This is a genomic window from Phytohabitans aurantiacus, assembly GCF_027923225.1.
Classification (GTDB): domain Bacteria; phylum Actinomycetota; class Actinomycetes; order Mycobacteriales; family Micromonosporaceae; genus Phytohabitans; species Phytohabitans aurantiacus.
Genome location: NZ_BSDI01000004.1, coordinates 1 through 115343 on the forward strand (window position 1 = coordinate 1; position 115343 = coordinate 115343).

A 115343-nucleotide genomic window follows, 5' to 3' on the forward strand; every position below is an offset into this window, starting at 1 on the left:
TTTGTGATTTTTGTCGTGTTCGGGGGTGGGGGTCCACATAGGAGCGGTCGTCTTGGCATGATCCTTTCCGCCAAAGAAGAGGATCTACAAGACGACCGCAGGGGTTCATTGTGCATCACGGTGTGGGTGGGTTGCCGGTTGACCTGGCCAGGTTGGGTCGGTTCCGGGCGGAGTTGTACCGGTGTTTCGGGCGGTGGGGGGACGCCCTGTTCGAGTTGACTGATGCGTTGGCTGGGGCGGATCGGCCGGTCCGGTCGGTGGCGGAGTTGATGTTCGAGCCGGTGGTGCGGCGGGGTTGGGGCAGCCTGTATCAGGCGTTGGAGCATGGGCAGGTCGATGTGGCGGCGGGTCGGGATCTGTTGGCCCGGTGGGTGCCGGTGCCGGTGGTTGGGCCGTTGATGTTCGCGATCGATACCTCGAAGATGCCGCGTGCGGATACTCGGGTGGTGCCGGATGTGGGGATGCAGTACGCGGCTGAGCGGGATCGGTCCGGTGGGGTGCCGGCGGTGCCGGGGTGGGCGATGCAGTGGGTGACCCAGGTCGCGGTCAGTGGTGCGTCGGTTGGGAAGGATTCCTGGTCGGCGCCGGTGGATGTGCGTCGGGTCGGGACCGCCGGTAACGCCAACGAGATCGCCGCGGTGCAGATCACCGATCTGGTCGGGCGGCTGGCCGGGCAGAGCGCGACGGCGGGGGTGCCGGTGTTGTTCCTGCTGGATATCGGCTACTGCCCGATCTATTTGACCCAGCACCTGCCGCGGGGGGCGCAGATCCTGGTGCGGCTGCGCGGTGACCGGGTGTTCTTCGGCCGGCCAGGGCCACGGCCGGCCGGTAAGGTCGGAGCGCCGAAAAAGCATGGGGACCGGTTCGCGTTGAACAAACCGGATACGTGGGGTGTCCCGGACGCGCAGCAGCGGATCACCCGCCCGGATGGCAGCACGGTGTGGACCCGGGCCTGGCATCACCGGCATCCCGAGCCCCGACCGCGCCGTAAGTGGGAAGGCGTCGAGGTGGTCGAGGGCACCTTGATCCGGCGGGAGAAGACCAGCCCGGGCGGACATACCCAGGTGTGGTGGCTGTGGTGGGCCGGACCCGCGGACGCGTTCGACCTGGACCTGTTGGCCGACGCCTACCGGCACCGGTTCACCTGCGAACACGGCTTCCGATACAGCAAACAGGACCTGTTCTGGACCGGCTACACCCCCCTACATCCCGACCACGCGCAACGCTGGACCTGGATCGTGGTGTTCGCCTACACCCAGCTACGACTAGCCCGGCCTCTGGTCGCCGACCTGCGTCTGCCCTGGGAGAAACCGATAAGCCATGACCGGCTCCCGCCGCGCCGGGTCCGGCGAGGATTTCGGCTAGCTACCGCGGCCCTGCCCACCCCGACCAAGCCACCAAAACCCTCCCGACCCGGCCCAGGCCGCCCCAAAGGATCGAAGAACAAGTATCCCCGAACCCGCCAACCCGTGATCAGGAAAGGCCGACCCGCCAACACCGGCCACCCCAAACGCCGCAACCCACCANCCGATAAGCCATGACCGGCTCCCGCCGCGCCGGGTCCGGCGAGGATTTCGGCTAGCTACCGCGGCCCTGCCCACCCCGACCAAGCCACCAAAACCCTCCCGACCCGGCCCAGGCCGCCCCAAAGGATCGAAGAACAAGCATCCCCGAACCCGCCAACCCGTGATCAAGAAAGGCCGACCCGCCAACACCGGCCACCCCAAACGCCGCAACCCACCAGCCAACACCACCCAACAGCCTTAAATCCCCAGAGATTGCATGGATCAAGGGCAAACACACGCGGAAAAGAGATCCAACCACGTGCATTCGCCCTTGATCGGCGGGGAGAGCGCGCGGGGCGCGCGGCGCGCGCCCGGAAAGCGCACGCCGCGCGGGAAGCGCACGCCGCGCGGAAAGCGCGCCGCGCGGGGAGCTATGGGTTGATGGCGGTTTTGGTGCCTTGCCAGGTGTTGCCGCGCCACACGTGACCGGGGTTGCCCTTGTGCCACGCCGCCACCGGCCCGTACCCGCCGCACTTCGGGTGGAACTTCTTCCCGAACTGGTTGTCGATGTACCGGACGTTGCTGCTGTTCGGCCCGCCGCCGTACGTGCAGTATCCGCCCGCCGTGTTGAACAGGTTGTTCTGCACGAGGACGTTCTTGATGACCGGCTCGTCGTACAGGGACAGTGCCGAAGAGCACCCCTGCTTGTCGGCGCCGACGTTCGTCCGGCTGCACTCCAGGTTGTTGTGGATCAGGGTGATGTTCTGCCCGCCGTTGGCGCCCGCGGCAGCCTGGTGGGCGCCATCCGTGTACGTGAAGTCGTGCACGTACGACTCTTTGATTGTCACGTTGTCACTCATGCTGATACCGGTGCCTGTATTGTGCACATGGCACCGGATACAGGTGAAGTTTGGACCACCGATCGCCGCCCTGTCCGGGCTCGCGTTGCCGGCGTCTTCCACCTCGACGTCGATGAGCGTGAGGTTCTGGAAGTCCCAGTCGGTCATGTACGACGCGTACACCGAGCCGGTGACGTGCGACCGCTTGATGGTGACGTCCTTCGCCACGATTTTCAGGTCTTTGAAGCGGCAGCCGTCGAGCGTGATACCCGATTTGCGAATGTCGCCGTTGCAGTCCTTGAGTTTGACCCCGGTGTGCTTCCAGCCGGTGCAGTTCTCGTCGGGGAAGGCGGGGTACGGCGCGCAGACTTCCTTGTACTTGTCGGCACCCGACGCCGATTCGGTCTTGGCGGACGGCGAGGCGCTGGGAGTGGCCGATGCCGAGGGAGTGGGCGAGGGTGACGCGGAAGGGGTCGCCGCCGGCGTGCCACCTGTCGGGGAGGCGGACGAGGTCAGCGCCTCCGAGTCGGACGCCGCCCGCTCGCCGCCACCATCGGAGCCGGTCTGGCTGAGGATGGCGACGCCACCCACCCCGATCAGCACCAGCGCGCCCACGATGAGCGCCAGCCGGCTGCGGCCGATCTTTCTCAGGATGCTCTTCACGTCTCAGACCTCCGAGAGCAGACCGTCGGACTCCATGTACTCGGCGCCGGTGCGCGGGCAGACGTATCGCCCGTCGCCCTTGGGCACGAGCGGCTCACCCGCCCGGCCCACCCAGCGCACTCGCCTGGCCGGTACCCCGGCCACCAGCGCGAAGTCCGGAACGTCCTTGGTGACGACCGCACCGGCGGCGACGAGCGCCCACCGGCCGATCCGCACGGGCGCTACGCAGACGGCGCGGGCCCCGATCGCGGCTCCCTCGCCGATGGTGACGCCGACGGCGGTCCAGTCGTCGCCGCTCTTGAGGCGGCCGTCGGGTGTGACGGCGCGCGGGTACTCATCGTTGGTGAGCACCGCCGCGGGGCCGATGAAGACACCGTCGGCGAGCTGTGCCGGCTCGTACACGAGCGCATAGTTTTGCAGCTTCACGTTGTGACCGAGGCGGACGCCGGGTCCGACGTAGGCGCCGCGCCCGATGACGCAGTCGTCACCGACGATGGCGTCTTCGCGGACCTGGGCCAGGTGCCAGACTTTCGTGCCGGCTCCGATCTGCGCTCGCGGGTCCACGTCGGCGCTCGGCGCGACCTGCGCACCGCCGTGCGGCTGAGTCATGTGGAACATCCTTCCAGCGGACAGGGCGGAACGGCCCGCGACAGCCTAGTAACGACCCCCATCCCCGGGGTGTCACCTAGCCGACGCGTTCACGCGTCCGGCCCGACAGAACAGAAGGACCGGCCTGAAGGGAGCGAGTAACCGGCCGAAGGTACCGGTCCACGCGCCCTGCACTGCCGGATTTCCGTCACTGTCCTGGCTTCTCGCGCAGGTCAGGGGATAGCTTGACCTGCCGTACGCCTGCGCGGTGATGCCCCAGGCACAAGCCGATACCCACCCGAAATGGATATCTGTGACTTCAGCGAACGCCGAGCCCCTTGCCGCGAACGCCGAGCCGATCGGTGTCGCCGTCATCGGAGCCGGATACTGGGGCCCCAACCTCGTCCGTAACTTCCAGTCCGCAAGCGATTTCCGGCTGCGCTGGCTGTGCGACCTCGACGTCGACCGGGCCAAGCGCGTGCTGGGCGGGTACTCGACGGTGGAGACCACCGGTGAGCTCGCCACGGTCCTGGCAGACGACAAGGTCGACGCGGTGGCGATCGCCACACCAGCCGGCACCCACCTCGACGTCGCGATGGCCGCGTTGGCCGCTGGCAAGCACGTACTGGTGGAGAAGCCGCTCGCGGCGAGCCGTGAAGAGGGCGCCCGCCTAGTGGCGGAGGCGGACAAGCGCGGGCTGACGCTGATGTGCGACCACACGTACTGCTACACGCCCGCCGTGCTACGCATCCGTGAGCTGCTGCACGCCGGCGAGCTGGGCGAGCTGCACTTCCTCGACTCCGTGCGGATCAACCTGGGCCTGGTGCAGCGCGACATCGACGTGCTGTGGGACCTGGCGCCGCACGACCTGTCGATCCTCGACTTCGTGCTGCCGCCCGGCGTGGCTCCGGTCGCGGTGGCCGCGCACGGCGCCGACGGCATCGGCGCCGGGCGGGCGTGTGTGGCGTACCTGACGTTGCAGCTCAACACGGGCGCCATCGCCCACATCCACGTCAACTGGCTCTCGCCGGTCAAGGTGCGCACCACGATCATCGGCGGGGCGAAGCGGACCCTGGTCTGGGACGACCTGAACCCTTCGCAGCGACTCTCGCTCTTCGACCGTGGCGTCGACGTGGCCACCTCCGACGAGATCGGCGACGAGCTGCGGCGCGACATGCTTGTCTCGTACCGCTCGGGCGACATGGTGGCGCCGGCACTCACCGAGCGTGAGGCGCTGCGCACGATGGTCGAGGAGTACGCCCGCGCGATCCGCACCGGCACCCCGGCCCTGACCGACGGGCGTTCCGGCCTGCGGGTGCTGTCGATCCTGGAAGCGGCGTCGCAGAGCCTGGCCAATGGCGGCACGATGGTTGGCTTGAACGAGGAACGGGCCGACTTGAACGAGGGATGGGAGCAGCGGTGAGCTCGGCAGTGGAGATCGAGGGCGCCAAGGCGCTGGTCACGGGCGGTGCCGGCACGATCGGCTCGCACGTGGTCGACGAGCTGGTTCGCGGGGGCGCGGCCGAGATCGTGGTACTGGACAACTTCGTCCGCGGCCGCAAGGAAAACCTTGCCTGGGCGACCGAGCACGGCAACGTGACCGTGGTCGAGGGCGACATCCGGCACGCGGCGCTGGTGCACGACCTGACGCGCGGCAAGGACCTGGTCTTCCACCTCGCCGCGATCCGCATCACACAGTGCGCCGAGGAGCCCCGGCTCGCCAACGAGGTACTGGTCGACGGCACCTTCAACGTGGTGGAGGCGGCCGCGGCGGCTGAGGTGCGCAAGGTGATCGCGTCGTCGTCGGCGTCGGTGTACGGGCTGGCCGAGGAGTTTCCGACGACCGAGCGCCACCACCCGTACAACAACGACACGTTCTACGGGGCGGCCAAGGCGTTCAACGAGGCCATGCTGCGCAGCTTCCACAGCATGTCCGGCCTCGACTACGTAGCGCTGCGCTACTTCAACGTGTACGGCCCGCGGATGGACGTGCACGGCCTGTACACCGAGGTGCTGATCCGCTGGATGGAGCGCATCGAGTCGGGCACGCCGCCGCTGATCCTCGGTGACGGCCTCCAGACGATGGACTTCGTGCACGTGGCCGATATCGCGCGCGCCAACATCCTGGCGGCGCGCGCCGACGCGACCGACGAGGTGTTCAACATCGCGAGCGGCGCCGAGACCAGCCTCAAGGAGCTGGCGCAGGCGCTGAGCGAGGTCATGAAGTCCGACCTGCCGCCCGAGCACGGGCCGGCGCGCGCGGTCAACGGCGTCACCCGCCGCCTCGCCGACACCAGCACCGCCGCCGACCGGCTCGGCTTCCGCGCCGAGATCAGCCTGCACGACGGCCTCCAGGGCCTCGTCGACTGGTGGCGGGGCCAGCGGTGACGGATAGGCGCATCCCGGTCATGATTCCGATGCTGGGCGAGGAAGAGGCCCAGGCGGCGGCCGACGCTGTCCGCTCGGGGTGGGTGGCGCAGGGCCCGCGAGTCGCGGAGTTCGAGCGGCGCTTCGCGGCCGCTGTCGGCGCGGAGCACGGTGTTGCCGTCAGTTCCTGCACGACCGCACTTCACCTTGCCTTGGTACTGCTGGAAGTGGGCCCAGGCGACGAGGTGATCGTGCCGTCGCTGTCGTTCATCGCCACCGCCAACGCGGTCCGCTACGTCGGCGCGACCCCGGTCTTCGCCGACGTCGACCTCGCCACCGGCAACGTGACCGTGGAGACCGTCGACGCGGTACGCACTCCGCGCACCCGGGCGGTGATCGCGGTACACCAGGGTGGCGTGCCCTTCGACGTGGTGGCCCTGCGCGGCGCGGCCGCGTCGTGGGGCGTGGCTCTCGTCGAAGACGCCGCCTGTGCCGCGGGCTCGACCGCGTACGGCCAGCCGGTGGGCAGCGGCGCGGCGATCGCGGCCTGGTCCTTCCACCCGCGCAAGCTGATCACCACCGGCGAGGGCGGCATGGTGACCGTCGACGGTGCCGACCAGGCCACCCGGCTGAAGCGGCTCCGCGAGCACGGCATGAACGTGTCCGCCGCTGACCGGCACGCGAGCGCCCAGCCGATCCTCGAGGCGTACCTGGAGACCGGCTACAACTACCGCATGACAGACATCCAGGCCGCCGTTGGCCTGGTACAGCTCGACCGCCTGGCCGGGATCATCGCGCAGCGGCGTGCGCTCGCCGCGCGGTACCAGGAGATGCTGGCGGGCCTCGACGGCGCGATCCCGGTCCGCGACCCGGCCTACGGCGAGACCAATTACCAGTCTTTTTGGGTGTTGCTGACGCCCGAGTTCGGCGCGAGCCGTGACGAGGTGCTGGCGGAGCTTGCCGGGCAGGGCGTGTCAGCGCGGCGCGGCATCATGGCCGCGCACCTGGAGCCCGCGTACGAAGATGTCGCCCCGCCGGCGCTGCCCGTGACCGAGCGACTGACCCGCGATTCCCTGATCCTCCCGCTGCACCACGCGCTCACCGAAGGCGACCAGGAGCACATCGTCGGCGTGCTGCGCAAGCTGGCCGGACGATGAGAGACCTGGTCATCGTCGGGGCGGGCGGGTTCGCCCGCGAGACCGCCGCGGCTGTCCAGGCGCTCAACGACGTCCGGCCCACATGGCGGCTGCTCGGCTTCCTCGACGACAACCGCGTGCTGTACGGCACCCGGGTCTCCGGCGTGCCGGTACTGGGCAGCAGCGCGCGCCTGCCGGACTACCCGGACGCGGCGGTACTCGTCTGCGTCGGCAACCCGCGTGACCCGCTGGTGCGCGCCCGGGTGGTCGACCGTCTGGGGCTGCCCGCCGACCGGTACGCGACGCTGGTGCACCCGGCCGCCCACGTCGGCGCCGGCAGCCTGGTCGGGCCGGGCACGGTGCTACTCGCGGGCGTCACGCTCACCGCGGACGTCACCGTCGACGCGCACGTGGCCGTGATGCCGCAGGTGGTGCTCACCCACGACGACCGGGTCGAATCCTTCGCGACGATCGCGTCCGGCGTGCGCCTCGGCGGTGGCGTCACGATCCGGCGCGGCGCGTACCTGGGTGCCGGCGCGCTGGTGCGCGAGGCGCTGACGGTGGGCGCGCGATCGCTTGTCGGCATGGGCTCGGTGGTACTGGCCGACGTACCGCCCGGTGAGGTCTGGGCCGGCAACCCAGCACGTTTTTTGCGGAGAGTTGAGGCAGAACAGCATGATCCCGCTCGTTGACCTGGCCGCGGCCCACGCCGAGGTGGCCGAAGAGGTGGAGGCCGGCTTCAAGCGGGTCATCGCCGGCACCGCGTTCATCGGCGGCACCGAGGTGACCGCTTTCGAGGAGGAGTACGCGGCCTTCTCGGAGATCGAGCACTGCGTCGGGGTGGCCAACGGCACCGACGCGGTCGAGCTCGCGCTGCGGGCCGTCGGGGTGGGGCCGGGCGACGAGGTGATCCTGCCGGCCAACACGTTCATCGCCACGGCGGAGGCGGTGGCCCGTGCGGGCGGGCGGGTGGTGCTCGTCGACTGCGACCCGACCACGTACCTGATCGACGTCGACGCGGCGCTCGCCGCCGTCACGCCGGCGACCCGCGCGATCGTGCCCGTGCACCTGTACGGGCAGCTCGCCGAGGTCGAACGCCTCCACGAAGGACTCGCCGGCACCGACGTGGCGATCGTCGAAGACGCCGCACAGTGCCAGGGCGCCACCCGGAACGGGCGCGGGGCGGGCGTCGCCGGGATCGCGGCTACCAGCTTCTACCCCGGCAAGAACCTCGGCGCTTACGGCGACGCGGGCGCGGTCGTCACCACCAGCGCCGACCTGGCTTTGACGGTACGCACGATCGCGAACCACGGCGGCCTCACCAAGTACGCGCACGATCTGGTCGGCGTCAACAGCCGGCTCGACGGGCTCCAGGCCGTGGTGCTGCGGGCGAAGCTCGCTCGGCTGGCCGGCTGGAACGAGCTCCGGCGCGCCGCCGCCGCCCGGTACGACGAACTGCTGGCGCCCTTGGACGTGGTGCGGCCGGTCACGCTCGACGGCAACGTGCACGTCTGGCACATCTACTGCGTGCGGATTCCCGGCGGGCGGCGTGACGAGGTGCTCGCGGCGCTCAACGCGGCGCGCATCGGTGCCGGCATCCACTACCCTGTGCCGGTGCACCTGACCGGTGCGTTCGCCGACCTCGGGTACCGGTTGGGCGATTTCCCGCACGCTGAGCGGGCGGCTGATGAATTGCTCTCGCTGCCGATCTACCCTCAGATCACCGCTGACCAGCAGGATCGCGTGGTCCGGGAGCTGGCCGCCGCACTCGGCTGAGGGATCAGTACATGTACGTGACGCTGCGGGACCGCCCTGGCGAGGACGCTTCACCGTCCGGCCAGGCGGTCGCGCGGCGTGTCTCGTCGACGGTCGTACTGCTCGGCATCGTCAGCCTGCTCACCGACGTGTCGTCCGAGATGGTCGCCTCGATCATGCCGCTGTACCTGACCGCGGTGATCGGGCTCAGCCCCGTCGCGTACGGCTTCTGGGACGGCATCTACCAGGGCATCAGCGCCGTCGTGCGGATCGCCGGCGGATACGCCGCCGACCGCCGCCAGCGCCCCAAGCTGGTGGCCATCATCGGGTACGGGGTGTCCGCGCTCAGCCGGATCGCGATGCTGCCCGTGCAGGGATTCCTGGCGATCTCGGCGATCACCACCGCCGACCGCCTCGGCAAGGGCGTGCGCACCGCACCCCGTGACGCGCTGATCGCCGCCTCCTCCGACCCGCGCACCCTCGGCCGCTCGTTCGGCGTGCACCGGGCGCTCGACACGACCGGCGCCGCGCTCGGGCCACTCGTGGCGTTCGCCCTGCTCTGGGCGGTACCGGGCTCGTACGACTCGGTGTTCGTGGTCTCGTTCGCGTTCGCGATCGCGGGTGTGGCGGTACTGGTGCTGCTGGTGCCGAACATGCGCACCGCCACCGCGGCGGCCCGCGTGGGGCTGCGCCGGGTGAGCCGTGAGCTTGCCGGGCCTGCGCTGCGCCGCCCGCTGATCGCCAGCGGCCTGCTGGGTGTACTGACGGTCGGCGACGGGTTCATCTACCTGTCCCTTCAGGACCGTGACGACTTCGCCGCTCTCTACTTCCCGCTGCTGTACGTCGGCACCAACGCGGTGTACCTGAGCCTCGCGGTGCCTTTCGGGCGCCTCGCCGACCGGGTCGGACGCGCCCGGGTCCTCGTCGCGGGACACGTCGCGCTGCTGTCGGGATACCTGCTCGCCGCCCGCCCGTCCGGCGGCCTGGCCACCACACTGGCCGTACTCGCGCTGCTGGGCATGTTCTACGCAGCGACCGACGGCGTACTGGCCGCGCTCGTGAGCCGGCTGGTCCCCGCCGAGACCCGCGGCACCGGTATCGCGGCGGCGCAGACGGTGGTCGCGCTGTCGCGCTTCGGGGCGTCACTTGGCTTCGGTCTACTGTGGGCGTTCATGGGTCGCGGTTCGGCGCTGTTGCTCGTGGCCGCCCTGCTCGCCGCCGCCATTCCGGTCGCAGCGTGGCTGCTGCGCGGCATCCCGAGGGAGGCGCCGGCATGAGCATGCGCGCACGGATTTCCGCGCTCGTCGCCATCCTGCTGACCGCCACGCTCGGCGCGACCGGATACGTGCTCTACGAGCGGCAGGCGCAGGCCGATTCGGTGGCGGCGGCGCCGAAGGTGCCCGTACGCGACGACCTCACCGCGCTGCGGGCCGCGCCACACCTCGTCTTCCGCAACACGGCGTTGGGCGACCGGTACGGGGAAGTCGCGGTCACGCCGCTCACCAACCCCGACGGTCCCCGGGCGATGACCGGCGCGTCCTGCGACCGGATCTACGCGACCAGCACCGACGCGATCTGCCTGAGCGCCGACCGCGGACTCGTGACGACGTACAAGGCGAAGCTGCTCGACCAGAGCTGGGCCGAACGCCGCGACCTGCCGCTCGCCGGCATCCCCAGCCGCGCGAGGCTCTCCGCGGACGGCTCGCTGGTGGCGACGACCGCGTTCGTCTTCGGCGACTCGTACGCGAACCCGGGCCAGTTCTCCACCCGCACCGTCGTGTCCAAGGTGGACGGCACGGTGTTGGGCGACATCGAGCAGTTCGACCTCGTGGTCGACGGGAAAGTCGTCACGGCGGCCGACAAGAACCTGTGGGGCGTCACGTTCGCGGGCGGTAACCGCTTCTACGCCACCGCCGCGTCGGGCGGCAAGACGTGGCTCGTCGAAGGCGACCTGAGCACGAAGCGGGTCACCGCGTTGCGGTCCGATGTGGAGTGTCCGTCGCTGTCGCCGGACGGCACGCGGATCGCGTTCAAGAAGCACGGCAAGCTGCAGGCCGGAAAGTGGCGGCTGGCGGTGTACGACCTGAAGACCGGCAAGGAAACCGTGCTGGCCGAGCAGCGAAGCGTCGACGACCAGGCGGTGTGGCTCGACAACTCGCGGGTGCTCTACGGGCTGGCCCGCGACGGCGGCGACCGGGCGACCAGCGACATCTGGAGCGTGCCGGCCGACGGCACCGGTTCGCCGCAAATACTCGTGCACGACGCCTGGTCGCCGGCCGTGGTCCGGTGACCACTTTGGAGGGTCTCTTGCGCATCCTCGTCTATCCACACGGCATGCATGTGGGTGGCAGCCAGCTCAACGCGATCGAGCTGGCCGCGGCCGTCCGCGACCTCGGGCACGAGGTGGCCGTCATCGGTGAGCCCGGCCCGCTGGTCGACCGCGTGACCGCGCTCGGCATGGAACACATCCCGATCAGCGCCCGGCGCCGCCGCCCCTCCCCCACCGTCACCGCGAAGCTGCGCTCGCTGATCCGATCGCGCGGCATCGACATCGTGCACGGGTACGAGTGGCCGCCCGCCCTGGAGGCGAACGCCGCCGTGTACCCGGGCGGGCGCGCCGCCGCCGTCGCGACCGTGATGTCGATGGCGGTCGCGCCGTTCCTGCCCGCGTCGATGCACCTCGTCGTCGGCACCGCCGCGCTCCAGCGGCACACCGCCGCCCGCCGCCCCGGCCCGGTGCACCTCATCGAGCCGCCGGTCGACGTCGAGCAGAACGCGCCGGGCCACCCCACCGACGACTTCCGCGCCGAGTTCGGCCTCGGCCCCGGGTACGTCGACATCGTCGCCGTCACAAGGCTTTCCCCACAGCTCAAACTGGAAGGCATCCTGACCGCCATCGACGCGATCGGCGAACTGGCCCGATCCGAGCCGGTCCGGCTGATCGTGGTCGGCGATGGGGTGGCCCGCGACACCGTGGCCGCCCGCGCGGAGGCCGCCAACCAGCGTGCCGGCCGCCGCGCCGTCGTACTGACCGGTGAGCTGCTCGACCCCCGGCCCGCGTACGCCGCCGCCGACATCATGCTCGGCATGGGCGGCTCGGCCCTGCGCGCGCTGGCGTTCGGGCGACCATTGGTGGTGCAGGGCGAGGAAGCCTTCTGGGAGCTGCTCACGCCCGACAGCTGCGGCCTGTTCCTGGAGCAGGGCTGGTACGGCGTCGGCGACGGCAAGGATGGCGCTTCACGCCTCACCGGGGCGCTGCGGCGGCTGCTCGCCGATCCGGTGGAACGGGCGGCCCTCGGGGCGTTCGGACGCGACCTGGTCGTCAACAGGTTCAGCCTGCAACGGGCGGCGCAGGTGCAGGAAGACATCTACCGGCAGGCGCTCGCGGTGCGGCAGCCGGCTGGCGCACGGGCCCGGGACGGGCTCCGCTCCATCGCCGGCCTGGCCGCTCACAAGGCCAAGCGCCGCTACGAGTCGTTGCGCCGCACCGCGGCCCGCGACGACTTCAACGCCCCCACCCTCGCGGCAGCCTCCCTGACCACCCAAACCAAACCGTGATCAGGGCGTCCCTCAAGTCGCCCTAACGACTTCGGGGACGCCCTGATCACTGGTGGCGATGGTGTCGGCGGCCGCGCCGATGGTGCGGAGTTCGCCGAGGAGGTGGCGGCTGCGGTACAGCAGTGCCGCCATCCCGGCCAGCCCCACCAGACCCGCCACCGCCAGTGCCAGCAGGTCCACGGTGATCAGGTGGCTGGTCACGGCTACCACCGCGCCCACCGCCGCCGCGCCCAGCACGGGCAGTGCCAGCCGAGAGCCCAGTGCCGCCGGTGCGATACCGGACCGGTGCAGCTCGAAGAGGTACACGGGCAGGACGACCAGCAGCGCGACCGCGAGTTGTGCGGCACCCGCGCCGGCGAGCCCGCCGATGGCCGCGCCCGCGACGAGCGCGGGGATCAGCGCGACCAGCCACGCGATCTGCGCGACGAGCACGACGCGGCTGCTGGCGAGGACGACGAAGTAGTCGTAGACGAGTTCGAAGATGATGCGCGCGGCGGCGACGAGCGCGAGCCACGGCAGGACCGCGGCCGCTGGCTCCCAGACGGTGCCGTAGACGAGCCGGATCAGCGGGTCGGCGGCGGCGCCCAGGGCGATGCACGCGGGCAGCGTGGCCGCGGCGAGTAGACCGGCCGTGGACAGGAAGGTGCGGCGCATCGCCGGGCGGTCTGCTTGCAGCCGGGCGAGTGCGGCGGGCGCGACGGCCCGCACCGGTTGGGAGAAGATGTTGACGGGCCAGCCGGCGAGGTTGGCGGCGAGGACGTAGTACCCGAGCCAGACGGGGCCGAGCGTGGCGCCGACGAGCAGGCGGTCGACGTTGTTGACGGCGAAGACGATGATGCTCGACCCGGCGAGCGGCAGGCCGAAGCGCATGAGGTCTCTGGCCTTGTCGCGGCGGAGCCCGAAGCGCATGGCGTGCGGCACGAACGCGATCAGCAGCACGGCGCCGACGAGCGCCCCGGTGAGTCGCCCGACCGCGAGGCTCATGGCGCCCATACCGCCGACGGCGCAGGCGATCGAGGTGAGCGAGCCGATCCAGTGGGTGCACTGGTCGACGATGGTCTTGCGGCCCTGCTGGAACTCGCGCTGGAGCATCGCCGCCGGCGTGGCGACGAGGCCGTCGATGATGACGCTGACGCAGAGCAGGCGGACCACGGGGGTCGCGTCGGGCTCGCCCATGGCCGCGGCGAAAGCCGGCGCGCCGAGGAAGCATCCAATGTAGACAAGGACGCTGGAGACGACCGAGATGGTGAGCACGGTGGGCGCGATCTCGCGCGGCTCGCCCGGCCAGCGGACGATCGCCAGGCTGACGCCCAGTTCGTTGAAGCTGAGCACGGCGAGCAGCGCCACGGTGGCGACCGCGAACGTGCCGAACTCTTCGGGACCGAGGAGGCGGGCGATGGCGATGCCGATGGCGAGCGTGCTGAGCCGGCCGAGGGCGGTGCTCGCGAAGCTCCAGCCGAGCGCCTTGCCGGCCCGGTTGAAAAGCGAGCTGTCCTGACTCACGTGCGCTCCCCGTTCGGCGAGGTGCGGCCGGCCCCCGGACTGGGGACCGGCCGCGTGTGCATAACCTCGATCAGCTTGCCTGGAACACGACGTCGACCCAGTAGTTGTGGCCCGCGCCGTTGTTCGGATAGACGCCGCCCGATCCGTACCGGTACACCCCGCCGTACCCTGGCACGTGCAGCGGAGGCCGGTCAAGGCCGAGCGCGCCGAACCCGTTGACCGTGGCCGCGTAGTGTCCAGCGGGTGCGTGGTACGAGACCACATAGGTGGTGTTGGCCGCGATGGTCACCGGAGTCGCCAGCGTGGCGGTCTGCCACCCGGAGGCCGACTCGTTGGTGAACGTCACGGTGCCGAGCGCCTCACCGGCGGTCGACCAGATCGTGCCGGTGTGCGTGCCGGTGTTGCCGGATCCCTTGTAGAACCGGATCGCGGTCACCGTGCCCGCCACGTCCGAGCGGAACTTGGCGCCCACCTCGATAGCGTCGTTGTCGTTCCAGCTCGTCGAGGCCGGCGTGTCGCTCGCCGTGAAGATCGTCGTACCGCTCGGCCACTGCGTCTCCGTCGGAGACGGCGTCGGGGTCGGACTCGGCGACGTGGTTGGCGTCGGCGACGCGGTAGGCGACGAACTGGGCGTCGGCGACGGACCGCCACCGCTACCCGGTATGAACATCGGCTCGACCCAGTAGTTGGAGGAGTTGTACGCCTCCTGCGGGAACGCCGGGGTCGACGAGTAGTTGTAGACCCCGTTGTTGCCCGACGGCGCCGTCATCTGCCCGAACGTGTAGGTCGAGGTGAAGAAGTTGCCGGTGGCCGAGTAGTGGCCGGTCGGCGCGTGGTACGACGCCACGTACGTGGTGCCGGCGTTGACCGTCACCGGCGTCGTGAACCGCGCTGTCTGCCAGCCGGTGCCGCCCTCGTTGGTGAAGGTGACCCGGCCCATCTGCGTGCCGCCGCTGGACCACAGCGTGCCCACGTGGGTGCCGCTGTTGCCCGCGCCCTTGTAGAACCGGATGCCGGCGACCGTGCCGTTGACCTGTGGCGTGAACTTCACGCCCAGCTCCACCGCGTTGTTGTCGTTGACGCTCGGGTCGACCGGCGAGGCGTTCGTGGCGAACAGCCGGGACACCGCCGGGTCCAGCTCAGTGGTGAACTGCCACGTGCGCGGCGAGTCCATCGCGTTGCCCGAGGTGTCGCTCGCCTGCGCCGAAACCGTGTACATGGTCTCCGGCGCCAGCGAAGCGGACGGCGTGAACGTGGCCGTCTTGCTGGTGCTGTCGTACGCCACCGAGCCGGCGACCGACGCGTTGCTGGGGTTCTTCACGGTGAAGACCAGCGACGAGGGGTTGATCGCCTTGGAGAACACCGCCGCGGGCTTGGTCGTGACGGCGATGTCGGTGGAGTCGGGCAGCGGCAGGGCGGACAGTACCGTCGGCGCCGCCGAGCTGCTCGGCGTGAACATGACGTCGACGAAGTAGTTGCTGTCCTTGTAGCTGCCCGCCGGGAAGCCGGCCCCTTCCTTGTACACACCGTTGCCGTACTCGCTGTTGGAGCGCAGCGCGGTGAGCGGGTAGGAGACGAAGTCCGAGGCGGTGAACACGCCCTGGTCGCCCGCGTAGTGGCCGTTGGGTGCGTAGTACGACGCCACGTACGTGGTGTTGGCGTGTACCAGCACCGAGTTGGCGAAGGTGACCTTCTGCCAGCCGCTCGTGGTTTCGCCGCTGAACGTGGCCGTGGCGAGCTTGCTGCCGCCGTTGGACCACAGGGAGCCGGTGTGCGTACCGGTGTTGCCCGTGCCCTTGTAGAAGCGGATACCCGTGATGTAGCCGTCGGTCTGCGGCGTGAACCGCACACCCAGCTCCATCGCCTCGGTGTCGGAGACCGCGGCGGTCACCGGCGTACGCGCACCGAAGATGGTGCTCGGACCGGTCAGGTTGACCGTGCGGCTCGCCGGCTGACCGATGTTGGCCGTGTCGTCGATGGCTCGCGCCAGGATCGACTGGGTGCCCGCGCCGGTGGTGTAGAAGGTGTACGACCAGGAGGTCGTACCCGTGGCGGGGTGCCACTTCGCGCCGCCGTCGTACGACACCTCGACGCCCGCGACCTGGCCACCGGTGTCAGCGGCGGTGCCGGTGACGGTGACCTGGTTGCCGTTGACCACGCTGGCGCCGTTAGCCGGCGACGTGATGGTCGTGGTGGGCGCGGTCGAGTCGTTCGAGGCGGTCGGCATGGTGCGGCCGGACATGATGGTGCCCGGGAACGCGCCCATGTCGCCGAGGATGTTGAGGGTCGCCTGCTGCATGGACGTGTCGACCGGCTCGACGGTGCCGTCGTGGTACTCGTCGAGGCCCCACGCCCACTGGATCGTGCCGGCGCCGAAGACCAGCGCGCCGCTGGGCGCCCGGTACAGCGTCAGGTGGTGCGTGGTCGTGCCCGGCGTGACCGTGTTGCCGTAGTCGCGCAGGTACTCGGGCGTCTCACCGGTGGTGGTGGAGAGCCGGATCAGGCCCGCTGGCCGGAAGCCGTTGTCGAGGTCCTCGTCGGACTCGTAGCCCACGGTGTGCGGCGCGAGCGTGGTCGACTGATTGGTGGCGGCGCGGCTGGCCACCGTCGAGTTACGCCACAGCCGGTACTTGCCCTGATTCGCCGGTACCTGGATGGCCAGGTCGACGTTGTTCGACATGTACGCGGTGCCGGTGAGCGCGTTTTCCGGCCGGTTGCCGTCGGACGGCGGCGTGAACCGCGGGTCGCGCCAGGTGCCGGTCCACTCGGTCGTGGGGTCGATCTTGTCGTTGGCCCAGGTCTCCTTGTAGCAGACGAGGGTCCGGTACGCGGTGTTCGTGCCGTCCTTGCTGGCCTCGTACCGCGTCTTCCAGTACACCTCGTTGCCGCTGAAGAACGCGAGGTTGACGCCCGCGTCGCGCGCCGACTCGACGTTGGCCCGCTGCTGCTCCGACCAGTACTCGTCGTGGCCGGTTGACAGGAAGACCTGGTGGTTCTTGATGAGGTTGCCCCGGCGGTCGGAGTCGACACCGGTGGTGTAGCTGATGTCGTATCCGTTGCGCTCCAGGAACCGCAGCATCGGGTACTCGTTGCTGAAGAGGAAGTCCTCAGGGTTGTTGCCGCGGGTGCCGAACGGGCGGTTATAGCTGATCTTGTAGGCCCGTCCGTTGTCCTGGCCGTGGTAGAAGTTGCTGCCGCCGTACATGTTGTAGGCGTGCCAGGTCGTGTCGGAGGTCTGGAAGAACAGGTCCGACGTGCTGGAGTCGTTGCGGACGATGAAGGTGATGTGGCTGCTGTCCCCGTTGCCGTTCGGGTCGGTGCGGGTCAGCTTCGCGACGAAGACGCCGGACACGACCGTGCTGGGCACCGTCCACTGTGCCGAGACGGCCCAGTTGCCACAGTCGAAGTTCTCGGTGGCGGTGTCGGTGAGGCAGGCGGGCTGAGTCTGGGGGAGCGAGACCGAGGGCGTCACGCTGGTGATCTTGCGAGCGCCATCGCCGTTGTACCAGCCGAGCCGGTAAATGTCGATGTTGTACGCGGTCGCGGGAGTCTTGATTTTGAACCGGATCGTGCCACCGACGTTGACACTGATGTCGGTGGCGAAGCCCTGGATCGATTCCTCACCGGCTTCGTAAATGTCCCATTCGGACGCCGGTGAGCCCTGCTTGCTGTTCTCGCAAGCGACCGGGTTGATGAGTGGAACACAGGGGTCGGCTGCCGCCATCGCCGCGGGCACGACGACAAGGCCGCCAGCCACCACGGCGACAGCCGCGGCGCCGGCCGCGATCCATCCACGCCTACCCAGCGGGACAAGGCCGATCCGCTTCGACGCGGAACCTGCCACCCGCAACACAGCCCCCGTGGCCACCTGGCGCAAGCGCCCCGGGACGCTCGGTCTCACCTTTGCGCCACCTCTCTCATCTCTCCCGCTATCCACAACCGGTCGCCCCCTTAGCGCCCGCGACACCCTCAATGACCCCGTTAGCCTTAATAAGCGTGGGGAAACGCTAGCTCCGCCCAGCAAGGGCCACAATTATCGGATGCGGCTGCTCCCACACCAAGCCGGTCGGCTGCCGCTCGACCGTTTGGACACCCCCGTTGGGAGTACATCGACCGGTCATCGATGAAACAATCCTCGGAAGCCTTTGTATACAACCGTTTGGGCAGGTCAGAGCCGCTAGAACGGCCTCCATGAATACGTCGCTGGTGGGCCCGTGCCGGGTAAACGCGAACCGTATTTGTCAGGAAGCCGACATGTAAATGTAAGAATCGCCACGCACGCTCGGTAACTGCATTGTCCGCTTTTCGCCAACGTCTCGCCCTAAACCCGTACCGGCGTGCGCGGCGCCTCTTCCCGGGAGTCTTCGGGCGAGACCGATCCGGGCCCCATCGTGCGCACCTGGCGCGACGGGTGCACCAGCCTCCACAGCGCACCCGCGCATCCGGTGAGGAGCGACAGCACGAACACGAACGTCGTGAACGACAGCGCGTCGAACGTGCCCTCGACGACGATCGCGACCACCTGCACGGCCATCAGGCAGCCACACAGGTGCCGGTCGGCGGCGTCGGCCGATCGGCGGTACGCCATCCACGCCAGCACGATCGCGGTCATGTGCAGGCCGAACAGCGCGGCCACGCCCACGATGCCGCCGCTCACCACGTGGCCAAGCCACTGGTTGTCGAGGAACGTGTAGACGGTCGGGATGAACGTGCCCTGCCCGCGCCCGAACCATGGCCGCTGGCTGAAGAAGTACCCCACGATCTCGTAGTCGTCCTTGCGGCCCTGCACGCTCGGGTCGTTGCCCCAACCGGAGAACAGACCCGTGACCGAGCCCAGCAGGCCGGGCCGGACGACCACGAGCGCGGCGAACAGGCCGAGGAACGGTACGACCAGGTTGTACCGCATCCGCCAGTTCCAGAAGGGCACCATGATGGCCAGCCCGATGAGCAGGGCGAGCGTGCCGGTGCGGGACACCGACATCGGGATCGCGGCCAGGATCAGCAGCGCCGCCACGCTGGCGCACTGCCGCACCAGGCTCTTCTCGGCGAACCGGGCGACGTGCACCGCGAACGGCAGGATCATCGCCATGACCGCACCGAACTCGATGTAGTGCGTCGCCGTGCTCGCCACACCCGACCGGGACGACCCTTCGATCGGGACGCCCGCGCCGTAGTTGCTCAGCTCCGACAGGCCGGGCAGCTGGATGTACGCGGCCAGGTCGACGCCGATCGTCGACTGCGCGATGCCGATGAACGCCATGCCGGACGCGGCGAAGACCAGCGTCTGCAGAACACTGTCGAGGCGCTGCCGGTTCGGTACCCCGTCGGCGAACGCGATGATCGGACCCAGCATCGCGAAGACGGCGAGCATCGCCCGGTCGGCGCCGCTCGCCTCGATCGACGGCATGCCGCGGTACAGCCCCGCCGCGTACGAGACCATGTAGCTGCCGAGGTAGGCGGCGACCGCCCACCGCATCGGCTGCGGCCCGCGGCTGGTGAGCCTCGGATGGGTCCGGGACAGCGCCCAGATCATGAACAGCCCCATGCTCAGCAGCGTCACCGGTCGCCCGAGGTCGCTGAGCTGAGGCACCACCTGCCCGACAGGGAGTAGCAGCGCCAGGATCACGGCCAGGCTCAGGAGGAAGCTGACGTCGAACAGGTGGCGACGGCGCCGGGACGCGTACGTGCCGGCGTCTACCAGCGAGGGGTCGAGGTCTACGGCTGCCGCGGTCAACTTTGCTTCGCCGCGGGCGGTCGCTGCCCGTCATCGCTGCCCGACGCGATCCAACGGAGCCGGCTCAACGGCAGGACGGTAGTGGCTTCTTCGGACAGCGGGGGCATCGGCTCGACGCTGGGCTCCGCCTGCGCGGCCTGCTCGCGCTGGCGGGACCAGCCGGCGATGCCACTAATCACCATGGTCTCGTCGACCTCGTCGCCATTGCGCGTCGGCGGGCGGGGCGGGGTGCCGTTGCCGTTGGACTGCTTCGCGGACGCCGACCGGTACTCCGGCACGAGCGGCTTGGACTCGGCGGCACCGTTTGTCGCAGGGCGGCCGGATCGGGTGCCGTTCATGGTGATGACCTGGGTCTCATCCGGTTTGTCCACCGGGTACGGCCGGCGCCCCGACATCGCAGACACCACGCCGGGCCGTTGGGACTGTATGTCGGAGGGCCGCTCGGGCTTGGCCCGGCCCTGGGCACGGCGGCCAAGCTGCCGGCGGCGCAGCAACGCGTCGAGCAGGAGCGTCGACGACAGCGTGATGATCAGCCCGATCGCGGTGACCACGATCAGCATCCGCTTGATGTTCGAGGTGATCGCCTGGACGTTCTGCCCGGAGTCGAGGGCCTGGAGCGTGATGGCCTGGCCGCCCGTCACCCCGTACGGCGTCTGGAGCCGCTCGAGTTGTGCGGTGAGCGAGTCGATGAGCTTGCTCAGCGTCGCCTTCGCCACTTCGGGCGAACGGGCCACGACCTCGATCTCGACGATCGGGAGCTGGGTGCCGCCGATCGACGCGATCCACTCCTCGGAGAGGTTGTTCTCCGCGAACTCGCGTTTGACGTCGGCGCGAGCCGAGTAGATGACGAGAGCGTCCGCCAGGGAGTAGACGTTCCACGGGCTGATGGTGCGGGCCGGCTGCGGCTTGGTCTCGGTCGCCGGCTGCTCGCTGGGCGGCAGCAGGGTGATGTGCCCGGTTGTCTTGTAGTCCGGTTTGACGGTGGACGACACGAAGAAGGCCATCGCCACGGTGAGGACGAGCATCGGAAGTGCAACCCACTTCCGGCGCCACAGCACCTTCGTGACATCCCAGAGATCCATGCGACCCTTTCCCAGCGACCCAGCCCAAATGAGAGTGTGACCTGCGTACGCGAGCCTGGCAACGCCCGCAAATCCCATGTGACGGCGCCGATCAGCCGTAATTCGGGCTCAGTTGGTACCCAACCACCCCGCCCCTGGCCTGCACTGTCACAAACCCGACGCACGATTGTGCTACCTGAACAGCCCGGCAGAATCTGCTGCGGACACAGCACAAACGGAAGGACCAGGATGCGCATCGGGTTCGCGTGCCTGTGGGACCGCCATCCTCCCTCGACCTGGTCTCACACTCCCTGGCACCTGCGCGCCGCCATGCGGCGGATCAGCGACGTGCGCGACGTCGGCGTGTCGCTACCCAAAACCACGCGGGCCGCGCTCGCCGCACTGCATCTGCGGGTCCGCGACGGGCGCCTGAGCACGCTGTGGGAGCAGGCGCGGCTCACCGACGCGTACTGCGCGCGGCAGATCCGCACCAGCGCCGTCCGGGAGGGCTGCGCGGCGGTACTGGAGATTCAGGACCTGGCACCGCTCGACCTCCCGTTCTTCGTGTACCAGGACATGAGCTTCGACGCGTTGATCAAATTGGTCGAGACCGGCCAGCCGATTTTCCGTGAACTGTCGCTGGACGAGCTCAAACGGCGCCGGGAAAGACAGCTTCGGGTGTACGAAAAGGCGACCGGTGTGTTCGCCATGAGTCACTGGCTCGCCCGAAGCCTCATCGAGGACACCGGGCTCCCGCCCGAGCGGGTACACGTGCTGCACCCGGGCCTCCACCTCGACGCAGGCGAGGCTCCCCTGCGCCCGCCGCCGCCCTCGGGGCGGCGCACCCGGCTGCTCTTCGTGGGCCGGACGTTCGACGGCAAGGGCGGCGATCTCGTACTGGAGGCGTTGCGCATTCTGCGCCGCGATGTCGACCCCGAAATCACCGTCACGATGGTCGGTCCGCGCGAGTGGCCACTGCCCGGCGGGCCACCGGACGGTGTGGACTTCCGCGGGGCCCTGCCCCTGCGCGAGGTCGCCACGCTCTACGACACCCACGACCTTTTCGTACTGCCGACCCGGATCGAGGGCTTCGGTCTGGTGTTCGCCGAGGCGCTCGCCCGGGGGCTGCCGTGCGTCGGGCGGGACGCGTTCGCCATGCCAGAAATGATCAAACCGGGCGTAAACGGCGCGTTGCTCTCCCGCGACGATCCGGCTGAGCTGGCCGAACTGATCGCCGGAGTGCTCGGTGACGAGGCGCTGTACGCCAAGTGCCAGGCCGGCGCCGCCGAGATCCGCACCTGGTTCTCCTGGGAGCGTGCGGCCGCCCAAGCGGTGGAAGCCATCGAGACAGCGGTCGGGCACGAACGGCCGGAGTTCATGTAAGCAACGCGACAAAGCAACCGCGGACCCCTTCTCGGCAGGGGAAACTCGCTAGAGCTTGTCGGCCCTTCCCACGAGGTGAGGCGCGTTGACCACTGAGTCGCACCGGGTCCGTAGCCGGCGCCCGAGGCACGTCACGATCCTGATCGCCAACTTGCCCGCAGAGCGGGACCGCAGGGTGATCCGGGAGTGCCTGACGTTGGAGGAGCACGGGTACGAGGTGACCGTCATCGCGCCACGCGGGAAACCGGGTCTGCGCGTACTGCCGGGCAGCCGCAACACCGTGCTCAAGCCGTACCCGGTGTACGTGTACGGCTCCGGCGTGCTGTCGTTCGCGGCCGAGTTCCTGTGGTCGTTCCTCTGCGTGGCGGTCCGCCTCCTCGGCGAGGTCGCACGCGGGCGCGCGCACGCGGTTCAGGTCTGCAACCCGCCAGACGTGTACTGGCCGCTGGCGCTGCTGATCCGGGCGATGGGCCGGCCGTGGGTGTTCGACCACCACGACCTGTGTCCAGAGGTGTACGCCACGCGCAGCGACGAGGAGCCCAACAAGTTCGTGTACCGCACGCTCGTGGGGCTCGAATGGCTGACCCTGCGCACCGCCTCGGCCGTCGTGGCGACCAACGAGTCGTTCCGGGAGAACGCGCTCGCGCGCGGCGTGCCGGCGGACAAGGTGACGGTCGTGCGCAACGGGCCCGCCGCCCGCGAGGTGGCCACCGTGCCCCCGCAGCTCGCGCCCGACGGGGTACACCGCATCGTCTACCTCGGCGTGCTCGGCAAGCAGGACAACGTCGCGGGCGTCGTGCACACCGCCTCGGCGCTCACCAAGGTGCGCGGCGAGCGCGACTGGGAGGTCGTCATCGCCGGCGACGGTGAGACCTTGGCCGAGCTGAAGGAACTCGTCGGCGCGAGCGGGCTCGAAGACGCGGTCCGGTTCACCGGCTGGCTCGACGGAGCCGAAGTCGACGCCCTGCTGCAGACCGCCACCGTGGCGATCCAGCCCGACCTGCCGACCCGGATGAACCACCTGTCCACGATGGCGAAGTCGGTGGAGTACGTCAGCCGGGGCATCCCCGTCGTGGCGGTCGACCTGGTCGAGACCCGCCGGACCGCCGCGGACGCCGCGGTGTACGTGCCGACCGGCTCGCCAGAGGAGTTCGCCGCCGCGATCGACGCGCTGCTCGACGACGAGCCGCGCCGGGCGGCGATGCGCGAGATCGCGTTGCAGCGCTTCGCCGGCGAGCTGTCGTGGGAGCACCAGGGCGCCCGGTACGCCGGCATGTGGCGCCGCCTCTTCCGCGGCTCGGCGCCGGACCAGGGTGCCAGCATCCCCGGGCCGCGCACCGAGCAGCCCGGCCGGCACCGTGCGGAGAACTCCTCGTGACGATCAGCATCGTCATCGCCGCGCACAACGAGGCACAGGTCATCGGGCGCTGCCTCGACACCCTGCTCGCGGCCGGGTACGGGCGCGAGGAGCTCGACGTGACCGTGGTGGCCAACGGCTGCGCCGACGGCACCGCGGAGGAGGCGCGCGCCCGGCCCGGCGTACGCGTGATCGAGCTGACCGAGGCGTCCAAGGCCGCCGCGCTCAACGCGGGCGACGAGGCGGCGACGAGCTTCCCGCGCGTGTACCTCGACGCCGACATGACGTTCACCGCCGACCAGATCCGCACGCTCGCCGCCGCCCTCGACGCGCACGGCGTACTGGCGTCCACGGCTTCCCGAGTACCGGACAGCAAGGGCGCCGCCCTGCCGATCAAGGGGTACTACGCCATCAACCGCCGGCTGCCCGCGTTCCGGGGCACGCTCTTCGGCCGCGGCGTGATCGTGCTCGCGAAGGAGGGGCGCTCGCGGTTCGACCGGTTCCCCGGCATCGTGGCCGACGACCTCTTCCTCGACTCACTCTTCACCCCCGGCGAGAAGCGCGAGGTCACCTCGGTCGTATCCCGGGTCGCCACGCCCCGCCGCACCGGCGACCTCGTGCGGCGGCTGGCCCGGGTGCGGGCCGGCAACCGCAGCCTCCGCGCCACGTCCACGCAGGTGCGCGAGGCGGGCAATTCGGCGTGGCTGCGGGTGAGTCTCAGACGCCCCTGGCTGCTGCCCGCCGCTGTCTGCTACTTCGGCATCACGGTCGCCGCCGAGCTCAAGGCGCGGCGCGGCACCGACTGGGGACACGACGCGTCATCGCGAACGGCGGCCAGCACATGACTCCCACGGTCAGCGTGCTCATGGTCTCGTACCGCACGTGCGAGCTGGCGATTCGAGCGCTCTCGGCGCTGGAGAAGGCGACCGCCGCCGCGCACGAGATGGTGATCGTCGACAACGCCTCGGGCGACGGTTCGGCCGAGGCGATCGCCGCCGCGTTCCCCGCCGCCACCGTCGAGGCGCTGCCCGACAACATCGGTTTCGGCCGGGCGATGAACCACGGCGCCCGGCACGCCAGCGGCGAGTGGCTGCTGCTGGTCAACCCCGACACCGAGCCGGTCGGCGACGTGGTGGGCGCCCTGCTGGCGTACGCGTCGGCGCACCCCGAGCACGGCATCTACACGGGCCGCACCCTGCACCCCGACGGCACCGACGACCTGCGCTCCTGCCTCGCGCTGCCCACACTTCGGCAGTACGTGTCGTTCGCGCTCGGCCTCTCCACGCTCGGCCGGCGGGTCCGGTGGCTCGGACCGCTGCTCAACCCTGAGGAACTGCCTGGGTACGACCGCACGACCCCGCGCGCGGTGCCCGCTGTCTCCGGCTGCCTGATGCTGATCCGGCGCGACCTGTTCACGGCGCTGGGCGGCTTCACCCCGGACTACTTCATGTACAGCGAAGACGTCGACCTTTGCGCTCGGGCGCACGCTCTCGGCGCTCAGCCGGTCCTGGTACCCGAAGCGGCGCTGCGCCACCTCGGCGGGGCGGCGTCGGGCGGCACCAGCCCCCGCAAAATCGAGATGCTGCTCCGCGGCAAATGCACCTATCTCCGCCTGCGCTGGTCCCCGGGGCGCGCCGCGCTCGGCCGCGCCCTCCTGGCGGCTGGCGTCGGCCTCAGGGCAGGCATCGCGGCACTCCTGCGCCGCAACAGCCCTTGGCGCCCGGTCTGGCGTGCCCGCCGCGCCTGGCTAGCCGGCTGGCCCGCTCCGTGATCAGGGCGTCCCTCAAGTCGTTAGAGCAACCTGAGGGACGCCCTGATCACGAGAGGTCGTGTGCGGCCACTACCAGGTTGGCCAGGAAGCCGACTGTCGCGGCGTCGGTGCCGTGCTCCCCCGCGAGGAGGCCGGCCAGCCAGTCCTCGCGGATGAGGCCGGAACGCAGGGCCGGCTCGACCAGGACGGGGTGGGCGCGCCAGTGGTCGACGACCAGGCCCGCCAGCACCGGAGTACCGGCCGCGGTGGCGGCCTGCCCGCGCGCGAACTGGTACACCTTCTCCGCGCCCCGCTTGGCGTACTTGAGCACCGAGTACTCGGCCAGCGCCCGCGGCACGTACTTGCGCGGCAGGTGCTTCGGGCGTACCCCGGTGGCGAGGCGCGCGTTGGCGAGCCACGGGTCGAGCTGCTCCAGTACCCGGGCCGCGAAGCCCGACCCGCTGCGCTCGGTCGGCGGCACGGAGCGGGCGATCGCGAGGAAGCGCGGGTCGAGGTACGGCGCGACGATCGTGCGGCTGAGGCAGGCGCCGGTGAAGTTGATGCCCACCCACCGGTGCACCCGCTCGCGCAGGAAGAACTCGTCGATCGCGGTCAGCCAGTCGGTGTCGTACTCCGCGAACGCGGCCCGGATCGCCGCCGTCGCGTCTGCGCGCGCCGACTCGGCGAAGTCGGGCTGGAGGCAGGCGGCGTCGGTGGCATCGTTCGTGATGAACCACCACCTCGCCAGCCGGTCGATCAGCTCGTCGTTGGCGGTCGGTTGCTGCGTCTGGCCCATGTGGTAGCTGCCGCGGGCCATCTCGCCGCCCTGCCCGGTGATCCGGACGCCGGGCGGCACCTGGCTCTCCACCCAGTCGAGCACGCCGAGGGCGACCGGGTTGCCCAGGATGTCGTGGCGGCGTGCCGACGACATCACCAGCTCGTGCGCGGCCTCCGGACCGAGGGCGGCCAGCCCGGTGAGGTCGATGACCTGGTGGTCGGTGCGGAACTGTGCGGCCAGCGCACCCGCGATCGGGGCGTCGGCGCGACCCGGCGCCGAGAGTGTGAGGGTGCGCACACCGGCACGCCGGGAGGCGGGAAGCGCGGCGAAGAGCAGGCGGCTGTCGAAGCCGCCGGACAACTCGAAGACGGTGTCGGGGTTTTCGTCGAGGCAGCGCTCGACGAGACCGCGGAGCAGGCCGGCCATCGCCGCTACCTGGGAGCCGCGGGGCACTTCGGTGTGGTCTTCGCCGTACGGCGCGTCGGTCAGGTCGCCGTTCGACAGGCGCCACGCCGTGCCGGGGCGGATCTTGCGTACGCCACGGAACGGGGTGCTCTCGCCCAGGTGGAACCCGGTCACCGCGAACGTGCCCATGGTGTTCCGGTCGAGCGGCGCACCGGCCAGCCGGGCCAGCTCGATCGCGGACGTGGACACCGCCGCCCAGCCGTCTCCGCGTACGCCATAGAGGTGCCGGAGCCCGCTGTGGTCGGTCGCCAGCACGAACTCCGCGTCGTCGTGCGCGGCTCCCGCGAACGGTGCCGCCAGCCGCGCCAGCTCGGTGCCCGAGTGCAGCCACTTGCGCAGGGTTGGCGCGTCGACAGTACCGAAATCATGGTCGCGCGGACCGAGCGCGAGGGCGACCACCCGGTCGCGGTCGGACGCCCCGGGTTTCAACCCACCACCGAGCCAGAGCCGACCCCACGGCAGCGTTTCGGAGGCGGCGGCGCCGCCGAACGGGACGGCGCCCGCGGGCGCCCGCGCGCCGCTTACCGCCAACAGGTCCCGGTAGAACTCCACGCTGCACCCCTCGCGATGGCCGGACAGCCGACTCTATCCACGCCCTGGCCAGGCGCGCAGCGACGGATATCCGACTGAGGGCCGTTCCGGGCGTCCGCCTCTCTATCGTGAATCGGTGAGTTCGCTCAAGCAGGCCGCGCGGGTCCTCAGCCGGCCCGTCGGCACCGTGCGCGCCGTCCAGACCAGCCAGCCGCAGATCGTGCTGACATACGACGACGGCCCCGATCCGGTGGCGACTCCGGCCGTGCTGGAGGCGCTCGCAAACGCTGGTGCCACGGCCACGTTCTTCGTGCTGATGAGCCGCGTCCGGCGATACCCGCGTCTGCTGACCGAGGTCGCGGCCGCCGGCCACGAGATCGCCCTGCACGGGCTGGACCACACCCGGCTCACGACGGTCGCGCCGGCCGAGGTGCTGCGCCGGGTCCGGGCCGGGCGCGCCGAGTTGGAAGACGCCGCCGGCACCGCCGTGCGGTGGTTCCGGGCGCCGTACGGCGCGTTGCGGCTGCCTCACTGGCTCGCGGTCCGGCGGGCCGGCCTCATGCCGGTCGGCTGGGGCCCGACGCCCGCCGACTGGCGCGACCTGCCCGAGGAGAGCCTCGCGGGCGACGCGCTGCCGGACGCCGCCGCTGGCGAGATCGTGCTGGCGCACGACGGGTTCGCCGGCCCTGACGATGGCGCGGACGACGGCCCAGCGCCGGGCATCGACCGCGGGAAGCTCGCGGTGCTCCTCCTGGAAGGGTTCGCCGACCGCGGGCTCCGCGCCCGCAGCCTCGGCGACGCGCTCGCGGACGGCAAGACCGCACGCTGGGCCTGGTTCAGGTCCTGAGCCGCCTGATGCCCTGACCTGCGTCGGGCATCCGACACCGCCGCCAACAGCGGCGCGGATACGCTGGCCGGGCTATGGCGGTGGAGCGGGTACCAGAAGACGGCGAACAGGGCGGCGAGACGGCACCCTGGCTGGTCGTCTGCGCGGTGAACTCATGGTCCGGCACGGCTCGCACCGACCGGCACATCACGACTCAGCTCGCGCGGCACGCCCGCGTGCTCTGGGTCGACCCGCCGGTGTCCGTGGTGACGCCGGCCGACTACCGGCACGGTGCGCCGCGCACGCTGCGCCCCCGCCTGATCCGCGAGACGCCTCGCATCACGCGCCTCGCCACCGTGGCGCAGCCGTTCCACACCCGCAGGGGCGTCCGGCTCGCCACGCCCGCGCTGGTACGCGGCCAGATCCGCTGGGCGCTGCGCCGGCTCGGTGTCGCGCCCAAGGCGGTGATCGCGTTCTCGGCCACCGACCTGCTGGGCCGGTGGGGCGACGACGTGATCGACGTCCTCTACGCGACCGACGACTACCTCGCCGGCGCCGACCTCATGCAGATCAACCCCGACGACGTGGCCCGCGAGGAGCACAAGGCACTCGCCCGCGCCGACCGCGTCATCGTGGTCTCGGAGGTACTGGCCGAGAAGTGGCGGGCGCTCGGTGCTGACCCGGTGGTGGTGCCCGGCGGGGTGCGCAGCGACGCGTACACCGGCGTGGAGTCCGCCCCGCTGCCGCCCGGCGTCGACCTGCCCGGCCCGGTCGCCGGCGTCGTGGGCCACCTGTCCGACCGGATCGACATCCGGCTGCTCAACGCGGTCGTCGAGGCCGGCTGTTCGCTGCTGATGGTGGGCTCGCGCGACGAGCGCTGGGCCGCCGAGGAGTTCGCGGCGCTGTGCCGGCACCCGCGGGTCATGGCGGTGGGCCCGCGCCCGTTCGCCGAACTGCCCTCGTACTTCCGCGTGATCGACGTGGGCCTGACGCCGTACGTCGACTCCGCCTTCAACCGGGCCTCGTTCCCGCTCAAGACATTGGAGTACCTGGCCGCCGGCCGGCCGGTCGTCAGCACCGACCTGCCCGCCGTGCGCTGGCTCGACACCGACCTGGTGACCGTCGTCACCGACCCGGCCGCCTTCGGTGCCGCCGTCCGCGACGCCGCGCTCGACGCCCGCCAGCCGGAGCTGATCCGCCGCCGTCAGGAGTTCGCGAGCGGCCATTCGTGGGCCCGCCGCGCGGAACGGGTGGCGCAGGCCATCGACCTCCCGGTCAGTGTCGGATAGCTGATCCATCCGGGCTCTGCCGCGCGGGCGTGACCCACCACTACCCTCCCCACGTGGGCCTTCATTCGTTGCGCAGGCGGCTGGTCGACTCGCCGGACTCGTGGGGCGCCAGGCGCCGCGCGCGCCGGGCGTTGTGGCTGAGCGAGACGTTCCCCGACCTCGCGCAGATGTCGGTCATCGACCTCGGCGGCCGGGTCGACACGTGGGAGCGCGCGCCGGTACGCCCGAAGCACGTGCACGTGGTCAACCTGGAGCCGCTGCCCGGCGAGCTGCCCGAGTGGGCGGAGCTCGACTACGGCGACGCCTGCGCACTGCCGCCGCAGATCGCGAGCCGCCGCTACGACCTCGTCTTCTCCAACTCGGTCATCGAGCACGTGGGCGGCCACGAGCGGCGGGTGCGGTTCGCCGAGTCGGTGCACACCCTCGCCGACGCGCACTGGGTGCAGACGCCGTACCGGTTCTTCCCCATCGAGCCGCACTGGGTCGCGCCGGGGATGCAGTTCCTTCCGACGTCGCTGCGCACCACGGTCGCCCACCACTGGCCGCTGTCGCACACGCCCGCGAAGGACCGCGCCACCGCGATGCAGAACGTGCTCTGGACCGAGCTCATCGACAAGACCCAGATGCGGCACTACTTCCCGCACTCGACGATCCGGCCGGAGCGGTTCTGCGGCCTGATCAAGTCGATGATCGCTTACAAGTTGGGCTGATCACGAGGTACGTCGGCGAACGCCGCCACGGTGCGGTCCGCGTACGCGCTCGCGTCGCCCGACTCCATCGAACCGTCCCATGTGGACGGCAAAGGCGTGGGCACGTCTGGCGCCACCCGGCGCACGATCTCGTCGAGCACCTTCTCCGCGTCACCGACCCACAGGTGCTTCGCGCCCGGTACGCCCACGACGTCCGCCTGCGGTATCGCGGCGAACCGCTGGCGGGCCTCGTCGGGCCGCAGGTAGTCGTCGAACTCCGGCACCAGCGCGGTCACCCGCTTACCCGAGCCGGCCCACGTCGCCAAGTCTTCGTCGGTGGCGAACCGCAGCGGCGGCGAGAGCAGGATCGCGCCCTCCACGGCCGGGTCGCAGCCGTACTTGAGCGTCAGGTCGGTGCCGAACGACCACCCGAGCAGCCAGACGCGCGGCAGCGACGCGAACTCCGCGTACTCGATGGCCGCCGCCACATCGAAGCGCTCCCCCACCGCGTGGTCGAACGCGCCCTCGCTCGTGCCGCGCGTGCTGCTCGTGCCTCGCGTGTTGAACCTCAGCACCGCCAGCCCGGCCAGCGCCGGCAACCGCCACGCCGCCTTGCGGAACACGTGGCTGTCCATCATGCCGCCGTGGGTGGGCAGCGGGTGCACGCACACCAGGGTGGCCACCGGGTCACGGTCGACCGGCTGGGCCAGCTCGCCGACCAGGCGCAGACCGTCAGCCGTGTGCAGCTCGATGTCTTCGCGGCGGGCCGGAAGGATCGAGTTCGCGCGGATCGCTTGACTCACCCCGCCAGTCTGTCACCGCCGGCGATCCCTAGCCTGCCAGCAGCCGGTGTGCCAGTGGCGGCGGTCACCCTCGTCGCCACGACCGTCGGCCGGCCACGCCACCACGTGCGGCGTGCCCGGCCGGATCTCCTGGTTGCATCCCGGGCAGCGGTACGTCTTCGCCGACGCCCTCCCCGGGATGCTCCGCACCATCCACTCGCCGTCCGCCCACGACTGCATCCGCTGCACGCCCTGCCGAGCCCGCTCGGAGTCGAGCGGCACCACGTCGTCGCGGCGATGGTTTCGGCGGGGGCTCACGGTAGGCAAGCTACCCCTCGTGATCAGCGCGTAAGCGACGTGGGCCAGGTCTCCCGGCCACCTCGTCCTACCGGTCGGTGTAGTCGCGGAAGCCCCTGCCGACCTTGCGTCCGAGGTAACCGGCGGTGACGAGGTGTTCGAGCAGTGGCGCGGGGGCGAATCCGGGCTCGCGCAGTTCCAGGTACAGCTCGCGCTGGATGGCCAGCGACACGTCGAGCCCGACGACGTCGAGGAGGTCGAACGGCCCCATCGGGTAGCCACAGCCCAGCTTCATGGCGTGGTCGATGTCGTCGGCGGTGGCGTAGGAGGCTTCGAGCATCTTGACGGCGTCGTTCAGGTACGGGAAGAGCAGCGCGTTGACGACGAACCCGGACCGGTCCGCGCACACGACGCCGGTCTTGCCGAGCGCCGCGACCACGGCGCGGGCGGTGGCCACCGCCTCCGGTGACGTCCGGATGGTGCGCACGATCTCGACCAGCGGCATGACGGGCGCCGGGTTGAAGAAGTGCAGCCCGACGACGTCAGCCGGCCGGTGGGTCGACATCGCGCACTCGATCACCGCCAACGAGGACGTGGTGGTCGCCAGCACGACGCCCGGCTTGCAGATCTCGTCGAGCGACGCGAAGAGCGCCTGCTTGACGCTCAGCTCCTCGACCACGGCCTCCACGACCAGGTCGACGTCGGCGAGGTGGTCCAGGTTCGTCGACCAGGTCACCCGCCCGAGCGCCGCGTCGCGGTCCGCCTCGGCGAGCTTGCCGCGCACGACGCCCTTGTTGAGGGACTTCTTCACCGCCTCGCAGACATACGCGGACTTCTCGCCGCCCCGGGTCACCGATACGACCTCGTAGCCGGCCTTCGCGAAGACCTCGATGATGCCGATGGCCATGGTGCCGGACCCCACGACGCCGACGGTCGCGATCCCACGCGCGCCGTCGGCGGCCGCCGACTCCGGCGACGGCGTCTGCTCATCGGGTACGACGACAGGCGAACCGGGCTTCTCGTAGGTGTAGAAGCCCCGTCCCGACTTCCTGCCGAGCAGTCCCGCGGTGACCATCTGCTTGATCAGGGGCACCGGTGCGTGCCGGCGGTCCCGCCCACCCCGGCGGTACATGGTGTCGAGGATCTCGTACGCCGTGTCGACGCCGATCAGGTCCATCAGCGCGAGCGGTCCCATCGGCAGCCCGCAGCCGAGTTTCATCGCCGCGTCGATATCCTCCCGCGACGCGTACTTCGCCTCGTACATCGACACCGCGTGGTTGAGGTACCCGAACAGCAGCGCGTTCGCGATGAACCCGGCCCGGTCGTTGATGGTCACGTCGACCTTGCCGAGCCGCGTGCACAGCGCCTCGACGTCGGCCACCACCTCAGGCGAGGTCACCACGGTGCGGATGATCTCGACGAGCTTCATCACCGGCGCCGGGTTGAAGAAGTGGATGCCGATCACCTGGTTCGGCCGGTGAGTGGCCACCGAGATCTCGGTGACGCTCAACGACGACGTGTTGGTGGCCAGGATCGCGGCAGGCTTGCAGATGCGGTCGAGCTCGCCGAAAATCTGCCGCTTCAGCTCCAGCTTCTCCGGCACCGCCTCGATGACCAGGTCGACGTCGTCCAGCGCCTCCAGCCCGACGGCGAAGGTGATCCGCGACTGAAGCGCGTCGCGGTCTTCGGGGCTCAACTTGCCCTTCGCCACCGCCCGGTCCGTCGATCCGGTGAGCGTGCTGCGTCCGCGCTCCAGGGCCGCCTCATTGATCTCGACCGCCAGTACGTCGACCCCGTTGCGGGCGAAAACCTCGACGATCCCAGCGCCCATGGTGCCCAGACCAACCACACCGACGGTCCTGAACTCGCGCGCCACGATTCACCCCTAAACGGTCGTTGAGCTCTGCGCGCGAGTCTGCCACGTGCCACCCGTCGACCACCCACCCCGTGGCAAACTTCACCGCCCTCCCGTAACTTATATGATACGCTTCTATCATCGGAGGTGATCCCACATGACGACGAGCATGTTCTGGGCAGACCTGGCGCGCGACCTGGAAGACCCGGACTTCCTTCGGGAATACATCAAGGAGTCCGTGCGCATCGCCACCACCGACGCCGTCATCAACGCGCTCGACGAAGCCCGCGTCCTTGCTGGCCTGTCAAAGGCCGAGCTCGCCCGGACGATAGGTGCAGAGCCGGCTGTCGTCCGCCGGCTTTTCTCATCGGGCAACGCCAACCCGACACTCGGCACCCTCGCCGAGGTAGCGGCCGCGCTCGGCCTGCGCATATCCGTCGAGCCTCTACCGCCGGCCGACCGCGAGGCAGTGACCGAGCCGCTGCGGGCCGGACGCCCGTCCACGACGACGGCAATACGCGCCGCCGAAATGCGCGGCCACCGGCCGCCGCCAACGGCGTGACAGTTCACGCGATCGACCGCGGATCACGCGAGCGGTACTCCGCGCCCAGCCGACGCACGGCGGCGTAGTCCTCGCCCGAGAGCGTCGCCCGCAGTGGCTTGGCAGCGCCGGTGACGACGACGAGCAGCGGCCGGTCGACGTCCTTGGCATCGAGATCGATCAGGCAAAAGAGTCTGTAGTGGTGGCGACCTCGACCGCCGGAGGGCTTCGGGCCATCGACGCGGACCTCGAACCACCCGGTCATGTCACCATGCATCACTTCCCAATAGCCCCCGCCCGCGAAGCGATGCGGTGGAGCGCCAGCGACAGCGGCAAGGACTGCCGACAACTTGGCACGTATGGGGACCGGGCAGGAACGGAGGAAGTCGCGGCCCGGGATGGACTCGAGCGGATCGTCGTCGCGATGCCGGCGGAAGTAGACGACGTTGTGGGGGTCTTCGCGACGCGGGCGGACTCGGACGGGTCCTTCAGACATAGCCGCGGACCGTAGTCATCAGGTAAGGGCGACGGAAGGAGTTACAGCGATATCGCGGTATCGACCTTACCGGCGGGTAACGTGCGGGTTTAGACTCCGGGCATGACGGCGGTGCACAGCCCGGGCGTGCCCCGGATCGAAGATGGCGAGCTGGTCTCCACCAACCCGGCGACCGGCGCGGAAGCCGGCCGCTTCGCGGTGGCGACGCCTGACGACGTGGCGCGCGCCGTCGAGCGGGGTCGCGAGGCCGGCCTCTGGTGGGCGGGGCTCGGATTCTCGGGCCGCAAGGAACGCCTCCTGCGCTGGCGGGCACTGCTCGCGCACGAGATCACCACGCTGGCCGAGCTGTCGAACAAGGAAGGCGGCAAGCCGGTCGCCGAGGCCATCGTCGAGGCGGTCTCCGCGATCGAGCACATCGACTGGGCCGCCCGCAACGCCCGGCGGGTGCTGGGGCCGCGCCGGATGCGCAGCCGGCTGGTACTGGCCGAGTTCTCCGCGCACCTGGAGTATCAGCCGTACGGCGTGATCGGTGTGATCGGTCCGTGGAACTATCCGGTGCTCACACCGGTGGGTTCGATCGCATACGCGCTGGCCGCTGGAAACGCCGTGGTGTTCAAGCCGAGCGAGTACACGCCGACCGTGGGGCAGTGGCTGGTCGACTCGTTCGCACGGGTGGTGCCCGAGCAGCCAGTCTTCCAAGCCGTACACGGTCTGGGTGACGTCGGCGCGGCGCTGTGCCGGTCCGGGGTGGGCAAGGTGGCGTTCACCGGCTCGACCGCGACGGCGAAGAAGGTGATGGCGGCCTGCGCCGAGTCGCTGACACCAGTACTGCTGGAGGCCGGCGGCAAGGACGCGATGATCGTCGACGCGGACGCCGACCTGGACAAGGCGGCCGAGGCGTGCGTGTGGGGCGGGCTGACCAACGCCGGCCAGACGTGCATCGGCATCGAGCGGGTGTACGCCGTCGAGCCCGTGTACGACGCGTTCGTCGCCAAGGTGGTGGAGCGCGCGGGCAAGCTGACCGTGGGCGCGGGCGAGGGTGCCGACCTCGGCCCGATCACGATGCCCTCCCAGATCGAGATCATCCGCCGGCACATCGACGACGCGATCGCGCGCGGTGGCCGGGCGGTACTGGGTGGGCCCGAAGCCGTGCAGCCGCCCTACGTCAAGCCGACCGTCCTCGTGGACGTACCCGAAGACTCGGCCGCGGTTCGCGAGGAGACCTTCGGCCCCACCCTCACGATCACCCGGGTGCGCGACGCCGACGACGCGGTGGCCCGCGCCAACGCGGTCCCGTACGGGCTGGGCGGCTCGGTGTTCGGCCGGCAGCGCGCGGTGGCGATCGCTCGCAAGCTCCGCTCGGGCATGAGCGCGGTCAACTCGACGCTCACGTTCGTCGGCATGTCGACCCTGCCCTTCGGCGGCGTGGGCGACTCCGGCTTCGGGCGCATCCACGGCGACGACGGCCTGCGCGAGTTCGGCCGGTCCAAGGCGGTCACTCGACGGCGTGGACCGTCGCTGTTGCCGGCCATGACGTTCGAGCGCACGCCCGCTCAGGTCGACCGCATCGTCAAGGTCATCAAGCTCATGTACGGGCGCGGCAACTGACCGTCCGTAGTGGACCCATCAGCACAGTGTCCACAGTGCTCAACGGGACAGCGGGGCGCGGGCAAAGGGAGTATCTTGCCCGTCGTCCATCTTCGATCCCATTGAGAGGCGTACTTTCTGTGGCAACTGACGTCGCGGCCCCCGCGCAGAAGAGCGTTGGCACCGCGTACCTGCTCTGGTTCTTCCTTGGCGTGATCGGCGTCCACCAGTTCTACCTGGGCAAGACCGGTCGTGCGATCAGCTACATCTTCACGTTCGGTTGGCTGGGCATCGGCCTGCTGATCGACCTGTTCACGCTGCCGAAGCAGGTCGCCGCCGTCAACAGCAAGGCTGCCTGAGCGAGGGCACGCTGGAGCCCGCTACCCCGGAGCGGGCTCCGGCCCTCCAGCCCTAAAAGAGCGTCAGAGCCCTAGAACAGCGTCAGCTCGTCCCGCTCGATGCCGCGCAGCTTGTCGTAGTTGACGACCACGCACCGGATGCCACGGTCTTCGGCGAGCACCCGCGCCTGCGGCTTGATCTCCTGGGCCGCGAAGATGCCCGCGACCGGCGACAGCAGCGGATCGCGGTTGAGTAGTTCGAGGTACCGGGTGAGCTGCTCGACACCGTCGATCTCGCCCCGCCGCTTGATCTCGACCGCCACCGCGGCGCCCGCGCCGTCACGGCAGAGCAGGTCGACCGGCCCGATCGCCGTCATGTACTCCCGCTTGACCAGCACATACCCGTCGCCGAACTCGGTCGGGTTGGCGGCCAGCAGCTCCTGCAGGTGCGCCTCGACGCCGTCCTTCTGGAGCCCGGGGTCGACGCCCAGCTCGTACGAGACGTCCTGGAAGATCTCCTCCAGGAGGATGCGCAGCTCCTCGCCGGCCTTGTTGACGACCCGCCACACGCCGGGCGCCTCTTCGAGACGGCAGGGCGGGCTCATCCAGTTGAGTGGCTTGTAGGCCCGGTCGTCGGCGTGGATCGAAACCGACCCGTCCGCCTTGATCATGAGTAGCCGGGTCGCTGGCGGCAGGTGCGCCGAGAGCCGTCCGACATAGTCCACCGAGCATCGCGCTATGACCAACCGCACCCGAAGAGACTAGACCAGACGCGCGGGCTGGCGTCGCAGTGCCATGCTGGACACGTGCTGGAAGCGCTCACGGGGACCGGCCTGGCCGCGTCCGCCGGGCTCAATGCCTACATTCCGCTGCTCACGATGGGTGTGCTGGCGCGATACACCGACCTCCTCGACCTGCCCGACGGGTGGCGGTGGCTCAGCAACGGCTGGGTCATGGCGATCCTCGCGGTGCTGCTGCTCGTGGAGATCATTGCCGACAAGGTGCCGGTGGTCGACCACATCAACGACATGCTCCAGACGGTGGTGCGGCCGACCGCGGGCGGGCTGGCGTTCGGCGCGGGCGCCGGCTCGGAGACCGTGATGGTGAGCGACCCGGGCGACACCAAGCAGTGGATACCGGTGGTCGCGGGCGTGGCGATCGCGTTCGGGGTGCACGGGGTCAAATCACTGTCACGCGGCGTCATCAACGCGTCGACGGCGGGTGTGGGCGCACCGGTGGCGAGCACCGCGGAAGACGTCACCAGCGTGACGATGTCGCTGGTCGCCATCGTGCTGCCGGTGCTGGTTCTGGTGTTCCTGGTGGCCATGGTGCTTTTCGTTCCCTGGATGCTGCGCCGGCGGCGTGCCCGGAAGAGGGAACGACAGGCCGCGCGAGCAGCCGGCTTCCGCGTCTGACGGGTTCTGTTGCGCGGGCGTGCGACGATCGCCGCCGTGCTCCGATCAATGATCATGCTGGCAGTGGTGGCTTTGCTGGCCGCCTGCGGCGCCCAGACACCCACGCCGGTGGTGACGAAACCACGCACCGTCACGAGCCCCAAACCAACAAAAAGACCCAAGGCGGGTCCGCCGGGCGCCACCCGCGCGGGTACCAGACCGCCCGTCGTCGACCATGGACCGCGTACCGGCCACCGCGTCGCCCTGACCTTCGACGCCGACATGACCGACGGCATGCTCTACAACCTGCGCACCGGCCGGGCGAAGTCGTACGCGAACCTGCGCATCATCGACCTGCTGGAGAAGGAACGGATACCGGCCACGTTCTTCCTGACCGGCAAGTGGGTGGAGAGGTACCCGGAAGTGACCCGGCGGCTCGCGGCGAACCCGCGGTTCGAGCTGGCGAACCACACCTACGGGCACCAGGCGTTCACGGCGGACTGCTACGGGCTACCGCGAGTGCCCACCAAGGACATGACCGCGGACGTGGCGAAGACGTTCGACACCATCGCGCCGTACGGCGGCAGGCAGACGCGGTACTTCCGTTTTCCGGGACTGTGCCACGATGGCGCGGCGCTGGCAGCACTCGCACCGCTCGGCCTGACCGTCGTCGACGGCGACGTGGTGAGTGGTGACCCCTTCGCGAAGAGGTACCAGCCCATCGTCCGAGCCGTACTGTCCACTGTGCGCCCAGGCTCGATCGTGATCCTGCACGTGACCGAGGAGAACGCGGCCATGACCGACGAGGCGTTGCCGCACATCCTGGCCGGGCTGCGCGAGCGCGGCCTCACACCGGCACCGCTGTCAGACGTGCTGGCGAATGACACCAAGGGCGACGACACCAAACGCCAGCGTGCCTCCCGCCACCGCGACGGCCACGTAAACCGCGACCTGTGCGCCCAGCACGCTGATCGGACGCACAGGTGTCGTGGCTAGCCCGCGTAGCACGCCTCGTTTCCAGTACCGCACGAGGCGGGCGGGCAGCAGCACCAGGCCGGGTACCGCGATCGCGACGAGCATCGACGCTTCCTGGTAACCGAAGCACGCCGTCAGAACCGGTGGCACCAGCCCGATCGTGAGGCCCACCGGGTCACGAAGAAGAAGCTTCGACTCCACAATGGCCAGTCGTGTCATGTCGCGATCACCCGATCGCAGACCACTTCGGCTTCGACGGAGCACCGCGTGACCAGCACCACGGTCACTCCACGGTTGCGTACCCGCTCCACCAGCGACCACGTGTCGTGCCGATCCTCCGGACCGAGCCCGGCGGTCAGCTCGTCGAATATGGCTATCTCCGGGTCTCCGGCGAGCGCCAGCGCGACGGCCAGCCACCGTTTCGCCACCGTGGTGAGCGCGGCGAACGGCGTGTCGTGCCAGGCCGAAAGGCCGAACGCGTCGAGCAGTTCACGCCAGTCGGCCGGCTGCCGGTAGAAGGAGCTGTACAGGTCGAGGGCCTCCCAGACGCGCAGCTTTCCGGGCAGCTCCGCGTGCTGGAGCTGGATACCGACCCGCCGCCGCAGCTCGGCTCCGTCGTGGCGGGCGTCGAGGCCGAGTACGCGAACGGTGCCGTGACCGGGCCGGCGCAGCCCGGCGAGACACTCCACTGTGGCCGACTTGCCAGCGCCGGAAGGCCCCGAGATGCCGAAGATCTCGCCACGCTCCACTGTGAACGACGTGACCGTGGAACCGGCCCGGGTCCGCAGATTCGCTACTTCGATCGCCAGCATCAGCCCGATACCTTCTTGACGGGCATGTCGCGAACGAACAGGTAGTTCACCGCCCAGAGGGTCGCGAGGGCGGCAAGGCTGATGAGCACGCCGACCGGTAGCGGCGGCGTGTCGATGTCGAACGCGTGGTTGAGGCCGTGGCCCATCCACAGCGAGTCGAAGCCCATCTCGGCGACCGCGACCGGCACCGCCTCCAGTGGTAGAAGAGCGATGCCCCACCACGGGCCGAACCGGTAGAAGGTGGTGCCGATGAGCCATCCGACGCAGAGGTAGACCGCGCCGACCAGGGTCTCTCCCACGAACATCCCGAACCCGTCGGCGACCGACTGCACGGGATACGGGTCCTGCTGCACGGCGAGCAGGTCGTTGGCCGAGTAGATGGCGTGTTCGACCGCGAAACCGGCGGCCATCAACGCGCCGTAGCCCAGGGCGATCACGGCGATGTAGATGCCGGCGCCCGTGGTGAAGTCGCGGCGGGTGACGCCGTTGCCGACGAAGATGGGCAGTTGGATGTAGAGCATGACGCCGAGGGCGAGCAGGAAGTATTTGGGGGCCGACCCGCCCGAGGTCGCCCAGATGCTGATATCCGCGTCCGCTTGCGTGGAGACGGAAGCCACGATGACGGAGTAGACGACCAGCATGATCGCCCAGTACGCGGCCACGGTGGGCGCGCTGCGGCGCAGCATCGTGCGCCCGACTATCAGGGTGCTCATCGCGCGGGTTCCCGATCCTTCGTCAGGTGTACGAACAGCTCCTGTAGGCCCATCGGCCCCAGTTCGAGGCCGGCGGACCGCGCGCCGGCGCGGTCGCCGTCGCTCAGCTCGCCATAGATGGTGGCGGCTTTGGTACCGCCCAACCGCTGCTCCCCGAGGAGCGTGTGGCCGGCGACGAAGCGGTCGACCGCCGCGCTGGGCCCGGTCACCGTGACGCCACGCGAGCGCAGGGTGTCGGTCTCCTCGTGCGCGACAAGCCGGCCACGATCGATGATCATGACCTCCTCGAAGAGCTTGTCGACCTCTTCGATGAGGTGTGTCGACACGATCACCGTCCGCGGGTTGGCGATGTAGTCGTCGAGCAGCTCTTCGTAGAAGGCGTACCGGGACGGCGCGTCCATGCCGAGATACGCCTCGTCGAAAATGGTCACCGGCGCTCGGGAAGCGAGGCCGAGCACCACGCTGAGCGCGGACTTGCCGCCTCGCGAGAGCGCGCCGACCCGCTTGTTCACCTGGAGGTCGAACCTCTTGATCAGCCGGTCGGCGTACCCCTGATCCCAGTTGGGCCGGAGCCGGCGGGCCAGTTGCAGCACGCAGCGGACCCGATCCTGGTCCTGAGCGTCGACACGGTCGCGCACGAAGCAGATCTGCCGGGTGATCGCCGCGTTCTCGAACGGCACCGCGCCACCGACCGTCACCGTGCCGCTGGTGGCCCGGCGGAACGCCGAGATCGCCGCCAGCAGGCTTGTCTTGCCGGAGCCGTTGCGCCCGAGCAGGCCGTAGATCTTCCCACCGTCGAGCCGGAGCGACAGATGGTCGACGGCGACCGTGTCCCCGTACCGGAGGGTGAGGCCGTCGGCCTCGATGGCCAGCGTCATCGTCCCCCCTCGATCCGGCGGACGACGTCCGACAGCGGGATGCCGAGCATCCGGGCCTCGCTGACCACGGCGTCGACGACCTGCTCGAAGAACCGGTCCCGCCGCTCGGCGAGCAGCTTGTCGCGGGCCTGCGGGCTGACGAACATGCCGATGCCGCGCCGCTTGTAGAGCACCCCCTCCTCGATGAGCTGATGGAAGCCCTTCGCGGCGGTGGCCGGGTTGATCCGGTAGAAGCTCGCGTACTGGTTCGTGGACATGACCTGCTCGTCCTCCCCCAGTGCCCCGCTCAGAATGTCCTCTTTGATCTTGTCCGCGATCTGCTGGTAGATCGGACTTCGGTCATCGAACACGGAAGCACCTCAGGTCCATGGGTTCATTACTTCACTAATGAACCACGGCACCAAGGCATCCGTCAACGGCGAAATGTGAGGTTCAGCGAGAGCGGAGGAACGCGGGGATGCCCGCGACCGCCTGGGCGGGGTTGCCCCGCAGGCGGCACTCGACGGCCAGGAAGCCGTCGTACCCCATGCACGACAGCGCGGCGAGCACCGCGTGCCAGTCGAGGTGGCCGGCGCCGGGCTGGAGCCGGTTGGAGTCGCTGACCTGTACGTGGCCGACGAGCCGGCCGGCCGCGCGCAGGGCGGCCGCGGGAACGTCCTCTTCGATGTTCATGTGGTACGTGTCGGCGGCGATGGCCAGCCCGTCCGAACCCACCGTCCTGATCAACTCCAGAGCCTGGTCCAGCCGGTTGACCATGTGGTCCTCGTACCGGTTCAGCGGCTCCAGGAAGAGCCGCACGCCCTCCTTCTCGGCGTGCTTGCCCAGCTCGGTCAGGCCATCGAGGAGCACCTCGCGGTCCTCTTCGGCCGTGCGCGGCGGCGTGAACGGCGGCAGCCGCAGCGAGAACATCCCGTACGACGCTGGGGTGACCGCGCCCCGCCCGCCGATGTCCGCGATCACGGACAGCTGTGACTTCATCTGGTCGAGCGCGTCACGCCGCAGTTCCCGGTCGAAGGCGCCGAAGAAGTGCCGCATGTCGACGCACACGGTCGGCAGGATCACGCCGTCGCGGATCGCGCGCCGCAGCTCGGGCAGGCGCTGCCGGAAGGCGTACGCGCCGTGGCCGCGCAGCTCGATCGCGTCGTACCCGGCCGCGACCGCGAACTCCCACTTCTGCTGGAGCGTCGAGCCCGGCAGCAGCTGCTCCTGACAGGCGATCTTCACCATCAGAACTCCAGGATCACTTGCAGGGCCTCGGCGGGCCGCTGGTCGAGCAGTTCGTACGCCTCAGCCGCCCGCTCGACCGGTACCACATGGCTGACGAGGCCGACCGGATCGAGCTGCCCGTTCGCGACGAGCCTGAGGAAGGTCCGGTTCAGCCGGTCCTGGTCCCAACGCCCGGAGACGGCCGGCGGTACGCCGCTGATCTGCGACGAGATCAGCTCGACGCGGTTGTGGTGGAACTCGTCGCCGAGCCGCAGCCCGACACCGTCGCCCTGGTAGAAGCCGGCGGCCACCACCCGGCCACCCTGACCGACCGCGCGGATCGCCTCGTGCAGCGCCCGGTACGAGCCACTGATCTCGATCGCGACGTCGGCGCCCCGACCGCCCGTGACCTGCCGCAGCTCCTCGGCCGGCGAGCCGGTGGCCGCGTTCAGGGTCATCAGCGCGCCGTACTCCTTGGCCTTGTCGAGCCGGACGGGCAGCGCGTCGACAGCGGCGACCTCGCCACCGTTGAGGCCGGCGAGGCGGGTGGCGAGCAGGCCGATCACGCCCTGGCCGAAGATCGCGACGGTCTCGCCGAGGTGGATGTTGGCGGCGAGCACGGCGTTGAGCGCCACCGCGCCCGCCCGCACAAAGGTCCCCGCGATCGGGTCGAGATGCTCGGGCATGGTGTGGTGCAGGAAGCGGTCCGCCGGCAGCAGGGCCTCGCTACGGTGACCCCAGATGCCCCAGACCACGTCGCCGACCTCGGGCATACCGGGCTCGTCCCGCACGTCGTCGGCGACCTCGATGATCACGCCGACCTCCGAGTACCCGAGGCCGGCGACCGGGTAGTCGACGTGCGCCGCGTCCCCGTCGAGAAAGAGCCGGCGATCGGGGTCCCAGGTGCGGTTGAGGTACGGATTGGTGCCGCGGTACGCGGTCAGCTCGGTGCCCGCGGAGATGCCGGAGTACCGTGTCCGGACCCGCACCTGGCCGGGCTTCATCGCGGTCGGCTGCTGATCCACCACCTCGACCAGCTTGGGCCCGGAGAGCTGGACGATCCTTCCCATGGGAAGCGGGTCGGTGTCTTGCATATGGCGCACATCCACGGGAAGCGATCTTTTGCGGAAATTTTACCGTCTGTTTAACAAATGTATCCCACGCACCGCCGACGCCAGTGTGACCGACACAACACAGATGTCACCCGCGACACACTGTGAACGCCACCGAGCCGTACGTGATAGGTCCGAGCAATAAATGACCTAAAATCCCCTTGTTTCATGCCTAAAGGGGGGTTCCGTTGGCGAGTGTTGCCGAGGTGAAGGCGGCCATCGACGCAGCGATGGCGCACGTGCAGGAAGGCCAGGAGGCCGTCCGGGCCGCCAACGAGAAGCTCGGCGAGGCACAGGTCAGCCTCGCGGCGGCGGTCGAGGGCAGCGGGCACGAGTCGGTCACCTCCGCCCAGGCCGCGCTCGCCCAGGCCGCCACCGAGCTCGAAGACTGCCTGACCGCCACGCTCGGCGCGATGGAACAGGCCCAGCAGTACGCCGCGGCGCTCTGACGCCATGAGCTCGCTGCTGCACGCGCTGGCGTACCGGATCCAGGAGGTTGGTGAGGAGCTGCCGATCGGGCAGGTCGCTTCCGCCGCCGACCGCCTGCGCAGCGCCCACGGGCTGCTGGCGTGGGTGACACAGGCCAGCGCGACGCTGGCGCCGACGCCGTCGCTGACCGCCGCGGGCGAACACCTCGACCATGCCGCCGGCGCCATGCTCGCCGCGCGCGAGGCCCTGACCGGGTACCTCCAGTCGATCGGCCTGCCGCGCGAGGCGGTACCGCCGCCGGACCGGGACTGGCGGGCGGCGCTGGCACCGGCCGGTCCACGCCGACCCCGGCGCGAGCCAGAGCCACCGACGCTGGGCAACTTCTGGGCGGAGGCCGTCGACCGACTGACCGGCCAGTCGGGCCATCGGCCCGACAAGGGCGCCATGGGCGCACCCGAACTGCTGCACCGCTGCGCGCGCGCCGCACTGGCCGGCGATCGCGGGAAGCTGCGCCGCGAGCTGATCGGCGCCGGGCCGGCGGTCGGCCTGGGGCTGTCCGCGGTGGCGGCCGCCCCACTGCGGTACCTCGCCGCCGAACTGCTCGGCCACCCGCCGCAGGCCGAAGACCTGCCGGCGGTACGCCGGGCCGCGCTCCCGCGGGTGCGACCGCTGCTGCCCGCGGTGGACGAGATCGTGGTCGACGAGCTGCTGGCCCGGGCCTGTCACGCGCCACCGCCCAAGGTGGAGGCACCGGTGCACCCGGTCGACTCCGCGGTCACCGGTGCCGTCCTCGTGGCCGCCCTCCTCGGCGCCACCGGGAGGGACGCCGACGAGTTGGCAAGGGTCGTCGACGAACTGGCGGAGCAGGCCCGTGGCTAGCGCCAAGGCGCGACTCGTGGTCGAGGTCCGGCGGGACCTGGCGCTCGCGCGCGGGCTGACGCTGGCGACGCTCGGCGCCGCGGAGACCGCGCGGGTCGAGGCCCACCGCCACCGCGACGAGGCGAACAACGCCCACGCCGAACGCCTCATCGCCCTTGCCGCCGAGCGCGAAACCGCCCGGCGCGCGATCCAGGACCGCTTCCAGCAGCAGACCGCCACGCTGTCAGCCGACCTCACGGCCATCGCGGCGGCGTGCGCACCCGGTCCGGCGGGCGCGTCGTGGAGCGCCTGGCGCCCCACCGAACCGGAGCGCGGCCGGCGTCCCGGCCTGCTGCGGATCGGGACGCTCGGGTACGAGCCGGCGCTGCCCGCGCTGGTACCCCTGCTGGACCACGCGCACCTGTCCCTCACCGGTGACGCCTCCAGAGTGGACGGTGTGATCGCCGCCCTGCTGCTGCGGGTACTCGGCAGCACCCGCCCCGGCGAGGTGCGGCTGACCGTGTACGACCCCGAGCAGCTGGGCGGGAGCCTCGCCGGGTTCGCGCCGCTGGGAAACGCCGACCTGCTCACCTTCGTCGGGCCGGGCGGCCTGACCGGGATGCTCGACGACCTGGTGGAGCAGATCCGGCGCATCAACGAGAGCGTGCTCGCCGGCGAGTACGCGTCGCTGGCCGAGTTGACGGCGGCCACCGCGGCCCGCCGGCCGGAGCCTTGGCGGCTCGTCGTCCTACTCGGCGACGAGGCGACCGCCGAGAGTCTCACCAACGGGCAGCGCGCACAGCTTGACCGGATCGTCCGCACCGGTGTGGCGTGCGGCGTTCACGTACTGGCTCGCGGGCTCCCGATCGAGACACACGCGACGGTCGAGCGGATCGCCGTGAACGGCGCCACGGCGAACTGCGGCATCACCGGTGACCTGCCGGTCAAGCTGGACCCGGCGCCGCCCGCCGACCGGATCGCCGCCGTCTGCCGCGAGCTCGCCGAGCTGATGAACGCCGGCCCTCCCGCCGCCGAGTTCGCCGACCTGCTGCCCGAGAAGCTGTGGAACGAGTGCTCGGCCGGTGGCCTGGTCGCCCCGCTCGGCGACGGCCCGGACGGTGACCTGGTCGAGGTGCTGATCGGCGACGACCCACCGCACGCGCTGATCGGCGGGCCCTCGGGGTCGGGCAAGACCAACCTGATCTACGCCTGGCTGGGCGCGCTCACCGCCCGGTACTCCCCCGACGAGCTGGCGCTGTACCTGCTGGACTTCAAGGAAGGCGTGTCGTTCGCGCGGTTCGCGCCGGGGCGCCGCGACCCGAGCTGGCTGCCCCAGGTGCGGCTGGTCGGCGTCAACGTCAACAGCGACCGGGAGTTCGGACTCGCCCTGCTGCGCCACCTCGGCGACGAGCTGCGCCGGCGAGCGTCCGAGGCCAAGCGCCACGAGGCCACCAAGCTCGCCGAGCTGCGCGCCGAGGACCCGAGCGGTCACTGGCCGCGGATCGTGGCGGTCATCGACGAGTTCCAGGTGCTGCTCGCCGGCCGCGACGCGCTCGCCAACGAGGCGGTCAGCCTGCTCGAAGACCTCGCCCGCCGGGGCCGCTCGCAGGGCATCCACCTCGTGCTCGCGTCGCAGGACGTGTCGGGCATCGAGGCGCTGTGGGGACGGTCGGCGCTGGTCGCCCAGTTCACGCTGCGGATCGGCCTGCCCAAGGCGCGACGCATCCTGGCCGACACGAACCTGGCCGCCGACGTCATCCCCCGCTTCCACGCCGTCGTCAACGCCGACTCGGGAGTCTCCACCGCCAACCGGATCGTGCGGCTGCCCGACGCCAGTGACCGGACCACGTGGCGCGCGCTGCAGGAGAAGCTGTGGCACGCCCGGCCGGAAGGGCTCGAACCGCCACGCCTCTTCGACGGCGACGCGGTCCCGACACTGCCATCGTTCGAGCCGGGGGCCGTGAGCGGGGCCGTCCTCGGGGAGACGATCGACGTACGGCCGCGCCCTGCGGTGCTGCGGCTGCCCCGGGCGCCTGGGCGCAATCTCGCCGTCATCGGCACCCGGACCGCCGAGGCGTGCGCGATCCTGGGCGCCGCCGGGCGGTCGCTCGCCGCGTCCGGTCAGCCGGCCCGGTACAGCATCGTCTGCCTGGACGACGACGCCTCCTCCGCCGCGGGCCTGCTGCACGCGGCGCTGCCCGGCGCCCGCTGGTACGACGCCGACACCGCGCCGGACCTGATCGCCGCCGTGGGCGACGAGCTCGCGGAGGCGCCGGCCGACGAGCCGCACTACATCTTCGGGTACGCGTGGGACGCCGGCCACCTCACCGGGCTGCGCACCGTGCTGACCCGCGGTCCCGAACGGCGCACCCATGTCCTGGGCTGGTGGCGGGGCGTCTCCCGGCTGCGCGACGACCTGGGCGGCGTGGGTGCGCGCTTCGACGCGGTCGGTGCGTGGGTGGCGCTCGACGTACACGGTAGCGAGCTGGCGCCGCTCAGCCCGCAACCGGGCGGTCCGGCCTGGTATCCCCGACCGCACCGGGCCCTCTTCTTCGACCGCTCGGTGCACCGGGCACCGGAGGTCATGATCCCCTATGACTGCTGACGACTACCGGCGGCTGGTCGGCGCGCTGGCCGCCGCCGCCAACCGGCGGGACGCCGAGCTGGCCAACGCGGAGCGCTCCTACCAGGACGGCGCGGCGGTCGCCGCCGCCGAGCTGGCGCTCGCCAACGCCGAGGCCGGCGAGGCCGACCGGCGAGCCGGTGCCGCGGCCACCGCCGTGGTCAAGGTCGATCGGGAGGCCACCCGCCTGTGGGACGAGCTTCGTCGAGTACTGGGATGGCGCGGCCGCCGCCTCGGTGACCTGCCACCACCCACGCCGGTCGACCTGCTCCCCACCGGCTCCGCGCCCGCCATGGCTGTGGACCTGCTCGACGGCGCCGCCCGCCGCATCGACCAGGCCCGCCGGGGTGCGCCGCGGCCCCCGCTGCCACGCTGGATACTGCCGCTCCTGCCGCCCCTGGGCGCGCTCGGCGCGACGATGACCGGCCTGGTCGCGGGCGGGCTGGTGACCATCGCGCACTTCGACACCGGGCTCCAGTGGCCGCTGCGGCTGCTGGGCTGGCTCGCGTTTCTCCTCGCCCCGTTTACCAGCGTGCCGGTCGCCGCGATCTGCGTCGACCGCCAGTTCAACAGCCGCCTCGACACCGGCGCAGCCGGCCTGACGGTCCTCGGCGGCCTATGCGCCGGCTGCGCCCTATCCCTACTCTTCGCCCGCTGACCAGCAACCGCCGAGCCGGCCTACGCGTCGAACACGTCCCTGAGGGTCGCCGCAGTCATGGCGCGGCGCAACCAGCGGTCGAGTTCCTTCCAAGCAACGAGCCTTCGATCAGCCCAAGAAGACCTTCTCGGACGTCATCGACGGCGGCCTGCGCGGTGTCACCGTCGCCGAAGGCAACCACTCCAGGGTAAAGCTGCGCCCGTGCACACCAAACGCCATCTTCATCCTGCTCAACCGTGAAGGCGACCTGCAGCGTACGAGATCCGGCCGGCGCCGACCTAGACGCTGATGACGTCGTCGATGGTCGTCGCGTTGCCGGCACGGCGCAGCCAGGTGTCGAGCTGGTCCAGGTCGGTGCAGCCGAGAATCTGCTCGCGCACGTCGTCGGGCACTGCCACCCCGCGCCCTTCGAGCACAGTCAGCACCGCTCGGGCCTCACCTTCAGCCTTGCCTTCAGCCTTGCCGAGGCCCACGTAGTGCCTGGCGAAATCGCTCTTGAACTCGTAGTTCATGGCGGTACTCATGAACGCCTCCCAGTGAGTCCGGGCTGCCACCGGCAACCTGGAGAGTACAACGTCATAGTACGTGCTTGCCTGCGTCGGACCGAGCGATCGCAGGGCCTCCGCCAGCGCGGGGAAGGCGGCCTCTACCTCGGGATCGTTGAGGTGGCAGATCGCCGAGAAGACGGCCAGCGCGGGCTTGGCCCGAGCCAACGCCACGTCGACGACCAGCGGCACGTCGTCAGGCGTGAATATGAACGGACGCAACGACAGGCTGAGCCCTTCGCCGGCGAACAGGTCGCGGTATCGGCGAGCGACCGCCGGATCGGGGCAGAGCACGAGCAGCGCGGCGTCGACGTCCAGCTCGGCTTCGATCTGGGCCGTGTAGAGCTTCCAGGTACGTCGCTTGCGGATGTCCCACCTGCGCTGGACCTCGAACACGACCGCGAACTGCGGCTTATCGGCCGCGTCGCGGTAGACCAGTACGCCGTCGGCGTGGAAGGTGCGCGGGACCAGTACCCGCATGTCTGTCGCCTCCGGGTGGGCGTGGTGATAGTCGGGAACCTTGACATCGAAGACGTTCGCGAGCAGCCAGACCCCCACAGTGGGGTCCAGCTTGAGTAAGTCGATGGGTGTTTCGTGCTCGACGCTGGGCATGCACGCACAGTAGGGACGAAGAGCTTGGGGGGTAGACCCCTCTTGACGGGTGACGGGGCGGTGGTTAACACTTCCGCAATCGGGGGGAAATGTTAACGCTAACACCTGGACGGGACATGCGCGCTCTCCTAGCCACCGTGGCCGCTGCCGCGGCTTTCGTCGTCGCGCCCGCGGGCACGGCGCAGGCGGACGTCACCGACGGTCTCGCACTCTGGTACAAGTTGGACGCCACTTCGGGATCAGTGGCGACCGACTCCTCCGGCAACGGCCGGAACGGCACCGTCAACGGCACCGCCGTGTGGACCGGCGGCGACGGCCTCGGCTTCAACGGCACCAACACGTACATCAAGGTGCCGGACAACGTCATGAGCGGCCTGTCCTCGATCACCGTCTCGATGGACCTGATGATCGACCCCGCCCAGGGCACCCCGTACTTCATCTACGGGTTCGGCAACACCAGCGGCACCGCTGGCAACGGGTACCTCTTCACGACGGGTGACCAGTTCCGCTCGGCGATCGCGAGCGGCAACTGGTCGACCGAGCAGAACACCCGGCCGGCCGTCGGCCGCAACCTCACCCGCGGCGTCTGGAAGCACATCGCGTACACCCAGACCGGCAGCACGGGCATTCTCTACGAGGACGGCGTCGAGGTGGGCCGCAACACCGCGGTCACCATCACGCCCGGCTCGATCGGTGGCGGCGTCACGACCGCCAACTACGTCGGGCGCTCGGTGTACCCGGGTGACCGGTACTTCAACGGGAAGATCCGGGACTTCCGGGTGTACAACCGGGCGATCGCCGACACGGAGGTGCAGCAGCTCGCCCAGCCGATCGCCGCGCAGGCGGTCGCGCAGGACAGCGCCGCTCTCGACCTCGGTGACACCAGCGCGGTGACCGCCAACCTGACGCTCCCCACCACCGGCACCTACGGCTCGAGCATCGCGTGGAGCAGCAGCGACACGTCGGTAGTGTCCAACTCCGGCGTGGTGACCCGGCCGCCGAACGGCCAGCCGGACGCCCACGCGACGCTCACCGCGACGCTGAGGAGAGGAACGGTCACGGACACGAAGAGCTTCGACGTCACGGTGCTCGCCCAGGTGGACGACGAGCAGCTCGCCGCCGACGCGGCAGCCGCCCTGGTGGTGCGCAACGTCGACGACGTACGCGGAAATCTGACCCTGCCCGCGACCGGTGCCAACGGCACCACCGTCACCTGGGCGTCCGGCGAGCCGGGCACCATCTCCACGACCGGCGACGTCACCCGGCCCGCGCCGGGCGCGGGCGACGCCACCGTGGAGCTGACGGCCACGGTACGCAAGAACGACGCGACCGCCACCCGCACGTTCACCGCGAAGGTGCCGGCGCTGCCCGCCCCGGCCGCCCTCAAGGGGTACATGTTCAGCTACTTCACCGGCGAGGGCAGCTCGAACGGCGAGCAGGTCTACTTCGGACTGAGCCAAGGCAACGACCCGCTGCACTGGCGGGAGCTGAACGGCGGCAACCCGGTGCTGACCTCGACGCTCGGCGAGAAGGGCCTGCGCGACCCGTTCATCATCCGCTCGCCGGAAGGCGACAAGTTCTACCAGATCGCGACCGACCTGCGGATCTTCGGCAACGGCAACTGGGACGCCTCCCAGCGCACCGGCAGCAAGTCCATCATGGTCTGGGAGTCGACCGACCTGGTGAACTGGACCAACCAGCGCCTCGTGAAGGTCTCGCCCGACACGGCGGGCAACACCTGGGCGCCCGAGGCGTACTACGACGAAGGTCTCGGCGCGTATGTGGTCTTCTGGGCCTCGAAGCTGTATGCGGAAAGCGACCCCAACCACACCGGCGACACGTACAACAAGATGCTGTACGCGACGACGCGCGACTTCTACACGTTCAGCGAGCCGAAGGTGTGGGTCGACCCGGGATACTCGGTCATCGACTCCACTGTGGTCAAGAACGGCGGCACCTACTACCGGTTCACGAAGGACGAGCGCAACAACACCTCCTCCACCCCGTGCAGCAAGTTCATCCTGGAGGAGAAGTCGACCACGCTGCTGAACCTGAACTGGGGCTTCGTCGCCGACTGCATCGGCAAGGACTCGATCAGCCAGGGTGAGGGTCCGACCATCTTCAAGTCGAACACCGAGGAGAAGTGGTACCTGTTCATCGACGAGTTCGGTGGGCGTGGCTACATCCCGTTCGAGTCGACCGACCTGGAGTCCGGCGTCTGGAAGATGTCGACCGGATACAGCCTGCCGTCCCGGCCCCGGCACGGCACGGTGCTGCCGGTGACGCAGGCGGAGTACGACCGGCTGTTGGGGGCGTACGCGGCGGATCAGCTCGTGGAGAGCGCCGAGAACGTGACGGTGGAGACCCGGGTCGGCAACCCGCCGGTGCTGCCGGCGACGGTCATCGCCCGGTACGCCGATGGGATCGACCGGCCCGCTTCGGTCACCTGGGACGCGGTGCCGCCATCGGCGTACCAGTCGGTGGGCACGTTCACGGTCAGCGGGGCGGTCGCGGGCAGCGACACGGTGCGGGCGACCGCCACCGTGACGGTCTCGACCGACGGCCCGGACATCCCCAACGACCTGGTGGTGCGCTACAGGTTCGACGAGACGGGTGGCAACATCGCCCGGGACTCGTCGGGCCACGGCTACCACGGCACGTACGCCCGGACGCCCGCTTTCGGCACCGGTGTCGAGGGCGGCTCGTTCCAGATGTCGGGCGGCTCCAGCTCCTCGACGACCGCGCCGTACGTCACGATCCCCAACGGCGTGCTCAACGGCGCGGAGAGCGTGACGGTGGCGACGTACGTCAAGTGGAGCGCCTCGACCACGGTCAACCAGTGGCTCTTCGGGCTCGGGCCGGACAGCAACAAGTACCTGTTCGCCTCGCCGTACAACGGCAACCGCGTCCTGTACTCGGCGATCACGACCGGTAGCTGGCAGGCGGAGTCCACCATGCCGTCGAGCGCCGCGTTGAAGGGTGGCGAGTGGCAGCACGTGGCCGTCGCGATCGACGGCGCCGCGAAGACGGGCACGCTGTATCTCAACGGTGTTCCGGTCGCCCGCGCCACGAACGTGACCGTCAAGCCGTCCGACCTGTATGACGCGTCGAAGAACTACACCGGCTACATCGGACGGTCGCTGTATGGCGCGGACCCGTACTTCGCGGGTGAGGTCGACGACTTCCGCGTCTACCGCCGGGCACTGCCCACATCGGAGGTACTGGAACTGGCCGGCAACACGACGGCGCTCGCCGAGGTGTCGTTGCCCGAACTGAAGGTCGCCGCTCTGGTCGACGACGCCAACAGCCGGGTGGTGCTGCCCGTCAAGGAGGGCACCAGCCTGAAGGCGCTCGCCCCGCACTTCGTACTGGCCAGGGGCGCGACCATCAGCCCGGCATCGGGTGCGGTGCGCGACTTCACGAACCCGGTGACGTACACGGTGACCGGCTCGGACGGCGACACTCGCACGTGGACCGTCACGGCGCGAGTGATGCGCAGCCCGGTGCTGCCGGGGCTGTACGCCGACCCGAACATCGCGGTGTTCGACGGCAAGTACTACCTGTACGCCACGACGGATGGCTTCGCGGGCTGGAGTGGCACGCAGTTCAAGGCGTTCTCGTCGTCCGACATGCTGCACTGGGAGGACCACGGCGTGATCCTGGACCTGGGTCCAGACGTGACGTGGGCCGACAACAGCGCCTGGGCGCCGACGATCGCGCGGGGCAAGAACGGCAAGTACTACTTCTACTTCAGCGGTGGCATGGCGACCGGCGACACCCGCAAGCACCTCGGTGTGGCGGTCTCCGACTCGCCGACCGGGCCGTTCAAGGACGCGCTCGGCCACCCGCTGGTCGCCGGCGGCACATACAGCGGCCAGATGATCGACCCGGCCGTCTTCACCGACGAGGACGGACAGTCCTATCTGTACTGGGGCAACGGCAACTCCTACCAGGTGCCGCTGAACGACGACATGGTGTCGTTCGACCCGGCGCAGGTGCGCACGTACCACCCGACGAACTACAACGAGGGTTCGTTCGTGGTGAAGCGCAACGGCGTCTACTACTTCATGTGGTCGGAGAACGACACCCGGGACGAGAACTACCAGGTGGCGTACGCGACGAGCAGTTCGCCGCTCGGCCCGTGGAGTGACCGGAAGGGCCTGATCCTGCAGAAGGACCTGTCTCTTGGCATCAAGGGCACGGGACACCACTCGGTGGTCCAGGTGCCGGGTACGGACGAGTGGTACATCGCGTACCACCGGTTCGCGATCCCGGGAGGTGACGGCACGCACCGCGAGACGACGATCGACCGCATGGAGTTCGACGCGGACGGCGGCATCGTGAAGGTGGTGCCGACGCTGGAGAGCGTCGACCCCGTCGTCAACGCCGCACCGGTCGCCGGTGTGGTGAAGGGACCGGAGGTCCCGGTGGCCCTCGGCACCCCGGTCGCGCTGACCGTGCCGTACACCGACGCCAACCGCGCCGACTTCCACAAGTGCACTGTGGACTGGAAGGACGGCAGCACCACGGTCGGCACCGCGGACGGCGGCACGTGCAAGGCGACGCACGTCTACTCGGCACCGGGCGTGTACCAGCCGACCGTGACGGTGGCTGACTACCGGGGCGGCTCGTCGAGCGCGACGTTCTCCTACGCGGTGCTGTTCGACCCGAGCAAGCCGTACGTCACCGGCAGCGGGTGGATCGACACCTCGGGCGGGCGCGCGGTCTTCGGGGTCACCGGCGGCACGGCTGCCACCAAGGGCAGCATCGCGCTGCGGCTCCAGGTCGCAGACCTGACCTTCGAGGCCACCTCGTACCAGCGGCTGGTGCTCACCGGCCCGCGGGCGCAGTACAACGGGGTGGGCACGATGAACGGTCGCGAGTACGCCTACATGGTCACGCTCAACGACGAGGCGAAGCGTGGCGCGGGCAAGGACCGCTTCTGGATCAAGATCACCGACAAGGCCACCGACCAGGTGGTCTACGAGAGCCGTACCGCTGACGGCAGCACCGCGATCGGCGGCGGCAGCATCGTGATCAGCACCTCGTAACACCCCCTTCGTGATCAGGGCGTCCCTGAAGTCGTTAGAGCGACTTGGGGGACGCCCTGATCACGTTGAGGGTGGGAGGCCGTTGGCCTCCCGCACGACCGTTACGAGGTCGTCGAGGATCGCGTTCAGCGCGAAGTCCTTCGGCGTGAAGACCCGCGCCACCCCGGCCTCGCGGAGCTTGCCGGCGTCAGCCGGGGGAATGATGCCGCCGACCACGACCGGCAGGTCGGCACGGCCAGCGGCCCGCAGCCCGTCCAGCACCGCCGGTACCGCCGCGAGGTGCGACCCGGACAGCACGGACAGCCCGACGAGGTCGACGTCTTCCTCGACGGCCGCCGCCACGATCTGCGCCGGGGTCAGCCGGATCCCTTGGTACACCACCTCGAAGCCGGCGTCCCGGGCGCGCACCGCGATCTGCTCGGCGCCGTTGGAGTGGCCGTCCAGGCCGGGCTTGCCGACCAGTAGGCGCAGCCGCCCGGCGCCGAGGTCTTCGGCGGTCCGCCGGACGCGTTCCCGCACCGCGGAGAGCGTCGTGTCGCTTGTGGACGCGGTCGCGGCGGACAGCCCGGTCGGCGCCCGGTACTCGCCGAACGCCTCGCGCAGCACCCCTGCCCACTCCCCCGTGGTCACGCCCGCCCGCACGCAGGCGAGCGTCGCGTCCATCAGGTTCGCCGTGCTGGCCGCCTTTTCGCGCAGTACGGCCAGCGCGGCGTCCACCTCGGACTGATCGCGGCCGGCCCGCCACTCCCGGACCGCTGCCGAGGCGGCCTGCTCCACGGCCGGGTCGACCTGCTCGATCGCCTCGGCACCGGCCGCGGTGAGCGGCGACGGCTCGGTCTCCTGGAACCGGTTGACGCCCACCACGACGTCGGTGCCCGACTCCATGCGGCGGCGCCGGTCGGCGAGCGAGGACACCAGCGCGCTCTTGAGATACCCGGTCTCCACGGCGGCTACCACGCCACCGAGGTCCAGGATCTTCTCCAGCTCGACCCGGGCACCGTCCACGATGGACGCCACGAGTCCTTCCACCACGTGCGAGCCATCGAAGAGGTCCGGGTACTCCAGCAGATCCGACTCGTACGCGAGGACCTGCTGCATCCGCAGGGACCACTGCTGGTCCCACGGCCGCGGCAGGCCCAGCGCCTCGTTCCACGCTGGAAGCTGTACCGCGCGGGCCCGTGCGTCGCGGGAAAGGGTCACGCCGAGCATCTCCAGCACGATCCGCTGGATGTTGTTTTCCGGCTGCGCCTCGGTCAGACCGAGCGAGTTGACCTGCACGCCGTACCGGAACCGGCGCTGCTTCGGGTCGGCCACGCCGTACCGCTCACGGGTCAGGCCGTCCCACAGCGCGGCGAACGCCCGCATCTTCGCGAGTTCCTCGACGAAACGCACGCCCGCGTTGACGAAGAACGACACCCGCTGCACGACATCGCCCATCCGCTCGGGCGGCACCTGACCGCCGTCGCGCACCGCGTCGAGTACGGCCACCGCGGTCGCCAGCGCGAACCCGACCTCCTGCACGGGCGTCGCGCCCGCCTCCTGGAGGTGGTACGAGCACACGTTGATGGGGTTCCACTTGGGACAGTTGGTGACCGTCCAGGCGATCGTGTCGGTGGTCAGCCGCAGGGACGGCGCGGGCGGGAAGATGTACGTGCCGCGGGACAGGTACTCCTTGACGATGTCGTTCTGCGTGGTGCCGGCGAGCGTGGCCACCGGTACGCCCTGCTCCTCGGCGGCCACCACGTAGAGGGCGAGCAGCCACATGGCCGTCGCGTTGATCGTCATGGACGTGTTGGCGTCACCGAGTGGGATGCCGTCGAAGAGGGCCCGCATGTCGCCGAGGTGCGCCACCGGCACACCGACCCGACCCACCTCGCCGGCGGCCATCACGTCGTCGGGGTCGTACCCGGTCTGGGTCGGCAGGTCGAAGGCGACGGACAGCCCGGTCTGGCCTTTGCCCAGGTTACGGCGGAAGAGCGCGTTGGTCGCGGCGGCCGAGGAGTGCCCGGCGTAGGTCCGCATCACCCATGGGCGGTCGCGCTCCGGCAGACGGCTCTCCATGTCCGGAGTCTAAGTTACCGTTAAGTCACATGGCCCGGTGAAAAACCGCACACGCCCCTGATTTCGCAGAGAGACGGGTGTCCATAGTGTGTGCCCATGGATTCCGCGATCTCCGTGCACGGGCTGCGCAAGGCGTACGCCGACGTGACGGCCGTTGCTGGGCTCGACCTCGAGGTGCGCAAGGGCGAGGTGTTCGCCCTGCTGGGGCCGAACGGCGCTGGCAAGACGACGACGGTGGAGATCCTGGAGGGGTACCGCCGGCGGGACGCGGGAGAGGTACGCGTGCTCGGCGAGGACCCGGGCAAGGCGGGCGCCGCCTGGCGCGCCCGGGTGGGCATCGTGCTGCAGGGCACCGGCGAGTTCGACGAGTTGACCGTCGCCGAGGTGGTGCGCCACTTCGCGGGCTTCTACCCCACCGCCGACGACCCTGACCGAGTGATCGCCCGGGTCGGGCTCACCGAGAAGGCGCGCTCCCGTACTCGCACCCTCTCCGGTGGGCAGAAGCGCCGGCTCGACGTGGCGCTGGGCATCGTCGGCCGGCCCGAGTTGCTCTTTCTCGACGAGCCGACGACCGGTTTCGACCCGGAGGCGCGGCGCGAGTTCTGGGAGCTGATCCGTGACCTGGCCAGTGCCGGTACGACCATCCTGCTGACCACGCACTATCTGGACGAGGCGGAGACGCTCGCCGACCGGGTTGGCGTGATCGCCCGGGGCGAACTGGTCGAGGTGGCTCCGCCGAGCCGGCTGGGCGATCGCCATCGGGCTCCGGCAACGGTCGCCTGGCGTACAGCTGAAGGAGCTGTCGAGGCGACCGAGAGCGAGACGCCGACGGCGCTCGTGGCCGAATTGGCCGCGCGCTTCGGCGGCGAAGTGCCGGGACTGACCGTGACCCGGCCGACGCTCGAAGACGTCTACCTGCGGATGATCGGAGAGAAGGCATGATCGGGCTGGCTCAGCGGCAGGGCGCGCTGGAGATCAGGCAGTTCCTGCGCAGCCGGGAGTCGGTCGTCTTCACGATGGCGTTCCCCGTCATCATGATCTTGATCTTCGCCTCGATCTTCACGTGGGACATCACGCCGGGCGTGAGCTTCACGCAGTATTTCGTCACCGGAATGATCGCGACCGGCCTGATGACCGTGGGGTTTCAGAGTCTGGCGATCCAGATCCCGATCGAGCGGGACCGGGGCGTGCTGAAGCGGCTGCGCGGGACGCCGATGCCGCCGTGGGTCTACTTCGCCGGCAAGGTCGTCATGGTGGCGGCGATCGCGGTCGTGGAGATCGTTGTGCTGCTCGCGGTGTCGGTGGGGCTCTTCGGGCTGGAGTTGCCCTCGACGGTGGGCAAGTGGCTGACGTTCGGCTGGGTGACCCTGCTTGGGCTGACCGCGTGCACGCTGTGCGGTATCGCGTTCTCGTCGGTGTCCCGCACCGCGCGCGGCGCCACGGCGACGGCGACGCCGGTTGCGCTGATCCTGCAGTTCATCTCCGGGGTGTTCTTCGTCTTCACCGACCTGCCGGCGTGGATGCAGCAGGTCGCGGCGGTGTTCCCGCTGAAGTGGATGTGCCAGGGCCTGCGCTCGGTGTTCCTGCCCGACGCGTTCGCGGCCCAGGAACCAGCGGGCTCGTGGGAGCTGGGCAAGGTCGCCTTGATCCTCGCGGCGTGGTGCGCGATCGGCTTGGTGCTCTGCCTGCGCACGTTCCGCTGGTCCCTGGACCGCTGACGGGTCAGGGGTGGTCCAGGACCTGGCGGGCGCGGTCGGCGTCGTCGGGGAAGACGAGCACCTTGACCAAGCCATCCATACCCACCGCGACCGTCGAACGGATGCCCGCCTGGGACAGTGCGGTGCGGACGCCGGACGCCGAGTCCAGGCAGTCGGCGAGCGCCGCGATCCGGAGCAGTCCGAAGTCGTCCAGGATCGGCGACGCCTCGCGGGGCGCCGCGTCGCGGCTCAGCGCCCGGTGCAACACCACGGCGAGTACCCCGATGACCGCGAACGCGATCACCGGCCCCGCGAGGTACCAGCCGTCGCTGATGGCCATGGCGACAGTGTGACACTTCAAGGTCACCCTGAATGGTCGTTTAGAGTTCCACAGGGGAACGACTGGAGGAGGGCACATGGCGGGGCGTTTGGCGGTCATCGGGGCCGGTCTGATGGGTTCGGGCATCGCGCAGGTGGCGGCCCAGGCAGGCTGGCAGGTGACCATCCGCGACCTGGACGACGCGGCGCTGAAGCGCGGGGTCGACGGCATCCGCGCGTCGCTGTCGAAGTTCGCCGCGAAGGGCGTGATCGGCGCGGACGACGTGGACGCGGCCATCGGCCGGATCGCGACGACGACCGACCTCGACGCGGCGGCCGAGGCCGACATCGTGGTGGAGGCGGTGTTCGAGCGGCTGGAGATCAAGCACGAGGTGTTCCGGCAGCTCGACAAGGTCTGCAGGGCGGACGCGGTATTGGCCACGAACACCAGCGCCATTCCGGTCACGCAGATCGCTGCGGTGACACACCGCCCAGAACGGGTCGTTGGCACCCATTTCTTCTCACCGGTACCGATGATGAAGCTCTGCGAGCTGGTACGCGGCTACAAGACCTCCGACGAGGCGCTCGCGACGGCCAAGGCGTTCGCCGAGGAGATCGGCAAGACGTGCATCGTGGTCAACCGCGACGTGGCCGGCTTCGTCACCACCCGGCTGATCGCCGCGCTGGTGGTCGAGGCGGTCAAGCTGGTCGAGTCGGGCGTGGTCAGCCCCGAGGACCTGGACGTGGCGTGCAAGCTGGGCTTCGGCCACGCGATGGGCCCCCTGGCGACGACCGACCTGACCGGCGTAGACGTGCTGCTGCACGCGACGAAGAACATCTACACCGACACGGCCGACGAGAAGTTCTTCCCGCCGGAGCTGCTCCAGCGCATGGTGACGGCCGGCGACCTGGGCCGCAAGACGGGCCGGGGCTTCTACGAGTACTGACCGGTCAGAACGTGAACGTGGGGGCTTCGGGGGCTTCGACACGCTCGACCTTGACGCCAAGACGGCGGAGGTCCGCCACGAAACCGGGGTAGCCCCGGTCGATGTGGTAGACCCGCGACACCTCGGTCATCCCGTCGGCGCACAGCGCGGCGATCACCAGCCCGGCGCCGGCGCGGATGTCCGTGGCGGCCACCGGCGCGCTCGACAGCCGCTCCCGGCCCTGTACGACCGCGTGGTGGCCGTCGGTGCGGATGTCGGCGCCCAGCCGCGCCATCTCGTTCACGAACATGAACCGGCCGTCGAAGATGTTCTCCGTGATCAGCGACGCTCCCTCGCTGACCGCCGCCATCCCGATCGCCATCGGCAGCAGGTCGGTCGGGAAGCCCGGGAACGGCAGCGTGACCACGTCGACGGAGGTCGGGCGGCGGTCCATCCGCACCCGGAAGCCGTCTGGCTGGGGCTCGACCACGCCGCCCGCCGACACCACCTTGTCGAGTGCGATCTCCAGCCACGCCGCGTCGACCCCGCTGACCGTCACGTCGCCGCGGGTCATCGCCGCGCCGAACGCCCAGGTACCGGCGACGATGCGGTCGCCGATCGTGGCGTGCCGCACCGGGCTCAGGCCGTCGACGCCCTGGATGTGCAGGGTGGACGTGCCGGCGCCCTCGATCCGCGCGCCCATCGAGGTGAGCATCGCGCAGATGTCGACGATCTCGGGCTCGCGGGCGGCGTTGTCGATGACCGTCTCACCACGCGCGAGCACGGCTGCCATCAGCAGGTTTTCGGTGGCGCCGACGCTCGGGAAGTCCAGCCAGATCGTCGCGCCCCGCAGGCCGCGCGGCGCCGAGGCGATGACGAACCCGTGCTCGCCGGAGATCTCGGCGCCCATCCGGGCCAGCCCGTCGACGTGCATGTCGAGCCCGCGCGAGCCGATCGCGTCGCCGCCCGGGTGTGCCACGCGCACGTACCCGCGCCGGGCCAGCAGCGGCCCGAGCACGCAGATGGAGGCGCGCAGCTGGCGTACCAGGTCGTAGTCGGCCTCGGTGCCCGGCTCGGCGGGAGTCTCGATCGTCACGTCGCCCTCGTGGTACGAGACGGCGCAGCCGAGCCGGCGCAGTACCTCGGCCATGATCGCGATATCCGTGATCCGGGGGACGTTGGTGATCACCGACTCTCCCGAGGCGAGGAGAGCCGCCGCCATCAGCTTGAGAGCCGAGTTCTTGGCGCCGACCACCGAGACGTCACCGGCCAGCCGGGCACCGCCGTGTACCTGGATCACATCCACGCCGGCAATCGTAGAGGCCGCGGGTGGTTCTAGGCTGAGGCTCATGGCCGTGCACCTAACCCGCATCTACACGAAAGCCGGCGACACCGGCTCGACCCGGCTCGTCAACAACGAGCTGGTGCCGAAGACCGATCCGCGCATCGCCGCGTACGCCGACGTCGACGAGTGCAACGCGGCGATCGGGGTGGCGCTGGCGATCGGCCAGCTCCCCGACGAGGTGGGCGCCGTGCTGACCCGGGTGCAGCACGACCTCTTCGACGCGGGCGCCGACTTGGGCAACCCGGACCTGGGAGACCTCTCGGAGAACGCCGGGATCGCGCTTCGTATCACCGAGGAGTACGTCACGCGCCTCGAAGGTTGGTGCGACGAGTTCAACGACCGGCTGTCCACTTTGAACTCCTTCGTGCTGCCGGGCGGCACGCCGGGCGCCGCCCTGCTTCACGTGGCCCGCACGACCGCCCGGCGAGCCGAGCGGAAGGCGTGGGCGCTGATCGAGGCGGACCCCGCACGAACCAGTACTCTCCCGGCAAAGTATCTCAACCGGCTGTCGGATCTGCTGTTCATCCTGGCGAGAACGGCCAACCCGGACGGCGACGTGGTATGGGTGCCGGGCGCGAACCGCTGATCCTGGTCAGGCGGCGGTCAGAAACGTGGAAGCCGCCCCGGGCGGGGCGGCTTCCAGCCAGGACATGAACCCGGTCACCGTCGACTGCGCCATGGCGATCTCGACGGGTGCCTGGTGGCTGAGACAGCGCAGGATCACCCAGTCGGCCGGCATGGAGAAGCGCTCCTGGCCCTCGGGGCTGCGGCGGCGCTCGACCACGAGCCCCTGCCGCGACAGCACCCGCTTCGGGCGGATCGCGAAGCTGAAGATCCGGTAACAGCGCAGCTCGTCACCGACGAACCGGCCGAACCCCGGTGACCAGCCGCGCCCGTCGAGCAGCGTCGACACGCGAAGGCTGAGCCGGATGGTGCCGGCGCGGGCGATCAGCGCACGCCGGACGAAGAGCACCGCCAAGGCGGCGAGCAGGATTAGTACGCCGAATCCGATCCACTCCAAGATCTCCATCGGCGGACCGGAGTCAGTGCGTCGCGGCGGGCGAGGTCGGGGACGCCGGCGTGGCGCTCTCGGCGAGGACCGTTACGCCCTCGCCCGTGACGGAGAGGAATCCGCCGTCCACGTCGTACGTGATCTGCTCACCGCCGGCGAGCTTGATGCGCACCTGTCCCGGCTCGGCCAGCTGGCCGAGGAGCGGCGCGTGGCCGGGAAGAACACCCAGCTCACCCTCGGTGGTCCGGGCGACGACCATCTCGGCCTCGCCGGTCCAGACCTTCTCCTCGACGGCTACGAGCTCGACGTGAAGCTGCTGTGCCACCACTGTCTCCTTGCCGCCTGGGTATTGGACCGAATGTCGCCCGGGGATTAGATCGAGTCTAGACGGACCCGAACCGCCGACCCAAAGAGGGTGGCGAGCGTTACGTGTTGAGGAAATCAGGGTGGGCCACGATGAACTCGTCGACGGTGCCGTCGATCACCGCCGCGAAGAAGTCCTTGGCGCCCGACTGCAACTCCTCGCCCCTGTAGTCGCCGCCGACGATGACCGACCGACCAGGCAACTTGATCATCGTGATGGAGCTGGAGCGAAGGTCGCGCAGCGCGAGGCCGTAGTCGACCACGCTGTGGCCGCGCCCGTTGAAGACCACCGACTCACCGGCGGCGCGCAGCACCTTGTCGAGCTTGAGCGGGTTGGTCACCACGTCTTTGCTGAACGCCTGGTTGACCATCGCCTTGATGAACTGCTGCTGGTGCTTCTGACGCACGTAGTCGCCGCCCACCGTCTTGCGCTGCCGCACGACGTCGAGCGCCTCCCAGCCCTTCAGGTGGTGAGTGCCCTTCTTGTACACCTTCTGCGGCCCGATGTAGCCCTCGCCGTACGGGTTGCCCGTCCGGCCCTTGCCGTCGGGCCGGAGGTGCTCCGACCGGACATCGATCTCGAGCGTCATGGTCACGCCACCCATGGCGTCGACGATCTTCCGGAACCCGTCGAAGTTGATGATCGCCCCGGCGTCGAAGCGCTTGATCCCGGTGTAGTTGCTGATCGTCTTGGAGAGCAGCTCGAACCCGCGGGCCGGGTCGGGCCTTTCCTGACCGGGCACCTTGCTGCCGTACGCCATGGCGGCGTTGAGCTTGTCTCTGCCGCCCTTGAAGTTGGCCTTCGGGAAGCTCGGGATCTCGACGATCAGGTCGCGCGGGAGCGAGAAGAGGTACGCCCGGTCGAGCTCCTCGGGGATGTGCAGGATCAGGTTCGAGTCTGCGAGGGGCGGCTTGTTGGGGTCGCTGGCGCGCGGGTCGATCCCGACGAGCAAAAGGGTCAGCGGACCCTTGATGTCACTCTTCTTCGGTTCGGCCGCGGCCGCCTCGTCGCCGAAGAGGTCGGCGGTCTCGACCGCGCCCTCGTACCGGGCGAGCAGTGCCTCTTTGGCGAGCAGCGAGCCGCCGCTGCCCAGCATGAGCAGCGCACCGAACACCGTGCAGACCAGGGCCCACCGCGGCAGGCGGCGACGCTTGCCGGACTTCCTTCGCAACATTGCCTCCGTTCCCTAATAGGAAGACGGATGCCAGCCGGAAAGGGTTGCAGGCGCCCACCGGAAACCCGGTGGACGCCTGCGACCGATACTCGTGGGGTCAGTCGTTCTTCATCAGCTCGCGCGCGTTGCGCTCCAGGTCGTCGAGCCCGCCGCACATGAAGAAGGCCTGCTCGGGGAAGTGGTCGTACTCGCCCTCGCTGATCTTCTTGAACGCCTCGACGGTGTCCTTGACCGGCACGTACGAGCCCTTGATGCCGGTGAAGACCTCAGCCGCGTACGTGTTCTGCGACAGGAAGCGCTCGATCCGGCGAGCCCGGTTGACCGTGACCTTGTCGTCTTCGGACAGCTCCTCCATGCCCAGGATGGCGATGATGTCCTGAAGGTCCTTGTACCGCTGGAGGATCCGCTTGACCTCGGATGCCACCACGTAGTGCTCCTGGCCCACGAACTCGGCGGCCAGGATGCGCGAGGACGAGGCCAGCGGGTCCACGGCCGGGTAGATGCCCTTGTCGGAGATCGCCCGCTCGAGGTTGGTGGTCGCGTCCAGGTGGGCGAACGTGGTGGCCGGCGCCGGGTCGGTGTAGTCGTCGGCGGGCACGTAGATCGCCTGCATCGAGGTGATGGCCTGGCCACGGACCGAGGTGATCCGCTCCTGGAGCTCGCCCATCTCGTCGGCCAGGGTCGGCTGGTAACCCACCGCGCTCGGCATGCGGCCGAGCAGGGTGGACACCTCGGAACCGGCCTGAGTGAAGCGGAAGATGTTGTCGATGAAGAGCAGCACTTCCTGCTTCTGCACGTCACGGAAGTACTCGGCCATCGTCAGCGCCGACAGCGCGACCCGCAGACGCGTGCCCGGCGGCTCGTCCATCTGGCCGTAGACCAGCGCCGTCTTGTCGATGACGCCGGACTCGGTCATTTCCGTGATGAGGTCGTTGCCCTCGCGGGTGCGCTCGCCGACACCGGCGAACACCGAGGTACCACCGAAGTTGTTGGCGACCCGGATGATCATCTCCTGGATGAGCACCGTCTTGCCGACACCCGCGCCACCGAAGAGGCCGATCTTGCCGCCCTTGACGTACGGGGCGAGCAGGTCGAGCACCTTGATGCCGGTCTCCAGCATCTCGGTCTTGGGCTCCAGGTCGGCGAACGCCGGCGGCTTGCGGTGGATCGTCCAGCGGTCCTTGATCTCGAGCTTCTCGCCCTCCTTGAGGTTGAGGCACTCGCCGATCGCGTTGAACACGTGGCCCTTGGTGATGTCACCCACCGGTACCGAGATCGCCTGGCCGGTGTCGCGCACCTCCGCGCCCCGGACCAGGCCGTCGGTCGGCTGCATCGAGATCGCCCGGATCATGTTGTCGCCCAGGTGCTGGGCGACCTCCAGGGTCAGGGTCTTGTCGCCCTCGGCGAGCGACACGTTGACGTGCAGCGCGTTGAAGATGTCCGGCATCGCGTCGCGCGGGAACTCGGCGTCGACGACCGGGCCGATGACCCGGACCACGCGGCCGGTGCCAGTGGCGGTCTTGGTTTCTACAGCAGTCATCACACTTCACTCCCGGCCGCCGCGAGCGCGTTGGCGCCGCCGACGATCTCACTGATCTCCTGGGTGATCCCGGCCTGCCGCGCGGCGTTCATCTCGCGCGTGTAGTTCTGGATCATCTCTTCCGCGTTGTCGGTCGCGCTCTTCATCGCGCGCCGCCGTGCCGCCGACTCGCTCGCCGCCGACTCGATCAACGCGGCGTAGATGCGCGTGTTGACGTACTTCGGCAGCAGCGCGTCGAGCAGCGCTTCGGCCTCCGGCTCGAACTCGTACGCCGGCAGCAGCCCCGGAGCTGCTTCGCTACGCGGCCGCTCCTCGACCTCCATCGGGCCGATCCGCCGGCAGGTCGGCGTCTGCGTCATCAGCGACTGGAACTGCGTGTACACGATGTGCAGCTCGTCGACGCCGTGCACCCCATCCGGGCCCGGGTGAGCTTCCTCGTCGTCGGCGCCGCTGGCGAACGCCTTGATCAGCGTCTCACCCACCAGGCGCGCGTCGGCGAACGTCGGCTGCTCCGAGAACCCGGTCCAGTTCGCCTCGACGGGCCGGTTGCGGAACCGGTAGTACGTCACGCCCTTGCGGCCGATGACGTACAGGACCGGCTCCTTGCCGTCGGCCCGCAGCCGCGCGATGAGCGACTCGGCGGTCTTGATCGCGTTCGAGCTGTAGCCGCCGGCGAGGCCACGGTCGCTCGTGATGACCAGCACGCCGGCCCGCCGCACCCGGGGCCGCTCGACGAGCAGCGGGTGGTCGACGTTGGCGTTGGACGCCAGCGCCGTGAGCACGCCGGTGATGGCCTTGGCGTACGGCAGGGACGCCGCCACCCGGGCCTGGGCCTTGGCGATGCGGCTCGTAGCCACGAGCTCCATCGCCTTGGTGATCTTCTTCATCCCCTTCGCCGAGCGGATCCGCTGGCGAAGGACGCGAACCTGGGCCGCCATCGATCGTCCCTACTGCTTCTCGGGCGGAGTGTTCCGGTACCGGGTGACGGTCTCGTGGTTCTCGTCGCCCTCGAGCGCCTTGGCGTCCGCCTCCTTGCCGATGTGCTTGTCTTCCTTGGCAAGGAACATCTGCTTGAACTTGGCGATGGCCTCGTCGAGCGTCGAGATGATCTCGTCATCCCAGTTGTTGTCGGCGACCGACTGGAGCGTGCCCTTGTACGAGTGGCGCAGGAACTCCAGGAACTCCGCCTCGAAGCGCCGGATCTCGCCGACCGGGATGTCGTCCAGCTTGCCCTCGGTGCCGGCCCACACCGACACCACCTGCTCGTCGACCGGGTACGGCGTGTAGTTCGGCTGCTTCAGCAGCTCGACCAGGCGCGCACCGCGCTCCAGCTGGGCACGCGACGCCTTGTCCAGGTCGGACGCGAAGGCGGCGAAGGACTCCAGTTCGCGGTACTGGGCGAGGTCCAGCCGGAGCCGGCCAGCGACCTTCTTCATCGGCTTGACCTGCGCGGCGCCACCGACCCGGGAGACCGAGGTGCCGACGTTGATCGCCGGACGGACGCCCTGGTTGAACAGGTCGGACTCCAGGAAGATCTGGCCGTCGGTGATCGAGATGACGTTGGTCGGGATGAACGCCGAGATGTCGTTCGCCTTGGTCTCGATGATCGGCAGACCGGTCATCGAGCCCGCGCCCATCTCGTCGGAGAGCTTCGCGCAGCGCTCCAGAAGACGCGAGTGCAAGTAGAAGACGTCACCGGGGTACGCCTCGCGGCCCGGCGGGCGGCGCAGCAGCAGCGACACGGCACGGTACGCCTCGGCCTGCTTGCTCAGGTCGTCGAAGACGATGAGCACGTGCTTGCCGCCGTACATCCAGTGCTGGCCGATCGACGAGCCGGCGTACGGGGCGATGTACTTGAAGCCGGCCGGGTCGGAGGCGGGCGACGCGACGATGGTGGTGTACTCCATCGCGCCGTGCTCTTCGAGGATGCCCTTCACCGACGCGATCGTGGACGCCTTCTGGCCGATCGCGACGTAGATGCAGCGCACCTGCTTCTTCGGGTCGCCCGACTGCCAGTTCGCCCGCTGGTTGAGGATCGTGTCGATCGCGACCGTGGTCTTGCCGGTCTTGCGGTCGCCGATGATGAGCTGGCGCTGGCCCCGGCCGATTGCGGTCATCGCGTCGATGGCCTTGATGCCGGTCTGCAGCGCCTCGCTGACGCCCTGCCGGGCCATCACGTTCGGCGCCTGGAGCTCCAGCTCGCGGAAGCCCTCGTTTTCGATGTCGCCGAGGCCGTCGATCGGCTCGCCGAGCGCGTTGACCACGCGACCCAGGAACTTGTCGCCTACGGGCACGGAGAGCACCCGGCCGGTGCGCTTGACGCGCTGACCCTCCTCGATGCCGGCGAATTCGCCGAGGATCACGACACCGATCTCGCGGACGTCGAGGTTCAGCGCCACGCCCAGCGTGCCGTCCTCGAACTCCAGCAGCTCGTTGGCCATGGTCGAGGGCAGGCCCTCGACGTGGGCGATGCCGTCGCCGGCATCGGCGACGGTGCCGACCTCCTCGCGGGAGATGTCGGGCGAATAGGAAGAGACATAGCGCTCGAGAGCGCCGCGGATCTCCTCCGACGAGATGGTCAGCTCGGCCATCCTCTGCTTCCTTCTGCCTATGGGAACCGTGGAGTGCTTCTGGGTTCGACGTACGGTCTAGCGCTTCGCGAGCGCGTTTCGGGTGTCGGTGAGCCGGCGCAGGACCGTCCCGTCGTACAGGTCGGCTCCGACCTGGACGCTCATCCCGCCGAGGATCTCCGGTTGCACGATCTGCTTGACGGAGACCTCTCGACCGTACAGTTCCGAGAGCTTGGCGCCCAGGCGGCGCTCATCCTCGTCACTGAGCGGGGCCGCGACGGTGACGTACGCGACCTGCCGGTCACGCCGCTCTGCCGACAGCTCGACCAGCCGGGTCAGCGCGGCCTCGAAGGAACGCCCGCCGAAACCGCCGAGCGCCACCTCCACCAGCCGGACCGTGGCCGGCTTGGCCTTGCCCGACAGGAGCGCCCGGGCCAGTTCGGCCCGCTGCGCCGCCGGCGCGACCACGTCGCCCAGCGCACCCGCGAGTCGCGGATCGCCCGCGACGAGCTGGCCGAAGCGGAACAGCTCGTCTTCGACCTCACCGAGGTCGCCGGCGCGATCGGCGCTGGCCAGCAGCGCCTCGACGCCCAGCCGCTCGCTGGCCTCCAGCAGCTCAGACGGCGCCGACCAGCGGCCGTCGACGAGCGCGGTGACCAGCTTGAGGCTGGCGTCGCCGACCTTGCCGCCGAGCAGGCTGCGAACCAGCTCGGTGCGGTCTTCGACCGGGCGGGCCGGGTCGGACAGCGCCCGGCGCAACCGCGGCTCGCGCCGCAGCAGCTCGGCCACGGCCAGCAGCTCGTCGGCGACGCCCGCGATGCTTTCCGGCTTGGCCCTGCGGGCGTACGCCTCCAGCCGCTCGGCGGCGGCGGCGTACGACTCCCGGCTGGCGGCCTGCATCAGCGCGCCCCGGCGCTTTCGAGGTCGCTCAGGAACCGCTCGACGGTGCCCTTGCGGCGGGCCTCGTCGGCCAGCGACTCACCCACGATCTTGCTCGCCAGGTCGACCGCGATGGTGCCGACCTCGGCACGCAGCTCCCGGACGATGGTCTGGCGCTCGGCGGCGAGCTGCTCCTTGCCGGCCGCGATGATGCGGTCGGACTCTTCTCGCGCCTTTGCCAGGACGTCCTGGCGGATGCCCTCGGCGTCAGCGCGCGCGTCGTCGCGGATCCGGGCGGCGTCGGTGCGCGCCTCGGCCAGCTGGGCCTTGTACTGCTCGAGGAGCTGGTTGGCCTCGGCCTGCGCCGACTCCGCCCGCTTGATCCCACCCTCGATGGCCTCGACCCGCGCCTTGAAGGTCTGCTCCATGCGAGGGAACACGAACTTCATCAGCACGTAGCAGAGGATCGCGAACGCGATCGTGCCGATCACGATCTCTTGCCAGATCGGGATGATCGGGTTGTGCTCCTCGCCCCCCTCGGCGGCGAAAACGAACATGGCTACCTCCCGGTCAGGGATGGCTGGCTAGTTGCCAGCCCAGACGAAGCCGAACGCGACGCCCAGCAGCGCGAGCGCCTCGACCACGGCGAAGCCGATCCAGACGTACGGCAGGGTCAGCCGCGACGACTCGGGCTGGCGAGCGGTCGACTGGATGTAGCTGGCGAAGACCAGACCCACGCCGATGCCGGGGCCGATGGCCGCGAGACCGTAACCGATGGCGGCGGTGCTGCCAGTTACTTCGGCGAGCAACATGTGTGCTTTCCTCCTGGTTATCGCGCGTGTACCTCACGCGCGGACGACGATGACCTTTACGAATCAGTGCTCTTCGGCGAGCGCACCCTGTACGTAGCTGGCCGTCAGGACCGTGAAGACGTATGCCTGCAGGATGACCACCAGCGCCTCGAGGAACGTCAGCGCGACCGTCATCAGCCAGGACACCAGCGAGACCGGCGCCAGCCATGCGCTCGAGTTCAGCATCACGAACCCGCCCAGCGTGAACACCAGCAGGATCATGTGGCCGGCGAACATGTTGGCGAAGAGACGGACCGCCAGCGTGAACGGGCGGAACAGGAACGTCGAGGCGAACTCGATCGGCACCAGGAGCGGCAGGATGTACCACGGCGCCGGGGGAATCAGGGACGCCTTCATGTACTTGGCGAAGCCGTGCTGGCGGATGCCGACGTAGTTGAAGAGCACGTAGCTGATCACCGCGAGGATCGTCGGGAACGCGATGTGCGAGTTCGGCGACATCTGGATGCCCGGGATGATCCCGAAGAGGTTAGTGAGCAGCACGAAGCAGAACAGGGTGGTCAGGTATGGCGCGAAGCGCACGCCATCGTGCCCGATCATGTCCTTGGCGATGTTGTTCCGCACGAACCCGTAGATCGACTCAGCCAGCCACTGCTTCTTCGTCGGCACGAGCTGCGGGTTGCGGTAGGTCACCAGGAAGAACACGATCAGCGCCGCCGCGGCGACCCAGATCAGGATCGTTACCTTGGTCAGCCAGGGGTATGCGCCGTCGACCACGGAGGGCAGATAGAAGTCGTTGACGCTCGGTGGCCACGGGACCTCGCTCCCGAGACTCAATGCGCTCATTGGTCCTCCTCTAGGCGCCGAGCCGGCGGGCGATCAGGTAGACGCCACCCGCCGCGCCGACAATCGCTCCGATCCCGATGGGAACCCCGCCGAGATCGAACCAACGGTCGACCAGCCAACCGATGAAACCCCACACCGCGATACCGGTAATGAGGTATCCAATCGCCACCCAGCCCTGACCGGCTCCGCCGTCAGGTTGTTGGGGGGATTGGTCACCGGCCATGACGCGGCGAACCATATCAGGCGCGCTGCCGGCGGATACGACTCACCCCCCACGCAAGGCACTTGTGCGGGCGCCGGGGATACTGGAGTCGTCTGTGCCCGTACGCTACTCCTCGATCGCCACTCCCGGGCCCCGGCTAGCCGGCCAGATTTTCGTAATCCACCAAATGTGCACGCCGGTCCACGCGACGACGCCCGCCGCGACGCCCCAACCCATCGGCACCAATCCGGCCCAGTCAGCCGTCGCGACGATCATCATCACGCCGCCTAGCAGGCTGTACTTCGCTACGTAGATGCCCAGCCCAAAGGGCAGAACGAGCTGCGGGTTGATGCCGTCGGCCCACGCGAGGACCACAGTGGAGACCGTGTAGCTGGCAGTGACGAGCGCCACTCCCACCGCCGCGCCGAGCGCGCCGGCCGCGCCGCGCGTCAATCCGCCGATGATGGCCGCGCCGACCATCACGACCGCCGACGCGGCGAGCAACACGGGCAAGTGGCGAAGGCGCCACCGTCGGTCACTGTTCATCGCGGATACGCCGGAAATTTGTGTACCAGATCTGCCACTTCTGCCCTTATTTGGCTGGTTTCATCCGGGTCGTCGTCCGCTCGTACCGCCCGCGCGATGAGCGACGCGATCTGCCGCATCTCGCCCTCGCGCATGCCCTGGGTCGTGACGCTCGGCGTGCCGACCCGTACGCCGGAGGCCACCATCGGCTTCTGCGGGTCGTACGGGATCGCGTTCTTGTTCAACGTGATCCCGGCCGCGTCGCACCGCGCCTCCGCGTCCCGCCCGGTCACGTCGAGGTCGCGCAGGTCGATCAGGGCCAGGTGCGTGTCGGTGCCGCCCGACACCGGGCGCATGCCTTCGCTTTCCAGCCCAGCGGCCAGCGCCTGGGCGTTCTTCACCACCTGCGCGGCGTACGTCTGGAACTCCGGCAGTGCCGCCTCGCGCAGCGCGACCGCCTTGGCGGCCACCGCGTGCATCAGCGGGCCGCCCTGCACGAACGGGAACACCGCCTTGTCGACGCGCTGCGCCAGCCCCGCGCGGCACAGGATCATGCCGCCGCGTGGACCGCGCAGGACCTTGTGGGTGGTGAAGGTCACGACGTCGGCGTAGGGCACCGGCGACGGGATCGCCTTGCCCGCCACCAGGCCGATGAAGTGGGCGGCGTCGACGAGCAGGTACGCACCGACCTCGTCGGCGATCTGGCGGAACCGCGCGAAGTCGATGAGGCGCGGGTACGCGGTCGCACCGCAGATGATCATCTTGGGCTGGTGAGCGACCGCGAGTTCGCGTACCTCGTCGTAGTCGATCAGCTCGGTTTCCCGGTCGACGGTGTATCCGACCGTGGCGAACCATTTGCCGGAAAAGTTCACCTTGCTGCCGTGGGTGAGGTGCCCGCCGTGCGGCAGGTCCATCGCCAGTACCGTGTCGCCGGGCTGGAGCAGCGCGGCGTACGCGGCCAGGTTGGCGCTGGCACCGCTATGCGGCTGGAGGTTGGCGTGCTCGGCGCCGAACAGCTCCTTCGCCCGCTCGATGCCCAGCTCCTCGGCCTTGTCCACCTCGGCGCAGCCACCGTAGTACCGCCGAGCGGGGTACCCCTCGGCGTACTTGTTGGTGAGCGTCGAGCCGAGCGCCGCCAGCACGGCCGGCGACGTGAGGTTTTCGCTCGCGATCAGCTGGAGCCCGGAGCGCACCCGCTCCAACTCGCCCAGGACCACCTGGGCGATCTCCGGATCGACCGCCTCGAGCTGGGCAAAGTCCGGACCCCAGAATGTGCTCCCTGCCGGCCGTTCGCTCATTGGGGCAGTCTAGAGCGGCCTTCGCCAGCGATCTGTTCGCTCGGCGGGGTGAACGCCTCCGCCGGCTGACCCTTCAGCGCCGCCGCCATCGTGCGCGCCACCGCGACGATGACCTCGGCCTGCACCGCCGACCCGACGTGATCCTGCGGATCGTCCGGATTGACGGCGATCGCCGCTGCCGCCACCTGCGGCGTGAACCCGACGAACGTCTCCGTCGAGTTGTCCTCCGAGCTACCCGTCTTGCCGGCCACCGACCGGTTGCCGAGGATCTGACCCACCTGATCGGCCGTACCGCCGTTGCACCGGCCGAACGCGGACTGCTGTCCCACCGGACACCGGGCCGCGTCGGTCGCGGCTCGCGCGACGTCTTCGCTGATCACCCGCTTGCATCGCGGATCAGCGGCGGCCACCTTCGCACCGTTCGAGTCGGTGATCGACACCACGGGGAGCGGCTCGCAGTACATGCCCTCGGCCGCCACGGTGGCGTACGCGTTGGCCAGGTCGAGCGGTGTCGTGGCGGCCACGCCCAGCGTGAACGAGCCCCAGTCCTCCGGGTTCTTGGCCGCGAAGCTGGCGTCGGACTCCGCCCGGAAGGTGATGCCCAGCCGCTGCGCCATCTCGACCGCCTTGTCGGCGCCGACCTGCTGCTCCAGCCACACGAAGTACGTGTTGACCGAGCGGCCGAAGCCGTCCCACATCGTGCGGCGGCCGTCCATCCACGAGGGGGTGGCGTTCGCCGGGCACCAGTACCCGTTGCAGGTCCCCGGGCCGCTCCCCGGGTACTGCGACACGATGCGGGCCGGTGCGTCGAACGCCGTGTCCAAGGGCATGCCGGCCTCCAGCGCCGCCAGCATCGTGAACATCTTGAAGGACGAGCCAGCCTGGTACCCGTTGATGTCGCCGCCACCGGCGATCAGCTGGTTCATCGTGCCGTTCAGGCCGTAGTGCCGGTTGACGGCCATGGCCAGTACCCGCCCGGTGCCCGGTTCGACCATCGCCATCGGCACGGCGCGCTTGTTGCCGTACCCGTACACGGTCAGCGTCTGCCGCTGCGCGGTCTTCTGGATGTCCGGGTCGAGGGACGTGACGATCGAGTACCCGCCGCGCAGCAGCGCCTGCTCCCGGTCCGCCTCGGTCGCGCCGAACGCCGCCTGCTGCATCCACCACTGCTTGACGTAGTCGCAGAAGAAGCCCCACTGGTTCTGGGCGGACGCCGTGCATCCGTTCGGCTGCTCCTTGGGGTGCAACGTGAGCGGCTCCTTCTTCGCCGCGTCGGCCTCGGCTGTCGTGATCGCACCGGTCTTGGCCATCTGGTCCAGCACGTAGGAGCGGCGCTCCAGGGCACGGTTCTTGTCGCCGCCGATCGGGCTGTCCGAGTCGGGCGACTGCACCAGCCCGGCCAGCAGCGCCGCCTCGGCGAGCGTGAGATCGGCCGGCGACTTGCTGAAGTACCGCTCACTCGCCGCCGCGGCACCGTAGGCGCCAGCGCCGAAGTAGGCGATGTTCAGGTACCGGTTCAGGATCTCCTCTTTGGACAGTTGCTTCTCCAGCGCGACCGCGTACCGCATCTCCTGAAGCTTGCGGCCGGCGGTTTCGGCGGTGGCCGCCTCGCGCTGCTGCTCCGTGAGGTCCGGGTCGGTCTTCAGCACGTTCCGGACGTACTGCATGGTCAGCGTCGACGCGCCCTGCTCCACCGAGCCGCCGCGCCCGTTCGCCACGAACGCCCGCACGACGCTGCGTACGTCGACACCGCCGTGCTCGAAGAAGCGCGCGTCCTCGGCGGCGACAATCCCCTTCTGCAGCGCCGGAGCGATCTGGTCCAGCGGCACGTCGACCCGGTTGACGTCGTAGAACGACGTGATCAAGGTCTTGCCGTCATTGGCGTACAGGTAGGTGCGCTGGGCCGGCGGCGGCGTCTTGAGGTCGCTGGGCAGCTCGACGAAGGTGTCGCTGACCGCTTTGATGCCGAGCCCGAGGGCCGCGTTGGCTGGAAAAGCGGCAGCCGCCAGCGCCAGACCCGCGAGGACACCACACATCAACAGCTTGAGAGCCTTGGACCACACGCACCCAACACTTCCCAGCTAGGTGCACTCCGCCCACCTATGGCACCAGATTGCCAGGGAACTCTCAGCCGCGACGATCAGGGCGGGAGCGGGTGCGGTGCAGGAGCACGGCGTAGACGGCGCCAAACAGGACGATCAGCGCGGCACCCCCGCCGATCAGCGGCAACGCGCTCGTCGCGGAGACCGGCTCCGGGTCTGCCGCGGCGGCTGGCGGCGGGGCCGTCGTCTCGACAGCGGGTGGTGCCGCCTCGGTCGCGGGAGCGCTTTCGCTGGCCGAGGGCGCGACCTTCGCGGCCTTGGCCGCCGCCTTCTTGAAGACCACGTCCGAGCAGGAGTAGTAGGTGTCCGGAGTATCCGAGTTCTGCCAGATCGTGTAGATCAGGTGGCGCCCGGTCTTGCCCGACGGCAGTTCACCCTTGATGCGGTACGAGCCGCTGCGCATCGCCGGATCCTTCGCCGTGAGGAACGGCTTCGTCTCCAGGTCGGACCACGTCAGCGGCGCGGTCGGGTCGTAACCGTCGCGCGTCACGAACAGCCGGAACGTGCCCTTGTGCGGGATCGTGCCCCGGTACGCGAACGCGAGGTCCGCGCCCGCCGTCAGCGTGGTGGCCGGCCAGTCCTCGCGCGGCAGGTCCAGTCCCTGGTACCGGCTCAGCCCCGCGCTGCACAGCTTGCCGTCCGGCACCACCTCGCGGTCGCGGCCGTCGACGTCCGGGAGCCGGAGATTGTCCCAGTCCCCGAAGTCGTTCCGGCTCGCCTTACGCGCCGCCGCGCAGGCCGCCGTACCGGCGCTGTCACCCTCCGCCCCGCAGGCGGCGAGCCGGCTGACCGGGTTGGTCAGCGCGCCATGTGCGGAGGCGGGCGCGGGCGCGACGAGCAGCACTCCCGCCACGACGGCAAGAAGCCCCAGGACCTTCACGGCATTGGATACGTACGCCCCTCCCCGCGAGGTTCAACCCCACGACATGCCGACAACCACTTTCGCAACCGGCTGGGATGTTCTACCTTCCGCCGCGAACACGAAGACAACGAAGGAGATCGACATGTCACTCGTCGCGGAGCGTTTCGATAACGGGGTGCGGCCCAGCCGCGTCGGTGCTGTCATGGCAGATGCGATGACCAAGCGACGGGTGTCGGTCACCTTGACCGAAGAAGCGTACGAAGCGGCCAAGAGGCGTGCCGCCAAGGCCGGCCTGTCCCTGTCCGCCTGGCTCGCCGAAGCCGCCACCAAGCACGCGCGACACCAACAGGCGGTCGAAAACGCGGAGGCGGCCTACGAGGAGGCCGTTCGAGTCAACGGACCGCTCAGTCCCGAGGAGCTGCGCTGGGTCGATGAGGTCTTCGACGCCACGATGGACCGCCGCATGCCCCCGCCATACCCCGGCACGGCATGAAAGCGGTCGTCCTGGACGCCGGTGCACTGATTGCCGCCGACCGAAACGACGCACGCATTCGCAGACTCCAGAAACGCTGGCTCGGTGCGGACATCGCGATCTACGTACCGCCCGCTGTGCTCGCTCAGGTGTGGCGATCCGACCGCCAGGTGGTGTTGTCCCAATTCATCGCGGACTGCGAGGCATCGATGATGCGCTTCGAGGAGGCGCGGGCGGTGGGGCGGATGCTTGCTGCCGCGGGCACCGCGGATGTGGTCGACGCCGCGGTGGTCGTGGCGGCGCGAGAGCTTCGACCTATCGCCGTGGTTACCAGCGATCGGCGCGACCTGGAGCAGTTGGCCAAGGCCGTCGGCATGTCGCTGCCGATCGTCGACGTGTGACCTCGTCAGGGGAGGGGGATCAGGGCGGTGGCCAGGGGGTGGAGGGTGTCTTCGATCTCGTCGGCCACCCGGCTGAACGTCTGGTCGCCGCGGCCCCACGGGTCGTCGAGGTCGTCGGTGGGCAGGGCGGCGGACGAGCCACGGGCGGCGTCCACGGCCTCGACCAGGGCCACCCCGCGGGCGTACACGGCGTCGGCCGTGGGCTCGGCGGATGGCAGTGCCGACAGGTCGACGCCTCCGATGAGACGGCCGAACTCGCCGAGCACGAACGTGCGAGCCGCCGCGTCGGGGCGCAGGGCGACGACGTACTCCTGCTGGTCGGCCGTCGCGGTCAGCACCAGATCGGCGGCGTCGATGAGGTCGGAGCGCAGCTTGCGAGCGAGGAAGCCGTCGACATCGCCACCGCGGGCGCGCACCTGCCGTGCCGCCGGCGGGTTCATCTCCTCACCGGCGTGCCAGCCGCCCGTGCCGGCGCTGTGGCTGTGGAGCAGCTCGTCGGCGGGCGGGGCCGCGCCTAGCTTCGCCAGCCGCTCCCGCACCGCGAGGTCGAGCAGGCGCTCGGCCATGGGCGAGCGGCAGATGTTGCCCATGCACACGTGGAGGACGGTGAACGGCGGCACGTCACGGCTCCTGGTCGGGCCCGATGATGTCCGGCACCACGTCGCGCAGCTTTTCCAGCGGCACGGCGCCGTCTCGCAACACCTTTGGCACCTCGCCGGTCAGGTCGACGATCGTGCTCGGCACCGGGTCGGGGCACTCCCCCGCCTCGAGATAGAGCCGCACGGCGTACCCCAGCTGCTCCTGCGCCTCGGCGGCGGTGACAGCCGCCGGCTGGCCGGTCTTGTTGGCCGAGGAGACAGCCATGGGGCCGGTCTCGCGCAGCACCTCCAGCGCCACCGGGTGCAGCGGCATCCGCACCGCCACCGTGCCGCCGGTGTCGCCGAGATCCCACTGCAGGCTCGGCGCGTGCTCGACGACGATGGTCAGGGCACCGGGCCAGAACGCGTCGGCGAGCTCGCGGGCGGCCTTCGGAAGCATGAAGACCAGGCCATCGAGCGTGTGCCGGGAGCCGACCAGCACCGGTGGAGGCATCTGCCGCCCGCGGCCCTTGGCGTCCAGGAGTGCCTTTACCGCGTAAGGGGTGAAGGCGTCAGCGCCGATGCCGTACACGGTGTCGGTGGGCAGTACGACCAGCTCGCCGTTCTTGACCGCCTCGATCGCAGCGGCGATGCCTCGGTCGCGATCGGCGAGCGACCGGCAGTCATAGAGCATCACGAGGAGTCAGTCTGCCATGCCCGATGGCGAGGCTGCGCGACGCCGTGGCGAAGCGCGGGCGGCCCGCCAGGTCCTGATGATCCATGACCTCGGTGAAGCGGCCGTCGGCGCGCAGGAGGGCCGGCACGGCGTCACCGTGCGTGTCGTCGTGCTCGACTCCGAAGCGACCGCCGCCGCGCAGGAGCGCCGCGGCCCGCGCGATCACGGGCCGGATGACGGCGAGGCCGTCGGGGCCGGCGAAGACCGCGTCTTCCGGGTCGTGGTCGGCCACGTCGGCCGGTACGGGGGCGCCGGCGGGGACATAGGGCGGGTTGCACAGCACCAGGTCGACCCGGCCGTCGAGCTCCGCGAGCACCGCTGGGTCGCTCGCGTCACCCGCCACGACCGTCACTCCGGTACCGCTCGCGTTGCGCCGCAGCCATTCGAGTGCCGCCGGAGAGCGCTCGACGGCGTACACGGTGGCGCCCGGCACCTCCTGCGCCACGGCGAGCGCGATGGCTCCTGAGCCGCTGCACAGGTCGACGACGACCGGGGCGGGACCGGATCCCTGGATTCCCCAGCCGGCGAGCAGTTCGGTCTCCGGGCGGGGCACGAACACCCCTGGGCCGACCGCGAGTTCCAGATACCGGAACGGCGCCGATCCGATGAGGTGCTGCACCGGTTCACCGGCAGCCCGGCGCGCGACGAGCGACCGATACGCCGTGAGCTGCTCAGACGTGAAGCCGGCGGCGATCGCGAGCTGCCCGCGCGGCACGTCCAGCACATGCGCCGCGAGAAGTTCGGCGTCGACCCGAGCCGACGGAAGCCCTGCATCCGTAAGCGTGATCGTGGCAGAACTCACCGCATGCAACACTCTCGTCCGTTCCGTCCCTTCGGATGGCTGTTCCGTATTCCGTGTCACGAGATAATCATTGAGTACCGGGCTCGGTGTGTTGATCCAAGGGTTGGAGGAGTTGCGTGGGTTGGCTCGACCGGGTCACCGATCAGGCCGAAACACTCAAGCGGACCCGTGTGCTGCAGGAGCAGAGCCGCTCCGCGGAGGCGTGCACCCTCCTGGACAAGGTGCTCGCCACGACCAGCGACAAGCACAGCCGCGCTGACGCGCTGGTGCAGCGGCTGTCCGCGCTGATCAACCTGGGGCGCACGGCGGAGTACACGAAGGCGGTCGAGGAGGCGAACCACGCCGTCCGCGACCTGAACGAACCGCTGCTGTGGGGCAACTTCAACGCGCTCGCCGCGCTCGCCGCCCAGCACCAGGGCGCGCTGGAGCGGTGCGTCACCCACCTGGTACGCAGCGCGCGGGCGATGACGACGGTCGAGTACGTCGACTGGGACACCGCCATCGCGTGGAACGACCTCGCCATGGCGTACTCGTATCTCGGGTTCCACGGCCACGCGCTCGGCGCCATCGACCGCGCCCGGCAGGTGGCCGCCGCCGCGGGCCTGCCCGCCGAGACGTTCGCGGCTCCGGGCATCCGGCTGCGCAACGCGGTGACCCTCGACCACAACGGCGACACCGACGGGTGCCTGCGGGTGCTGCGCGACATCACCACCGACGCGGAGCGCTTCCTCGAACGGGACGGCGGTGCCAAGCTGCGACCGAGTGGGCGGGCGGCGTACGGGTACGCGATCATGCGACGCGCCGCGCTGGGTGAGCCGCCGGCGACGCCGCAGCCAGCGATGCGCCTGCTGGCCGACGGTGGTGACGGCGCCCGTTCCCGCGACCTGCGGATGCTGGGCGAGATCTGCTTGGCGATCGCGGCGAACCGCCCGATCGAGGCGCTGACCCGGCTGGAGACGGTGCACGTGTCCGCCGAGACGGTCGGCGCCGCGGAGCAGCTGCGGCTGCGGAGCCTGGGGTATTCCCGCGCCGGTGACCACGCGGCGGCGCACCGGGCCGACCGGCACGCGTTCCGGCTGGCGGCGCAGCGCAACGACCGCCTCCGCGACGTGTACGTCGAGGGCATCGCGGCGCGGCTCGACCACGAGGACATGCGCAAGGCCGTGTCCCACTACCAGGGCGAGGCGCTCACCGACCCGCTCACCGGACTGGCCAACCGCCGCCACTTCGAGCACTACGTGGCGGCCATGCTGGCGCGCGGCGAACGGGCCACGATCGGCGTGTGCGACCTCGACGGGTTCAAGGCGGTCAACACCGCGCACGGCCACCTCTCGGGTGACCTGGTTCTCCAGCGCGTCGCCGGGGTGATCAACCGGGTGATGCGCAGGGGCGACTTCGTGGCGCGGTACGGCGGCGACGAGTTCGTGGTGGTGCTGCCGGGTGCCGACAAGGCCGTGGCGGCCGAGGTGGGCCGGCGGATCAGCGTCGCGGTGGCGGCCGAAGACTGGGAGTCGCTGGTGCCGGGCACGCCGGTGGGCGTCAGCGTCGGCTTCGCCGACCTCAGCGGTGCCAGCACCAACCTGCGCGAGGTGCTCGGGGCGGCGTTCGAGATCGCCGACCGCGAGATGCTCCGGGCGAAGCCGCAGTCATCCGCACGGCGCCGCGCCGCGGCATCCTGACCCGCCCGTGATCAGGGCGTCCCTGAAGTCGTTAGAGCGACTTGAGGGACGCCCTGATCACGCGAAGGTTCAACGGCGGCTCAGCTCGGTTTCGCCGGCGAGGCGGGCCTGACGGTCCGCCTCGGTCAGCGCCTCCAGTACGCCGTCGAGGTCGCCGGCCAGCACCAGGTCGAGGTTGTACGCCGTGAAGCCGATCCGGTGGTCGGTGATCCGGTTCTGCGGGAAGTTGTACGTGCGGATGCGCTCGGACCTGTCGACGGTGCGCACCTGCGAGCGCCGCGCGTCGGAGGCAGCCGCGTCGGCCTGCTCCTGTGCCGCGGCGAGCAGCCGCGCACGCAGGATCCGCATCGCCTGCTCACGGTTCTGGAGCTGGCTCTTCTCGTTCTGGCAGGACACGACGATGCCGGTCGGCAGGTGCGTGATGCGGACGGCGGAGTCGGTGGTGTTGACAGACTGGCCACCGGGGCCGGACGACCGGAACACGTCGATGCGCAGCTCGTTGGGGTCGATGGTGACGTCGACCTCTTCGGCCTCGGGCAGTACGAGGACACCGGCGGCGCTGGTGTGGATGCGTCCTTGCGACTCGGTGACCGGCACCCGCTGTACCCGGTGGACGCCGCCCTCCCACTTGAGCCGCGACCAGACGCCGTTGCCGCCCTCAGGCACGCCCTTGGTCTTGACCGCGATCGAGCAGTCCTTGACGCCGCCGAGGTCGGAGTCCTGCGAGTCGATGACCTCGGTGACCCAGCCGCGGCGCTCGGCGTAGCGCAGGTACATGCGCAGCAGGTCGCCGGCGAACAGCGCGGACTCCTCCCCGCCCTCCCCCGCCTTGATCTCGACGATCACGTCCTTGGCGTCGTGCGGGTCGCGCGGGATGAGCAGCTCCGCCAGGCGCTCCTCGAGCACCGGGAGGCGCTCGGCGATCGCGTCGGCTTCCGTGGCGAACGACGCGTCTTCGCTGGCCAGTTCGCGCGCGGCTTCGAGGTCGGCACGCGCCTGGTCGAGCTCGCCGGCCGCCTTCTGCAGCGGCGCGAGCTCGGCGAAGCGCCGGCCGACGCGCCGAGCGGTCGCCTGGTCGGCGTGGATCGCCGGATCGGCGAGCCGCTTCTCCAGGTCGGCATACTCGTCAAGCAGCGCCGCCAGGCGTTCGTTGCTCATCTGCGTACCCCTCGTTCCGGTTTCCTGAAAGGCGAACGGCGCCCGCCCCGGTAAAAACCGAGGGGGCGCCGTCGGGGTAGCTATTTGGCCTTTTTGGCGGCTGCCCGCGCGTACTTCTGCTGGAACTTCGCGACGCGGCCGGCGGTGTCGAGCACCCGCTGCTTGCCCGTGTAGAACGGGTGGCAGGCGCTGCACGTCTCGACGTGGATCGAGCCGCTCTTCGCGGTGCTACGCGTCGTGAAGGTGTTGCCGCAGGAACAGGTGACCTCGGTCACGACGTACTGCGGGTGGATGTCGGGCTTCATGTCGCCTCGGTCCTTTCGTATGCGGTCGCCGGGTCGCCCAGATGTGGGCGTGAACCGGAACCCTGGCCGACTGACCAGTGTGCCATGGCTGGCCACCCTCCCCAACGCCGGGGAGGCAGGGTGCATTCCCACTCCTGTCATGCTGGAGGCGATGGCAAGACTGATCATCACACGAGGGCTGCCCGCGTCCGGTAAGACCACGTTCGCCCGAAAGCTCCAACCAGGCGTCGCCCGGGTCAACCGCGACGACCTGCGCCGCATGCTGCACGGCGAACCGCTCTACACCAAGTGGGCCGAGGGCCAGGTCACACTGGTGCAGCGCGCCCAGGTCGAGGCGCTGCTGCGGTCCGGGGCGAGCGTGTGCGTCGACGACACCAACCTGCCCGGCCGCACGGTCCGGGAGTGGGCGGAGATGGCGGCCCGCCTGGGCGCCACGTTCGAGGTGCACGACTTCACGGACGTACCGGTCGACGAGTGCGTGCGGCGCGACGCCGAGCGGCCCGAAGGGGAACGGGTCGGCGAAGACGCGATCCGCGGCATGCACGCGCGCTACCTGGCCGGGCGGCGGTTGCCCCTGCCGGTACCGGACGTGCTGCCCGGCGGGCCGGCGACCGTGTACGCGCCGCCGCCGGACGCGCCGAAGATCGTGCTGGTCGACATCGACGGCACGGTGGCGCTGATGGGCAACCGCAGCCCGTACGACATGCGCCGGGTCGGCGAGGACCAACCGCACGAGGCGGTCATCGCCGCGGTCCGGGCCATGCACGCGGCGGGGCACGGCATCGTGTACTGCACCGGGCGCGACGAGTCGGCCCGCTGGCGCACCGAGATGTGGTTGGACCAGCACGTCGGCGTGCCCTATGAGGCGCTGCACATGCGGGCCGTCGACGACGCCCGCCCGGACTCGGTGGTCAAGCGCGACATCTTCGAGCGGGAGGTGCGTGACCGGTACCACGTGGTCGGCGTCTTCGACGACCGCATGCACGTGGTGCGCATGTGGCGCCAACTGGGCCTGACCGTCTTCCAGGTCGCGGAAGGCGACTTCTAGGCCAACGCGATGGTCGCGCTGGCCGTCACTCCGTTGACCGTCACGGATAGCTCGATCGAGCCTTTCGAGCGCAGTGCGGTCAGGCGGCCGCTGGTCGGGTCGAACCACGCGACGTGCCACGGGCGTACGCCCGACGCCGGTCCGATGTGGACACCTGGTGCCGCGGTCCAGTCCGCGCTCACCGGCGGCGCCACCGGCACCTGCCGGCCCGCCTGGGTCACGGTTGCGGAGACGGCTACCGGCTTGCCGCGCGGCGCGGCGGCGGGCGCCGCCAAGGCGAGCGCGTCGACGTGGGCGCGGGTCTCCGCCTCGATCTCGCCGCGCCGCTCGACCCCGAAGAGCGTCCAACCGGTGAAGCCGCCAAGGTGCGGCGCCGTCGACGGGTTCTTACCGGAGTTGCCGTTGATGAGGTACGGCACGCCGTCGACCCGGCCGGCGTAGAAGGTGCCCACGTGCGCCCCGACGAACATCGCGTCCTTGCCTGTGCGGCGCTCGAAGTCGGCGAGCCACTGCTCCTCCAGCGCCGCTTCCTTGGGGTCGCTGAGCTGGCTGGCCTTCGCCGGCGTGGGGTCGCGCTGCGGGTGGTGGTGCAGCACGACCACCGAGCGGACCGACCGGTCGGTGGCCGCCGAGTCGAGTGCCGACCGCAGCAGCTTCACCTGCTCGAAGCCGCCGCCGCGCAGCGTGCCGGTCGACGAGTTGAGGGTGACGAAGCGGACGCCGTTGTGGTCGAACACCCGGTTCGTCGCGCCAAAGACGGCGGAGAAGTTGCTGATCGGGGCGCCCATGATCTCGTGGTTGCCGGGCACGTAGTAATACGGCAGTTCGCCGGCCAGCTCCTCGTCGAGGATGCGCTTGGCGAGGGCGAAGTCGGCCGGGTACGCGGTGTCGACGAAGTCGCCGTTGATGATCAGGAAGTCGGGGCGGGCGGCCTTGACCTCGCGGAGCGTGCGGCGGGCCTGGGCCACCAGGTCGCTGTCGGGAGCGGCGGCGACGAACTGGGCGTCGGACATCACCGCGAACGTCCAGTCGGCGCCCGACACCGTGCCGTCCCGCACGACCACCTTGTCGGTGCGCGGTTCCTCGACCGGTTGCGCCACGGTGGGCGGTACCTTCGCCACGATGTCGTCGATGACGATCTCGTTGGTGTAGGCGGCGGTGGGCACCGTCTCGGCGACGTAGAAGCGCCGGATGCGCACCGGGTATTGCACACCGGGCGGCACGGCCATCTCCACGTACCGCCAGCCGGTCCACGTCAGGAGCGGGCCGCGGAGCACATGCTGCTGGTCGAGGGCGTCGTGCAGGTGCAGGCTCGGCCACTCGCCCTTGCCGCCCGAGTGGATCCACATGCCGAACGCCTGCGGCTGGCCAGCTACCGGGATCCAGGCGGGCGGGTTGGCGTACGCGGCCCGGGTGCCGGTGGAGAGGCTGAAGTCGTACGACATCTTGAGGCCGGTGCCAGTGTGACCCTCGGTGGGTGCGACCGACCCGGCGGCGCGGGCGTGGCTGAACGTCCAGCTCGCCGCGTCGTCGAACCCTGCCACCGGCACGTCTTCCAGGCCCACGGTCACGGGAACAGCCACTGTGGACCGTCCGACATGGACTGTGACGAGCGCGCCACCGACGTCCTTCTTGGCCTTGACCGAGAACCGCCCATCCGCCGTCGGCGTGACGTCGAGCAGTGACGTGTCGTACTCCAGCCGCACATCCGCCGGCTCGATGGGCGCGTCATTGCCGTCCGCGTCGAACCCGACCACACCGAACACGCTCGCGCCCGGCAGGCTGATCCGGTCCACTGTGGTGTCGATCCGGTCGAGCGGGCCGAGCACGTCGAGCTTGACGGAGCCACTCGCGGTGCCCCGGTGGGCGGTCACGGTGGCGGTGCCGGGGAGCATGGCGCGGAAGACGCCATCGCGTTCCACGTGCCCGCGCGTCGCCCACCACTTCGGCGCGCCCTCGGCCGGGCCGTACGTCTCGTCGTAGCCGGTCGCGGTCACTCGCCGGGTCAGCCCGGGAAACACGCCATCCGCGTCGGACTCGACCCGGTACGCCTTGAGCCGTCCCGAACCGGCGGCCGCGTACAGGGCGAGCCCGTTGGGCACCGGCCGCTCCGAGCCGTCCGATGGGCTGTTCTCCACGGTTACACTCGCCTCGCCGGGCTCGCGGGCGAGCATTGTGGACGATCCACCGCCGTCGAGGTTGAGAGCGTTGTGCGCGCCCATTTCCGCCATGAGGCGGCCCAGCTCGGTCAGCGTCACGCCGCGGCTGTCGGCCTGCCGGCCGTCGACGGTGAGCAGGTACATGCGCCGGCCGTCCGCGGAGAAGCCGACGGCGGTACGCGGCTCGGGCGTGACGTCGCCGATGTCCTGCGGCACGCCGTCCTTGACCAGTACCTGACGGCCACCGACGGCCGCGTTCAACTGGGAGCCGTCCGAGGACTTCGGGGCGTACGCCACGTCGACCCGGTCGCCTGTCGTGAGCGCGGCGAGCGCGTCGGCGCCCGCGTCCCGGCCCAGCAGGATGGTGGTGCCGGCCGGGATCGGACCCGATCCGGCGGCACCGCGCACCTCGGCGACCACGCCGCCGCTCAGGACGACCTCGGTGACTTTGAACGCGCCCTCGACGGCGCGCTTGCGGTCGTACGTGCCCCACAGTGCCGTGAACGCGCCGACGCCGCCCGCCTGCACGATGTTGTTGAACTGGGTCAGCGCGACCCGGGTGCCACCCGGCAGCGTGGCGGTACCGTCGAAGTGCACCTCGACGACCCGGCCCACGCCGCCGGCGGTGATGCCGACGGCGTTGTTGCGCCCCTGGATCGGCGACTGGATGAGCTGTCCACTCTGGATGCCGACGCCCTGCGCGGCACCTGAGTTGTTGATGTCGAAGAAGTCTCCGTTGACCGCGGCGACCGCGCGCGTGCGGTCGGCGGCGGCGCGCAGCGGCTCCGTCTTCGCGACCGCCCCGGAGTTCAGGTAGTCGACGGTGAGCTTGCCGGACAGGTCGGCGGTGAGCGCGTCGGCCCGCAGCCAGCCAGCCGCGTGGTACCGGTCGAACGAGGTCAGCGTCAGCCCGGGCGCGACCGGCCGGACCCGCTTGGCGGTCTCGATGTCGTCGAAGGCGTCGACGGCCACCGGCGTGGACGCCTGGGCCGGAGCCACGACCGGAAGGAGCGCCAAGGCCAGCACTGGAGCGAGAGCGGCACGCGCGATACGCATGCCAGCATCAAACCGGACGGTGCCGATAACTTTCAAGAGCCGTCGAGCGAAGCGAAGGAAAATTACAGGGTGTAGAAGTTCGGGCGCTCGTCCGCTTCGTGGTAGTAGCGGTGGAACACGGGCGTGATGCCCCCCGACATCGGCGGCACGATCCACGTCCAGTCGGCTGGCACCTGCCGCCCGGCCCGCTCCTCGCTCCGCAGATGCGCCAGGAACCGCCCCGACTCGGTGTGATGATCGCTGATCTTCACGCCGGCCCGCTCGAAAGACCACAGCACCGCACGGTTGAGCTCGACGAGTGCCCGGTCGCGCCACAGCGTGGCCTCGGCCGACGTGTCCAGCCCCATCATGCGGGCCACGACCGGCAGCATGTTGTACCGCTGGGCGTCGGCGAGGTTACGGGCGCCGATCTCGGTGCCCATGTACCAGCCGTTGAACGGTGCGAGCGGGTAGTCGACCCCGCCGATCCGCATGCGCATGTTGGAGATCGCCGGCACCGCGTGCCACCGCAGCCCCAACTCGGCGAACCAACCGAACTCCGGGTGCCCGATCGGCACCTCCAGCACCGCGTGCTCGGGTAGTTCGAACAGGCGCAGCCCCTCGTGGGGAGTCTCGATGGCGAGCGGCAGCACGTCGAACGCGTCGCCCTTGCCGCGCCAGCCGAGCAGTCGCATGGCCTTGGTGAAGTCGATGTACCGCGGGTCGCCGATCACCTGACCGGACGCGGTGCGGTAGCCGGCGTACCGGATGAGCTGCTCGTTCCACATCCGCGAGTACGGCTGACCCGGCACCGCGGGCGCGAACACCGAGATGACCGGGCGGATCGTGCCGGTGCCACCGGCCAGGCACAGGTGGCGCACCAGGTGACCGAAGATCTCCTCGGTGCTGGTGGCGTGCCGCCGGTCGAGCACCATGAGGCTGCGCCAGTACAGCCGGCCGATGCACCGGCTGGCGTTGCGCCACGCCATCTTGGCGCCCCACGCCAACTCCTCGGTCGTGTGGGCGTAGGTGCCGGCGGCATCGATCCGCTCCCGCACCGCGGCGAGCCGCGGAGCCACCGGCCCGAGCTTCGGCTGTTCCTCGTAGCAGCGCCGGAGGAAGTCCTCGGCCTCGTCCAGATCCGCCGGTTCGGCGGGGTTCCACGCGTCTGTGGGCACGTTTCTATACCCCGGTACCGTCACCTGCGCCTCCTCAGAAGACGAGCGCACCGCAGAGTGTGAGGACCTTTTCACAGCGCGTCACCCGCCGATCGCACGCCCTGTGCGATCGGCCCTGGAGCGGTCAGGTAGCTGACAGAAAAGCGCGCGGCCCGTGCCCGGACCGCGCGCTTTACCGTTGAAAGTGCTTTTACTCGCCCGGCGTCGACTTCGCGATCTGCATCAGGAACTCGATGTTGGTCCGGGTCTGCTTGAGCCTGTCGAGCAGCAGGTCGAGCGCGGCCTGCGAGTCGAGCGAGCCCAGCACCTTGCGCAGCTTGTGCGAGATGGCGAGCTCTTCCGGCGCCAGCAGGATCTCTTCCTTACGAGTGCCGGAGGCGTTGAGGTCGACGGCCGGGAACACCCGCTTGTCGGCGATCTTCCGGTCGAGCTTGAGCTCGGCGTTACCGGTGCCCTTGAACTCCTCGAAGATCACCGTGTCCATCATGGAACCGGTCTCCACCAGCGCGGTGGCGAGGATGGTCAGCGAGCCGCCGTTTTCGATGTTGCGCGCCGCGCCGAGGAACCGCTTCGGCGGGTACAGCGCGGTCGAGTCGATACCACCCGACATGATCCGGCCACTCGCCGGAGCCGCCAGGTTGTACGACCGGCCGAGCCGGGTGACCGAGTCGAGCAGTACGACCACGTCGTGACCCAGCTCGACCAGGCGCTTTGCCCGCTCGATGGCCAGCTCTGCAACCGTGGTGTGGTCGGACGGCGGGCGGTCGAAGGTCGCGGCGACGACCTCGCCCTTGACCGACCGCTGCATGTCGGTGACCTCTTCGGGCCGCTCGTCGACCAGCACGACCATCAGATGGCACTCGGGGTTGTTACGCGTGATCGCGTTTGCCAGCGCCTGGAGCACCATCGTCTTACCGGCCTTGGGCGGCGAGACGATCAGCGCGCGCTGCCCCTTGCCGATCGGCATGATCAGATCGATGATCCGCGTCGTCAGGATGTGCGGCTCGGTCTCGAGACGCAGCCGCTCCTGCGGGTACAGCGGGGTGAGCTTGTAGAACTCGGGCCGCCGCCGCGCCTCGTCGGGGTCCATCCCGTTGATCGTGTCGAGCCGGACCAGCGGGTTGTACTTGTCGCGGCGCTGCTCGCCCTCGCGGTTCGCGCGCACCGCACCCGTGACGGCGTCGCCCCGGCGCAGGCCGTACTTCTTGACCTGGGACATCGAGACATAGACGTCGTTGGGGCCGGACAGGTAGCCCGTCGTGCGGACGAACGCGTAGTTGTCGAGCACGTCGACGATGCCGGCGACCGGGACGAGCACGTCGTCCTCGTTCACCTGCGGCTCGTTGCCACCGGTGCCGCCGCCCTCGCCGCGCTCGTTACGGCCACGCCGGCGGTCGCGGAAGCGGCTGCGCCGGCTGCGGCGGCCGCCGCCCTCACCGTCGTCGTCGCCCTCGGCGTCGGCGTCGCGCTGGCGGTCGTCGCGTTGACGATCGTCACGCTGACGGTCGTCGCGTTGACGGTCATCACGCTGACGGTCACCGCCGCGTTGACGATCGCCGCCGCGGTCGCGGCTGTTGCGCTGCTCGCGCTCCCCCCGCTCAGCGCGCTCACCGCGCTCGGCGGGCGCCTTGTCAGTGGTCTCCTGCCGCACCTCGGCCTGGCCGGAAGAGCGCACCTCGGCCTGGCCGGAAGAGCGTGACTCGGCCTGGGCCGCGCGAGACTCCGGCGGACCCGCCGCGCGGCTGGCGCGACGAGACGTGCGCACCTCGCCATCGGGCGAGGACTCCTGCGCGTCGCCGCCTCGACGGTCACCGTCGCCGGTGTCGCGCACCTCGGCGCGTACTTCTTCCCGGGCCGGCGCGGCCGCGGCCGCGACCTCGGCCCGCTGGCGTGGGGCCCCGCTGGTCGGCGCCGTCGCGGTGGAACCGCCGCCCTGGCGCTCGGAGATAGCGGCGATCAGCTCGCCCTTGCGCATCCGGGCCGTACCGGAGATGCCGAGCGACGTGGCCAGGCTCTGGAGCTCCGGCAGCAGCATCGCGGACAGCCCGGTGCCGGTGCGCCGGCGGCGCGTGGCGGTGGTGGACTGCTCAGCGACGTTGGAGACATCCGACGTCACGTCGGTGGTGTCGCTCAATGGATTCCTTCCCTCGATAGGCCGGGGCTGCCCGGATCGCGAAGCATGGTGGCCGGGCGGCCTCGGTTGCCCCCGCCTCGCGAAGCTATGGCGGGAGTCTGTAACACAGCAGCGGCGGGCCTAGGCAGGGGTAAGACGAGCTGACCACCGAAAGCTTCGGGGTGCGCCGCCACGCAGAAATCGCTTTGCTTCGCGGCTGTGCTAGGTCTAGAGCGTAATCAACTCATCCGACCTGCGGCAACAGTGTCCCGCTCGGCGTGTCCCAGTGTACCCCTTCGACCAAGGCACCGGTGACATCCACCGTCAACTCGTGGGTCTGCCAGCCTATTCCCGCATCGAACCCGGTCGGTACGGGCGTCAACGCGAGCACGGTCGGTCCCGCGCCGCTGACCACCGCCGCCACGCCCGCCGCGCGCAGCGCGTCGACCAGGGCCGCCGTCGCGGGCATGCCGGGCGCCCGGTAGCCCTGGTGCAGCCGGTCCTCGGTCGCCGGGAGCAGCAACGCGGGATCGGTGGTCAGGGCATGGACCAGCAGCGCCGCACGGCCCGCGGTCAGCGCCGCGTCCGCGTGGGGCACGGTCGCGGGCAGCGCCGCCCGGGCCTCCGCGGTCAGCCCGCGCTCCTCGGGCACAAATACGGTCGGCTGTACGCCTTTCACCGGAGCCAGGGTGACGGCGATCGATCCGGTCTCCTCCGTCCACGCGATCGTGAACCCGCCGAGCAGGCAGGGCGCCACGTTGTCCGGGTGGCCTTCGAGGCGCGCCGCCAGTCGCAGCGCCGCCGTGTCGTCGAGGCGAGTCTGGCCGTCGACGGTCAGCGCGCGGGCAAGTTGCACCCCGGCAACGATCGCCGCTGACGACGAGCCGAGGCCGCGCGCCTGCGGGATCCGGTTGACGCACTCGACGTCGACCCCGGCGGGCCGCTCCCCCAACTCGTCGAACGCGGCCAGCATCGCCCGCACGACGAGGTGCGTCTCGTCGCCGGGCAGCTCGCCGGCCCCTTCGCCGGTGACCGAGACGCGGTACCCGGGTAAACCGATCCGCGCCGAAACCTCGTCATATAGAGAGAGCGCCAGCCCGAGCGCGTCGAACCCGGGCCCAAGGTTTGCGCTGGTGGCGGGCACCCGAACGCGGACGCGTCCCTCGACGAAGTTCACGCCGGCATCGTACCGCCAGGCGATCTTGCGATGGTCGTGCCTGAGTGTCCGGTTTGGCGGACAAAAAAGTTCGACAGCCGTGCAACCGCTGCGTGCCGTACTGCGCACCAACAACCTGAAGGGAGCTCGATGCGCGACGACGATGCGGAACAGCAGCGGTTCACGGAGTACTTCGCGGCCCGCCGCGATGCGGTGCGGAGGACGGCGTACTTCATGTGCGGCGACTGGCACTGGGCGGACGACCTGACCCAGACGGCGTTCATCCGGTTGGCCGACGGTTGGCACCGGATCCGCGACGCGCGGGCGGTGGACGCGTACCTGCGCACCTGCCTGGTCCGGGCGTTCCTCTCCGAGACCCGCCGGGTGTGGCGGCGCCGGGAGCGCTCGGTCGCCGAGCCGCCCGACGTAGCCAGTGACGACGACTCGGAGACCGTGGCGCGCCGGCTGCTGTTCGCCCAGGCGCTGCGAGAGGTGCCGCCGCGGCAGCGGGTCACCCTGGTCTGCCGCTTCTACCAGGGCCTGGACGTCACAGAGACGGCGGCGGCACTGGGCTGTTCCGAAGGCACGGTCAAGAGCCAGACGGCGCGCGGGTTGGCAGCGCTGCGCCGGGCACTTGGCGACGCCGTTGTCCCACCGGCTGAGCTGGTGTCCGTGCGAGGGGGGTCGATATGACGGGGTTGCGGGAGATGTTCGAGGACCTGGCGGTGTCACCACCACCGCCGAGCCAGGTCACCGGCGAGGAGATGTACGCCGCGGGACGGCGGCGCCGCAAACGGCGTACCCGGATCGTCAGAGCGGTCGCGGCGCTGGCCGTGACCGCGGTGGCCGCTGCCACCGCGAGCGTCGTGACCATGGTGTCGCCGCCGCCGGAACCGGCCAGCAGCGGTGACCCGCTGCCCGCCGGCAACATCAACTGGATCGGCGCCGCGGATTCGCGGCACCTCTACGCCGCCGTCCAGGCGTGCCCGGACCAGTCGTGCGTCAAGACGCTGGTACAGCTCTACGCGTCGGACAACGGCGGGCAGGGCTGGACGCCACGGGGCGACGCGATGGTTTTGGTCGACGCCGTCGTCGCGGGCCCCTCGACACTCGTGGCGACCGTCGCGGGGAAGTCCACGCCCAGCGTGAGCACGAACGGCGGCCACACCTGGACATCCGCGCAGCGACGCTCCCAGGCAGCGGCGGTCCCGCCTGGCGGCACCCTCTTCTGCTGGGCGTCCACAGACGCAGAGTTGTGCAGCCCGTATGTGGTCGACCCCGCAGCCGGGTGGTTCGCGCCGCTGGCGCGGCCGCCCGCGCTGAGGCCCGGCGCCCAATGGATGCGCGCCGGTGATCGGCTCTGGGGAGCGGGCGCAGACCTGAACGGGATATCGGCGGTCGCGGTCAGCACCGACGCGGGCCACACCTGGTCGACCCGCACTCTGCAATGTCCGCGCGCGATCTGCTACGGCGCGACGGTAGCGACGACAGCGGACGGGAACACCGCGTACGCCGTCGTCACCTCCCCGAACGCCCGGTTCGTCTATCGGGGCGGCGTGACCGGTGCCTGGACCCTGACGGGCATCGAGAAGATCACGGCCCATGAGGCGGCGCTCGGCGGCGACCGCTCGTTCGTGACCGCCGACGGCACCCACGTGGTGTACGGCACCAAGCCGGTCGGAGACCTCGACGGGCGCACCTTCTCGGCCAACAGCGGCACGGACACCCCGTACCAACCGGTCGTCATGGACGGCCTGCCCGCGCTGGTCCGCGCGATCGGGCGGGCGCCCGACGGGTGGTTCTTCACGTCGACCTACGGCCCGGAACGCGCGGTGTACGGCTCCACCGATGGCCGCCACTGGTCGGTCATCGCGTCCACCCTCACCAAAGAGTAGGAAAAGGATGAAGAAGGTACTCATCGGCCTGGGACTCGTGCTCACCCTGGCGGGCTGCGGCGGGGAAAAGGCGCCCGAAGTCGCCTCCGCGGCGGACCCGAGCGGTGCCCCGGCGGCGACCGCCACCAGCAGCGCGGTCGCCAAGTACGTCGAGGCGAGGCGGCAGTGGGCCAAGTGCCTGCGCGATCAGGGCTTCGACATCCCGGACCCGGACGCCCGGGGACAGATCGACTTCGCTTCGACCGCCGAGGAGAATCGCAAGCTCAAGGCCGACCCGAAGTGGATGGCCGCGCAGGAGGCGTGCGAGAAGTTCTCGGTGGACGTCCCCGCGGAGCTGGAGCCCAGGATGCAGCCGCTCACCGCGGAGCAGATCGCCAACGCGCGCAAGTACTCGGAGTGCCGGCGTGCCAATGGCTCCCCGGACTTCCCGGACCCCGGTCCGGACGGGCGGCTCCCCGAGGGCTGGGGCGGCGAGCTGACCCCGGACGAGCAGGTCGCGGACAACCGCTCGGCGCAGATCTGCGAGCCCGTCCACCGAGGGGACCCGCCGGCGTCGCCCGATCCCAACAAAACGGCCGGCGGATGAGCCGCGTCCGTGTCGCGGTCGTATCCGGTGTCGCGCTGGCCGCCGTCGCGGTGGCCGGCGCGGCCACCCTCGGGCTGGGCGGGCGCGGCGAAGAGGCGGCGAAGCCCGACCGCACCGGTCCCGGCGCTACCGTCCCGGTGACCCGGCAGACGCTCGTCGAGTCGGTGACGGCGCCCGGGGAACTCGGGTACGGCGCGACCACGCCGCTCGCCTCGACCGCGACGGGAACGGTGACCTGGTTGCCGGAACCGGGCGCGACGGTACGCCGCGGCGAGCCGCTGCTACGAGCCGACGAGACACCGGTCGTGCTGATGTACGGGGCGCTGCCGATGTACCGGGCGCTCGCCGAGAACGCCAAGGGTGGCGACGTCGAGCAGTTCGAGAAGAACCTGGCGGCGCTCGGTTACAGCGGGTTCACCGTGGACGAGGAGTTCTCGAAGCTCACCACGACGGCGGTGAAGCGCTGGCAGAAGGACATGGAGCTGCCGGAGACCGGCACCGTCGAGAAGGACCGCGTGGTGTTCGCACCGGGCGCGGTGCGCATCGCCGAGCGGCTGGTCCGCATCGGCGCCAGCGCCACGGGCGACGTGATCTCGTACACCGGCAGCACGCGTGGCGTCACCGTGTCGTCCGATGCCTCCAAGGCCGGCTGGGCACGCAAGGGCGTCAAGGTGACCGTCACGCTGCCCGACGGCAAGGCGGTGCAGGGCTCGGTCAGCGGTGTCGCCGAGCCGGCCCGGGGCGGGGAGGGTGCCGAGGGGGCGGCGGGCGCCGATACGGCGTCCACAGTGGATATCTCCGTCGCCATCGCGGACCAGAAAGCGCTCGGCAAGCTGGAGCGCGGCGGCGTGACCGTGCGGTACGTGGCCAAGGAGCGCAAGGACGTGCTGACCGTACCGGTCAACGCGTTGCTGGCGCTGGCCGAGGGCGGATACGGGCTCGAAGTCGTGTCGGACACCGGCACGCGCGTCGTCGCCGTGGAGGTCGGGCTCTTCGCCGACGGCCGCGTCGAGGTCAGTGGCGAGGGCTTGGACGACGGCGTCCTGGTAGGAGTGCCTGAGTGAATGTGGTGGAGCTGGCTCGGGTCAGCAAGACGTACCCGGGCGGCGTCACCGCGCTGCGCGAGGTCGACCTGCGGATCGGGTACGGCGAACTCGTGGCGGTCGTCGGGCCGTCCGGCTCGGGAAAGTCGACGATGCTGCACCTCGTCGGCACCTTGGACAAGCCGTCGACCGGCACGGTGCGCATCGACGGGCACGACGTGTCGGCCCTCTCCGACCGACAGGTGTCCACATTGCGCGCTCGCCGCATCGGCTTCGTGTTCCAGCAGTTCCACCTCGCTTCCGGCGTACCCGTGCTCGACAACGTCGCCGACGGCCTGCTGTACGCGGGCGTGCCCAGGAAGGAACGGCGGCAACGAGCGGAGAGCGCGCTGACCCGGGTTGGCCTCGCCCACCGGCTGCGTCACCGCCCGCACGAGCTCTCCGGCGGCGAGCGCCAGCGGGTGGCGATCGCGCGGGCGGTGGTGGGCGAGCCGGCGCTCCTGCTCGCCGACGAGCCCACCGGCAACCTGGACTCCGCGTCCGGCGCCGCCGTGCTGGAGCTTCTGCGAGGGTTGCACGCCAGCGGCACCACGATCGTGGTCATCACGCACGACGGCCAGATCGCCGCCTCCCTGCCCCGGCAGATCCGCATGCGCGACGGGCAGGTGGTGGCGTGAAACCCGCACGCCTTCGGCCCACCGACATCGTCCTATTAGGAGCGGCTGGGCTGCGGTCCCGCCCGTTGCGGGTGTTTCTCTCCGCGCTCGGCATCGCCATCGGCATCGCCGCGATGCTGGCGGTGGTCGGCATCTCCACGTCGAGCCGCGCCGAACTGGACCGCACTCTCGCTCAGCTCGGCACGAACCTGTTGACCGTCGCGCCGGGCGAGACGCTGACGGGAGGCGACGTCGCCCTGCCCGAAGAGTCGATCTCCATGATCGGACGGATCGCGCCGGTCGAGAGGGTCAGCGCCACCGCCACCCTGAAGGCGTCGGTGTACCGGAACGACCACGTCCCGCGCGGGCAGACCAGCAGCCTCGAGGTGATGGCCGCCCACGCCGACCTGCCTTCGACCGTCGGCGCCACGATCCATAGTGGATCCTGGCTCACCCCGGCCACCGCCACGTATCCGGGTGTCGTGCTCGGCGACACCGCGGCCCGCCGGCTCGACCTGCCGGGCGTCGGCGTGCGGGTGTGGCTGGGCGGCCAGTGGTACACGGTCGTGGGCGTGCTCGACCCGGTGCCGCTCGCGCCGGAGCTCGACTCGGCGGCGCTGGTCGGCTGGGCCTCCGCGCAGTCCTATCTGGACTTCGACGGCCACCCGACGAGGGTGTACCTGCGCGCGACCGAGAGCCAGGTTGCCGCCGTTCGCGACGTGCTGCCACGCACGGCCAACCCGGCGGAGCCCAGCGGCGTACGGGTCTCCCGCCCGTCCGACGCGCTCGCCGCCAAACAGGCCACCGACAGCGCGCTGAACGGGCTGCTGCTCGGCCTCGGCGCGGTGGCTCTCGTGGTCGGCGGCGTCGGGGTCGCGAACACGATGGTCATCTCGGTGCTCGAACGCCGGGGCGAGATCGGACTGCGGCGGTCGCTGGGCGCCACCCGGCGGCAGATCCGGGGACAGTTCCTCGCCGAGTCGCTACTGCTGTCGGCGCTGGGCGGTGCCGGCGGCACGGTACTGGGCAGCACGGTCACCGGCGTCTACGCGTACACGCAGGAGTGGCCGACGGTGGTGCCCCCGATCGCGATGGCGGGTGGCCTCGGCGTGACGCTGCTGATCGGCGCGGTGGCCGGCCTCTACCCCGCGATCCGCGCCAGCCGCCTGTCCCCCACCGAAGCCCTCGCAACGCCCTGATCACGCTCGGTCGGGGTCGGGGTCCGGCTGGGTGGCAGTGGTGGCGGTGCGTTCGGCCAGGTGCAGGCCGCGCGTCGCCACCCGCCAGCCGATCGCGTACGCCAGCGTCAGCAGGGCACACCCGGCGATGACCAGCCGCTCGTCGATGTGGTCGACAAGAGCCGCCGCGATGAGCTGGCTGGCCGAGATCGCCAGCATCGCGACCATCATGTCGGCGGCGAACACCCTGCCGCGCAGCTCGTCGGGCACCTCCGACTGGAGCGCGAAGTTGGAGAGCACCCAGTTGGTGCCGCCCGCGAAGTGCGCCACGAAAACCAGTACGAGCACGAGCGGGAACCAGGCGGCCACCGAGACACCGAGATAGGCGACGCCGTACAGGGACATCGACAGCGCCAGGCCGGGCAGCAGCCACGAGCGGTGGCTCAGTACCCGGCGCATCGCGAGCGGCCCGATGAGCGCGCCCAAGCCGCGAACGGCGAACAGCAGCCCGGCCCCGACCGCGCCCACACCGAACCGGCCGGCGAGCAGCGGGAACGCGGTCAGCACGCCGTTGCCGAGTCCGACCGCCGACTTCACGGTGACGAGTGCCAGTACCCGCGGCTGGTGCCCGATGTAGGTCAGCGCCTCCCGGACGGCGACCCACGTGCGCGGCGGCGGCTCGTCAGCGTTTCGCGGCGCCTGGAGTGGGCGGCGGATCCGCCACGCCAGGCCCGCGGCCAGGAACAGGCTCACCGCGGCGATCGCGAAGCACGTGTACGGGCTGAACACCGCGCTCAGTACCCCGCCGAGCGAGGCGCCAACGATCGCCATCGTGCCCCACGCCGACCCGGCGACCGCGTTGGCGGCGGCCAACTCGTCGGCGTCGACCACGTTCGGCAGGGCGGCGAGCGCGGCCGGTGAGTAGAACGCCTTGGCGGCCGCCATCGCGCTGACGGCGAGCAGGGCGAGCCAGGCCGTGGCCGAACTGCGCACCGCCAGCAGCAGGAGCACGCCGACCAGCGCGGACAGGTTCGCCAACACCATGATCTTCTTGCGGTCGATCCGGTCGGCGACCGTGCCGGTGAACGGCAGCAGTACGGCCAGCATGCCGGTGTCGGTGGCGAGCACGAGGCCGCCCCAGATGCCGCTGCCGGTCAGATCGGGCAGCAGTACCAGGAGCGGCACCATGACGAACCAGTCCGCGCCGAAGACGACTAGTTCAGCGAAGAAGAGGTTGCGGAAGTCGCGGTTGGTGGTAACGACCGAAAGCGGAGACGCCACGTACTCACACGTTACGCTTCTTCGGCTTTGGCAGCCGGAGCACCTCGAACTGGTCGGTGCCCTCGATCAGCGCGGCAGACGGTACCGGCGGCGGCGGAGCCACCAGCGCACCGTTGCCGTTCGGCGTACGCGGCGCCGGCACCGGGGGCGCCGCGTTCTTCTTGAGGAGTCTCTCCTTGGCCTGCTCGACCAGGCTGTAGAGCGTCGGCACGAGCACCAGCGTCAGCAGCGTCGACGTGATCAGGCCACCGATCACCACGATGGCCAGCGGCTGCGAGATGAACCCGCCCTCGCCGGTCAGCCCGAAGGCCATCGGCAGCAGCGCGAAGATCGTCGCGATCGCGGTCATCAGGATCGGCCGCAGCCGGCGGCGGGCGCCCTCGACCACCGAGTCGCGCACGCTCATGCCCTGCGCCCGGTACTGGTTGATCAGGTCCATCAGCACGATCGCGTTGGTGACCACGATGCCCACCAGCATCAGCACGCCGATCAGGGCGGGCACGCCCATCGGGGTACCGGTCAGCATCAGCAGGCCGATCGCGCCGGTCGCGGCGAACGGCACCGACACCAGCAGGATCAGCGGCTGTACCAGGCTCCGGAACGCCGCCACCATGATCACGAAGACGATCGCGATCGCGGCGAGCACGGCGAGGCCCAGGTCGGCGAACGCCTCCTGCTGGTCGGCGCTCGCCCCGCCGATCTGGTAGCTGGAGCCGGTCGGCAGATTGAGCCCGTCCAGCCGCTTGGCGAGGGCATCGGTGACCGAGCCCAGGTCGGAGCTGACCGCCGTGCCGTACACGGTCGCCGCGCGCACGCCGTCGATCCTGGTCACCTCGACCGGGCCGGACACCTCGGTCACGTCGGCGATGTCGTCGAGCTTGGCGCCCGCGATCGGCATCGCGCGCAGCTCGTCGACGGTGGCCGGTGCGACACCGAAGCGCACCACCACGTCCTGCTGGGCGCCGGCCACCGTCACGCGGCCGACCGGGTCACCGCGGAACGCCTGTGACACCAGCGCACCGACCGCCGCCTCGGTGAGACCACGCTGGGCGGCCGCCGTGCGGTCCACGACGACGTCGACGCGCGGCACGTCGTCGGCCAGGTTCGTGCTGATCTCCTCTACGCCGGAGGTCTGCGCCAGCGCCTGGCGTACCATCTCGGTCGCCGTCGCGAGGGTGCCCGCGTCCGCGGCTTGGACCACGACCTCGATCCGGTCCGTGCTCTGGCCAGACGCCCCGACGGCGATCTCGCCGGCGTCGTCGATGCCGTCCAGCTCGGAGCGCAGCGCTTCCTTGGTCTCGGCAGCGTCGGCACCGTCCTTTACGGTCACCGAGAAGCTCGCCGTGGTCACCCCGCCGCCCTGCCAGGGCAGACCGCCGCCGCCGGCCGTGACCTGGTACGACTCGATGTCGTCGCGCCCCGTGAGCACTGCCTCGACCTTGCGCGCCGCGGCGTCGGTGGCCGCGAGGCTGGTGCCGGCCGGCAGCTCCTGCGTGATCGTGAACGTGTCCTGGCCCGAGTCGTCCAGGAAGTTCCGCTGCACCTGCGAGTACAGCCCCATCGTGCCCAGCAGCACCGCCAGGCCGATCCCCACCGTCACCCAGCGCCGGCGGAGCGCGAACCCGATCACGGGCAGGTACGCGAGCTGGAGATAGCTGGTCTTCTCGCGATCCTCGGCCGCCCGGCGGATCGCCTCCGCGCCGCCCTCGCCGGTCGCGGGGCGCAGGAACCAGTACGCCAGCACGGGGATCACGGTCAGCGACACCAGGAGCGAAGCGAGCAGCGCGACCGTCACGGTGACCGCGAACGGCCGGAACAGCTGCCCGACGAACCCGCCCACCAGCGCGATCGGCGCGAACACCGCCACCGTGGTCAGCGTCGAGGCGGTCACCGCACCGGAGACCTCCCGGACACCGTCCAGGATCGCTTTGCGCTTGTCCTCCCCGTACCCCAGATGGCGTTTGATGTTTTCCAGCACGACGATCGAGTCGTCGACGACCCGGCCCACCGCGATGGTGAGCGCGCCGAGCGTCAGCAGGTTGAGCGAGTAGTCGCCGACCCACAGGGCGATCAGCGCCACCAGCACCGACAGCGGGATCGATACGGCCGTGACAAGCGTGGATCGCACCGACAGCAGGAACACCAGGATCACCAGTACGGCCATGAGCAGGCCGAGCAGTCCTTCGGTGGTGAGACTGTCGATCGACTTCTCGACGAACGGCGCCTGGTCGAAGACCACCGTCAGCTCGGCGCCCGAGGCGGCCTTCAGATCATCCAGCCGGTCGCGGACCTCGCGCGAGATCTCCACGGCGTTGCCGCCCGGTGCCGCCGTGATCTCGATACCGAGGCTGTCCTTGCCGTTGGTGCGCGTGAACCCGGTCGGCTCGGCGAGCTGCTGCGTCACCGTCGCCAGGTCGCCCAGCCGGACGTTGACGCCGCGCGCTCCCGTGACCCACACCGTGCGCAGGTCGTCGACCGAACCGATGGGCGTGCCCACCTGTACCGTGCGGGTCTTGTCGTCCTGGGTCAGCCCGCCGGCCGGCATCGCGATGCCGTTGGCCTGGAGCGCGGCTCCGATCGCCCGCGCGTCGACGCCCGACGCCGCCAGCTTCGCCGGGTCCGGCGTGATCAGCACGACCTCGTCGCGGCCACCGGTCACCTCGACCGTGCGCACCCCGTCGATGCCGGACAGCTCGGGGATCACCGTCTGGTTGAGCGTGCCGGCCAAGGCGCGCTCGTCGGCTCCGCCACTCGCCGCCAGCACCACCGCCGGCAGGTCGTCGGTGCCGCCCGCGAACACCTCCGGCTCCACGCCCGCCGGCAACCGCGCGCCGAGCCGGCCGAGCGCGCCCTGCAGCTTCGCGACCGCGTCGTCGACATCGGTGCCGAATTCGAAAGCCACCTGTACCGTCGCCGAACCCATTCGGGACGTAGAGGTGACCTTGTCGACGCCGGCTATGCCCTGGACGCCATTCTCGATCGGCTCGGCGACCCGTTCTTCGACGATCTCGGGTGCGGCACCCGGATAGGTGGCCACGATGAACGCCGCGGGAAATTCGAGCGACGGCAAGAGCTGCTGCTTGAGCGAGGGAATGGCGAACGCGCCGAACGCGGTGACCACCACCGCGATCAGGGCGACCAGACTGCGGTTGGCAAGGCTGAGTCTGGCGAGCGACGGCATGGGGTAGCTCACTCCTGAGAAAATTGAGGCGCATGAGGTATGCGGCGACTCACCTTATCGACCGAACCGGCGGCTCGGTGTAGTGCATCCGACCCCTTTCGAATGTCCTGGCAGGTGGTGCGGCATCCTTGACACGGCACCACCACCGCTAGACAGGAGAGCACCATGTGGCGCGGTCTGATCGAGGCGTACCGTGACCGGCTGCCGGTCACCGATGCCACCCCGGTGATCACGCTCCACGAGGGGAACACGCCGCTCGTACCGGCCCCGACGCTCTCCTCCCGGGTGGGCGCCGACGTCTACCTCAAGGTCGAGGGAGCGAACCCGACCGGATCCTTCAAGGACCGCGGCATGACGGTCGCCGTCTCCAAGGCGGTCGAAAGCGGTGCCAAGGCGATCATCTGCGCGTCGACCGGCAACACGTCCGCGTCGGCGGCGGCGTACGCGGCACGTGCCGGGCTCACCTGCGCGGTCCTCGTGCCCCAGGGCAAGATCGCGCTGGGCAAGCTGGCACAGGCGCTCGTCCACGGCGCCCGGCTGCTCCAGGTCAGCGGCAACTTCGACGACTGCCTCGCGCTGGCGTCCAAGCTGTCGTTGGACTACCCGGTCGCGCTGGTCAACTCGGTCAACCCCGACCGCCTCGCCGGGCAGAAGACCGCCGCCTTCGAGATCATCGAAGCCCTCGGCGACGCGCCCGACATCCACTGCCTGCCCGTTGGCAACGCCGGCAACATCACCGCGTACTGGATGGGCTACGAGGAGGACTTCGCGGCCGGCAACTCCACCCGCAAGCCGAAGATGTACGGGTTCCAGGCGTCCGGCGCCGCCCCGATCGTCACCGGGCAGGCCGTCCGCGAGCCGTCGACCATCGCGACCGCGATCCGCATCGGCAACCCGGCGAGCTGGACCAAGGCGGTCGACGCGCGCGACGCCTCCGGCGGGCTCATCGAGGCCGTGACCGACCGCGAGATCCTGACCGCGTACCGGCTGCTGGCCCGCGACGTGGGCGTCTTCGTCGAGCTGGGCAGCGCGGCCAGCGTGGCCGGCCTGCTCCAGCAGGCCGAGGCCGGTCGCATCCCGGCTGGCGGCACCGTCGTCTGCACGGTGACCGGCCACGGCCTGAAGGACCCCGAGTGGGCCATCTCCACGGCTCCCAGCCCCACGACCATCAAGAACGACGTGCTGGCTGCGGCCAAGTCCCTGGACCTAGCGTGATCAGGGCGTCCCTCAAGTCGTTAGAGCAACGTCAGGGATGAACGGTCCGAGTCGCTGCGCGGTGCTTGCGCACGACGGAGTAGGCGACTCGGACCGTTCACAGCCCTGATCACGAAGGACGGGGCTACGTCGTGGCGCCCTCTACTCTCAGGACGCTGGCGATCGAGCGGACGATGTCGAGCGCCTGAAGCTCGCGGACCGTCGCGGCCAGCGCGGCATCCGGGGCGCCGTGGGTGACGATCACGAGGATCGCGTCGTCGCCCCGGCCCGACTGGCGCACCGTGGCGATCGAGACATCGTGCTTGGCGAACACGCCGGCCACAGCGGCCAGTACACCAGCGCGGTCGGCCACGTCGAGGCTGATGTGGTAGCGGGTCACCACCTCGCCCATCGGCCGGACGGGCAGGTCGGCGTACGCGGACTCGCTCGCTGACCGTACCCCTGCCAGGCGGTTGCGCCCGACGGCGACGATGTCGCCGAGCACGGCGCTCGCGGTCGGCGCGCCTCCGGCGCCACGGCCGTAGAACATGAGCTGCCCCGCGGCTTCGGCCTCGACGAACACCGCGTTGAACGCGTCGCCGACGCTCGCCAGCGGATGGGTGCGCGGGATCATCGCCGGGTGCACCCGCACGCTCACGGAGTCACCGGACGGGCCGGAGACGCGCGAGGCGATGCAGAGCAGCTTGATCGTGCAGCCCATGGCCTTGGCGCTGGCCACGTCGGCGGCGCTGACCTCGGTGATGCCCTCGCGGTGCACGTCGGCGGCGCCCACGCGACTGTGGAACGCCAGGGACGCGAGGATCGCCGCTTTCGCCGCCGCGTCGAAACCGTCGACGTCGGCGGTGGGGTCGGCTTCGGCGTATCCGAGAGCGGTCGCCTCTTCCAGTGCCTCGGTGAAGCTGGCGCCGCTGGAATCCATGGACGACAGGATGTAGTTCGTGGTGCCGTTGACGATGCCCGTCACGCGCGTGATCTTGTCGCCGTGCAGCGACTCGCGCAGCGGGCGCAACAGCGGGATCGCCCCGGCGACGGCCGCCTCGTAGTACAGGTCGGAGCCGCCCTCGGTAGCCGCGTCGTGCAGCGTGCCGCCGTCTTCGGCGAGCAGGGCCTTGTTGGCGGTCACGACGCTCTTCCCAGCACGCAGCGCCTCGACCAGCCAGGTGCGTGCCGGCTCGATGCCGCCGACGACCTCGACGACCACGTCGACGTCGTCGCGCTTGACCAGGCCGAGGGCGTCGGTGGTGAACAGCGCCGGGTCGACGGGCAGATCGCCGCGGTCGCGGGCGAGCCGGCGAACGGCGATGCCGGCGATCTCGATCGGGGCGCCGATCCGTGCCGTCAGGTCATCCGCCTGCTCGTGCAACAGCCGGACGACCTCGGCGCCGACCGTGCCGCACCCCAACAGAGCCAAGCGAACAGGTTTCATCCCACATCCAATGCCAACAGGTCGTCCTCGGTCTCCCGCCGGACGATCACCCGAGCCCGCCCGTCGCGCACGGCGAGCACCGGTGGCCTGGGCACGTGGTTGTAGTTGCTGGCCATGCTCCGGCAATAGGCTCCCGTGCCGGGTACGGCAAGAAGATCTCCGGGCTGCACGTCGGCGGGCAGGAATTCATCCTTAACAACCACGTCCCCGGACTCGCAATGTTTTCCCACCACCCGAGCGAGGATCGGGCCGGCTTCCGACGTGCGGGACGCCACGGTCGCCGAGTACGACGCGTCGTAGAGCGCGGTGCGGATGTTGTCGCTCATGCCACCGTCGACGCTCACGTAGGTGCGGATGCCGTCGACGTCCTTGACCGTGCCGACCTCGTAGAGCGTGAAGACAGCCGGACCGACGATCGCCCGGCCGGGCTCGATCGACAGGTGCGGCACCGCTAGCTGCAGCGCCTCACACTCGCCCTCGACGATCTTGGTGAGCCGCTTGGCCAGGTCAGCGGGGGGTGCCGGGTCGTCCTGCGTCGTGTACGCGATGCCGAAACCACCGCCGAGGTCGAGCTCGGGCAACTCGACGCCGCGCGCCTCGCGGATCTGGGCCTGTAGCCCGAGCACCCGCTTGGCCGATACCTCGAAGCCGCTGGTGTCGAAGATCTGCGAGCCGATGTGGGAGTGCAGGCCGCGCAGGTCGAGCACGCCCTCGTCGATGATCTTCAGCGCCGCCTGGACCGCCGACCCGCCGGCGAGCGAGAACCCGAACTTCTGGTCTTCGTGGGCGGTCGCGATGAACTCGTGCGTGTGCGCCTCGACACCGACCGTCACCCGGATGAGCACGCTCGGGCGCTTGCCGAACTCGCGCGCCAGCGCGGTCAGCCGGTCGATCTCGTGGAACGAGTCGACGATGATCCGTCCCACCCCGGCCTCGACCGCACGGGTGAGCTCGGCCACGGACTTGTTGTTGCCGTGGAAGCCGATCCGCTCGGGCGGCATGCCCGCGGACAGCGCCGTGGCCAGCTCCCCGCCGCTGCACACGTCGAGGTGCAGGCCCTCCTCGGCGATGATCCGGACGACGGCCCGGCACAGGAACGCCTTGCCCGCGTAGTACACGTCGCAGCCGTCGAACGCCGCCAGGAAGTCACGGCATCGGGCGCGCATGTCACCCTCGTCGAGCACGTACGCCGGAGTACCGAACTCCTCCGCCAGGGCCCGGACGCTGAGGTCGCCGACGGCGAGCGCGCCGTCGGCGGCTCGCGCGACGCCGGTGGGCCACAGGTGCGGCACGAGGGCGTTGACGTCTTCAGGGGTACGCAGCCAGGCGGGCCCCCGGCTGCCAAGGTCGCCGTGCAGCGCCCCCGCTTCGTGCGCCCTCATCTACATCCTCTCGGGGGCGGAGACGCCCAAAAGATCCAAACCGTTAGCGATCACGGTACGCGTGGCGTCGTTCAGCCACAGCCTGGTCCGGTGGAGATCACCGATCGGTTCGTCACCCTTGGGGAGGATGCGACAGTTGTCATAGAACCGGTGGTAATTGCCGGACAGGTCTTCCAGGTACCGGGCGATCCGGTGGGGCTCGCGCAGCTCGGCCGCGGTGGCGACAACGGATGGGTACTCGCCGAGCGCCTTGAGCAGCTCGTTTTCCTTCTCGTGGTCGAGCAGCTCGGGCCGGAAGGAGTCGGCGTCACCGCGGCTCAGCCCCACCTCGGCCGCGTTGCGGGCGACGCTGGCGGTGCGGGCGGCCACGTACTGCACGTAGTAGACCGGGTTGTCGCGCGTCGACCGGGTCCACAGCTCGACGTCGATGTCGATCGGCGAGTCAGCTGAGTACCGTGCCAGCGCGTACCGGGCGGCGTCGACGCCGATCGCCTCGACCACGTCTTCGAGCGTGACCACGGTGCCGGCCCGCTTGCTCATCCGCACCGGCACGCCGTCGCGTACCAGGTTGACCATCTGCCCGATCATGATCTCCAGATGGGTGTCGGGGTCGTCGCCGAAGCACGACACCATCGCCCGCATCCGGCCGATGTATCCGTGGTGGTCGGCGCCCAGCATCATCACCACGCGCTCGAAGGCCCGCTCGCGCTTGTCCAGGTAGTAGGCGCAGTCTGCGGCGAAGTAGGTCCATTCGCCGTCGGACTTGCGCAGGACCCGGTCCTTGTCGTCGCCGAAGTCGGTGGTGCGCAGCCAGATCGCGCCATCGGCCTCGAAGACGTGGCCCTGCTCACGCAGCCGGGTCAACGCGTGGTCGAGCTCACCCCGGCTGTGCAGGTCGGACTCGCGGAAGTAGAGGTCGAAGTGCACACCGAAGCCGGTCAGCGAGGACTCGATCTCGGCGAGCATCCGCTCGACACCCACGCTCCGGAACGTCGCCAGGTCGGCGTCGGGGTGGTCGCGCGTGATGCCCTCGGCGATCTCCGCGATGTAGGCGCCCGCGTATCCGTCTTCGGGCGTCGGCTCGCCCCGCGAGGCGGCCAGCAGCGACTGGGCGAACCGGTCGATCTGCGTGCCCGCGTCGTTCACGTAGTACTCGGTGCCCACCTCGGCTCCGACCGCGCGCAGCAACCGAGCCAGCGCGTCGCCGAGCGCCGCCCACCGGACGCCACCGATGTGCACGGGACCGGTCGGGTTCGCCGAGACGAACTCCAGGTTGATCTTCTGGCCGGCGAGCCGCTCGCTGTGCCCGTACTCCTTGCCGGCCTGCACGACCACGCGGGCGAGCTGGCCGGCGGCGGCCGCGTCGAGGCGGATGTTGAGGAAGCCGGGGCCGGCGATCTCGACCGATTTGATGCCGGGCGTGCGGCCAAGCTGATCGGCGAGGCCGGCGGCCAGGTCGCGGGGTGGTACTCCCGACTTCTTCGCCAGCTGTAGTGCCAGCGTGGACGCGTAGTCACCATGCTCAGGGTTGCGGGGTCGCTCAACCGCCGTCGACTCCGGTAGCGCGGTCGGGTCGAGCCCACGCTCGGCGAAAAGCGCGTGGGCAGCCGCTAATACGGCGTCTGCGAGCTTGGCGGGAGTCACCGAGTCATGTTACCGGGGGTACAGTGGGTGCTTCGGCGGCGACCCTGTCGATCGATGTGTTGCGTCGATCAACCGCCCACCCCTTGACCGACCGACCTGACGAGGCACCATGAGCATCAGTACCCCGGCCGGCGACAAGCGCCGTCCGTCCGCGGTCAGCACCGGCAAGAAGCCGCCTGCGGGTAAGTCCTCTTCCTCTTCGACCTCCTCGACCTCGACGGCTCGCAAGCCGTCGACCGCCAGCAAGGCCGCGGGGACCGCGGCCCGTCCTGGCGGCAAGGCCGGTGGTGCCGGCGGTGGCGGCAAGGGTCGCAAGCCGATCACGCCGGTCAAGGTCAGCCAGGGGCGCAGTTGGGGCCCGATCGCGATGTTCGTCGCCGTCGGCGTGATTGCGGCCGGCATCATCGGGTACGGCTCATGGGCCGCTTTCAAGGGCTCCCAGCCATGGGAGCAGAAGGCCGCCGACATCGACGGGATCGTCAACTACCGGGACAACCCGGACAAGACACTCACCGAGGCCAACCACGCGTGGGGCCCGCTGACCTACAAGCTCACCCCGCCGGTCGGCGGCAACCACAACTACAACTGGCAGAACTGCATGGGTGACGTCTACGACGCCCCCATCGCCAACGAGCACGCGGTGCACGCCATGGAGCACGGCGCGGTCTGGGTCGCGTACAAGAGCGGTCTGGCCGCCGACCAGGTGGAGAAGCTCGCCAGCAAGGTGCGCGGCAACGAGTACATGCTGATGAGCCCGATCGAGAACCTCGACCACGAGGTCTCGCTCCAGGCGTGGGGCTACCAGCTCAAGGTCGACAGCGTCGACGACGGCCGCATCGACCAGTTCATCAGCGCGCTGCGCCAGAACGCCACGGTCGAGGCGGGAGCCACCTGCTCCGGCGGCATCACGGCCACCGGCACCACGCCGCGCGACATCGGCAAGGACCAGCAGGGCGGCTGATGAGCGTCTCCGTGGAGTCCGACCCCGAGTCGCCGGAGATCGACGACGCGGTTCCGCCAGCCCGCCGGCGCTTCGGTGTCGCCGGCTGGTTGGCGGCCGGCGTCGCACTGGGCCTCCTCCTGGGCCTCGTGGCCGGGCTACTGATCGTCCCGTCATTCACCCGGCCGGGCGAAGACTCGGCCGAGGCCGGGTTCGCCCGGGACATGTCGACGCACCACGCCCAGGCCGTCGAGATGGGCATGCTCGCCCACCAGAAGGCCAGCGACAGCGACGTGCGCACGCTCGGCGGCGACATCGCGCTGACCCAGCAGGCCCAGATCGGGATGATGCAGGCGTGGCTACGCGAGTGGAAGCTCGGCCCCACCGGTTCGCAGCCGCGCATGGCGTGGATGCCCGAGGGCAGCGCCGGCCTCGAAAACGGCCTGATGCCGGGTATGGCGACAGACGCCGAGCGCGCTCAATTGCGCAGCGCCACCGGCAAGGCGTTCGACGTGCTCTTCCTCCAGCTGATGATCAAGCATCACCTCGGCGGCATCCACATGGCCGAAGAGGTGGTCAAGCTGACCGACAACGCCGAGGTGCTCCGGCTCGCGCAGGGCATGGTCGCCAACCAGCGCAACGAGGTGGCCGCCTTCCAGCAGCTCCTGACGAAGCTCGGTGGATAAAGTCGGATAAATCGTGACTCTCCGGAGCTTTCTGTTCACCCAGCGCTACCTGTCCGAATCGGACTCGTTGTCCGGGACGTGGGGGTTGTACTTGGTGACGGACGACGATCAATCGCAAACTGGTGCCGGCGGTATGCGAGCGGAGGCGACGGCGCGGTAGCCGCCCGCCGCCGGCACGGAGCGCTCACTCGTGAGCAGGAGCTCCGACTCATCGACATGCTGCGCGACGCGTTCCCCGAAGACTTCGGGTTGGCCGGAAGCCTGTGGACCCGCCAGAGTGTGCTCGGATTGGTCGAGCAGACATACGGCATCCCGCTCAGCGTGCCCGGCATCGCCCGGTACCTGCGCGCCTGGGGCCTCGCACCGCGGGAACCCGTCGACCGGGCCTGCGCCCTCTGCGCGATGGCGGTCGTACAGTGGCAGTCTGACCGGTACCCGGAGATCCTTCAGGCCGCGCAGCTCGAACGCGCCGACCTGTACTGGGCCGGCCGCACCCGCCTGCACGGCGTCTCACCCGCGACAGAGGTCGTAGCGGCGGTGTCGACCCGCGGCTGGGTCCGCTTCCTGGTCACCGGCGAAACGGCGCTACCGCGCGAATTCCTGAGCCGGCTAGCGTCACAGGCAGGCCGGGACGTGCACGTGGTGGTAGACGGCTCATGGGCAACCACCGAATGGCCCCGCCGGATCCCAGACGGCGTGGTGCTACACGCGTTGCCGACATGCGAACGGGGACGCTGAGTCGGTTCGGCGACGGCGGGGGGAGCCTGCTACTCTTCGTTGGTCGCTGAGCCCCCGTAGCTCAGGGGATAGAGCACCGCCCTCCGGAGGCGGGAGCGCAGGTTCGAATCCTGCCGGGGGCACCAGCTTTCGCGCTCCACGTCCGCTGAGATGCACGGACCTGGAGCGCTTGTCATTTCTGCCTGGGGCTCGAGCCCCAGACCCCACGCCCGGGTGCAGGCTTTAGCGGTACTCCGCCTGGTCGCTTTCTAGCCACTGGCGCCATCACGAACGGTGCGCAGGGCGCCGATCGCGGCCACGTACTTCAGCAGTAGGCGCGCGAACTCGAGTCGCTCCTGCTCCGGCCACTCGCGGGTGATGTACTCGAACGCGGTCCGCTGGTGCTGCCGGAAACGTTCCAACGTCGCGACGCCCTCAGGGCTGAGCCGCAGCACAGTACGCCGCCCGTCACGCTGAGACGCAGCCCGCGCCAGGTAGCCGGCGCTGATGCAGTCGGTGACCATGCGGCTTGCGACCGACGGGTCGACCGCGAGGCGTTCAGCCACCACGCCGACGGTGACCTCGCCGTCGGTGCCGTCCTCGACGATGTTGAGCACGAGCGTGCGGGTCAGGTCTTTGGCCGGTACCGGGTTTTCCACGTCGAGCAGCACGCTGCGGCGCAACCGGGAGAAGGCGGGACCGACCGCGTCCAGCAAATCTGACATCACGCGAGTTTAAGGCATGTGCTAGCGTGCAACCATGTGCATGACAGCATGCACATATGTAACCCGGATCCTCCGGGCGGAGTCGTGGCGCGGTGAGCGCCCGCTCGATGGCCTCCTTCACACGAGGAGACAGCAAACCCATGACCACCCTCATCACCGGCGCGCGCGGCAATGTCGGCGGCGGCGTCCTGCGGCGCTTGCACGCTGCCGGCCACGCCCTGCGCGCGTCGAGCCGGGAGCCCGGGCGACTGGACGTGCCCGAGGGGATCGAGACAGTACTGCTCGATCTTGCCGAGCCTGACACGTTCGAGTCTGCCTTGCGGGGCATCACCCAGGTGTTCCTCTACGCCGAGCCTGAAGGCGTCGACGAGTTCGTCGGCGCCGCCGAGGCGGCCGGCGTCAAGCACATCGTGCTGCTGTCGAGCTCCGCGGCGCTGTCGCCGACCGCGCTGGAAGACCCGCTCGGCCGGCACCACATCCTGGTCGAGCGCGCACTACTGGCATCGTCGATCTCGACGACGCTGCTACGACCAGACGCTTTCGCCGGCAACGCGTTTGGCTGGCTGGACGCGATCCGGTCCGGCGGGCCGGTCGAGCAGGCCTATCCGGACGCCAATGTCGCCCCGGTGCACGAAGACGATATCGCCGATGTCGCGGCCGCGGCGCTGACCGAAGACTGGCTCGTCGGTCACGCCATCACGCTCACCGGACCGCGGTCGATAAGCCTGCGCGAGCAAATCACCATCGTCGCCGGCCGGCTCGGACGCGACATCGCCATCCACGAGCTGACGCGCGCCGAGGCGGAGGAGAAGATGGCTCGATACATGCCAGCCGAGTTTGTCGCATCGCTGCTCGACTTCTGGGCCGGCGCCGTGGCCGGGCCGGCACCGATCAGTGATGCCGAGTGGGTGACGTGCAAGCCCGCCCGCACGTTCGAACAGTGGGTCGAGGAGCACATCCACTAAGGATTTGGTTGGGGCCCTTGACCGGCTGGTCAAGGGCCCCTCTCATCGGTCAGTGCAGCAGGTACGCGCGGAGCGTGGTCAGCGTGACCTCGTTACCGGCCTTGTCCTTCGCCACGGCTCGCAGCGACACGTGCTCGGCGCCGGCCGGATGGTTGACCGTCGTCTTCCACTTCGAGCCACCGCCTTTCACCGCCGCCGGGCTCCACGTAGCACCGTCGTCGTAGGACACTTCGACGGTGAGGCTGGTGACACGGCTGGCATGGGAGCCGGCCTGGTGGCTGACTCGCACCGGAATGGTGAATCGTTCGCCCGCCGGTGCGCTGTACGCACCGTCCAGCGCTGGCGCGTAGTGCACCGTCATCAGGGGAAGAGGCGTCACCGCCTCCGCGGAGTGTGCGGAACGGAACGACCATGAGCCGGACACCTTGGTGGATGTCGGGAAGACCCCGGTGCGGTCGAGTTCCGCCTCCAAACGGTACGCGGAATCCTCGCTGGGCAGCGTCGTCGAGAGAATGCCAGCTACGGGGGAGGTCGCGATGGGTTCCCCATTCCGATACAGGGTGGTCTGGCTCCGCTTCGCCGGGATCTTGCCGCCGATCCCGAACCGGCCGGGCACGGGGTCGACCATCATGCCGAAGTACGCGCTGAATTCGTCGTCGGCTGTCCGGGTCACGCCGACCGTCGACGCGCTACCGGCTGGGCGGTTGTAGAACGCCGGGCCGAAGACCGCCGTGTTCCAAATCTGTTGGTACGAACGCCCTGGCCGGTAGACGAGGTCCGATTGGGCGGCGAGGGTCACCGTCTTCGGAACGTCGATCGGGCCGATGTCGACCATGTCGCTGGACCAGTTCACGTTCGTGCCGGCGAAGTAGTCGATGCGGCGCGCGGGCAGCCGCATGCGGATGTTTGCGGAGAAGAACGCGTTGTCGGCCAGTGAGCCCATCGCACCGGCGGTGCCGGGCAGCCCGTGCATGTTCTGGTGTACGACGGCCAGGTCGCGGGGACGGACGTGGCGGGTGAGCCCGGTCGGGACTCCGCCGTCGATGCCGATTCCCACGTTGTACATGTACGGGCTGTCCCAGAAGGAACCGTTGCCGTCCGAACGGGCCCAGTGGGAAGCGACCAGAGACTTGAAGCCCGCCGAGGTGGCCGCGGGGCCGACCTGTCCGAGGAACAGCCTTTGGGTGCCCTCGTAGGGGAAGTAGTAATCGAGTCCGTCATCGCCGGGCGCCGTGTAGCTGGCGAGCGACAAGACCGGAGCGGCGCCGGGTTCGGGCACGGTGATGTCGACGGCGGCGGCGGTCCGGGCGTCGATAACGACCGTGGTGTCGGCCTTCAACCGGATCTGTGGCCGCGCCAGCAGCGAGATGGTTTCCTTCTCGGTGTCCGGGTCGGTCGCGATGAGGGCACCCACGCTGTAGTCGCCCGCGGGCACGCGCGTGGTGTATCCGTCCGGCGTCATCTGGTACGACACCTGTTCGCCGGTCCACGACGTGACGGCGCTGTTGTACGCCGTCGCGGTCGCGCCGTGCCGGTCGATCACCCGCACGGTGATGTCGTAGCTTTCCGCCTCGCGGAACACGGAGACCTGCGTCCGCACCGGGGTGGCACCCACCATCGCGGTGACCTGGCCCGTGTACCGGCCGTCCGGGGCGGCCACCGACGTGTCCACCGTGACGGTGACCGTGGCCGTGCCTCCCGCGGGGATCGTCACGGTCGACGGCGACACCGTCAGCATCCCGGCCGGAGCGGCACCGCCGGGGCCGGTCATCGCTCCAGCCACGGTGGCCGAAATCGGTGTGGTACCGGTGTTGCGGTAGGTCAGCACCTTGGCCATCGGTGCGTCGTCCTCGTGCGGCCACTCCGGCCGCCCCAGGTTGAGGCTGCCCTGATCCACGACCACGGACGCGCTGACCAGAGCGGCCAGGTCTACCCGACCCGCGCCCTGCCCGTCGAGGGCGACCCCATCGAGCCACCGGGAGGTGCTCATCAAAGCGCCCTTGAGTTCCGAGCCGCTCCACTGTGGATATTTCTGGGCCAGAAGTGCCGCGGCGCCGGCGACGTGCGGTGTCGCCATCGACGTGCCGCTGCGCGCCATGTAGGGCCCGCTGCCCTCATCAGGCACCAGCGAGGAGCGGGCGGCCACGATGTCGGTACCGGGAGCCGCGATCTCGGGCTTGAGCCCGCCGTCACCCAGCCGGGGACCACCGCTGGAGAAGTCCGCGATGGCGTCCTGACGATCGACCGCCGCGACCGAGAGTGCGGCGTCCGCTGTGGACGGTGACTGGACCGTGTGGGGACCGTCGTTGCCTGACGCGATCACGAAGAGCGTGCCGTACTGCGCGCTGAGCCGGTTGACCGTGTCTTCGACGATGTCGACGCCAGGACTGTCCGGCCCGCCGATGCTCACGTTTACCACCGAGGCGCCCTGCTCGGCCGCCCACTGCATGCCGGCGATCATCGCCGAGTCGGAGCACCACCTGTCGTCACACACCTTGCCGGCGAGGATCGTGGCTTCCGGCGCGATGCCCTTGTACCGCCCGCCGGAGGCAGCGCCGTTGCCCGCCATGGTGGACGCCACATGCGTGCCGTGCCCGATCACGTCGCCTGGCTCCGGCGACTCGGAGAAGTTCTCGCTGGCTCGAATACGACCGGCGAGATCGGGATGGCTCGCGTCGACGCCGGTGTCCAGTACCCCCACCACGACGTCACGGCCGGTGAGGCCGGCTTCCCAGGCCGCTGGCGCGCCGATCTGTGCCGCGCTCTGGTCGAGCGCGATCTGCCTGACGCCATCCAGAAGGATCGAGCGGACGGCGCCCTGGTCGAGCCCGGAACGCAGCTCGGTCCACAGTGCACCGTTGTCGCCCTTGTCGGCGCGCACCGCGAGCGCGTTCACCACGGGGATCTCGCGAGTCACCGTGGCGCGCTTGTCCGCTAATTGGCGCAGGCTGGAGCGCTTCGCGCCTCCGGCGTGCTGGAGGATGAGCGGCGTCGTGTCGCGGTACCCGATCGCGAGCAGCCCGGTCACGTCGAACAGTCGCCGATCCACCCGACCCGCGGCCAGCAGTCCGAGCACATCGGATGGATAGATGTACTGGTGCCCGGCGCGCCGCTCGGCAGCGAACCCGATCCGGTCTCGCCCCTTGCCGGGCTCGACCGACACCACCTTGTCGCCGCTGAAACGCACGACGTCGCCGGTGACGAGGGTGACCGTGTCACCCGGTAGGGCGCCGCCCGGTTGTGCTGTGGCGGGCGCGGGACCAGAAAGGACCAGCGTCAGACTCGCCGACGCGGCGAGCCATCGAAATGTTCTCACACAGCCTAGGTGTCAACGAGCCCACCTTACGGTTGCATGTCCTGTTCACGTTCGACGGTGGCGTTCCACTCCCGCTTGGTGGCCTGCCATCGGTCTTCGTCGTGACCAACCCGCCAGTACCCGGAAAGTGACTGTCCCTGGCGCGCGACGCCACGCTCGACGAAGAGCAACCGGCGCAGTTCCTTCACGAACCCGGCCTCGCCGTGCACGAACGCGTGCACGGCGCCGGGCGGGAACTCGAACGCCGACACGGCCCGCACGAGCGCCGCGCCGACCGGGGCGTCGCCCCGGTGCAGCCAGGTGACCGCGGCATCGCCCGCGGTCTCGAGCTTCTGCTCCTCCTCGGGACCGCTCACCTCGATGAAGACGTGTGCACGCGTGGCCGGCGCCAGCCGTTCCAGGGACGCCGCTATCGCGGGCAGCGCGCTCTCGTCGCCGACCAGCAGATGCCAATCGCCATCCGGGTTGGGCGCGTAGGCGCCTCCCGGCCCGGCGAAGCGAACCTCATCGCCGGGGCGTGCCTGCGCCGCCCACGGACCGGCGAGGCCCTCCTCGCCGTGATACACGACGTCGATGGTGAGTTCGCGCCGCACCTCGTCCCAGCGACGCACGGTGTATGTGCGCATGCTCGGCCATTGCTCGCGCGGACGTTCGGCGCGGATCTGTTCGAGGTCGAACGGCTCGGGATACGTCACGCCGCTGGGTGCGAAAAGCAGCTTCACGTAGTGGTCGGTGAACTCCCCCGCGCTGAAATTCGCCAGCCCGGGGCCGCCGAGCACGATGCGCACCATATGCGGAGTGATCCGCTCGACAGACTCCACGCGGGCGGTGGTGACACGCGGCGCGCGGCGCCCAGGGCGTTCCGACATGATCCGAGCTTAGCGAGGGATCCGGCCTTCCAGCCCGTCGAGGACGACCTCCAATCCGTACTCGAACTTGTCCTGCCGGATCCCAGCCGGGTCAAGATCCGTGGAGCCGGCTGGCATGAGCCGCGCGACGAACTCCGCCTCCGTCTGCCCGGAACGCGCGACGGTGGTGAGCCAGGCGGCCTCCGTCGTGCTCATTCCGATCACGTATGAGAGGAGCGTGTCGATCGCTCGGCTCGGCTCGGGGAAGCCGGCGGCCGCGAAGACAGCGGCGAGCCGCTCCGTGAACGACGTGAGGTTGGGGCCCATGTAGGCGAGGCCCGCCTGGCCGACCACCGAAGCCAGCCACGGGTGGCGCAGGGCGGTCGCACGGAAGGAGCGCGACGCGTCACCGGCGGCAGCGCGCCATCCGGTACCGCTGGCGTCCGGCACCGTCACCTCGGCGAAGATCTCGTCCATCGCGAGCTCCATCAGCTCGTCTTTGGTCGCCACATGGCGGTACAGGGAGGTGGCGGCCGTTTTCAGGCGGGTGCCGAGCTTGCGCATGCTCAGCGCCTCCACGCCTTCCGCGTCGAGCATGACGATCGCCTCGCGCACGATCGCCGCCTGGCTCAGCGCGGGCTGATCGGGCTCGGCCTGCTGGCGGGCCCACACGGACGGGATCGGGTTCGTCTTGCCGGCCATGACCACTTCCTCCAGGACGCGTACACCGTTCGCCATCAGCGTACACAAAACCGGGCTTGCGTACAGCGTTCGCGTCTGCGTACAGTGTTCGCAGCAAACGAACGGTGTACGCCCCTGGAGGAAGATCATGGAAACTCGCAACCCGCACCGCTGGTGGATCCTCGTCGTGCTATGCCTGAGCAGCCTGGTCCTGGTGGTCGACAGCATGGCGCTGACCGTCGCGGTGCCACACATGACCGAGGACATCGGCGCGAGCGCGCAGGACATCCAGTGGATCCTCGACTCGTACATCCTCGTGTTCGCCGGACTTCTGCTCACCTCGGGAAGCCTCGGTGACCGGTTCGGACGCCGAAAAGTCATGATCATCGGCCTGCTGCTCTTCGGAGCGGCGTCACTGGCGGCGATGTTCGTCGCGAACCCCGCCGAGATGATCGCGGTGCGGATCGCGATGGGCGTCGGTGGCGCCCTGATCATGCCGTCAACACTGTCGATCCTCATCACGGTCTTCCAGGAGGACGAGCGCAACAAGGCGATGGCGGTGTGGAGCTCCGTGGCGATGCTCGGCCTGGTCGGCAGCCCGGTGCTGGGCGGGGTACTGATCGACCACTTCTCCTGGCAGGCGATCTTCCTGATCAACGTCCCCGTCGTCGGTCTCGCGCTCCTGGCCGGCCTCACCCTGATGCCCGAGTCGAAGGCTCCCTGGCAGAAGGCCGACCCGCTGGGCGCGGTGCTCTCCGCCGCCGGCATGACCGCCCTGGTCTGGTGGATCATCGAGATCCCACAGCACGGCGCCTTCGAGGGTCGCTCGCTGGTCACCCTCGGCATCGCCGTGGTCTCGCTCGTCGGATTCGTGATCTGGGAGAACATCACTCCCGCCCCGATGGTGCCGCTGGTCCTGTTCAAGCACCGCAACTTCAGCGGCGGCTCGCTCTCCCTCGCCCTCGTGCAGATCGGCAACGGCGGCCTGCTGCTGGTGCTCACCCAGTACCTGCAGTTCGTGCTCGGGTACTCGCCGGTCAAGGCAGGCCTGGCCTTCGTGCCGCTGGCCGTCGCGGCGCTCGTCGGCAACGGGTTAGGCGCCAAGTTCGCCGCGAAGCTCGGCAACCGCGCCCTGGTACTGGGCGGCATGCTCGTCATGGTCGCCTCGTTCGCCCTGCTGACCACCGTCTCGGCCGACACCAGCTTCGCGGTCCCCGCCATCGCCCTCGGCCTCCTCGGCTTCGGTGCCGGCGCCGCGATGCCGGCCGCGGTCAGCGCCCTGATGGCCACCATCCCGGCTGACAAGGCGGGCGTCGGCTCCGCCCTGAACGACACCATCCAGCAGGCCGGCACCGCGCTGGGCATCGCGATCCTCGGCTCGCTGCTCTCCAGCGGCTTCGCCAGCGAAATGCCCGCCGACGCACCGGAGCAGGCCAAGCGGTCGATCGCCGACGCGCTGGCGATGGCTCAGGGCGACGCCGGCCTCATCCAGACCGCCCGGGACGCCTTCACCGCCTCGATGTCCACCACGTTCACCCTCAGCGCGATCGGCGTCCTCGCCGCCGCGATCGTGGCCAGCCTGATCATGCGGGACCGCAAGCCGGCACCCGCCGAGGAGCTTGAGCTCGTCGCTTGACCGTCACGCGGAAGGCCGGTGCTCCCCGTGGAGTACCGGCCTTTCGCGCTGGCGGCGGGCGACCTCATCCGGGGTACCTTCCGCCGCCACGACGCCGTCGCGTAGCAGTACCACCCGGTCGGCAGACCGCACCGTGGCCGGCCGGTGGCTGATGACAAGGAGCGCGCACACCCGCGACACCTCGCGGATGGTGCGGGTGAGTGCCACCTCGTTGACCGGGTCCAGATGCGCCGTTGGCTCGTCGAGCAGCACGAGCGCCGGCCGGCCCAGCAGGCACCGCGCGATGGCCAGCCGCTGGCGTTCACCACCCGACAGCAGCCGCCCGTGCTCCCCGACCTCGGCATCCAAGCCGCGTGGGAGCCGCCTGACCAGATCGGTCAGGTTGGTCATCGCCAGTGCCCACCACAGGTCGTCATCGTCGGCCGCGGCACCGGAGTAGGTGAGGTTTTCGCG

101 protein-coding genes, 1 tRNA gene and 1 pseudogene (1 of these 103 running past the window's edge) are annotated in these 115343 nt (G+C 69.9%); 47 read left to right on the plus strand and 56 right to left on the minus strand.

Annotated elements, in window-relative coordinates; all coding sequences use genetic code 11:
* Positions 1-122: 122 nt before the first annotated feature.
* Positions 123-1541, plus strand: coding sequence for a transposase (locus QMG73_RS04605; protein ID WP_281892653.1), 1419 nt, complete (start codon positions 123-125; stop codon positions 1539-1541).
* A gap of 395 nt (positions 1542-1936) precedes the next feature.
* Here QMG73_RS04605 and QMG73_RS04610 read toward each other — a convergent pair whose 3' ends face one another.
* Positions 1937-3007: a hypothetical protein gene (locus QMG73_RS04610; RefSeq protein ID WP_281892654.1), complete on the minus strand. Its 1071-nt coding sequence runs from the start codon at positions 3005-3007 to the stop codon at positions 1937-1939.
* A 3-nt stretch (positions 3008-3010) separates the two neighbouring features.
* Positions 3011-3616 (minus strand): acyltransferase, encoded by a 606-nt coding sequence (locus QMG73_RS04615; protein ID WP_281892655.1) that lies wholly within the window; start codon positions 3614-3616, stop codon positions 3011-3013.
* Positions 3617-3908: 292 nt separating this feature from the next.
* Here QMG73_RS04615 and QMG73_RS04620 point away from each other — a divergent pair, with 292 nt between their 5' ends.
* From QMG73_RS04620 to QMG73_RS04655, 8 genes are read left to right on the plus strand one after another with little or no spacing between them, the layout of a single operon-like run.
* Positions 3909-5018, plus strand: coding sequence for a Gfo/Idh/MocA family protein (locus QMG73_RS04620; RefSeq protein WP_281892656.1), 1110 nt, complete (start codon positions 3909-3911; stop codon positions 5016-5018).
* Positions 5015-5983, plus strand: coding sequence for an NAD-dependent epimerase/dehydratase family protein (locus tag QMG73_RS04625; protein ID WP_281892657.1), 969 nt, complete (start codon positions 5015-5017; stop codon positions 5981-5983). Before QMG73_RS04620 ends, QMG73_RS04625 begins: the two co-directional genes overlap by 4 nt.
* Before the next feature lie 20 nt (positions 5984-6003).
* The gene (locus tag QMG73_RS04630; protein WP_281892658.1) at positions 6004-7119 is read left to right on the plus strand and encodes a DegT/DnrJ/EryC1/StrS family aminotransferase; all 1116 of its coding nucleotides are present in this window, start codon (positions 6004-6006) and stop codon (positions 7117-7119) included.
* Complete coding sequence (locus QMG73_RS04635) at positions 7116-7790, plus strand: acetyltransferase (protein ID WP_281892659.1); 675 nt, start codon at positions 7116-7118, stop codon at positions 7788-7790. Before QMG73_RS04630 ends, QMG73_RS04635 begins: the two co-directional genes overlap by 4 nt.
* A complete protein-coding gene (locus QMG73_RS04640) occupies positions 7774-8874 on the plus strand; it encodes a DegT/DnrJ/EryC1/StrS family aminotransferase (RefSeq protein ID WP_281892660.1) in 1101 nt (366 codons plus the stop codon). Before QMG73_RS04635 ends, QMG73_RS04640 begins: the two co-directional genes overlap by 17 nt.
* A gap of 11 nt (positions 8875-8885) precedes the next feature.
* Positions 8886-10130 carry an MFS transporter gene (locus QMG73_RS04645; RefSeq protein WP_281892661.1) on the plus strand — a complete coding sequence of 415 codons (1245 nt, stop codon included), beginning with the start codon at positions 8886-8888 and terminating at the stop codon, positions 10128-10130.
* Positions 10127-11143: a TolB family protein gene (locus tag QMG73_RS04650; RefSeq protein ID WP_281892662.1), complete on the plus strand. Its 1017-nt coding sequence runs from the start codon at positions 10127-10129 to the stop codon at positions 11141-11143. The genes QMG73_RS04645 and QMG73_RS04650 overlap by 4 nt, the downstream gene beginning before the upstream one ends.
* Before the next feature lie 17 nt (positions 11144-11160).
* Positions 11161-12411 (plus strand): glycosyltransferase family 4 protein, encoded by a 1251-nt coding sequence (locus QMG73_RS04655; RefSeq protein WP_281892663.1) that lies wholly within the window; start codon positions 11161-11163, stop codon positions 12409-12411.
* Between the two features lie 12 nt (positions 12412-12423).
* On the opposite strand, the gene QMG73_RS04660 is transcribed toward QMG73_RS04655, so the two are convergent.
* The 4 genes from QMG73_RS04660 to QMG73_RS04675 all read right to left on the minus strand — a co-directional run bounded on the left by QMG73_RS04660 (position 12424) and on the right by QMG73_RS04675 (position 20730).
* Positions 12424-13914, minus strand: a complete 1491-nt coding sequence (locus QMG73_RS04660) for a lipopolysaccharide biosynthesis protein (RefSeq protein WP_281892664.1) — start codon at positions 13912-13914, stop codon at positions 12424-12426.
* A gap of 70 nt (positions 13915-13984) precedes the next feature.
* Positions 13985-17758 (minus strand): DUF4082 domain-containing protein, encoded by a 3774-nt coding sequence (locus QMG73_RS04665; protein WP_281892665.1) that lies wholly within the window; start codon positions 17756-17758, stop codon positions 13985-13987.
* Positions 17759-18235: 477 nt separating this feature from the next.
* The gene (locus QMG73_RS04670) at positions 18236-19648 is read right to left on the minus strand and encodes an O-antigen ligase family protein (RefSeq protein WP_281892666.1); all 1413 of its coding nucleotides are present in this window, start codon (positions 19646-19648) and stop codon (positions 18236-18238) included.
* On the minus strand, positions 19645-20730 hold the full coding sequence (locus QMG73_RS04675) for a Wzz/FepE/Etk N-terminal domain-containing protein (RefSeq protein ID WP_281892667.1): 1086 nt from the start codon (positions 20728-20730) through the stop codon (positions 19645-19647). Before QMG73_RS04675 ends, QMG73_RS04670 begins: the two co-directional genes overlap by 4 nt.
* A 228-nt stretch (positions 20731-20958) precedes the next feature.
* Here QMG73_RS04675 and QMG73_RS04680 point away from each other — a divergent pair, with 228 nt between their 5' ends.
* The 4 genes from QMG73_RS04680 to QMG73_RS04695 all read left to right on the plus strand — a co-directional run bounded on the left by QMG73_RS04680 (position 20959) and on the right by QMG73_RS04695 (position 25220).
* Positions 20959-22092: a glycosyltransferase family 4 protein gene (locus tag QMG73_RS04680; RefSeq protein WP_281892668.1), complete on the plus strand. Its 1134-nt coding sequence runs from the start codon at positions 20959-20961 to the stop codon at positions 22090-22092.
* A gap of 85 nt (positions 22093-22177) precedes the next feature.
* Positions 22178-23470, plus strand: coding sequence for a glycosyltransferase family 4 protein (locus QMG73_RS04685; RefSeq protein WP_281892669.1), 1293 nt, complete (start codon positions 22178-22180; stop codon positions 23468-23470).
* Complete coding sequence (locus QMG73_RS04690) at positions 23467-24294, plus strand: glycosyltransferase (protein WP_281892671.1); 828 nt, start codon at positions 23467-23469, stop codon at positions 24292-24294. The genes QMG73_RS04685 and QMG73_RS04690 overlap by 4 nt, the downstream gene beginning before the upstream one ends.
* Positions 24291-25220 (plus strand): glycosyltransferase family 2 protein, encoded by a 930-nt coding sequence (locus tag QMG73_RS04695; protein WP_281892672.1) that lies wholly within the window; start codon positions 24291-24293, stop codon positions 25218-25220. Before QMG73_RS04690 ends, QMG73_RS04695 begins: the two co-directional genes overlap by 4 nt.
* Before the next feature lie 46 nt (positions 25221-25266).
* Here QMG73_RS04695 and QMG73_RS04700 read toward each other — a convergent pair whose 3' ends face one another.
* Positions 25267-26994 (minus strand): asparagine synthase-related protein, encoded by a 1728-nt coding sequence (locus QMG73_RS04700; protein WP_281892673.1) that lies wholly within the window; start codon positions 26992-26994, stop codon positions 25267-25269.
* A gap of 115 nt (positions 26995-27109) precedes the next feature.
* On the opposite strand from QMG73_RS04700, the gene QMG73_RS04705 reads away from it, so the two are divergent.
* From QMG73_RS04705 to QMG73_RS04715, 3 genes are all read left to right on the plus strand, one after another.
* Complete coding sequence (locus QMG73_RS04705; protein WP_281892674.1) at positions 27110-27820, plus strand: polysaccharide deacetylase family protein; 711 nt, start codon at positions 27110-27112, stop codon at positions 27818-27820.
* A gap of 74 nt (positions 27821-27894) precedes the next feature.
* Positions 27895-29088: a glycosyltransferase gene (locus QMG73_RS04710; protein ID WP_281892675.1), complete on the plus strand. Its 1194-nt coding sequence runs from the start codon at positions 27895-27897 to the stop codon at positions 29086-29088.
* A 53-nt stretch (positions 29089-29141) separates the two neighbouring features.
* Entirely contained in the window at positions 29142-29798 is a 657-nt protein-coding gene (locus QMG73_RS04715) for a class I SAM-dependent methyltransferase (RefSeq protein ID WP_281892676.1), read from the plus strand.
* On the opposite strand, the gene QMG73_RS04720 is transcribed toward QMG73_RS04715, so the two are convergent.
* From QMG73_RS04720 to QMG73_RS04730, 3 genes are all read right to left on the minus strand, one after another.
* The gene (locus QMG73_RS04720; protein WP_281892677.1) at positions 29783-30580 is read right to left on the minus strand and encodes an alpha/beta hydrolase; all 798 of its coding nucleotides are present in this window, start codon (positions 30578-30580) and stop codon (positions 29783-29785) included. The two genes, QMG73_RS04715 and QMG73_RS04720, sit on opposite strands and share 16 nt — an antisense overlap.
* 12 nt (positions 30581-30592) lie before the next feature.
* Positions 30593-30841 (minus strand): hypothetical protein, encoded by a 249-nt coding sequence (locus QMG73_RS04725; protein WP_281893046.1) that lies wholly within the window; start codon positions 30839-30841, stop codon positions 30593-30595.
* A gap of 103 nt (positions 30842-30944) precedes the next feature.
* A complete protein-coding gene (locus QMG73_RS04730) occupies positions 30945-32732 on the minus strand; it encodes a 3-hydroxyacyl-CoA dehydrogenase family protein (RefSeq protein ID WP_281892678.1) in 1788 nt (595 codons plus the stop codon).
* Positions 32733-32868: 136 nt separating this feature from the next.
* On the opposite strand from QMG73_RS04730, the gene QMG73_RS04735 reads away from it, so the two are divergent.
* Entirely contained in the window at positions 32869-33273 is a 405-nt protein-coding gene (locus QMG73_RS04735) for a helix-turn-helix domain-containing transcriptional regulator (protein ID WP_281892679.1), read from the plus strand.
* 4 nt (positions 33274-33277) lie between these two features.
* On the opposite strand, the gene QMG73_RS04740 is transcribed toward QMG73_RS04735, so the two are convergent.
* Positions 33278-33748 (minus strand): hypothetical protein, encoded by a 471-nt coding sequence (locus QMG73_RS04740; protein WP_281892680.1) that lies wholly within the window; start codon positions 33746-33748, stop codon positions 33278-33280.
* 102 nt (positions 33749-33850) lie between these two features.
* Here QMG73_RS04740 and QMG73_RS04745 point away from each other — a divergent pair, with 102 nt between their 5' ends.
* Together QMG73_RS04745 and QMG73_RS04750 are read left to right on the plus strand one after the other, a co-directional pair.
* Positions 33851-35356 (plus strand): aldehyde dehydrogenase family protein, encoded by a 1506-nt coding sequence (locus tag QMG73_RS04745; RefSeq protein WP_281892681.1) that lies wholly within the window; start codon positions 33851-33853, stop codon positions 35354-35356.
* Positions 35357-35475: 119 nt separating this feature from the next.
* On the plus strand, positions 35476-35694 hold the full coding sequence (locus QMG73_RS04750; protein WP_281892682.1) for a TM2 domain-containing protein: 219 nt from the start codon (positions 35476-35478) through the stop codon (positions 35692-35694).
* A gap of 71 nt (positions 35695-35765) precedes the next feature.
* Here the strand turns inward: QMG73_RS04750 and nucS are convergent, their stop codons facing one another.
* Positions 35766-36425 carry an endonuclease NucS gene (gene nucS / locus QMG73_RS04755; RefSeq protein WP_281892684.1) on the minus strand — a complete coding sequence of 220 codons (660 nt, stop codon included), beginning with the start codon at positions 36423-36425 and terminating at the stop codon, positions 35766-35768.
* A gap of 54 nt (positions 36426-36479) precedes the next feature.
* On the opposite strand from nucS, the gene QMG73_RS04760 reads away from it, so the two are divergent.
* Positions 36480-37088: a DUF4126 domain-containing protein gene (locus QMG73_RS04760; protein ID WP_281892685.1), complete on the plus strand. Its 609-nt coding sequence runs from the start codon at positions 36480-36482 to the stop codon at positions 37086-37088.
* 36 nt (positions 37089-37124) lie between these two features.
* Positions 37125-38063, plus strand: coding sequence for a polysaccharide deacetylase family protein (locus tag QMG73_RS04765; protein WP_281892686.1), 939 nt, complete (start codon positions 37125-37127; stop codon positions 38061-38063).
* Positions 38064-38257: 194 nt separating this feature from the next.
* Here the strand turns inward: QMG73_RS04765 and QMG73_RS04770 are convergent, their stop codons facing one another.
* The 6 genes from QMG73_RS04770 to QMG73_RS04795 all read right to left on the minus strand — a co-directional run bounded on the left by QMG73_RS04770 (position 38258) and on the right by QMG73_RS04795 (position 42721).
* On the minus strand, positions 38258-38854 hold the full coding sequence (locus tag QMG73_RS04770; RefSeq protein WP_281892687.1) for an ATP-binding cassette domain-containing protein: 597 nt from the start codon (positions 38852-38854) through the stop codon (positions 38258-38260).
* Positions 38854-39567: a hypothetical protein gene (locus tag QMG73_RS04775; protein ID WP_281892688.1), complete on the minus strand. Its 714-nt coding sequence runs from the start codon at positions 39565-39567 to the stop codon at positions 38854-38856. Before QMG73_RS04775 ends, QMG73_RS04770 begins: the two co-directional genes overlap by 1 nt.
* A complete protein-coding gene (locus QMG73_RS04780; protein ID WP_281892690.1) occupies positions 39564-40445 on the minus strand; it encodes an ATP-binding cassette domain-containing protein in 882 nt (293 codons plus the stop codon). Before QMG73_RS04780 ends, QMG73_RS04775 begins: the two co-directional genes overlap by 4 nt.
* On the minus strand, positions 40442-40795 hold the full coding sequence (locus tag QMG73_RS04785) for a GntR family transcriptional regulator (RefSeq protein ID WP_281892691.1): 354 nt from the start codon (positions 40793-40795) through the stop codon (positions 40442-40444). Before QMG73_RS04785 ends, QMG73_RS04780 begins: the two co-directional genes overlap by 4 nt.
* 82 nt (positions 40796-40877) lie before the next feature.
* Positions 40878-41672: a sugar phosphate isomerase/epimerase family protein gene (locus QMG73_RS04790; RefSeq protein WP_281892692.1), complete on the minus strand. Its 795-nt coding sequence runs from the start codon at positions 41670-41672 to the stop codon at positions 40878-40880.
* Entirely contained in the window at positions 41672-42721 is a 1050-nt protein-coding gene (locus QMG73_RS04795) for a zinc-dependent alcohol dehydrogenase (RefSeq protein ID WP_281892693.1), read from the minus strand. Before QMG73_RS04795 ends, QMG73_RS04790 begins: the two co-directional genes overlap by 1 nt.
* Positions 42722-42951: 230 nt before the next feature.
* On the opposite strand from QMG73_RS04795, the gene QMG73_RS04800 reads away from it, so the two are divergent.
* The 4 genes from QMG73_RS04800 to QMG73_RS04815 are packed head-to-tail and all read left to right on the plus strand — an operon-like array spanning position 42952 to position 47331.
* Complete coding sequence (locus tag QMG73_RS04800) at positions 42952-43212, plus strand: hypothetical protein (RefSeq protein ID WP_281892694.1); 261 nt, start codon at positions 42952-42954, stop codon at positions 43210-43212.
* A gap of 4 nt (positions 43213-43216) precedes the next feature.
* Positions 43217-44071 (plus strand): hypothetical protein, encoded by an 855-nt coding sequence (locus QMG73_RS04805; RefSeq protein ID WP_281892695.1) that lies wholly within the window; start codon positions 43217-43219, stop codon positions 44069-44071.
* Positions 44064-46655, plus strand: a complete 2592-nt coding sequence (locus QMG73_RS04810; protein WP_281892696.1) for an FtsK/SpoIIIE domain-containing protein — start codon at positions 44064-44066, stop codon at positions 46653-46655. The genes QMG73_RS04805 and QMG73_RS04810 overlap by 8 nt, the downstream gene beginning before the upstream one ends.
* Positions 46645-47331 carry a hypothetical protein gene (locus QMG73_RS04815; RefSeq protein ID WP_281892697.1) on the plus strand — a complete coding sequence of 229 codons (687 nt, stop codon included), beginning with the start codon at positions 46645-46647 and terminating at the stop codon, positions 47329-47331. The genes QMG73_RS04810 and QMG73_RS04815 overlap by 11 nt, the downstream gene beginning before the upstream one ends.
* A 278-nt stretch (positions 47332-47609) precedes the next feature.
* Here the strand turns inward: QMG73_RS04815 and QMG73_RS04820 are convergent, their stop codons facing one another.
* A complete protein-coding gene (locus QMG73_RS04820) occupies positions 47610-48488 on the minus strand; it encodes a hypothetical protein (RefSeq protein WP_281892699.1) in 879 nt (292 codons plus the stop codon).
* A 116-nt stretch (positions 48489-48604) separates the two neighbouring features.
* Between QMG73_RS04820 and QMG73_RS04825 the strand changes: the two genes are divergently transcribed.
* Entirely contained in the window at positions 48605-53539 is a 4935-nt protein-coding gene (locus QMG73_RS04825) for a family 43 glycosylhydrolase (RefSeq protein ID WP_281892700.1), read from the plus strand.
* A gap of 60 nt (positions 53540-53599) precedes the next feature.
* Here QMG73_RS04825 and QMG73_RS04830 read toward each other — a convergent pair whose 3' ends face one another.
* Positions 53600-55600 (minus strand): protein meaA, encoded by a 2001-nt coding sequence (locus tag QMG73_RS04830; protein WP_281892701.1) that lies wholly within the window; start codon positions 55598-55600, stop codon positions 53600-53602.
* A gap of 96 nt (positions 55601-55696) precedes the next feature.
* On the opposite strand from QMG73_RS04830, the gene QMG73_RS04835 reads away from it, so the two are divergent.
* On the plus strand, positions 55697-56542 hold the full coding sequence (locus tag QMG73_RS04835; protein ID WP_281892702.1) for an ABC transporter ATP-binding protein: 846 nt from the start codon (positions 55697-55699) through the stop codon (positions 56540-56542).
* Positions 56539-57318, plus strand: coding sequence for an ABC transporter permease (locus QMG73_RS04840; protein ID WP_281892703.1), 780 nt, complete (start codon positions 56539-56541; stop codon positions 57316-57318). Before QMG73_RS04835 ends, QMG73_RS04840 begins: the two co-directional genes overlap by 4 nt.
* Before the next feature lie 4 nt (positions 57319-57322).
* Here the strand turns inward: QMG73_RS04840 and QMG73_RS04845 are convergent, their stop codons facing one another.
* The gene (locus QMG73_RS04845; protein ID WP_281892704.1) at positions 57323-57637 is read right to left on the minus strand and encodes a hypothetical protein; all 315 of its coding nucleotides are present in this window, start codon (positions 57635-57637) and stop codon (positions 57323-57325) included.
* Between the two features lie 76 nt (positions 57638-57713).
* On the opposite strand from QMG73_RS04845, the gene QMG73_RS04850 reads away from it, so the two are divergent.
* Positions 57714-58562 (plus strand): 3-hydroxyacyl-CoA dehydrogenase family protein, encoded by an 849-nt coding sequence (locus tag QMG73_RS04850; protein WP_281892705.1) that lies wholly within the window; start codon positions 57714-57716, stop codon positions 58560-58562.
* 4 nt (positions 58563-58566) lie between these two features.
* On the opposite strand, the gene murA is transcribed toward QMG73_RS04850, so the two are convergent.
* Positions 58567-59892, minus strand: coding sequence for a UDP-N-acetylglucosamine 1-carboxyvinyltransferase (gene murA / locus QMG73_RS04855; RefSeq protein WP_281892706.1), 1326 nt, complete (start codon positions 59890-59892; stop codon positions 58567-58569).
* Here murA and QMG73_RS04860 point away from each other — a divergent pair.
* The gene (locus tag QMG73_RS04860) at positions 59891-60472 is read left to right on the plus strand and encodes a cob(I)yrinic acid a,c-diamide adenosyltransferase (RefSeq protein WP_281892708.1); all 582 of its coding nucleotides are present in this window, start codon (positions 59891-59893) and stop codon (positions 60470-60472) included. The two genes, murA and QMG73_RS04860, sit on opposite strands and share 2 nt — an antisense overlap.
* Before the next feature lie 6 nt (positions 60473-60478).
* Here the strand turns inward: QMG73_RS04860 and QMG73_RS04865 are convergent, their stop codons facing one another.
* The 15 genes from QMG73_RS04865 to QMG73_RS04935 all read right to left on the minus strand — a co-directional run bounded on the left by QMG73_RS04865 (position 60479) and on the right by QMG73_RS04935 (position 74087).
* Positions 60479-60916: a DUF2550 domain-containing protein gene (locus QMG73_RS04865; protein ID WP_281892709.1), complete on the minus strand. Its 438-nt coding sequence runs from the start codon at positions 60914-60916 to the stop codon at positions 60479-60481.
* A 13-nt stretch (positions 60917-60929) separates the two neighbouring features.
* The gene (locus QMG73_RS04870) at positions 60930-61223 is read right to left on the minus strand and encodes a F0F1 ATP synthase subunit epsilon (RefSeq protein ID WP_281892710.1); all 294 of its coding nucleotides are present in this window, start codon (positions 61221-61223) and stop codon (positions 60930-60932) included.
* Between the two features lie 100 nt (positions 61224-61323).
* On the minus strand, positions 61324-62436 hold the full coding sequence (locus QMG73_RS04875; protein WP_281892711.1) for an LCP family protein: 1113 nt from the start codon (positions 62434-62436) through the stop codon (positions 61324-61326).
* Between the two features lie 97 nt (positions 62437-62533).
* Positions 62534-63976 (minus strand): F0F1 ATP synthase subunit beta, encoded by a 1443-nt coding sequence (atpD, locus tag QMG73_RS04880; protein WP_281892712.1) that lies wholly within the window; start codon positions 63974-63976, stop codon positions 62534-62536.
* Complete coding sequence (locus QMG73_RS04885) at positions 63976-64914, minus strand: F0F1 ATP synthase subunit gamma (protein WP_281892713.1); 939 nt, start codon at positions 64912-64914, stop codon at positions 63976-63978. Before QMG73_RS04885 ends, atpD begins: the two co-directional genes overlap by 1 nt.
* 9 nt (positions 64915-64923) lie before the next feature.
* Positions 64924-66567, minus strand: a complete 1644-nt coding sequence (gene atpA, locus QMG73_RS04890; protein WP_281892714.1) for a F0F1 ATP synthase subunit alpha — start codon at positions 66565-66567, stop codon at positions 64924-64926.
* A 57-nt stretch (positions 66568-66624) separates the two neighbouring features.
* Entirely contained in the window at positions 66625-67446 is an 822-nt protein-coding gene (locus QMG73_RS04895) for a F0F1 ATP synthase subunit delta (RefSeq protein WP_281892716.1), read from the minus strand.
* On the minus strand, positions 67446-67982 hold the full coding sequence (locus QMG73_RS04900; RefSeq protein ID WP_281892717.1) for a F0F1 ATP synthase subunit B: 537 nt from the start codon (positions 67980-67982) through the stop codon (positions 67446-67448). The genes QMG73_RS04895 and QMG73_RS04900 overlap by 1 nt, the downstream gene beginning before the upstream one ends.
* A 27-nt stretch (positions 67983-68009) precedes the next feature.
* On the minus strand, positions 68010-68237 hold the full coding sequence (locus tag QMG73_RS04905) for an ATP synthase F0 subunit C (protein WP_265248583.1): 228 nt from the start codon (positions 68235-68237) through the stop codon (positions 68010-68012).
* A gap of 63 nt (positions 68238-68300) precedes the next feature.
* Entirely contained in the window at positions 68301-69080 is a 780-nt protein-coding gene (atpB, locus tag QMG73_RS04910) for a F0F1 ATP synthase subunit A (RefSeq protein ID WP_281892719.1), read from the minus strand.
* A 10-nt stretch (positions 69081-69090) separates the two neighbouring features.
* Entirely contained in the window at positions 69091-69303 is a 213-nt protein-coding gene (locus tag QMG73_RS04915; protein ID WP_309299437.1) for a hypothetical protein, read from the minus strand.
* Positions 69304-69408: 105 nt separating this feature from the next.
* Positions 69409-69828: a hypothetical protein gene (locus QMG73_RS04920; protein WP_281892721.1), complete on the minus strand. Its 420-nt coding sequence runs from the start codon at positions 69826-69828 to the stop codon at positions 69409-69411.
* Positions 69825-71105, minus strand: coding sequence for a serine hydroxymethyltransferase (locus QMG73_RS04925; RefSeq protein ID WP_281892722.1), 1281 nt, complete (start codon positions 71103-71105; stop codon positions 69825-69827). The genes QMG73_RS04920 and QMG73_RS04925 overlap by 4 nt, the downstream gene beginning before the upstream one ends.
* Positions 71102-73141, minus strand: coding sequence for a transglycosylase domain-containing protein (locus QMG73_RS04930; protein ID WP_281893048.1), 2040 nt, complete (start codon positions 73139-73141; stop codon positions 71102-71104). The genes QMG73_RS04925 and QMG73_RS04930 overlap by 4 nt, the downstream gene beginning before the upstream one ends.
* 91 nt (positions 73142-73232) lie before the next feature.
* Positions 73233-74087, minus strand: a complete 855-nt coding sequence (locus QMG73_RS04935) for a lytic polysaccharide monooxygenase auxiliary activity family 9 protein (protein ID WP_281892723.1) — start codon at positions 74085-74087, stop codon at positions 73233-73235.
* A 124-nt stretch (positions 74088-74211) separates the two neighbouring features.
* Here QMG73_RS04935 and QMG73_RS04940 point away from each other — a divergent pair, with 124 nt between their 5' ends.
* Positions 74212-74562, plus strand: a complete 351-nt coding sequence (locus tag QMG73_RS04940; protein WP_281892724.1) for a plasmid mobilization protein — start codon at positions 74212-74214, stop codon at positions 74560-74562.
* Entirely contained in the window at positions 74559-74942 is a 384-nt protein-coding gene (locus QMG73_RS04945; RefSeq protein ID WP_281892726.1) for a hypothetical protein, read from the plus strand. Before QMG73_RS04940 ends, QMG73_RS04945 begins: the two co-directional genes overlap by 4 nt.
* Before the next feature lie 5 nt (positions 74943-74947).
* Here QMG73_RS04945 and QMG73_RS04950 read toward each other — a convergent pair whose 3' ends face one another.
* The 3 genes from QMG73_RS04950 to prmC are packed head-to-tail and all read right to left on the minus strand — an operon-like array spanning position 74948 to position 77118.
* Positions 74948-75562, minus strand: coding sequence for an arsenate reductase/protein-tyrosine-phosphatase family protein (locus tag QMG73_RS04950; RefSeq protein WP_281892728.1), 615 nt, complete (start codon positions 75560-75562; stop codon positions 74948-74950).
* 1 nt (position 75563) lies between these two features.
* The gene (locus QMG73_RS04955) at positions 75564-76214 is read right to left on the minus strand and encodes an L-threonylcarbamoyladenylate synthase (protein ID WP_281893049.1); all 651 of its coding nucleotides are present in this window, start codon (positions 76212-76214) and stop codon (positions 75564-75566) included.
* Positions 76204-77118: a peptide chain release factor N(5)-glutamine methyltransferase gene (gene prmC / locus QMG73_RS04960; RefSeq protein ID WP_281892729.1), complete on the minus strand. Its 915-nt coding sequence runs from the start codon at positions 77116-77118 to the stop codon at positions 76204-76206. Before prmC ends, QMG73_RS04955 begins: the two co-directional genes overlap by 11 nt.
* Positions 77119-77174: 56 nt before the next feature.
* On the opposite strand from prmC, the gene QMG73_RS04965 reads away from it, so the two are divergent.
* The gene (locus tag QMG73_RS04965) at positions 77175-78737 is read left to right on the plus strand and encodes a GGDEF domain-containing protein (RefSeq protein WP_281892730.1); all 1563 of its coding nucleotides are present in this window, start codon (positions 77175-77177) and stop codon (positions 78735-78737) included.
* A 69-nt stretch (positions 78738-78806) separates the two neighbouring features.
* On the opposite strand, the gene prfA is transcribed toward QMG73_RS04965, so the two are convergent.
* Both prfA and rpmE read right to left on the minus strand, forming a co-directional pair.
* The gene (gene prfA, locus QMG73_RS04970; protein WP_281892731.1) at positions 78807-79895 is read right to left on the minus strand and encodes a peptide chain release factor 1; all 1089 of its coding nucleotides are present in this window, start codon (positions 79893-79895) and stop codon (positions 78807-78809) included.
* A gap of 80 nt (positions 79896-79975) precedes the next feature.
* Entirely contained in the window at positions 79976-80200 is a 225-nt protein-coding gene (gene rpmE / locus QMG73_RS04975; RefSeq protein ID WP_281892733.1) for a 50S ribosomal protein L31, read from the minus strand.
* Between the two features lie 151 nt (positions 80201-80351).
* On the opposite strand from rpmE, the gene QMG73_RS04980 reads away from it, so the two are divergent.
* Positions 80352-81248 (plus strand): phosphatase domain-containing protein, encoded by an 897-nt coding sequence (locus tag QMG73_RS04980; protein ID WP_281892735.1) that lies wholly within the window; start codon positions 80352-80354, stop codon positions 81246-81248.
* On the opposite strand, the gene QMG73_RS04985 is transcribed toward QMG73_RS04980, so the two are convergent.
* The 4 genes and pseudogenes from QMG73_RS04985 to thrB form a co-directional block, all read right to left on the minus strand.
* Positions 81245-84463, minus strand: a complete 3219-nt coding sequence (locus QMG73_RS04985) for a phosphodiester glycosidase family protein (protein ID WP_281892736.1) — start codon at positions 84461-84463, stop codon at positions 81245-81247. The genes QMG73_RS04980 and QMG73_RS04985 overlap by 4 nt on opposite strands.
* Before the next feature lie 62 nt (positions 84464-84525).
* The gene (locus QMG73_RS04990) at positions 84526-85644 is read right to left on the minus strand and encodes a nitric oxide synthase oxygenase (RefSeq protein WP_281892737.1); all 1119 of its coding nucleotides are present in this window, start codon (positions 85642-85644) and stop codon (positions 84526-84528) included.
* 166 nt (positions 85645-85810) lie between these two features.
* Positions 85811-87754 (minus strand): transcription termination factor Rho, encoded by a 1944-nt coding sequence (gene rho / locus QMG73_RS04995; protein ID WP_281892738.1) that lies wholly within the window; start codon positions 87752-87754, stop codon positions 85811-85813.
* A 218-nt stretch (positions 87755-87972) separates the two neighbouring features.
* Positions 87973-88910: pseudogene (gene thrB, locus QMG73_RS05000) on the minus strand (homoserine kinase).
* A 129-nt stretch (positions 88911-89039) separates the two neighbouring features.
* On the opposite strand from thrB, the gene QMG73_RS05005 reads away from it, so the two are divergent.
* From QMG73_RS05005 to QMG73_RS05030, 6 genes are read left to right on the plus strand one after another with little or no spacing between them, the layout of a single operon-like run.
* Positions 89040-89582, plus strand: coding sequence for a SigE family RNA polymerase sigma factor (locus QMG73_RS05005; protein ID WP_281892740.1), 543 nt, complete (start codon positions 89040-89042; stop codon positions 89580-89582).
* Entirely contained in the window at positions 89579-90784 is a 1206-nt protein-coding gene (locus tag QMG73_RS05010) for a hypothetical protein (RefSeq protein ID WP_281892742.1), read from the plus strand. Before QMG73_RS05005 ends, QMG73_RS05010 begins: the two co-directional genes overlap by 4 nt.
* A gap of 7 nt (positions 90785-90791) precedes the next feature.
* On the plus strand, positions 90792-91370 hold the full coding sequence (locus tag QMG73_RS05015) for a membrane lipoprotein lipid attachment site-containing protein (RefSeq protein ID WP_281892744.1): 579 nt from the start codon (positions 90792-90794) through the stop codon (positions 91368-91370).
* On the plus strand, positions 91367-92434 hold the full coding sequence (locus QMG73_RS05020) for a peptidoglycan-binding domain-containing protein (protein WP_281892746.1): 1068 nt from the start codon (positions 91367-91369) through the stop codon (positions 92432-92434). Before QMG73_RS05015 ends, QMG73_RS05020 begins: the two co-directional genes overlap by 4 nt.
* A 2-nt stretch (positions 92435-92436) precedes the next feature.
* Positions 92437-93090, plus strand: coding sequence for an ABC transporter ATP-binding protein (locus tag QMG73_RS05025; RefSeq protein WP_281893051.1), 654 nt, complete (start codon positions 92437-92439; stop codon positions 93088-93090).
* Positions 93087-94268 carry an ABC transporter permease gene (locus tag QMG73_RS05030; protein ID WP_281892747.1) on the plus strand — a complete coding sequence of 394 codons (1182 nt, stop codon included), beginning with the start codon at positions 93087-93089 and terminating at the stop codon, positions 94266-94268. The genes QMG73_RS05025 and QMG73_RS05030 overlap by 4 nt, the downstream gene beginning before the upstream one ends.
* Here the strand turns inward: QMG73_RS05030 and QMG73_RS05035 are convergent, their stop codons facing one another.
* Both QMG73_RS05035 and QMG73_RS05040 read right to left on the minus strand, forming a co-directional pair.
* Positions 94269-95528, minus strand: coding sequence for an MFS transporter (locus QMG73_RS05035; RefSeq protein ID WP_281892748.1), 1260 nt, complete (start codon positions 95526-95528; stop codon positions 94269-94271).
* A 4-nt stretch (positions 95529-95532) separates the two neighbouring features.
* Positions 95533-98709 carry an efflux RND transporter permease subunit gene (locus tag QMG73_RS05040; protein ID WP_281893053.1) on the minus strand — a complete coding sequence of 1059 codons (3177 nt, stop codon included), beginning with the start codon at positions 98707-98709 and terminating at the stop codon, positions 95533-95535.
* A 165-nt stretch (positions 98710-98874) separates the two neighbouring features.
* Here QMG73_RS05040 and thrC point away from each other — a divergent pair, with 165 nt between their 5' ends.
* Positions 98875-99924: a threonine synthase gene (thrC, locus tag QMG73_RS05045; RefSeq protein ID WP_281892749.1), complete on the plus strand. Its 1050-nt coding sequence runs from the start codon at positions 98875-98877 to the stop codon at positions 99922-99924.
* Between the two features lie 124 nt (positions 99925-100048).
* Here thrC and QMG73_RS05050 read toward each other — a convergent pair whose 3' ends face one another.
* Genes QMG73_RS05050 through argS form a run of 3 tightly spaced genes read right to left on the minus strand, consistent with a single transcriptional unit; the run spans position 100049 to position 104376 of the window.
* The gene (locus QMG73_RS05050; RefSeq protein WP_281892750.1) at positions 100049-101350 is read right to left on the minus strand and encodes a homoserine dehydrogenase; all 1302 of its coding nucleotides are present in this window, start codon (positions 101348-101350) and stop codon (positions 100049-100051) included.
* On the minus strand, positions 101347-102732 hold the full coding sequence (gene lysA, locus QMG73_RS05055; protein WP_281892751.1) for a diaminopimelate decarboxylase: 1386 nt from the start codon (positions 102730-102732) through the stop codon (positions 101347-101349). The genes QMG73_RS05050 and lysA overlap by 4 nt, the downstream gene beginning before the upstream one ends.
* Positions 102733-104376, minus strand: a complete 1644-nt coding sequence (gene argS, locus QMG73_RS05060; protein ID WP_281892752.1) for an arginine--tRNA ligase — start codon at positions 104374-104376, stop codon at positions 102733-102735.
* Positions 104377-104485: 109 nt separating this feature from the next.
* Here argS and QMG73_RS05065 point away from each other — a divergent pair, with 109 nt between their 5' ends.
* From QMG73_RS05065 to QMG73_RS05080, 4 genes are all read left to right on the plus strand, one after another.
* Positions 104486-105337: a DUF3105 domain-containing protein gene (locus tag QMG73_RS05065; RefSeq protein ID WP_281892753.1), complete on the plus strand. Its 852-nt coding sequence runs from the start codon at positions 104486-104488 to the stop codon at positions 105335-105337.
* Positions 105337-106002 (plus strand): DUF305 domain-containing protein, encoded by a 666-nt coding sequence (locus QMG73_RS05070; RefSeq protein ID WP_281892755.1) that lies wholly within the window; start codon positions 105337-105339, stop codon positions 106000-106002. The genes QMG73_RS05065 and QMG73_RS05070 overlap by 1 nt, the downstream gene beginning before the upstream one ends.
* A 216-nt stretch (positions 106003-106218) precedes the next feature.
* Complete coding sequence (locus tag QMG73_RS05075) at positions 106219-106740, plus strand: winged helix-turn-helix domain-containing protein (protein WP_281892756.1); 522 nt, start codon at positions 106219-106221, stop codon at positions 106738-106740.
* Positions 106741-106790: 50 nt separating this feature from the next.
* Positions 106791-106865, plus strand: a tRNA-Arg gene (locus tag QMG73_RS05080).
* Between the two features lie 123 nt (positions 106866-106988).
* Here the strand turns inward: QMG73_RS05080 and QMG73_RS05085 are convergent.
* The gene (locus tag QMG73_RS05085; protein ID WP_281892757.1) at positions 106989-107444 is read right to left on the minus strand and encodes a MarR family winged helix-turn-helix transcriptional regulator; all 456 of its coding nucleotides are present in this window, start codon (positions 107442-107444) and stop codon (positions 106989-106991) included.
* A 140-nt stretch (positions 107445-107584) separates the two neighbouring features.
* On the opposite strand from QMG73_RS05085, the gene QMG73_RS05090 reads away from it, so the two are divergent.
* Entirely contained in the window at positions 107585-108409 is an 825-nt protein-coding gene (locus QMG73_RS05090) for an NAD(P)H-binding protein (protein ID WP_281892759.1), read from the plus strand.
* A 49-nt stretch (positions 108410-108458) separates the two neighbouring features.
* On the opposite strand, the gene QMG73_RS05095 is transcribed toward QMG73_RS05090, so the two are convergent.
* The 3 genes from QMG73_RS05095 to QMG73_RS05105 are packed head-to-tail and all read right to left on the minus strand — an operon-like array spanning position 108459 to position 113311.
* Positions 108459-111725, minus strand: a complete 3267-nt coding sequence (locus QMG73_RS05095) for a S8 family serine peptidase (RefSeq protein WP_281892761.1) — start codon at positions 111723-111725, stop codon at positions 108459-108461.
* Positions 111726-111751: 26 nt separating this feature from the next.
* Positions 111752-112594, minus strand: coding sequence for a siderophore-interacting protein (locus tag QMG73_RS05100; RefSeq protein ID WP_281892762.1), 843 nt, complete (start codon positions 112592-112594; stop codon positions 111752-111754).
* A 9-nt stretch (positions 112595-112603) separates the two neighbouring features.
* The gene (locus QMG73_RS05105) at positions 112604-113311 is read right to left on the minus strand and encodes a TetR/AcrR family transcriptional regulator C-terminal domain-containing protein (RefSeq protein WP_281892763.1); all 708 of its coding nucleotides are present in this window, start codon (positions 113309-113311) and stop codon (positions 112604-112606) included.
* A 91-nt stretch (positions 113312-113402) separates the two neighbouring features.
* Here QMG73_RS05105 and QMG73_RS05110 point away from each other — a divergent pair, with 91 nt between their 5' ends.
* Positions 113403-114890, plus strand: a complete 1488-nt coding sequence (locus QMG73_RS05110) for an MFS transporter (RefSeq protein ID WP_281892764.1) — start codon at positions 113403-113405, stop codon at positions 114888-114890.
* 3 nt (positions 114891-114893) lie between these two features.
* Here QMG73_RS05110 and QMG73_RS05115 read toward each other — a convergent pair whose 3' ends face one another.
* Positions 114894-115343, minus strand: the 3' portion of a protein-coding gene (locus tag QMG73_RS05115) for an ABC transporter ATP-binding protein (protein ID WP_281892765.1). The gene runs 1290 nt beyond the window's last position; the window shows 450 of its 1740 coding nt (coding positions 1291-1740); the start codon falls outside the window, past its right edge; the stop codon is at positions 114894-114896.

Excerpts from the sequence above, each read along its gene's own strand:
- QMG73_RS05100 (WP_281892762.1), bottom strand. The coding sequence starts at position 112,594 with ATGTCGGAACGCCCTGGGCGCCGCGCGCCGCGTGTCACCACCGCCCGC.
- QMG73_RS05040 (WP_281893053.1), bottom strand. The coding sequence starts at position 98,709 with ATGCCGTCGCTCGCCAGACTCAGCCTTGCCAACCGCAGTCTGGTCGCC.
- QMG73_RS04735 (WP_281892679.1), top strand. The coding sequence starts at position 32,869 with ATGACGACGAGCATGTTCTGGGCAGACCTGGCGCGCGACCTGGAAGAC.
- QMG73_RS05085 (WP_281892757.1), bottom strand. The coding sequence starts at position 107,444 with ATGTCAGATTTGCTGGACGCGGTCGGTCCCGCCTTCTCCCGGTTGCGC.
- QMG73_RS05105 (WP_281892763.1), bottom strand. The coding sequence starts at position 113,311 with ATGGCGAACGGTGTACGCGTCCTGGAGGAAGTGGTCATGGCCGGCAAG.
- QMG73_RS05065 (WP_281892753.1), top strand. The coding sequence starts at position 104,486 with ATGAGCATCAGTACCCCGGCCGGCGACAAGCGCCGTCCGTCCGCGGTC.
- QMG73_RS04915 (WP_309299437.1), bottom strand. The coding sequence starts at position 69,303 with ATGGCCGGTGACCAATCCCCCCAACAACCTGACGGCGGAGCCGGTCAG.
- QMG73_RS04925 (WP_281892722.1), bottom strand. The coding sequence starts at position 71,105 with ATGAGCGAACGGCCGGCAGGGAGCACATTCTGGGGTCCGGACTTTGCC.
- QMG73_RS04770 (WP_281892687.1), bottom strand. The coding sequence starts at position 38,854 with ATGCTGGCGATCGAAGTAGCGAATCTGCGGACCCGGGCCGGTTCCACG.
- QMG73_RS04860 (WP_281892708.1), top strand. The coding sequence starts at position 59,891 with ATGGCCGTGCACCTAACCCGCATCTACACGAAAGCCGGCGACACCGGC.
- QMG73_RS05015 (WP_281892744.1), top strand. The coding sequence starts at position 90,792 with ATGAAGAAGGTACTCATCGGCCTGGGACTCGTGCTCACCCTGGCGGGC.
- QMG73_RS04805 (WP_281892695.1), top strand. The coding sequence starts at position 43,217 with ATGAGCTCGCTGCTGCACGCGCTGGCGTACCGGATCCAGGAGGTTGGT.
- QMG73_RS04940 (WP_281892724.1), top strand. The coding sequence starts at position 74,212 with ATGTCACTCGTCGCGGAGCGTTTCGATAACGGGGTGCGGCCCAGCCGC.
- QMG73_RS04790 (WP_281892692.1), bottom strand. The coding sequence starts at position 41,672 with ATGGTGAAGATCGCCTGTCAGGAGCAGCTGCTGCCGGGCTCGACGCTC.
- murA (WP_281892706.1), bottom strand. The coding sequence starts at position 59,892 with ATGAGCCTCAGCCTAGAACCACCCGCGGCCTCTACGATTGCCGGCGTG.
- QMG73_RS04615 (WP_281892655.1), bottom strand. The coding sequence starts at position 3,616 with ATGACTCAGCCGCACGGCGGTGCGCAGGTCGCGCCGAGCGCCGACGTG.
- QMG73_RS04820 (WP_281892699.1), bottom strand. The coding sequence starts at position 48,488 with ATGCCCAGCGTCGAGCACGAAACACCCATCGACTTACTCAAGCTGGAC.
- QMG73_RS04875 (WP_281892711.1), bottom strand. The coding sequence starts at position 62,436 with ATGTTGCGAAGGAAGTCCGGCAAGCGTCGCCGCCTGCCGCGGTGGGCC.
- QMG73_RS04845 (WP_281892704.1), bottom strand. The coding sequence starts at position 57,637 with ATGGCCATCAGCGACGGCTGGTACCTCGCGGGGCCGGTGATCGCGTTC.
- QMG73_RS04780 (WP_281892690.1), bottom strand. The coding sequence starts at position 40,445 with ATGACGCTGGCCATCGAGGCCGACGGCCTCACCCTCCGGTACGGGGAC.
- QMG73_RS04710 (WP_281892675.1), top strand. The coding sequence starts at position 27,895 with ATGGCGGTGGAGCGGGTACCAGAAGACGGCGAACAGGGCGGCGAGACG.
- QMG73_RS04695 (WP_281892672.1), top strand. The coding sequence starts at position 24,291 with ATGACTCCCACGGTCAGCGTGCTCATGGTCTCGTACCGCACGTGCGAG.
- QMG73_RS04900 (WP_281892717.1), bottom strand. The coding sequence starts at position 67,982 with ATGTTCGTTTTCGCCGCCGAGGGGGGCGAGGAGCACAACCCGATCATC.
- QMG73_RS04930 (WP_281893048.1), bottom strand. The coding sequence starts at position 73,141 with ATGTGTGGTGTCCTCGCGGGTCTGGCGCTGGCGGCTGCCGCTTTTCCA.
- QMG73_RS04640 (WP_281892660.1), top strand. The coding sequence starts at position 7,774 with ATGATCCCGCTCGTTGACCTGGCCGCGGCCCACGCCGAGGTGGCCGAA.
- QMG73_RS04985 (WP_281892736.1), bottom strand. The coding sequence starts at position 84,463 with ATGCGTATCGCGCGTGCCGCTCTCGCTCCAGTGCTGGCCTTGGCGCTC.
- QMG73_RS04795 (WP_281892693.1), bottom strand. The coding sequence starts at position 42,721 with ATGGGAAGGATCGTCCAGCTCTCCGGGCCCAAGCTGGTCGAGGTGGTG.
- QMG73_RS05050 (WP_281892750.1), bottom strand. The coding sequence starts at position 101,350 with ATGAAACCTGTTCGCTTGGCTCTGTTGGGGTGCGGCACGGTCGGCGCC.
- QMG73_RS04630 (WP_281892658.1), top strand. The coding sequence starts at position 6,004 with ATGATTCCGATGCTGGGCGAGGAAGAGGCCCAGGCGGCGGCCGACGCT.
- QMG73_RS04635 (WP_281892659.1), top strand. The coding sequence starts at position 7,116 with ATGAGAGACCTGGTCATCGTCGGGGCGGGCGGGTTCGCCCGCGAGACC.
- QMG73_RS04775 (WP_281892688.1), bottom strand. The coding sequence starts at position 39,567 with ATGAGCACCCTGATAGTCGGGCGCACGATGCTGCGCCGCAGCGCGCCC.
- prfA (WP_281892731.1), bottom strand. The coding sequence starts at position 79,895 with ATGAGCAACGAACGCCTGGCGGCGCTGCTTGACGAGTATGCCGACCTG.
- QMG73_RS05070 (WP_281892755.1), top strand. The coding sequence starts at position 105,337 with ATGAGCGTCTCCGTGGAGTCCGACCCCGAGTCGCCGGAGATCGACGAC.
- QMG73_RS04850 (WP_281892705.1), top strand. The coding sequence starts at position 57,714 with ATGGCGGGGCGTTTGGCGGTCATCGGGGCCGGTCTGATGGGTTCGGGC.
- QMG73_RS04825 (WP_281892700.1), top strand. The coding sequence starts at position 48,605 with ATGCGCGCTCTCCTAGCCACCGTGGCCGCTGCCGCGGCTTTCGTCGTC.
- QMG73_RS04645 (WP_281892661.1), top strand. The coding sequence starts at position 8,886 with ATGTACGTGACGCTGCGGGACCGCCCTGGCGAGGACGCTTCACCGTCC.
- QMG73_RS04745 (WP_281892681.1), top strand. The coding sequence starts at position 33,851 with ATGACGGCGGTGCACAGCCCGGGCGTGCCCCGGATCGAAGATGGCGAG.
- QMG73_RS04740 (WP_281892680.1), bottom strand. The coding sequence starts at position 33,748 with ATGTCTGAAGGACCCGTCCGAGTCCGCCCGCGTCGCGAAGACCCCCAC.
- atpD (WP_281892712.1), bottom strand. The coding sequence starts at position 63,976 with ATGACTGCTGTAGAAACCAAGACCGCCACTGGCACCGGCCGCGTGGTC.
- QMG73_RS04885 (WP_281892713.1), bottom strand. The coding sequence starts at position 64,914 with ATGGCGGCCCAGGTTCGCGTCCTTCGCCAGCGGATCCGCTCGGCGAAG.
- QMG73_RS04980 (WP_281892735.1), top strand. The coding sequence starts at position 80,352 with ATGGCAAGACTGATCATCACACGAGGGCTGCCCGCGTCCGGTAAGACC.
- QMG73_RS04815 (WP_281892697.1), top strand. The coding sequence starts at position 46,645 with ATGACTGCTGACGACTACCGGCGGCTGGTCGGCGCGCTGGCCGCCGCC.
- QMG73_RS04650 (WP_281892662.1), top strand. The coding sequence starts at position 10,127 with ATGAGCATGCGCGCACGGATTTCCGCGCTCGTCGCCATCCTGCTGACC.
- QMG73_RS04955 (WP_281893049.1), bottom strand. The coding sequence starts at position 76,214 with ATGCTCTATGACTGCCGGTCGCTCGCCGATCGCGACCGAGGCATCGCC.
- thrC (WP_281892749.1), top strand. The coding sequence starts at position 98,875 with ATGTGGCGCGGTCTGATCGAGGCGTACCGTGACCGGCTGCCGGTCACC.
- QMG73_RS04675 (WP_281892667.1), bottom strand. The coding sequence starts at position 20,730 with ATGGATCTCTGGGATGTCACGAAGGTGCTGTGGCGCCGGAAGTGGGTT.
- rpmE (WP_281892733.1), bottom strand. The coding sequence starts at position 80,200 with ATGAAGCCCGACATCCACCCGCAGTACGTCGTGACCGAGGTCACCTGT.
- QMG73_RS05110 (WP_281892764.1), top strand. The coding sequence starts at position 113,403 with ATGGAAACTCGCAACCCGCACCGCTGGTGGATCCTCGTCGTGCTATGC.
- QMG73_RS04680 (WP_281892668.1), top strand. The coding sequence starts at position 20,959 with ATGCGCATCGGGTTCGCGTGCCTGTGGGACCGCCATCCTCCCTCGACC.
- QMG73_RS04865 (WP_281892709.1), bottom strand. The coding sequence starts at position 60,916 with ATGGAGATCTTGGAGTGGATCGGATTCGGCGTACTAATCCTGCTCGCC.
- QMG73_RS04835 (WP_281892702.1), top strand. The coding sequence starts at position 55,697 with ATGGATTCCGCGATCTCCGTGCACGGGCTGCGCAAGGCGTACGCCGAC.
- QMG73_RS04895 (WP_281892716.1), bottom strand. The coding sequence starts at position 67,446 with ATGCAGGCCGCCAGCCGGGAGTCGTACGCCGCCGCCGCCGAGCGGCTG.
- QMG73_RS05075 (WP_281892756.1), top strand. The coding sequence starts at position 106,219 with ATGCTGCGCGACGCGTTCCCCGAAGACTTCGGGTTGGCCGGAAGCCTG.
- QMG73_RS05020 (WP_281892746.1), top strand. The coding sequence starts at position 91,367 with ATGAGCCGCGTCCGTGTCGCGGTCGTATCCGGTGTCGCGCTGGCCGCC.
- lysA (WP_281892751.1), bottom strand. The coding sequence starts at position 102,732 with ATGAGGGCGCACGAAGCGGGGGCGCTGCACGGCGACCTTGGCAGCCGG.
- atpA (WP_281892714.1), bottom strand. The coding sequence starts at position 66,567 with ATGGCCGAGCTGACCATCTCGTCGGAGGAGATCCGCGGCGCTCTCGAG.
- atpB (WP_281892719.1), bottom strand. The coding sequence starts at position 69,080 with ATGAGCGCATTGAGTCTCGGGAGCGAGGTCCCGTGGCCACCGAGCGTC.
- QMG73_RS04920 (WP_281892721.1), bottom strand. The coding sequence starts at position 69,828 with ATGAACAGTGACCGACGGTGGCGCCTTCGCCACTTGCCCGTGTTGCTC.
- QMG73_RS04830 (WP_281892701.1), bottom strand. The coding sequence starts at position 55,600 with ATGGAGAGCCGTCTGCCGGAGCGCGACCGCCCATGGGTGATGCGGACC.
- QMG73_RS05010 (WP_281892742.1), top strand. The coding sequence starts at position 89,579 with ATGACGGGGTTGCGGGAGATGTTCGAGGACCTGGCGGTGTCACCACCA.
- QMG73_RS05005 (WP_281892740.1), top strand. The coding sequence starts at position 89,040 with ATGCGCGACGACGATGCGGAACAGCAGCGGTTCACGGAGTACTTCGCG.
- QMG73_RS04840 (WP_281892703.1), top strand. The coding sequence starts at position 56,539 with ATGATCGGGCTGGCTCAGCGGCAGGGCGCGCTGGAGATCAGGCAGTTC.
- QMG73_RS05090 (WP_281892759.1), top strand. The coding sequence starts at position 107,585 with ATGACCACCCTCATCACCGGCGCGCGCGGCAATGTCGGCGGCGGCGTC.
- QMG73_RS04905 (WP_265248583.1), bottom strand. The coding sequence starts at position 68,237 with ATGTTGCTCGCCGAAGTAACTGGCAGCACCGCCGCCATCGGTTACGGT.
- QMG73_RS04945 (WP_281892726.1), top strand. The coding sequence starts at position 74,559 with ATGAAAGCGGTCGTCCTGGACGCCGGTGCACTGATTGCCGCCGACCGA.